103 protein-coding genes and 2 tRNA genes (2 of these 105 only partly in view) are annotated in these 115,343 nt (G+C 70.6%); 59 read left to right on the top strand and 46 right to left on the bottom strand.

The window, feature by feature from the left end; translation table 11 throughout:
* From ACXJKF_RS02090 to ACXJKF_RS02125, 8 genes are all read left to right on the top strand, one after another.
* Nucleotides 1-438, top strand: partial view of an alpha/beta fold hydrolase gene (locus ACXJKF_RS02090; RefSeq protein WP_456786089.1) — the 3' portion only. 309 nt of this gene lie to the left of the window's left edge; only the last 438 of its 747 coding nucleotides appear in the window; its start codon lies beyond the left edge, outside the window; the stop codon is at nucleotides 436-438.
* 78 nt (nucleotides 439-516) lie between these two features.
* Entirely contained in the window at nucleotides 517-1,059 is a 543-nt protein-coding gene (locus ACXJKF_RS02095) for a GNAT family N-acetyltransferase (RefSeq protein WP_456786090.1), read from the top strand.
* A gap of 326 nt (nucleotides 1,060-1,385) precedes the next feature.
* Nucleotides 1,386-2,549, top strand: coding sequence for an RICIN domain-containing protein (locus ACXJKF_RS02100; protein WP_456786091.1), 1,164 nt, complete (start codon nucleotides 1,386-1,388; stop codon nucleotides 2,547-2,549).
* 221 nt (nucleotides 2,550-2,770) lie between these two features.
* Nucleotides 2,771-4,492: a cellulose binding domain-containing protein gene (locus tag ACXJKF_RS02105; protein ID WP_456786092.1), complete on the top strand. Its 1,722-nt coding sequence runs from the start codon at nucleotides 2,771-2,773 to the stop codon at nucleotides 4,490-4,492.
* 343 nt (nucleotides 4,493-4,835) lie between these two features.
* A complete protein-coding gene (locus ACXJKF_RS02110) occupies nucleotides 4,836-5,426 on the top strand; it encodes a SigE family RNA polymerase sigma factor (protein WP_456786093.1) in 591 nt (196 codons plus the stop codon).
* Complete coding sequence (locus tag ACXJKF_RS02115) at nucleotides 5,423-6,049, top strand: hypothetical protein (protein ID WP_456786094.1); 627 nt, start codon at nucleotides 5,423-5,425, stop codon at nucleotides 6,047-6,049. The genes ACXJKF_RS02110 and ACXJKF_RS02115 overlap by 4 nt, the downstream gene beginning before the upstream one ends.
* A gap of 350 nt (nucleotides 6,050-6,399) precedes the next feature.
* Nucleotides 6,400-6,603, top strand: a complete 204-nt coding sequence (locus tag ACXJKF_RS02120; RefSeq protein WP_307490192.1) for a hypothetical protein — start codon at nucleotides 6,400-6,402, stop codon at nucleotides 6,601-6,603.
* Between the two features lie 184 nt (nucleotides 6,604-6,787).
* Complete coding sequence (locus ACXJKF_RS02125) at nucleotides 6,788-7,738, top strand: HAD hydrolase family protein (protein ID WP_456786095.1); 951 nt, start codon at nucleotides 6,788-6,790, stop codon at nucleotides 7,736-7,738.
* Nucleotides 7,739-7,851: 113 nt separating this feature from the next.
* Here the strand turns inward: ACXJKF_RS02125 and ACXJKF_RS02130 are convergent, their stop codons facing one another.
* Nucleotides 7,852-8,838 (bottom strand): aldo/keto reductase, encoded by a 987-nt coding sequence (locus tag ACXJKF_RS02130; protein WP_456786096.1) that lies wholly within the window; start codon nucleotides 8,836-8,838, stop codon nucleotides 7,852-7,854.
* 139 nt (nucleotides 8,839-8,977) lie between these two features.
* On the opposite strand from ACXJKF_RS02130, the gene ACXJKF_RS02135 reads away from it, so the two are divergent.
* The 3 genes from ACXJKF_RS02135 (at nucleotide 8,978) to ACXJKF_RS02145 (ending at nucleotide 11,190) form a co-directional block, all read left to right on the top strand.
* Nucleotides 8,978-9,865, top strand: coding sequence for a helix-turn-helix domain-containing protein (locus tag ACXJKF_RS02135; RefSeq protein WP_456786097.1), 888 nt, complete (start codon nucleotides 8,978-8,980; stop codon nucleotides 9,863-9,865).
* Nucleotides 9,866-9,973: 108 nt separating this feature from the next.
* Nucleotides 9,974-10,891, top strand: a complete 918-nt coding sequence (locus ACXJKF_RS02140) for a N5-glutamine methyltransferase family protein (protein ID WP_456786098.1) — start codon at nucleotides 9,974-9,976, stop codon at nucleotides 10,889-10,891.
* Nucleotides 10,831-11,190, top strand: coding sequence for an aldo/keto reductase (locus ACXJKF_RS02145; protein WP_456786099.1), 360 nt, complete (start codon nucleotides 10,831-10,833; stop codon nucleotides 11,188-11,190). Before ACXJKF_RS02140 ends, ACXJKF_RS02145 begins: the two co-directional genes overlap by 61 nt.
* A gap of 200 nt (nucleotides 11,191-11,390) precedes the next feature.
* On the opposite strand, the gene ACXJKF_RS02150 is transcribed toward ACXJKF_RS02145, so the two are convergent.
* Nucleotides 11,391-12,368, bottom strand: coding sequence for an HNH endonuclease (locus ACXJKF_RS02150; RefSeq protein ID WP_456786100.1), 978 nt, complete (start codon nucleotides 12,366-12,368; stop codon nucleotides 11,391-11,393).
* 283 nt (nucleotides 12,369-12,651) lie between these two features.
* Here ACXJKF_RS02150 and ACXJKF_RS02155 point away from each other — a divergent pair, with 283 nt between their 5' ends.
* Nucleotides 12,652-13,200, top strand: a complete 549-nt coding sequence (locus ACXJKF_RS02155) for an RNA polymerase sigma factor (protein WP_456786101.1) — start codon at nucleotides 12,652-12,654, stop codon at nucleotides 13,198-13,200.
* Nucleotides 13,193-14,668, top strand: coding sequence for a hypothetical protein (locus ACXJKF_RS02160; RefSeq protein ID WP_456786102.1), 1,476 nt, complete (start codon nucleotides 13,193-13,195; stop codon nucleotides 14,666-14,668). The genes ACXJKF_RS02155 and ACXJKF_RS02160 overlap by 8 nt, the downstream gene beginning before the upstream one ends.
* A gap of 294 nt (nucleotides 14,669-14,962) precedes the next feature.
* Here ACXJKF_RS02160 and ACXJKF_RS02165 read toward each other — a convergent pair whose 3' ends face one another.
* A complete protein-coding gene (locus ACXJKF_RS02165; protein WP_456786103.1) occupies nucleotides 14,963-15,502 on the bottom strand; it encodes a GNAT family N-acetyltransferase in 540 nt (179 codons plus the stop codon).
* Nucleotides 15,503-15,666: 164 nt separating this feature from the next.
* On the opposite strand from ACXJKF_RS02165, the gene ACXJKF_RS02170 reads away from it, so the two are divergent.
* Nucleotides 15,667-16,119, top strand: coding sequence for an NUDIX hydrolase (locus tag ACXJKF_RS02170; RefSeq protein ID WP_456786104.1), 453 nt, complete (start codon nucleotides 15,667-15,669; stop codon nucleotides 16,117-16,119).
* Between the two features lie 149 nt (nucleotides 16,120-16,268).
* Here ACXJKF_RS02170 and ACXJKF_RS02175 read toward each other — a convergent pair whose 3' ends face one another.
* Nucleotides 16,269-20,138, bottom strand: a complete 3,870-nt coding sequence (locus ACXJKF_RS02175) for a replicative DNA helicase (protein WP_456786105.1) — start codon at nucleotides 20,136-20,138, stop codon at nucleotides 16,269-16,271.
* A gap of 313 nt (nucleotides 20,139-20,451) precedes the next feature.
* Here ACXJKF_RS02175 and ACXJKF_RS02180 point away from each other — a divergent pair, with 313 nt between their 5' ends.
* A complete protein-coding gene (locus ACXJKF_RS02180; protein WP_456786106.1) occupies nucleotides 20,452-21,807 on the top strand; it encodes an MATE family efflux transporter in 1,356 nt (451 codons plus the stop codon).
* Nucleotides 21,808-21,991: 184 nt separating this feature from the next.
* Here the strand turns inward: ACXJKF_RS02180 and rplI are convergent, their stop codons facing one another.
* The 5 genes from rplI to ACXJKF_RS02205 form a co-directional block, all read right to left on the bottom strand.
* Nucleotides 21,992-22,441: a 50S ribosomal protein L9 gene (gene rplI / locus ACXJKF_RS02185; RefSeq protein WP_055915966.1), complete on the bottom strand. Its 450-nt coding sequence runs from the start codon at nucleotides 22,439-22,441 to the stop codon at nucleotides 21,992-21,994.
* 14 nt (nucleotides 22,442-22,455) lie between these two features.
* Nucleotides 22,456-22,692, bottom strand: coding sequence for a 30S ribosomal protein S18 (gene rpsR, locus ACXJKF_RS02190; protein ID WP_028051084.1), 237 nt, complete (start codon nucleotides 22,690-22,692; stop codon nucleotides 22,456-22,458).
* A gap of 77 nt (nucleotides 22,693-22,769) precedes the next feature.
* The gene (locus ACXJKF_RS02195; protein ID WP_055915969.1) at nucleotides 22,770-23,312 is read right to left on the bottom strand and encodes a single-stranded DNA-binding protein; all 543 of its coding nucleotides are present in this window, start codon (nucleotides 23,310-23,312) and stop codon (nucleotides 22,770-22,772) included.
* Nucleotides 23,313-23,384: 72 nt separating this feature from the next.
* Nucleotides 23,385-23,678: a 30S ribosomal protein S6 gene (gene rpsF, locus ACXJKF_RS02200; RefSeq protein WP_055915972.1), complete on the bottom strand. Its 294-nt coding sequence runs from the start codon at nucleotides 23,676-23,678 to the stop codon at nucleotides 23,385-23,387.
* A gap of 209 nt (nucleotides 23,679-23,887) precedes the next feature.
* Nucleotides 23,888-26,272 (bottom strand): transglycosylase domain-containing protein, encoded by a 2,385-nt coding sequence (locus ACXJKF_RS02205; RefSeq protein ID WP_456786107.1) that lies wholly within the window; start codon nucleotides 26,270-26,272, stop codon nucleotides 23,888-23,890.
* 314 nt (nucleotides 26,273-26,586) lie between these two features.
* On the opposite strand from ACXJKF_RS02205, the gene ACXJKF_RS02210 reads away from it, so the two are divergent.
* Both ACXJKF_RS02210 and ACXJKF_RS02215 read left to right on the top strand, forming a co-directional pair.
* Nucleotides 26,587-27,237: a PadR family transcriptional regulator gene (locus tag ACXJKF_RS02210; protein ID WP_456786108.1), complete on the top strand. Its 651-nt coding sequence runs from the start codon at nucleotides 26,587-26,589 to the stop codon at nucleotides 27,235-27,237.
* On the top strand, nucleotides 27,234-28,325 hold the full coding sequence (locus tag ACXJKF_RS02215; RefSeq protein WP_456786109.1) for an inositol-3-phosphate synthase: 1,092 nt from the start codon (nucleotides 27,234-27,236) through the stop codon (nucleotides 28,323-28,325). Before ACXJKF_RS02210 ends, ACXJKF_RS02215 begins: the two co-directional genes overlap by 4 nt.
* A 171-nt stretch (nucleotides 28,326-28,496) precedes the next feature.
* Here ACXJKF_RS02215 and ACXJKF_RS02220 read toward each other — a convergent pair whose 3' ends face one another.
* From ACXJKF_RS02220 to ACXJKF_RS02285, 14 genes are all read right to left on the bottom strand, one after another.
* Nucleotides 28,497-29,720, bottom strand: a complete 1,224-nt coding sequence (locus ACXJKF_RS02220) for a hypothetical protein (RefSeq protein WP_456786110.1) — start codon at nucleotides 29,718-29,720, stop codon at nucleotides 28,497-28,499.
* On the bottom strand, nucleotides 29,717-30,256 hold the full coding sequence (locus ACXJKF_RS02225; RefSeq protein ID WP_456786111.1) for an RNA polymerase sigma factor: 540 nt from the start codon (nucleotides 30,254-30,256) through the stop codon (nucleotides 29,717-29,719). Before ACXJKF_RS02225 ends, ACXJKF_RS02220 begins: the two co-directional genes overlap by 4 nt.
* A gap of 101 nt (nucleotides 30,257-30,357) precedes the next feature.
* Nucleotides 30,358-31,791, bottom strand: coding sequence for a hypothetical protein (locus ACXJKF_RS02230; protein WP_456786112.1), 1,434 nt, complete (start codon nucleotides 31,789-31,791; stop codon nucleotides 30,358-30,360).
* Complete coding sequence (locus tag ACXJKF_RS02235; RefSeq protein ID WP_456786113.1) at nucleotides 31,784-32,338, bottom strand: RNA polymerase sigma factor; 555 nt, start codon at nucleotides 32,336-32,338, stop codon at nucleotides 31,784-31,786. The genes ACXJKF_RS02230 and ACXJKF_RS02235 overlap by 8 nt, the downstream gene beginning before the upstream one ends.
* A 195-nt stretch (nucleotides 32,339-32,533) precedes the next feature.
* Nucleotides 32,534-33,988: a hypothetical protein gene (locus ACXJKF_RS02240; RefSeq protein WP_456786114.1), complete on the bottom strand. Its 1,455-nt coding sequence runs from the start codon at nucleotides 33,986-33,988 to the stop codon at nucleotides 32,534-32,536.
* Nucleotides 33,981-34,526: an RNA polymerase sigma factor gene (locus tag ACXJKF_RS02245; protein ID WP_456786115.1), complete on the bottom strand. Its 546-nt coding sequence runs from the start codon at nucleotides 34,524-34,526 to the stop codon at nucleotides 33,981-33,983. Before ACXJKF_RS02245 ends, ACXJKF_RS02240 begins: the two co-directional genes overlap by 8 nt.
* Before the next feature lie 148 nt (nucleotides 34,527-34,674).
* Complete coding sequence (locus ACXJKF_RS02250) at nucleotides 34,675-36,126, bottom strand: hypothetical protein (protein WP_456786116.1); 1,452 nt, start codon at nucleotides 36,124-36,126, stop codon at nucleotides 34,675-34,677.
* Entirely contained in the window at nucleotides 36,116-36,670 is a 555-nt protein-coding gene (locus ACXJKF_RS02255; protein ID WP_456786117.1) for an RNA polymerase sigma factor, read from the bottom strand. The genes ACXJKF_RS02250 and ACXJKF_RS02255 overlap by 11 nt, the downstream gene beginning before the upstream one ends.
* 87 nt (nucleotides 36,671-36,757) lie before the next feature.
* Nucleotides 36,758-38,101, bottom strand: a complete 1,344-nt coding sequence (locus tag ACXJKF_RS02260; protein ID WP_456786118.1) for a hypothetical protein — start codon at nucleotides 38,099-38,101, stop codon at nucleotides 36,758-36,760.
* Nucleotides 38,091-38,648, bottom strand: coding sequence for an RNA polymerase sigma factor (locus ACXJKF_RS02265; protein ID WP_456786119.1), 558 nt, complete (start codon nucleotides 38,646-38,648; stop codon nucleotides 38,091-38,093). Before ACXJKF_RS02265 ends, ACXJKF_RS02260 begins: the two co-directional genes overlap by 11 nt.
* Nucleotides 38,649-38,709: 61 nt before the next feature.
* A complete protein-coding gene (locus ACXJKF_RS02270; protein ID WP_456786120.1) occupies nucleotides 38,710-40,134 on the bottom strand; it encodes a hypothetical protein in 1,425 nt (474 codons plus the stop codon).
* Nucleotides 40,124-40,678: an RNA polymerase sigma factor gene (locus tag ACXJKF_RS02275; RefSeq protein ID WP_456786121.1), complete on the bottom strand. Its 555-nt coding sequence runs from the start codon at nucleotides 40,676-40,678 to the stop codon at nucleotides 40,124-40,126. Before ACXJKF_RS02275 ends, ACXJKF_RS02270 begins: the two co-directional genes overlap by 11 nt.
* Before the next feature lie 113 nt (nucleotides 40,679-40,791).
* Nucleotides 40,792-41,655 carry a hypothetical protein gene (locus ACXJKF_RS02280; protein WP_456786122.1) on the bottom strand — a complete coding sequence of 288 codons (864 nt, stop codon included), beginning with the start codon at nucleotides 41,653-41,655 and terminating at the stop codon, nucleotides 40,792-40,794.
* A 38-nt stretch (nucleotides 41,656-41,693) separates the two neighbouring features.
* Nucleotides 41,694-42,227, bottom strand: coding sequence for a hypothetical protein (locus tag ACXJKF_RS02285; protein WP_456786123.1), 534 nt, complete (start codon nucleotides 42,225-42,227; stop codon nucleotides 41,694-41,696).
* Between the two features lie 138 nt (nucleotides 42,228-42,365).
* Here ACXJKF_RS02285 and ACXJKF_RS02290 point away from each other — a divergent pair, with 138 nt between their 5' ends.
* Together ACXJKF_RS02290 and ACXJKF_RS02295 are read left to right on the top strand one after the other, a co-directional pair.
* Nucleotides 42,366-43,670: an MFS transporter gene (locus ACXJKF_RS02290; RefSeq protein WP_456786124.1), complete on the top strand. Its 1,305-nt coding sequence runs from the start codon at nucleotides 42,366-42,368 to the stop codon at nucleotides 43,668-43,670.
* Nucleotides 43,667-45,355: a SpoIIE family protein phosphatase gene (locus ACXJKF_RS02295; protein ID WP_456786125.1), complete on the top strand. Its 1,689-nt coding sequence runs from the start codon at nucleotides 43,667-43,669 to the stop codon at nucleotides 45,353-45,355. The genes ACXJKF_RS02290 and ACXJKF_RS02295 overlap by 4 nt, the downstream gene beginning before the upstream one ends.
* Here ACXJKF_RS02295 and ACXJKF_RS02300 read toward each other — a convergent pair.
* Nucleotides 45,330-46,817, bottom strand: coding sequence for a CCA tRNA nucleotidyltransferase (locus ACXJKF_RS02300; protein ID WP_456786126.1), 1,488 nt, complete (start codon nucleotides 46,815-46,817; stop codon nucleotides 45,330-45,332). The genes ACXJKF_RS02295 and ACXJKF_RS02300 overlap by 26 nt on opposite strands.
* A 258-nt stretch (nucleotides 46,818-47,075) precedes the next feature.
* Between ACXJKF_RS02300 and ACXJKF_RS02305 the strand changes: the two genes are divergently transcribed.
* From ACXJKF_RS02305 to ACXJKF_RS02340, 8 genes are all read left to right on the top strand, one after another.
* Nucleotides 47,076-47,630 carry an NUDIX hydrolase gene (locus ACXJKF_RS02305; protein ID WP_456786127.1) on the top strand — a complete coding sequence of 185 codons (555 nt, stop codon included), beginning with the start codon at nucleotides 47,076-47,078 and terminating at the stop codon, nucleotides 47,628-47,630.
* A complete protein-coding gene (locus tag ACXJKF_RS02310; RefSeq protein ID WP_456786128.1) occupies nucleotides 47,627-49,747 on the top strand; it encodes a DUF6049 family protein in 2,121 nt (706 codons plus the stop codon). Before ACXJKF_RS02305 ends, ACXJKF_RS02310 begins: the two co-directional genes overlap by 4 nt.
* Nucleotides 49,744-51,390, top strand: coding sequence for a murein biosynthesis integral membrane protein MurJ (gene murJ / locus ACXJKF_RS02315; RefSeq protein WP_456786129.1), 1,647 nt, complete (start codon nucleotides 49,744-49,746; stop codon nucleotides 51,388-51,390). The genes ACXJKF_RS02310 and murJ overlap by 4 nt, the downstream gene beginning before the upstream one ends.
* A 56-nt stretch (nucleotides 51,391-51,446) precedes the next feature.
* Nucleotides 51,447-53,321, top strand: a complete 1,875-nt coding sequence (locus ACXJKF_RS02320; RefSeq protein WP_456786130.1) for a protein kinase family protein — start codon at nucleotides 51,447-51,449, stop codon at nucleotides 53,319-53,321.
* 93 nt (nucleotides 53,322-53,414) lie between these two features.
* Nucleotides 53,415-54,410, top strand: a complete 996-nt coding sequence (gene trxB / locus ACXJKF_RS02325) for a thioredoxin-disulfide reductase (protein WP_456786131.1) — start codon at nucleotides 53,415-53,417, stop codon at nucleotides 54,408-54,410.
* The gene (gene trxA / locus ACXJKF_RS02330; RefSeq protein ID WP_456786132.1) at nucleotides 54,410-54,742 is read left to right on the top strand and encodes a thioredoxin; all 333 of its coding nucleotides are present in this window, start codon (nucleotides 54,410-54,412) and stop codon (nucleotides 54,740-54,742) included. Before trxB ends, trxA begins: the two co-directional genes overlap by 1 nt.
* A gap of 95 nt (nucleotides 54,743-54,837) precedes the next feature.
* Nucleotides 54,838-56,184 (top strand): aminotransferase-like domain-containing protein, encoded by a 1,347-nt coding sequence (locus ACXJKF_RS02335; RefSeq protein WP_456786133.1) that lies wholly within the window; start codon nucleotides 54,838-54,840, stop codon nucleotides 56,182-56,184.
* A 75-nt stretch (nucleotides 56,185-56,259) separates the two neighbouring features.
* The gene (locus tag ACXJKF_RS02340) at nucleotides 56,260-57,213 is read left to right on the top strand and encodes a D-alanine--D-alanine ligase family protein (protein ID WP_456786134.1); all 954 of its coding nucleotides are present in this window, start codon (nucleotides 56,260-56,262) and stop codon (nucleotides 57,211-57,213) included.
* A gap of 50 nt (nucleotides 57,214-57,263) precedes the next feature.
* Here ACXJKF_RS02340 and ACXJKF_RS02345 read toward each other — a convergent pair whose 3' ends face one another.
* The 8 genes from ACXJKF_RS02345 to rpmH all read right to left on the bottom strand — a co-directional run bounded on the left by ACXJKF_RS02345 (nucleotide 57,264) and on the right by rpmH (nucleotide 68,076).
* On the bottom strand, nucleotides 57,264-58,436 hold the full coding sequence (locus tag ACXJKF_RS02345) for a ParB/RepB/Spo0J family partition protein (protein WP_456786136.1): 1,173 nt from the start codon (nucleotides 58,434-58,436) through the stop codon (nucleotides 57,264-57,266).
* Nucleotides 58,433-60,532, bottom strand: a complete 2,100-nt coding sequence (locus ACXJKF_RS02350; RefSeq protein ID WP_456786137.1) for an AAA family ATPase — start codon at nucleotides 60,530-60,532, stop codon at nucleotides 58,433-58,435. The genes ACXJKF_RS02345 and ACXJKF_RS02350 overlap by 4 nt, the downstream gene beginning before the upstream one ends.
* Entirely contained in the window at nucleotides 60,522-61,196 is a 675-nt protein-coding gene (gene rsmG / locus ACXJKF_RS02355) for a 16S rRNA (guanine(527)-N(7))-methyltransferase RsmG (RefSeq protein ID WP_456786339.1), read from the bottom strand. The genes ACXJKF_RS02350 and rsmG overlap by 11 nt, the downstream gene beginning before the upstream one ends.
* A 4,433-nt stretch (nucleotides 61,197-65,629) precedes the next feature.
* Complete coding sequence (locus ACXJKF_RS02360) at nucleotides 65,630-66,145, bottom strand: Jag family protein (RefSeq protein WP_456786138.1); 516 nt, start codon at nucleotides 66,143-66,145, stop codon at nucleotides 65,630-65,632.
* 35 nt (nucleotides 66,146-66,180) lie between these two features.
* Nucleotides 66,181-67,236 carry a membrane protein insertase YidC gene (gene yidC / locus ACXJKF_RS02365; RefSeq protein ID WP_456786139.1) on the bottom strand — a complete coding sequence of 352 codons (1,056 nt, stop codon included), beginning with the start codon at nucleotides 67,234-67,236 and terminating at the stop codon, nucleotides 66,181-66,183.
* A gap of 21 nt (nucleotides 67,237-67,257) precedes the next feature.
* Nucleotides 67,258-67,554, bottom strand: coding sequence for a membrane protein insertion efficiency factor YidD (gene yidD, locus ACXJKF_RS02370; protein ID WP_456786140.1), 297 nt, complete (start codon nucleotides 67,552-67,554; stop codon nucleotides 67,258-67,260).
* Between the two features lie 7 nt (nucleotides 67,555-67,561).
* Complete coding sequence (rnpA, locus tag ACXJKF_RS02375) at nucleotides 67,562-67,927, bottom strand: ribonuclease P protein component (RefSeq protein ID WP_456786141.1); 366 nt, start codon at nucleotides 67,925-67,927, stop codon at nucleotides 67,562-67,564.
* An 11-nt stretch (nucleotides 67,928-67,938) separates the two neighbouring features.
* The gene (rpmH, locus tag ACXJKF_RS02380) at nucleotides 67,939-68,076 is read right to left on the bottom strand and encodes a 50S ribosomal protein L34 (protein WP_013885212.1); all 138 of its coding nucleotides are present in this window, start codon (nucleotides 68,074-68,076) and stop codon (nucleotides 67,939-67,941) included.
* A 479-nt stretch (nucleotides 68,077-68,555) separates the two neighbouring features.
* On the opposite strand from rpmH, the gene dnaA reads away from it, so the two are divergent.
* From dnaA to gyrA, 7 genes are all read left to right on the top strand, one after another.
* Nucleotides 68,556-70,100 carry a chromosomal replication initiator protein DnaA gene (gene dnaA, locus ACXJKF_RS02385; RefSeq protein WP_146847539.1) on the top strand — a complete coding sequence of 515 codons (1,545 nt, stop codon included), beginning with the start codon at nucleotides 68,556-68,558 and terminating at the stop codon, nucleotides 70,098-70,100.
* Nucleotides 70,101-70,808: 708 nt separating this feature from the next.
* On the top strand, nucleotides 70,809-71,939 hold the full coding sequence (gene dnaN, locus ACXJKF_RS02390; protein WP_456786142.1) for a DNA polymerase III subunit beta: 1,131 nt from the start codon (nucleotides 70,809-70,811) through the stop codon (nucleotides 71,937-71,939).
* A gap of 66 nt (nucleotides 71,940-72,005) precedes the next feature.
* Complete coding sequence (gnd, locus tag ACXJKF_RS02395; protein ID WP_456786143.1) at nucleotides 72,006-72,935, top strand: phosphogluconate dehydrogenase (NAD(+)-dependent, decarboxylating); 930 nt, start codon at nucleotides 72,006-72,008, stop codon at nucleotides 72,933-72,935.
* A 9-nt stretch (nucleotides 72,936-72,944) separates the two neighbouring features.
* The gene (gene recF / locus ACXJKF_RS02400; protein WP_456786144.1) at nucleotides 72,945-74,126 is read left to right on the top strand and encodes a DNA replication/repair protein RecF; all 1,182 of its coding nucleotides are present in this window, start codon (nucleotides 72,945-72,947) and stop codon (nucleotides 74,124-74,126) included.
* The gene (locus tag ACXJKF_RS02405) at nucleotides 74,116-74,676 is read left to right on the top strand and encodes a DUF721 domain-containing protein (protein WP_456786145.1); all 561 of its coding nucleotides are present in this window, start codon (nucleotides 74,116-74,118) and stop codon (nucleotides 74,674-74,676) included. The genes recF and ACXJKF_RS02405 overlap by 11 nt, the downstream gene beginning before the upstream one ends.
* A 225-nt stretch (nucleotides 74,677-74,901) precedes the next feature.
* Nucleotides 74,902-76,896, top strand: coding sequence for a DNA topoisomerase (ATP-hydrolyzing) subunit B (gene gyrB / locus ACXJKF_RS02410; RefSeq protein WP_456786340.1), 1,995 nt, complete (start codon nucleotides 74,902-74,904; stop codon nucleotides 76,894-76,896).
* A 48-nt stretch (nucleotides 76,897-76,944) separates the two neighbouring features.
* Entirely contained in the window at nucleotides 76,945-79,551 is a 2,607-nt protein-coding gene (gene gyrA, locus ACXJKF_RS02415) for a DNA gyrase subunit A (RefSeq protein ID WP_456786146.1), read from the top strand.
* On the opposite strand, the gene ACXJKF_RS02420 is transcribed toward gyrA, so the two are convergent.
* The gene (locus tag ACXJKF_RS02420; protein ID WP_456786147.1) at nucleotides 79,523-79,837 is read right to left on the bottom strand and encodes a hypothetical protein; all 315 of its coding nucleotides are present in this window, start codon (nucleotides 79,835-79,837) and stop codon (nucleotides 79,523-79,525) included. The two genes, gyrA and ACXJKF_RS02420, sit on opposite strands and share 29 nt — an antisense overlap.
* An 82-nt stretch (nucleotides 79,838-79,919) precedes the next feature.
* Between ACXJKF_RS02420 and ACXJKF_RS02425 the strand changes: the two genes are divergently transcribed.
* The 4 genes from ACXJKF_RS02425 (at nucleotide 79,920) to ACXJKF_RS02440 (ending at nucleotide 80,867) form a co-directional block, all read left to right on the top strand.
* Nucleotides 79,920-80,477, top strand: coding sequence for a DUF3566 domain-containing protein (locus ACXJKF_RS02425; protein ID WP_456786148.1), 558 nt, complete (start codon nucleotides 79,920-79,922; stop codon nucleotides 80,475-80,477).
* A 70-nt stretch (nucleotides 80,478-80,547) separates the two neighbouring features.
* Nucleotides 80,548-80,621, top strand: a tRNA-Ile gene (locus ACXJKF_RS02430).
* Between the two features lie 22 nt (nucleotides 80,622-80,643).
* Nucleotides 80,644-80,763, top strand: a complete 120-nt coding sequence (locus ACXJKF_RS02435) for a DLW-39 family protein (RefSeq protein ID WP_456786149.1) — start codon at nucleotides 80,644-80,646, stop codon at nucleotides 80,761-80,763.
* A 28-nt stretch (nucleotides 80,764-80,791) separates the two neighbouring features.
* Nucleotides 80,792-80,867, top strand: a tRNA-Ala gene (locus ACXJKF_RS02440).
* 154 nt (nucleotides 80,868-81,021) lie between these two features.
* On the opposite strand, the gene ACXJKF_RS02445 is transcribed toward ACXJKF_RS02440, so the two are convergent.
* A complete protein-coding gene (locus tag ACXJKF_RS02445) occupies nucleotides 81,022-82,293 on the bottom strand; it encodes an MFS transporter (RefSeq protein WP_456786150.1) in 1,272 nt (423 codons plus the stop codon).
* Complete coding sequence (locus ACXJKF_RS02450) at nucleotides 82,290-83,573, bottom strand: ATP-grasp domain-containing protein (RefSeq protein WP_456786151.1); 1,284 nt, start codon at nucleotides 83,571-83,573, stop codon at nucleotides 82,290-82,292. The genes ACXJKF_RS02445 and ACXJKF_RS02450 overlap by 4 nt, the downstream gene beginning before the upstream one ends.
* 286 nt (nucleotides 83,574-83,859) lie before the next feature.
* On the opposite strand from ACXJKF_RS02450, the gene dapA reads away from it, so the two are divergent.
* The 8 genes from dapA to ACXJKF_RS02490 all read left to right on the top strand — a co-directional run bounded on the left by dapA (nucleotide 83,860) and on the right by ACXJKF_RS02490 (nucleotide 91,338).
* Nucleotides 83,860-84,795 carry a 4-hydroxy-tetrahydrodipicolinate synthase gene (gene dapA, locus ACXJKF_RS02455; RefSeq protein WP_456786152.1) on the top strand — a complete coding sequence of 312 codons (936 nt, stop codon included), beginning with the start codon at nucleotides 83,860-83,862 and terminating at the stop codon, nucleotides 84,793-84,795.
* Nucleotides 84,796-84,988: 193 nt separating this feature from the next.
* On the top strand, nucleotides 84,989-86,065 hold the full coding sequence (locus ACXJKF_RS02460) for a DUF3419 family protein (protein ID WP_456786153.1): 1,077 nt from the start codon (nucleotides 84,989-84,991) through the stop codon (nucleotides 86,063-86,065).
* Between the two features lie 75 nt (nucleotides 86,066-86,140).
* The gene (locus ACXJKF_RS02465) at nucleotides 86,141-86,416 is read left to right on the top strand and encodes an acyl carrier protein (RefSeq protein ID WP_456786154.1); all 276 of its coding nucleotides are present in this window, start codon (nucleotides 86,141-86,143) and stop codon (nucleotides 86,414-86,416) included.
* Nucleotides 86,413-87,156 carry a hypothetical protein gene (locus ACXJKF_RS02470; RefSeq protein ID WP_456786155.1) on the top strand — a complete coding sequence of 248 codons (744 nt, stop codon included), beginning with the start codon at nucleotides 86,413-86,415 and terminating at the stop codon, nucleotides 87,154-87,156. Before ACXJKF_RS02465 ends, ACXJKF_RS02470 begins: the two co-directional genes overlap by 4 nt.
* Nucleotides 87,157-87,167: 11 nt before the next feature.
* Complete coding sequence (locus tag ACXJKF_RS02475; protein ID WP_456786156.1) at nucleotides 87,168-88,208, top strand: hypothetical protein; 1,041 nt, start codon at nucleotides 87,168-87,170, stop codon at nucleotides 88,206-88,208.
* Nucleotides 88,193-88,930 (top strand): MBL fold metallo-hydrolase, encoded by a 738-nt coding sequence (locus ACXJKF_RS02480; RefSeq protein ID WP_456786157.1) that lies wholly within the window; start codon nucleotides 88,193-88,195, stop codon nucleotides 88,928-88,930. The genes ACXJKF_RS02475 and ACXJKF_RS02480 overlap by 16 nt, the downstream gene beginning before the upstream one ends.
* A 186-nt stretch (nucleotides 88,931-89,116) precedes the next feature.
* Entirely contained in the window at nucleotides 89,117-90,100 is a 984-nt protein-coding gene (locus tag ACXJKF_RS02485; protein WP_456786158.1) for a hypothetical protein, read from the top strand.
* A gap of 230 nt (nucleotides 90,101-90,330) precedes the next feature.
* Nucleotides 90,331-91,338 (top strand): ATP-grasp domain-containing protein, encoded by a 1,008-nt coding sequence (locus ACXJKF_RS02490; protein ID WP_456786159.1) that lies wholly within the window; start codon nucleotides 90,331-90,333, stop codon nucleotides 91,336-91,338.
* Nucleotides 91,339-91,371: 33 nt separating this feature from the next.
* Here the strand turns inward: ACXJKF_RS02490 and ACXJKF_RS02495 are convergent, their stop codons facing one another.
* The gene (locus ACXJKF_RS02495; RefSeq protein WP_456786160.1) at nucleotides 91,372-92,097 is read right to left on the bottom strand and encodes a DUF4386 domain-containing protein; all 726 of its coding nucleotides are present in this window, start codon (nucleotides 92,095-92,097) and stop codon (nucleotides 91,372-91,374) included.
* A 161-nt stretch (nucleotides 92,098-92,258) separates the two neighbouring features.
* Here ACXJKF_RS02495 and ACXJKF_RS02500 point away from each other — a divergent pair, with 161 nt between their 5' ends.
* Complete coding sequence (locus ACXJKF_RS02500) at nucleotides 92,259-93,461, top strand: sensor histidine kinase (RefSeq protein ID WP_456786161.1); 1,203 nt, start codon at nucleotides 92,259-92,261, stop codon at nucleotides 93,459-93,461.
* Nucleotides 93,458-94,111: a response regulator gene (locus tag ACXJKF_RS02505; RefSeq protein ID WP_456786162.1), complete on the top strand. Its 654-nt coding sequence runs from the start codon at nucleotides 93,458-93,460 to the stop codon at nucleotides 94,109-94,111. The genes ACXJKF_RS02500 and ACXJKF_RS02505 overlap by 4 nt, the downstream gene beginning before the upstream one ends.
* Nucleotides 94,112-94,123: 12 nt before the next feature.
* Here the strand turns inward: ACXJKF_RS02505 and ACXJKF_RS02510 are convergent, their stop codons facing one another.
* The gene (locus tag ACXJKF_RS02510; protein WP_456786163.1) at nucleotides 94,124-94,828 is read right to left on the bottom strand and encodes a DUF7168 domain-containing protein; all 705 of its coding nucleotides are present in this window, start codon (nucleotides 94,826-94,828) and stop codon (nucleotides 94,124-94,126) included.
* A 69-nt stretch (nucleotides 94,829-94,897) separates the two neighbouring features.
* Nucleotides 94,898-95,545, bottom strand: coding sequence for a GNAT family N-acetyltransferase (locus ACXJKF_RS02515; protein ID WP_456786164.1), 648 nt, complete (start codon nucleotides 95,543-95,545; stop codon nucleotides 94,898-94,900).
* 83 nt (nucleotides 95,546-95,628) lie between these two features.
* On the opposite strand from ACXJKF_RS02515, the gene ACXJKF_RS02520 reads away from it, so the two are divergent.
* From ACXJKF_RS02520 to hisF, 5 genes are read left to right on the top strand one after another with little or no spacing between them, the layout of a single operon-like run.
* A complete protein-coding gene (locus ACXJKF_RS02520; protein WP_456786165.1) occupies nucleotides 95,629-96,555 on the top strand; it encodes an ABC transporter ATP-binding protein in 927 nt (308 codons plus the stop codon).
* Nucleotides 96,552-97,388 (top strand): ABC transporter permease, encoded by an 837-nt coding sequence (locus tag ACXJKF_RS02525; RefSeq protein WP_456786166.1) that lies wholly within the window; start codon nucleotides 96,552-96,554, stop codon nucleotides 97,386-97,388. Before ACXJKF_RS02520 ends, ACXJKF_RS02525 begins: the two co-directional genes overlap by 4 nt.
* A complete protein-coding gene (locus ACXJKF_RS02530; protein WP_456786167.1) occupies nucleotides 97,385-98,203 on the top strand; it encodes an ABC transporter permease in 819 nt (272 codons plus the stop codon). Before ACXJKF_RS02525 ends, ACXJKF_RS02530 begins: the two co-directional genes overlap by 4 nt.
* Nucleotides 98,204-98,246: 43 nt before the next feature.
* A complete protein-coding gene (hisH, locus tag ACXJKF_RS02535) occupies nucleotides 98,247-98,876 on the top strand; it encodes an imidazole glycerol phosphate synthase subunit HisH (RefSeq protein WP_456786168.1) in 630 nt (209 codons plus the stop codon).
* Nucleotides 98,866-99,663 carry an imidazole glycerol phosphate synthase subunit HisF gene (hisF, locus tag ACXJKF_RS02540; RefSeq protein ID WP_456786169.1) on the top strand — a complete coding sequence of 266 codons (798 nt, stop codon included), beginning with the start codon at nucleotides 98,866-98,868 and terminating at the stop codon, nucleotides 99,661-99,663. The genes hisH and hisF overlap by 11 nt, the downstream gene beginning before the upstream one ends.
* A 64-nt stretch (nucleotides 99,664-99,727) precedes the next feature.
* On the opposite strand, the gene ACXJKF_RS02545 is transcribed toward hisF, so the two are convergent.
* Together ACXJKF_RS02545 and ACXJKF_RS02550 are read right to left on the bottom strand one after the other, a co-directional pair.
* On the bottom strand, nucleotides 99,728-102,886 hold the full coding sequence (locus ACXJKF_RS02545; protein ID WP_456786170.1) for a glycoside hydrolase family 9 protein: 3,159 nt from the start codon (nucleotides 102,884-102,886) through the stop codon (nucleotides 99,728-99,730).
* A 192-nt stretch (nucleotides 102,887-103,078) separates the two neighbouring features.
* The gene (locus tag ACXJKF_RS02550; protein ID WP_456786171.1) at nucleotides 103,079-103,966 is read right to left on the bottom strand and encodes a hypothetical protein; all 888 of its coding nucleotides are present in this window, start codon (nucleotides 103,964-103,966) and stop codon (nucleotides 103,079-103,081) included.
* 131 nt (nucleotides 103,967-104,097) lie between these two features.
* On the opposite strand from ACXJKF_RS02550, the gene ACXJKF_RS02555 reads away from it, so the two are divergent.
* A complete protein-coding gene (locus ACXJKF_RS02555; protein ID WP_456786172.1) occupies nucleotides 104,098-104,637 on the top strand; it encodes a peptidylprolyl isomerase in 540 nt (179 codons plus the stop codon).
* A 73-nt stretch (nucleotides 104,638-104,710) separates the two neighbouring features.
* On the top strand, nucleotides 104,711-105,508 hold the full coding sequence (locus tag ACXJKF_RS02560) for a rhomboid family intramembrane serine protease (RefSeq protein ID WP_456786173.1): 798 nt from the start codon (nucleotides 104,711-104,713) through the stop codon (nucleotides 105,506-105,508).
* Between the two features lie 347 nt (nucleotides 105,509-105,855).
* Here the strand turns inward: ACXJKF_RS02560 and ACXJKF_RS02565 are convergent, their stop codons facing one another.
* The gene (locus tag ACXJKF_RS02565; protein ID WP_146930444.1) at nucleotides 105,856-106,104 is read right to left on the bottom strand and encodes a cell division protein CrgA; all 249 of its coding nucleotides are present in this window, start codon (nucleotides 106,102-106,104) and stop codon (nucleotides 105,856-105,858) included.
* Between the two features lie 196 nt (nucleotides 106,105-106,300).
* Here ACXJKF_RS02565 and ACXJKF_RS02570 point away from each other — a divergent pair, with 196 nt between their 5' ends.
* Genes ACXJKF_RS02570 through ACXJKF_RS02585 form a run of 4 tightly spaced genes read left to right on the top strand, consistent with a single transcriptional unit; the run spans nucleotide 106,301 to nucleotide 108,743 of the window.
* Nucleotides 106,301-107,128: a DUF881 domain-containing protein gene (locus ACXJKF_RS02570; protein ID WP_456786174.1), complete on the top strand. Its 828-nt coding sequence runs from the start codon at nucleotides 106,301-106,303 to the stop codon at nucleotides 107,126-107,128.
* The gene (locus ACXJKF_RS02575) at nucleotides 107,125-107,928 is read left to right on the top strand and encodes a class E sortase (RefSeq protein ID WP_456786175.1); all 804 of its coding nucleotides are present in this window, start codon (nucleotides 107,125-107,127) and stop codon (nucleotides 107,926-107,928) included. The genes ACXJKF_RS02570 and ACXJKF_RS02575 overlap by 4 nt, the downstream gene beginning before the upstream one ends.
* A gap of 31 nt (nucleotides 107,929-107,959) precedes the next feature.
* Complete coding sequence (locus ACXJKF_RS02580; RefSeq protein ID WP_186813462.1) at nucleotides 107,960-108,118, top strand: hypothetical protein; 159 nt, start codon at nucleotides 107,960-107,962, stop codon at nucleotides 108,116-108,118.
* A 1-nt stretch (nucleotide 108,119) separates the two neighbouring features.
* Nucleotides 108,120-108,743: an aminodeoxychorismate/anthranilate synthase component II gene (locus ACXJKF_RS02585; protein ID WP_456786176.1), complete on the top strand. Its 624-nt coding sequence runs from the start codon at nucleotides 108,120-108,122 to the stop codon at nucleotides 108,741-108,743.
* Between the two features lie 52 nt (nucleotides 108,744-108,795).
* On the opposite strand, the gene pknB is transcribed toward ACXJKF_RS02585, so the two are convergent.
* The 5 genes in view from pknB to ACXJKF_RS02610 are tightly spaced (at most 10 nt apart) and all read right to left on the bottom strand, a layout consistent with a single transcriptional unit that may run on beyond the window.
* Nucleotides 108,796-110,793: a Stk1 family PASTA domain-containing Ser/Thr kinase gene (gene pknB / locus ACXJKF_RS02590; protein ID WP_456786177.1), complete on the bottom strand. Its 1,998-nt coding sequence runs from the start codon at nucleotides 110,791-110,793 to the stop codon at nucleotides 108,796-108,798.
* Nucleotides 110,793-112,043, bottom strand: coding sequence for a serine/threonine-protein kinase (locus ACXJKF_RS02595; RefSeq protein WP_456786178.1), 1,251 nt, complete (start codon nucleotides 112,041-112,043; stop codon nucleotides 110,793-110,795). Before ACXJKF_RS02595 ends, pknB begins: the two co-directional genes overlap by 1 nt.
* A complete protein-coding gene (locus tag ACXJKF_RS02600) occupies nucleotides 112,040-113,491 on the bottom strand; it encodes a peptidoglycan D,D-transpeptidase FtsI family protein (RefSeq protein WP_456786179.1) in 1,452 nt (483 codons plus the stop codon). The genes ACXJKF_RS02595 and ACXJKF_RS02600 overlap by 4 nt, the downstream gene beginning before the upstream one ends.
* A complete protein-coding gene (locus tag ACXJKF_RS02605; protein ID WP_456786180.1) occupies nucleotides 113,488-114,924 on the bottom strand; it encodes an FtsW/RodA/SpoVE family cell cycle protein in 1,437 nt (478 codons plus the stop codon). Before ACXJKF_RS02605 ends, ACXJKF_RS02600 begins: the two co-directional genes overlap by 4 nt.
* A gap of 10 nt (nucleotides 114,925-114,934) precedes the next feature.
* A protein-coding gene (locus tag ACXJKF_RS02610; protein ID WP_456786181.1) for a Stp1/IreP family PP2C-type Ser/Thr phosphatase crosses the window boundary here: on the bottom strand, nucleotides 114,935-115,343 show its 3' portion. Its footprint extends 923 nt past the window's final position; 409 of the gene's 1,332 nt are visible here — the last part of the coding sequence; the start codon falls outside the window, past its right edge; it ends in the stop codon at nucleotides 114,935-114,937.

Consider the following 115,343-nt stretch of genomic DNA (forward strand, 5'->3'; position numbering starts at 1 on the left):
TTCGCCCAGGACAACCCGGCGCTGCTCTCCGGTGCGGTCCTGGTCGACGCCAACCTTCCGCCCCTCTTCACCGACGAGCAGATCGCCCGCCTGGTGGCCTTCAGCCAGCCTCAGCTCGACGCGGCGAAGAAGGACCCGGACGATCCGCAGAACCGTCAGCTCCTGTCGACCGCAGAGAGCTTCGTCGCGACGAGCACCGCCTTCCACCAGGCCGCCTGGCCGGACGCGGTGCCGGCGACGGTCATCGTCTCGGAGAAGACTCCGTTCGACGGATCCCCCGAAGACGTCCAGCGCTGGCGCGACGCCGCCGCCTCGTTCGTCGAGGCCKGGCCCCGCCGCACGCTGGTCACCGCAGAGGGAAGCTCTCACGACGTCCTGAAAGACCGACCCGAGCTCGTTCTGAAGGAGATCGAGAGCATGGTCACCGCCCAGCACTGACCCACCACCGGAAGGCGCTCCCGCCGATCGAGGCGCTGCGTCGAGGCACTGTCAGGGCCGCGTCCGTACTGTCGGGGCATGGCAGAGCTTGGGCGCGTCACGTGCCCACCGGCACCGATCGCCACCGATCGCCTTGTGCTCCGCCCCCCGGCGGCGCGCGATCGTGCGGCATTCGTCGACCTCTACACCTCGCCCGACGTCGGGGCGTATACGGGCGGAGCACGATCGCGTGAGGCGGTCGAACGCGCGCTACCTGCGACTCCGCGGGGGCGTCCGGGTCATTTCGTGGTCGACCTCGACGGAACGATGGTCGGGACGGTCCAGCTCGAACGCCGAGACGTCGACTACGAGGTGCGCCCGGCGGCCGGCCACGTGGACCTCGGGTACCTCCTTCTCCCGGAGGCATGGGGCCGCGGATACGCCACCGAGGCGTGCCGAGCCGTGCTCGGCTGGTTCGCCGGCGCACTCCCCGGTGAAGCCGTCGTACTCACCACCCAGACTGCGAACGCGCGGTCGATGCGCCTCGCAGCGAGGCTGGGGTTCGTCGAGGTCGAGCGGTTCGAGGCGTACGACACCGAGCAGTGGTTCGGCAGGTGGACCCCACCCGCAACGACCGGCTGAGACTCAAGCACCTGGTCTGCCCGGGCCCCGGCGCGCGGAGATCCGGACGTATCGAGAGTCGAGACGGGCCGCACTGTGCACGCCCCGAACCTAATCGTTTGTGACGATCACACCCCCCGCGAGCCCCGTGCCAGACTGGCCAGATCCCGCCGTGTTAGCGCTCACATCGGCGGGATCTCATCGCCAGGGACGTCACCAACCCCGAACACGTCAGAAGCCGTGAACGCACGGCGCGCCGACCAGAGGTCGCAGGACGCTCTCACCACCGCAGTGCTGCGGTGCGCGCCCGGACGGTCACGCGCAGCCATCTCCAGGAGGCACACGACATGCACCGAACTGCCCGACGGCTGCTGCTCGCCGTCACGATCTGCCTCGCACTGGCTGGAGGTGTCGTGGCCGGGTCCGGGCCCGCCTCCGCCGAGAGCAACGGGGGCACCCGAGTGATGCCCTTGGGCGACTCGATCACGGACGGCGTCGGCGTCTCCGGAGGAGGCGGCTACCGCGTCGGGCTGTGGCAGCGGCTGGCACAGAACGGCTACACCACGGACTTCGTGGGGTCGGGCTACAACGGGCCCGCCAGTCTCGGGGACCACGACCACGAGGGGCACTCCGGCTGGCGGATCGACCAGCTCGACGCCAACATCGTCAACTGGGTGCGCACGTACCAGCCGCGCACCGTGCTGCTGCACATCGGCACCAACGACATCACCCAGAACCGCGACCTGGCGAACGCACCCGCCCGGCTCGCGGCCGTCGTCGACAAGATCACGAGCACGTCCCCGCAGACCGACGTCTTCGTCGCGACCCTGATCCCGGTGTCGTTCGCCGACTCGCAGGTCCGGGCCTACAACGCCGCCATCCCCGGCATCGTGTCGAGCAGGGCCGCCGCCGGGCAACGGGTCCACCTCGTCGACATGTACAGGGCTCTGACCACCGCCGACCTCGCCGACGGCGTGCACCCCAACGCGACGGGCTACGACAAGATGGCGGCCACCTGGTTCGCCGCGCTGCGTGCTGTGCCGGGGAGCATCGGCAACCCGGCCGGGGGCTCCGGTTCGGTGGACACCTCGGCCTGGTACACGCTCGTCAACCGCAACAGCGGCAAGGCCATCGACGTGTACAACCTGTCCACCGCAGACGGCGCACGCATCACCCAGTGGTCCCGCAACAGCGGCACCCAGCAGCAGTGGCAGTTCGTCAGCTCCGGCAACGGCTACTACCGGCTGAAGTCGCGGCTGTCGGGCAAGGTCCTCGACGTGACCGCGAAGTCAACAGCCGACGGTGCGGCGATCACCCAGTGGAGCGACAACAACGGTGCGAATCAGCAGTTCAGCATCCAGACGATCGACGGATACATCCAGCTGATCAGCCGCAACAGCGGCAAGGCGGTCGAGGTGCAGGGTGCCTCCACCACCGACGGCGGGAACATCGTCCAGTACTCCGACTGGAACGGCTCCAACCAGCAGTGGCAGCTGGTCCGGATGGGCTGAGCCGGCATCACGGTCGGCGCGGACGAGCCCGTCACCTTCGCTCGCGTGCGTGCCGGCCTGCTCGTCGAGCGCGTCGAGGCCGCCACAGCGGATCCGACCTCTGGACACGAGCAACCCCGCGGGATCACAGCCGCGGCGACCTGGTGCGCCCGGGTCCCTCTCCGCCGGCAGCCAGCGGGGACACGAGGTGCACATCAACCCACCACGACGATCGGACAATCATGCAGAGATCTCAACGATGGCGCCGGATCTGGCCGGCGGTGCTGGCCGCGGCCACGCTGATCACGGCGGGAACAGTCGCCGACGCGCCCGTAGCGTCCGCTGCGGCCGCGTGCCGCGTGGACTACGTCATCTCATCGCAGTGGTCCAACGGTTTCGGTGCCAACGTCACGATCACCAACCTGGGTGACGCCGTCAGCAGCTGGCGGCTCACCTGGAGCTTCTCCGCTGGTCAGACCGTGACCCAGGCCTGGAACACGAGCCTCACCCAGAGCGGCACGACGGTGTCCGCGAGCAACGCGTCGTACAACGGCTCTCTCGGCACCGGGGCGACGACGCAGTTCGGCTTCAACGGCAGCCTGACCGGCTCCAACCCCGCGCCGACGTCCTTCGCCCTCAACGGGACGACCTGCAACGGCCCGGTCAGCACGCCGACCCCGACGCCGACCGCGACCCCGACCGCGACGCCGAGCCCGACACCCACCGCCACGGCCGCGGCCGCGGACATCACCGTGAACACTGGCCGCAAGTACCAGACGATCGATGGCTTCGGTGCCGCGGTCTCCATCTGGGGCGGCGCCTGGTCGACGACCGACACCCAGACCCTTGTCGGGATGGGMGACAACCAGCTCGGCCTCTCGATCGTGCGCACCGGGATATCCCCGGTGTCGAGCGAGTGGAACGCACAGGTCAGTGCGCTGAAGACGGCGAAGTCCTACGGCTCCGACGTGAAGATCCTTGCCTCACCGTGGACGGCGCCGGCGGCCTGGAAGTCGAACAACAGCCGGATCAACGGTGGCACGCTGCTGACCTCCCGCTACGGGGACTACGCCAACCACCTGAACAGCTACGTCCAGTACATGAGGAACCAGGGCGTCACCATCGACGTGACGTCGGTCCAGAACGAGCCCGACTGGCACCCGGCCTACGACTCGATGGCGTGGACGGGCGACACGATGCGCAACTTCGTGCGCGACTACGGCGCGACCATCAAGAACACGAAGCTCCTCGTCGCCGAGTCGCTGGGTACGAACCGGTCCTACTCCGACCCCACGCTCTCCGACGCGACCGCCCGCAACAACATCGGGTACGTCGGCGGCCACATCTACGGCCAGGAGAACGGGCCGAACCTCTCGGCGTACCCGCTCGCCGCGCAGTACGGCAAGAACCAGTGGATGACCGAGTGGAACTTCCACGAGGCCGACGGCAACGGTTCGAACATCTGGGGCGACCCGTCCAACCTCGCCGCGTGGAACGAGACCCTCGACACGATCATGCCCTCGGTGAACCGGACGATGGAGTCGAACTGGAGCGCCTACATCTGGTGGTACGGACGGCGCTACTACTCCTTCATCGGCGATGGGGAGTCGGCGTTCGGGACGACGGGCGGCGCCGTCCTCAAGCGCGGGTGGGCGTTCTCGCAGTACTCCAAGTACGTCCGTCCGGGCTACCAGCGCATCGGCGTGACGGAGAGCTCGAAGGCGTCGCCCCTGGACGTCACGGCCTACCAGGGCGACGGCAAGATCACGCTCGTCATCCTCAACCGCACGACCAACGCCGTGAACGGCGCCGTCATCCAGGCGCCCGAGGACGTCGCGTCCGCGTTGCAGACCATGACGTCGCGGTACTCCAGCCGCGCCGGCCAGACGACGGGCGTCAACGGGAGCCAGGTGACGGTCTCCGTGCCGGCCCGGAGCATCTCCACCGTCGTGATCACTCTCTGAGGTACCGCCCGGGCACCTGACGTGGCACGACACGTCAGGTGCCCGGCGGCGTCGTGCCCGTCAACCGGTGCTGCTCCGCCGGCGGGCTCTCCTCAGCTACCCGGCCCAGAACACTCGTGCCAGCGGCCGAAGACCCGCAGTTCTGCCTGTCGCGTCCGTAGCCACGCACGTGCACGGAGTCGCAGACGCTGATACTGGCGCCGAACCCGCCAGGCACGGAGAGGGTGGAGCGCGCGCGCAGCCCGTCGATGAACGCCGTCCCCGCGCCCCCCGTGCCGTGGGGCGTGCAACCGTTCACCGTGCCGGACGCGTCTGAGGGGTATGAAGGAACGGAGAGCACCCCATGAGATCTGACGAGGACTTCCGGGCGTGGGCCGCGCAGCGACGCCAGTCGCTGGTCCGCACCGCAACGCTGCTGACGGCCGGCGACCCGCACACGGCGGAGGACGTGGTCCAGACCGCGATGACCAAGCTGTACCTCGCCTGGCCGCGCCTGCGCGACGTGCAGGACCGCGACGCGTACGCCCGCCGCGTCCTGGTCAACGCGTTCACCGACGAGATGCGCACGAGCCGGCGCAAGCGAGAGGACCTCCGATCGGAGCTGCCCGACCGGGCCGTCGGGACCGGGGCCGTCGACGACGACTCCCGCCTGCTGTTCGCAGCGCTCGGCGAGCTGCCGGACCGGATGCGGGCGACGGTGGTGCTGCGCTATTTCCACGACCTGAGCGTCGCCGACACCGCGAAGGCGCTGCGGTGCACCCAGGGGACGGTCAAGAGCCAGACGGCGCGAGCGCTCGAGAAGCTCAAGCTCCGGCTCGGACCGGCCCTGCGCGACGACCGGGGTCCGCGCCCGGACCACCCCGGCCGCCCGCAGGTCGACACCGTCCCGATCCCCTCGACCCACACCACCCTCACCGCTGGGAGACTGTCATGAGCGACCTGACCACCCTGATGTCCCGGGCGACCGCCACCGTCGACGCGACGCCCGCCGCGGTGCTCGACGACGACGTGAGCCGCGGGCAGCGCGCCCGCCGTCGCCGCACGCGCCTGGTCGGCACCGGCGTGGCGGCCGTCCTCGCGGCCGCGGTCGCGGTCGGCGCGCCGCTCACCTCGACCACCCCGTCGGCCGCCGCGGCCGAGCTCGTCGCCTACACGGCCGAGCAGCCCGCGGGGTTCACCATCGCTGAGGTCCCCGAGGGCTGGCACGTGCTGTTCTCCGACCGGAGCAGCCTGGTGCTCGCCGACAGCGACGACGACGGCTCGGACCCGAACAGCTTCGAGGGTCGCATCGTCGCAAGCCTGGTCGGTTCGGAGTCGCTGCCGGGCGGCGACCTCGAGGCGCAGACCTTCGCGGTCGGCGGTCAGGAGGTGCTCGTGTACGAGATGCTCGACGCGGACGGCGAGCCCGGCGGGACCCTCGGGGTGTTCGTGCCCGAGGGCGACGGGGACTACCTCTCGGTCCAGCTCCCGCCCGAGCTCCACTGGACGGGCGAGGTCGCCGCACGGTTCGTCGAAGGGCTCGACGTCACCGACGAGGCGGGCCACACGGTCGGCTGACCACTGAGCGGTGGTGCGGCGCGGCGGCACGAGCCCGCGCCGCACTACCGACTCACTCCGGGTCGCAGCGCGCCCCCAGGACCGTGAGGGAGCCGGCACCCGACGATCGCCGGCGCTCCGACATGCGCCGGGAGACCCGTGGCCACATGGCCGCCCCTCGTGGGACTGGCCCGGCGGAACACGCTCCGGGCCGCTGCCGTCGAGCCACCCGCCTGAGTCCCTCGAGCCCTCGGAGCCCTCCTCCAACTCGCGGTCGTCGTGACCGTGGGCCATGATCCGGGTGCTTCCGAATCACCGGAAGCATCAGTCCCTCCGGCAGGCTCGCCGGACCCCCCTCCCTTGGAGTGCCCATGCTCGCGCTCGTCGCTGCCGCGATCTTCGCCCTCGCCCTGCTCCTCGACCTCCTCGAGGCGAACCTCGGGGACGCCTTTACCCCACAGACGCTGATGTTTGCCGGTCTGTTCTTCCTCGCGCTGCACCTGGGAGGAGTCGGCGGCTCGTCGCCGGTGAACGGCGGCTGGCGGGGACGTGGGGGGAGCTCCCGCCGGCGGTAGAGGCTCGTCCCACCCGCTCCCGTCATCACGCCGGAATGCACCAGGAGGTCACGACGCGCTCCGCGCGCGTTCGTGGCCTCTTTGGTGCCCCCGGGGAGGAGCCGCACAGGCAGCTCACTCCTGCCTCTTGACCTGCACGCGTGTGGAGATGCACGACGGATAGGGCGCGGCTGAGCGTCGTACCTTGACCGGTCGGGTGGTCCCAGCCCGGCCGGTCACAGTCCGGCGTCGGAAGAATTCTTGCGACCATGGGCCCGTGCCAGCCATGAGCCCCGTACGGAGCAAGCTCGTCTTCCTCGACATCGACGGCACCTACGCGGTGCACGGAGTGGTGCCACCGGGTCACGAAGACGCCGTGCGCCGCGTGAGGGCGGCCGGCCACCGCGTCTTCCTGTGCACCGGCCGCTCCAAGGCGCTGCTGCCGACCGGCATCCTCGACGTCGGCTTCGACGGCCTGGTCGCCTCGGCCGGGTGCTATGTCGAGGTCGAGGGGAACCTGCTCATGGATCGCCGCTTCCCTGGTGACCTGGCCAGACGGGTGGTGTCGCTCCTGGTCGAGCACGACGCGGCGTTCGTCCTCGAAGCGCCGGAGGCGCTGTACGGACCGCCCGGCGTAGACGACCGGTTGAGGGCGCTGCTCGGACCAGGGGGCGACCAGGAGCAGCATGGCGCCGACGACTTCCTCCGCGCGCTCCGCATGCTCGAGGACCTTTCGGAGGTCTCGTTCGCCAAGGTCACCTACTTGGCGGCAACGGCACCGTGGACCGAGCTGCTGAGCTCGCTGGGGCCGAGGGTGGGTTTCGTGCCCAGCTCGATCGTCGAGGCCCACGACTTTGCCGGCGAGCTGTACCTGGTCGACGTCCACAAGGCCCTCGGGATCGAGCTGGTCCAACGACACCTCGCGGCTGAGCGAAGCGATGTCATCGCGTTCGGAGACGGCATCAACGACCTGGAGATGCTGGAGTACGCCGGGGTTGGCGTCGCGATCGAAGGGTCGGACGAGAGGGTCATGGCGGTCGCGGACGCGTTCGCACGGGGCCCTCACGTCGAGGGACTCGTCGCGTCGTTCGACGACCTGGGTCTGTACCGAACAGTGCCCACCCGGCTCGATCCGGAACCGGGCCATTTCGGGTAGCTGAACCAGCGGGTCGGATAGTCCAAAAAGGGTGCGCATCGGCAATCGGAACTTCGACGCCACGTTCGAGTCGGCGACCGAGGCCGACCAAGCCGCAATCGATGTGTTCGAGGTCAGCGGTCGATCGAGGCCATGTTCGCCTCGTCGTGCCGCTCACCGGCGGCGGGCTCGAGGTTGTCGAGGCGGTGCAGCTGTGCCGGGGTCAGCTCGATGGCGTCGGCGGCGGTGTTCTCTTCAACGCGGGACACGCGGCGGGTGCCGGGGATCGGGGCGATGTCCTCACCGCGGCTCAGCAGCCAGGCCAGCGCGGTCTGTGCGGGCGTGGCGCCGTTCTCTGCGCCGATGGCCCGCACCTCGTCGACGATCGCGAGGTTGCGCGCGAAGTTCTCGCCGGTGAAGCGGGGGTTGGTCTTGCGCCAGTCGTCGTCGGCGAAGTCGGCCACGGTGCGGATCTGCCCGGTGAGCAGGCCGTGGCCAAGCGGGGAGTAGGGCACGAACCCGATGCCGAGCTCACGCAGCAGCGGCAGGATCTCGTCCTCGACGTCCCGTGTCCACAGCGAGTACTCGGTCTGCAGAGCGGTGAGCGGGTGCACGGCGTGCGCGCGGCGGATGGTGTCCGCACCCGCCTCGGACAGGCCGATGTATCGGATCTTGCCCTCGGTGACGAGCTCGGCCAGCGCCCCGACGGTGTCTTCGATGGGCGTGGCCGGGTCGACGCGGTGCTGGTAGTACAGGTCGATGTGGTCGGTGCCCAGCCGGCGCAGGGAGCCCTCGACGGCGGCCCGCACGGTGGCAGGGCTGCTGTCGGTCACGCCGGGGACCGGCTCGCCGCCCGTGTGCTGGACGAGCCCGAACTTGGTCGCGATGACGACCTCGTCGCGGCGGMCCCGGACAGCCGTCCCGACGACCTCTTCGCTGTGGAACGGTCCGTAGATCTCGGCGGTGTCGATGTGGGTGACGCCCAGGTCCAGTGCGCGGTGGATCGTGCGGATCGACTCGGTGTCGTCCAGGGCCCCCTCGCTGGTGTACGTGCCGGCCATCGTCATGGCGCCCAGCCCGACGCGGGATACCTCGAGGTCTGCCAGGTGTGCGGTCTTCATGAAGGTGGCTCCAAGTCGTGAGGTTCAGGCCGAGCGGTACGAGCCATGCAACCCGCCACGAGAGAGGCGAAGAAGTCACTGCTGGAGGGTGTACCGACAGCCCACCCCAGTGCCCACCGGCCGGTCGTACGGTGGCGACGTGGACAACCGCGACGAGATCAAGGACTTCCTGCGCACCCGCCGCGCCCGGCTCACCCCCGCGGACGCCGGGCTGACTGCGTTCGCCAGCAACCGGCGCGTGCCCGGCCTCAAGCGCAGCGAGGTCGCCGACCTGGCCGGGGTCAGCGTCGAGTACTACGCCCAGCTCGAGCGCGGCAACCTGGCCGGCGTCTCCGACAGTGTCCTGGAATCTCTTGCCCGCGCCCTGCAGCTCGACGAGGCCGAACGCACCCACTTGGCCGACCTTGCCCGCACCGCCGGCCCGGCGGCCCGGTCACGCCGCAAGCCGGCGCCCGGTCAGATCCGACCCGGCGTGCAGCGCCTGCTCGACCTCATCGGCGACACCGTCCCGGTCATCGTGAACAACGGACGCCTCGACCTGGTCGCCGCCAACACCCTCGGCCGCGCCCTGTTCTCACCGGTGTACGCCACACCCCATCCGGCCGGCAGCCCTGCCAACCACGCCCGCTTCACGTTCCTGGACGACCGCGCCCGAGACTTCTGGATCGACTGGGACCGCGCCGCCGACGACTCCGTCTCTCAGCTGCGCACCGAAGCCGGCCGCGACCCCTACGACCGGGCCCTGACCGACCTCGTCGGCGAGCTCAGCACACAGAGCCCACCGTTCCGCACCCGCTGGGCTGCCCACGACGTCCGCCTGCACCGCACCGGACGCAAGCATGTCCGCCACCCCGTCGTCGGCGAGCTCCACCTCGACTTCGAGGTCCTCGACCTGCCCGCCGACCCTGGCCTGACTCTCATCACCTTCACCAGCCCGGCAGGCTCGCCCGACGAAGACGCCATCCGAATGCTGGCCAGCTGGGCAGCGACCACTACCGAGACCGCACCGAGCACGCGTCGTCCGTAGCCACGTTCAGAGCTTCCGTCTCACGGCGGTAGCCAGCACGCGGACCCGCTCCGCGCCGCGGATACCCTGCGCGAGGCAGCCCGGCGGGGCACAGGAAAGGCGTGACGAGTGCTGTTCAACGAGGTCGAGACTCCCGAGACCGTGACCACGGACGACCTGCGGCGGTACCGCGACTCCGTGGCGGACCTGCTCGCGGAAGCGGGAGTGCCAACGCCCAAGCAGGACGCCGAGGCACTGCTCGCCTACGCGCTCGGTGAGCCGTTCGTCGACTGGGACGATCTGCCGCCGACCGGCCCGGCCGTCGACGAAGAGCGTGCCGTCGACCTGCACGAGGAGCTGCCCGACCTCGTCGAGCGACGCCAGAACCGTGAGCCACTCCAGCGGATCATCGGAACCACTGTGTTCCGCCAGGTGACGCTCACCATGTCGGAGGACGACGACGTGTTCGTGCCGCGCCGGGAGTCTGAGGCCGTCGCACAACTCGCGATCGATGAAGCCACACGGATCGTCGCCGCGCGTCGGGAGCCGCTCGTCGTGGACCTGTGCTGCGGGTCGGGCGCCATCGGCGTGAGCGTCGACGTCGAGGTCCCTGGCTCGCGGGTCGTCGCGGTCGACGTGTCGCCGGAAGCCGTGCGGCTGACCAGGCACAACGCCGGCACGGTCGGCACGCTGACCCAGCGGACGCTCCTCGGCGACGTCAACGACCCGACCATGCTCGCCGAGCTCGACGGCACCGTCGACGTCGTCGTCGCGAACCCGCCGTACTTCACACCCGACACACTCCCCGACGACCCCGAGCTCCGCGACCACGAGCCCGACCTCGCGCTCTACGGCGGCGGCTCCGACGGGCTCGACGTCACGCGCGCCGTCGTCGCTGCCGCTGCACGACTGCTCCGGCCCGGCGGAGTGCTCGTCGTGCAGCACGCCGGGGACCACGGTGCCCCCGCCGTCGTCGCGGCCACCGAGTGCTTCGACGTCGTCGACGTGCCGGACTGCCCGAACGCGCTCGTCGCCCGGCGAATCTAGAGCCCGGCCTGAGCCGACCGACGAGCACCCTGGACGACGCGACACTCCAGGCGATCGCCACTCAGCACGGCAAGTCCCCGGCGCAGGTGATGGTCCGCTGGCACGTCCAGGAAGGCCGCTCCGCAATCCCGAAGTCGACCAAGGCCGCCCGCATCGCGGAAAACTCTGACGTCTTCGACTTCGAGCTGACGCTCGACCGGCTCGCAGCGATCGACGCCCTCGACACCGGCGTGCGCTGCGGCCCTCCCGTTGAGGCAATCACCCGCGAGGCCTACGCGTTCGAGATCCCCGAGGTCTGACCAGCGACCCGGTCGGGCGCCCCTGGGCTGCTCGATCGGGCCACACACCTACGTCGTCGTACTTGAAGTATCCGCGCCCGATCTTCGGGCTATCTGGGGCGGGCATCTCGACCACTGTCGAGATGCGGGACAGATTGACGAGTCCTCGCGAACGACTTTGATCGGTGGGGCCCGAAGTTCCACCGGCGTTCAAAGTACAACTACGGCGTGAACACGTACTCCCGGTGCCAGTCGATGAATGGGCGCCCGGGGTCCACGGCGCGCTGCGGGGCAGCGATTGACGCTCGTAGCACGCCGGGCTCGAACGCTCGCCGGACCGCCTCGTTGCGGACCATCGCGTTCTCGAGCCGGCGCGATCGCCGCACCACGAGGTGCTCATCGACCGTGATGAGGCCGACGTCGAAGGCTGAGTCGTGCGTCGGACAGGCGGCTAGCCCATTTGCCACGTCGAGGCGCTCGCGATGGTCGGAGCTGCGCCACGGCTTGATGTGTGAGGCGCGCAGCAGGCTGGGCCCGGCGTCGTTCAGCGCGAAGCCGCAGAACACACACTCGCGATCGCAGTTGGCGAGGACGCCGGTCGCAAACCGATGTTGGCCGACGCGCACGGACGCCCACATCAGCCGCTCGGTCGTCAGGTCCGGCAGGTCGGACTTGCGCAGCCATGAGGCCAGCTCACGCTCAAGCGCCGATTCCACGGCGCTCCCTACGAGCTCGTCTTGACCCAGGAGGTCGATCGCTCCACCGTGTTCGAGACCGAGGAAGTCGGGCAGTACGTCAGGTCCGACGCCTGCGGCCCGCGCCGCAACGAGCACGGTCCGGTAGGTCTCAGCCATACGCCACGGGTCCGAGCGCAGCGTCGCCCCCGCGACAAGGTCGTTCTTCGCGCCGTGCGAACGGGTCCCGTCCAGGTTGGCCATCTTCGCGAGAACGCTCGTCGGTGGGCGCTTGAACAGGCGGGCCAGTTGTTGCACCGGCTCTTGCGCACGGCCCGCGCTACCGCTGCCGAACCGCGAATGGTCGATGACGTACATGGCGGCGAGGCACAGCAACGTCTCGACCGGGACGAACGGGACTTGCCTCACGCCCGGCGGGAGCACTCGTCGCGCAGCGACATCGAGCCACTGCCGACGAGCATCATCGACCGTGAGGTCGACGTACGCGCTCTCCGAGTAGGCCACGCCGGCAGCATGCACCACCGCGACCACTAGCCGAAGACCACCGGCCGGCGGCTCGACACTTGGCTACTTGACACAGAGGTGGCCCGGACGGCCATCCCGCGTGGTTGGCCAAGCCGGCTACAGGCACACTCTGAGCAGCCCGGATGGGCAGAGAGGCCTCGCACCTCGACGCGGGCGTGCTGCTGCTCTCAGGGTCAGCACCGTGACCCGCCCGGAATCCGCGCCGCCTCACCCCAACCATTCCCGACGCCGATGCGTTCTACGGGTGCTGAGGGGAGGTCGGATGGTCCGACGATGGGAGCCGATGCTCGAGCAGGTGGCGCGTGAGCGCTATCCGGCGCTCGTCGCGCGGGCGATGTTGATGGTCCGGTCGCGGGCCGACGCCGAGGACCTGGTCCAGGAGGCGCTGGTGTCCACGTTCTCCGCCCAGGCGCGGTTCGACTCGATCGGGCAGGCAGAGCAGTACGTCCGCCGCGCGATCGTGTCCCGGTTCGTCGACCGCACCCGTCGCCGCGGCACCGAGCGCTCCGCGTGGACGTCCGCCGGCCACGCGGCAGCAACCGTGCAACCCGGCCCCGGTGAGCAAGCACTGTCCACCGAACTGGAGGTCGCACTCGCGGCGCTCAGCCCTCGGCAGCGCGCGTGCGTGGTGCTGCGTCATCTCGACGACCTCTCGGTGCGGGAGTCCGCGTCGCTGCTGGGACTGAGCGAGGGCGCCGTCAAGCGGTACGTCTCCGACGGCGTCGCCGCACTCAACAAGGCGTTGGGCACGATGACCACCGACAGCGACCCCGTCGTTCTCGTCCGGACCGAGGAGGTGCGTCGTGCGTGATCTGACCGAGCTGATGCAGGCGAATGTCGTCGCCCGCGAGCAGTCGATCGCCGGGATCCAGCCGAGCCCGGGCACGCTCGATGGCGCCGTCCGTCGCGTGCGTCGTTCCCGGGCCGTGCGGCATACCCTGCGTGCCGGAGGTGCTGTGGCCGTGGCCGGGGTCCTCGCAGGGGCGTCCTGGTTCGGACTGCGCGGGCACGAGGCCCCGGTCCCCGCGCTCACTCCGGCACCGACTGTCACCCCGACCACGACTCCGACGCCGATGCCGAGCGAGACGGCCGTGCCCGTGGTGCTCGACGAGATCCCTGGCCTGCCGCCGACCCAGGCAATGCCTTTCGGCCTGCTCGAACGGACGACACAGGGGTGGGTCCTGACGATCTACCGGTCGACGCCGTCGAGCCCGTCGCCCGATGACGACATCTACGAGACCGACCCGGTGGTCCACACCGTGGTGCTCGTCTCGCCGACGGGTGACCGCTACCGCGTCACCGATCTTCCGCTCGACACGAGGGTGCACCTCCTGTCGTGGGACGCGGGCGGCACGACCGCGCTCGTCTCGACCGTCAGCTCCGACGGCGAGACGGGGCGTGCAGTTCTCGACCTGCTGACCGGCGAGATCACGCCCGGCGAGCCGTTCGACCAGGCTGGATACGGGTCGTACGTCGGGCGAGCCGCGGACGGTGCGGAGCTCTGGGAGTCCTTCGACAGCGCCGCGCAGTCCGCTAGCTTGTTCCGGATCGTCGACGGTGGAGCGCCCGAGCGCATCGCGACGATGGGCTCGGGCGAGGACTACGGCCCTTCCGTGTTCGACGCGACGGGCCGGTGGTTGGCAGTCGGGGCCGACGGCGGGTATGCCGGGGGGAAGTCCTTCGTCGTCCTCGACGTGATCACGGGAGAGCGTGCCGAGTATGCCTACGGTGTGGACGGCAAGAGGTGCTCCCTCATCGGATGGGCCGGAAGGGACTCGCTGCTCGCGATCTGTGACGTCATGAGCGACGAGGGCGCGCTCACGGACGCGACGTTGTACCGCCTCGACGTGTCCGGCGGGTCGTTGGACGCCACGGCCGTTCTGGAGCTGGCCGACGGCGAGCCGGTGCCCGGGAGTTGGGGCGGTATGGCGGTGTCGGGTGACCGAGTCTTGCTCCCGATGGTCGACTCCGGGCCCGGGGACCCGTGCGACTCTGGAGGAGTCTCGATGTGGGACGGCCACAGCCTCACCACACTCAAGGAGCTGCGGCCCGGCCCGGACGATGACACGTGGCGTGTCGCGGTCGGCGACGTCGCCTACTCCGGGAACACGGAAGCGTGCGGGATGTCGCTGGCGGCGGAGGTGACCGCGCACGACCTGGCCACGGGTTCCTCCTTGGTGCTCGCGCCGGAGCCCGCACCTGCCGGCGAGGACCACTGGGCCCAGACGATCACCTCATGGCTGGTCGCCGGTTCTCGGCTCCCGGGCGTCGGCTGGTGACGGCCCGGCCGGCGGTACAGAGCTGGTGGCCGAGCAGGTCGTCGGGAGCACGGGTCGCGTCTTCCCGGACGACACCCCTCGACGGGTGAGATCACCCCGACGCCCTCGGACCCCGACGACATCGACCGCGCCCGCCAGTCGGTGAACGCCCGCCCGCCCGGCCGGTGGGGAGGTGTCCGCGGGGCACGTCGGTGAGCAGGGTCGCGCACGGCCGCGCCAGCCGCATCGGCGCAGGGCGTGCGTGACCTGCCCGGCAGGGCKGTCACCACAGCGCCCCGATCGCCCGGCGCTGTGCTATCTCAGGGGACGGACGTGGTGCAGCAGCCCGTCTCGGCCGGTGCCACCGGGCACGCAGCCGGCCTCCCGCGCGACGCGCAACGACGGCGTGTTCGCAGCGTCGATCCGTAGCACGACGGTGTCCGCGTCGGTAGCGATGGTCAGCCACTCGCACACCAGGTCGATGGCGCGCGCCGCAAATCCCCGCCCGCGCCACGCTGGGAACACCGCGTACGACAGGTTGACCGTGCCCGGGGCAAGGCCCGGCAGCGCGAGGTGAGCCTCGACCGTTCCCGCCAGCTCCCCGGAGGCCTGGTCACGTATTCCGAAGTGCCGGCGCGGGCCACCCGTCTGCCACTCCCGCTGGTTCTTGGCGATCCAGACCGCTTGCCTCACCGGCTCTGAGCGGTGCCCCTCGTTGAGCCAGCGGACCTGACCGTCGTCCTCTCCGTCGAGCATCGCGGCCGAGTCGGACGGCTCCAGGCACCGCAGCGTGACGACACCGTCGCAGAGCTCGACGAGCGGGAACGGGCCGTCGGCAGCTTCAGCGGTCGTCACGTGCGCCATGCTCGCCGACGGCGCCTCTCCGACACATCCCTATATCTGGTGTCGGCAAACTGGCCATGAAGAGTCCCGTGGCGGCGCGCTCACGCTCAGCCCCCGGCGAGAACGAATCCACCGGCTGACCAAGATGGCGCGCTGCCGCACGCTACTTTCCGTACGTGCCAAGCGTCCGAGCTATCGCCCTCGCAGTGATCCGTCGCCCCGAAACCCGGCAGCTCTTCGTCGATGAGGTCGTCGAACCCAGAACGGGACGGACATTCCACCGGCCGGCCGGCGGGGGCATCGAGTTCGGCGAGCGCGCCTCGCGGACCCTCGAGCGCGAGTTTCTCGAGGAGTACGGGCTCGCGATCACGGTTGGTCGCCACCTCGGTGCACTCGAGAACCTCTTCACCTACGCCGGTCAACCGGGTCACGAGATCGTTCTCGTGTTCGACGCCCAGCTTGTCCACCCGGCGGACTACGAACGGGACCGCATAGCCTGCCTCGACCAGCCCAACGTCACCGGCGTCTGGCGATCACCCGCTGAACCTGCAATCCCGCTCTACCCCGACGCCCTCGCCGGCCTACTGGGAGCGGAGATCGCCACCGACTTCCTGGGAGACACGTGCTAGTCGTCTCCTCGTTGTCACCTCGGTTGGTGCCTGGTGGGCCCCAACTGCCTCGCCGGTGTTCAGCCGGCAGCGCGAAGGTGGTTGGTGCTACCTACGAAACGTATCTGCACGATTGCGAAAACTAGGCTGCACGTCGACAACATGAAGCGTCAGGCCTGCATGTCGACGAATCGCGAGTAGTGCCCCTGGAATGCCACGACGAGCGTGTCCGTCGGCCCGTTTCGGTGCTTGGCGACGATGACGTCGGCCTCGCCCGCTCGGGGCGACTCCTTCTCGTAGGCGTCCTCGCGGTGCAGCAGGATCACGATGTCGGCGTCCTGCTCGATGCTGTTGTGCACGGCGATGCCGTTCGCGACGAAGTTGTGGGTGCCGAGCACGGTGGCGTCGTAGACGGGCTGCTCACCGAGCGGCTCGATGGAAACGACCTCGTCCCATAGCAGGTCGTTGACCGCCATGATCTCCAGCTGTTCGTCGCCGAGGATCTCGGCGATGCGGCCGAGGCGCTGACGGGACGGCGAGTGCTTCCACATCGTCGAGCCGCAGAACTGCGTTCCCGACGCGGCGGCGAAGTCACGGTGCGTCATGCCCTGCTCGACGAGGAGGTCGCGGACGTCGTCCCACACGCGGCGCGGGACGGTGTCGACGTTGGTGTTGGCGGTCGTCGAACGCACGATCTCCAACAGCCGGTCGGCCTGCACACCGCGAGCGCCGTGGACGCCGATCTCCTGCAGGAAGCGTCGCTGGTCGTCCGCACCGGAGATGTCGAGGCTGTAGCCATCTCGGTAGCCCGCCTTGCGCGTCGTCCGGATCCGAGTCGAGATCCCGAACCGGAGCAGCAGTCGCGAGAGCCCGTCCACGAGCCGACGGGACATTGACGCGTAGTACACGCGACCGCCACGTCCGTCTGCGCGGACCGTCACCGAGCMGTCGGTGGCCCAGATGTGTCTCAGGAACAGGGCGATCTGTTCCTTCGGCAGGCTGAACACGGACTCGGGCACGAACTTCTCGTGGCTGCGCGCACCGAACAGACCGAAGTCGTCGAGCCACTCGGCGATCGGGTTCCGCTTGCCGCGGGCGAGGCGGTACGGAGCCGGGAGTCGTAGCGTCGTCACCCGGGCCGCGGCGTACTCGTCGCGCAATGGGGTGATCMCGAAAGCGGTGGCGGCGGTGGCGACGGCCGAGAGATTGGCCTCGTCGACGGACGCGTAGCGAATCGGCTGCCGGCGCACGAACGACCCGTCGCCGAGGAGGTGGGCGAGCATGACGACCTTGCGGTCCTCCCACYTGACCTGACGCTCCGGGCCTGGCACGTGCCGAGCCACCCCCAGGCGCGACCCGACCTCGAGCTCGTCGAGCGGCGTCCATCCCTCGTAGGTGAGGAACGGGTGGTTCGCCGTCGCGGTGACTTCCTTGCCGGACGCCAGGCGCAGGCGAAAGACCGGCTTGGTGCCAGTCGGGAACACGTGCGTCAGGTGCCGGCGGACGTACTGCAGCCGCTCGTCGAGCGCCCAGACCGGAACGTCCTTGGTGCCGAGGGCATACAGCTCACCGAGGGTGGTCTCCGCACCGGTGTCGGCGCGCAGGATGCGGGTGTCCTCCGTGAGACAACCCGACTCACGAAGGTCGCTCATCTGCGGTCGCTTGTCGGTGCGCTGCTCGGCGCCACGGTTCAGCTGCGAGATGGCGATGACCGGCACCTCGAGCTCCTTTGCCAGCAGCTTGAGCGCTCGGGAGAACTCGGAGACCTCCTGCTGACGGGACTCGACGCGCTTGCCGGAGGACATCAGCTGTAGGTAGTCGATGACCACGAGCTTGAGGTCGTGCTTCTGCTTGAGCCGTCGGCACTTGGCGCGGATCTCCATCAGCGACATGTTGGGCGAGTCGTCGATGAAGAGCGGCGCCTCGGAGATCTTTCCCATCGTGGCGGCGATCTTGGCCCAGTCGTCCTCGCCCATCTGGCCGTTGCGCAGCTTCTGCAGGTGCACGCGCGCCTCGGCCGAGAGCAGACGCATGGTGATCTCGTTGCGGCTCATCTCGAGCGAGAACACGACGGAGGTCATGTTGTGCTTGATCGAGGCGGACCGGGCGATGTCGATGCCCATGGTCGAGTTGTGCGTCGGGATCATCGAGCGCCCGGCGAGGTACAGGTGCGTCGCGTGCTCGATCTCCACGCAGCGGACGGGCACGCTCTCGATCGGCTCGACCGAGACGATGAACCGCTGCGTCAGACGAGCGGTCGGCGGTCGGCGACGCTCCTTGTGCACGAGCCGCTTGCGCTCGAGGGCGAACACCTCGTCGTCGGTCGTGAAGGTCAGCGTGTAGGCGACGGACGAGGCCTCGGTCCGGCCGGCCACTCGCTTGGTCGACCACCCGGTCCGGTACCCGAGGGAGTGCACCAGCTCGCGGACGTCCTCAGCCAGGCGGCGGCTCGTGAGGGCGATCTGCGGCGAGCCGGTCGGGTTGACGGTGCCGTCCGTGTCGAGGAGGCCCGCCAGCAGATCTCGCCGCTGCTGCTCGCTCGCGCGCAGGTAGGACGACGGGATGTGCTTGTTGCCCAGGACGCCGAGCGTACGGAGCCGACCGTGGACCGTCCCGTTGGCGTCGTGGCACGGCTGGCACCGCAGGAGCCCTGTCGTCTCGACGCCGCAGTCGGGGCACGTCGGCACGGGGACCGGGCCCGTGAGCGTCTTCACCTTGCCGCCGCACGAGCGCCCGCAGGTGCGGACGTGCGACCGCTTCGGCACGAACGCCGTGCCACAGACCTCGCAGCAGCGCTCGGCGACCACGTCGACCGGAAGCTGGAGGGAGTACAGCCGAGCGGGACCGGCACCCGACGCGGAGGCTCGTGCGACGAGGCCACGACCCTCGATCAGCATCGCGATCTCGGGGTCGGCGCTGGTGAATCGCGCCGACGCCGAGTGACCGTCGCCGAGCCATACCCCGAGCGCATACGGGTCGATCGGGAGATCCGCCTCGGGCAGACGCAGGGCCGCGGCAGTAGCGACCGAGTGGTTCGCGCGAGCGTCGGCGGTCGCGCAGCGGACGCTGGCGTGAATCTCCTCGGTCGTGCGGATCGCCGAGAGGCCTGCGTTCCGGCGGCGTTCGGCGCGGGTGCTCGTCGCCCACTGGTGGAGGGCGTCGGCGACGATCTCGCTGCCGTCGTCGAAGGTCACGCGGTACGTCGGACGCCCGACGAGGACGTCCGTGGCGGCGACGACACGGGTCGGCGTCCCGTCGGCAGCCAGCAACAGGTCGCCGACCTGGACCTCGCCCATGGTGGTCCAGCCGGACGGGGTGGGCAGCGGCGTGTCGAGGGCGAGGGCCTTGCCGATGGCGGGCCGGGCGGCGAGCACGATCATCTGGCCCGGGTGGAGGCCGTTCGTCAGCCGGTCCAGGTCCGAGAACCCCGTCGGCACGCCGATCATGCCCTCGCCGCGGTGGCCGGCGGCCTCGATCTCGTCGACCGCCCCGCCGATGATGTCGCCGAGGATCAGGTAGTCCTCCGACGACCGCCGCTCGGTGACGGCGTAGACCTCGGCCTGCGCGTTGTTCACGATCTCGTCGACGTCGCCACCGTCGGTGCCGTAGCCGAGCTGGACGATGCGGGTGCCGGCCTCGACGAGCTTGCGCAGCACGGACCGCTCGCGCACGATCCGTGCGTAGTAGCCGGCGTTCGCGGCGGTGGGGACGGACGAGATGAGGGTGTGGAGGTAGGGGGCGCCACCGATGCGCTGGATCTCGCCGCGCTTGGTCAGCTCGTCCGCGACCGTGATCGCGTCGGCCGGCTCGCCGCGGCCGTAGAGGTCGATGATCGCGTCGTACACGACCTCGTGCGCCGGGCGGTAGAAGTCGGTGCCGCGGATCTGCTCGACGACGTCGGCGATCGCGTCCTTGGAGATCATCATGCCGCCGAGCACGCTGCGCTCGGCGTCGAGGTCCTGCGGGGGGGTCCGGTCGTAGCCGCCGCCACCGCGGTTGGTCCCGGACGGCGCGCCGTACTCGAGGTCCTCGATCGTCACATGATCCCCATCGTCGTCATCCGAACACATGTTCCATGGGGGGTCTGACATCCGCGCCCAGACGAGTTCCCAGGCGCAGCATCGGGTCCTCGCACTCGCGACGTTAGGTGCTGCGAGCCCGTCGTCCAAACGCCCCTGCGCGCCCCTGTGGGCAACGTGCAGACTTCTGTGGAGCGACCCCTCACCTACTGTGAGCGAGGCTGTGGATCACGTCCGATTCTGTCCACAGTCCGTGGACAGGGGTGTGGACAGAGGGGTGAAGTTCGCCTCAGATCCGCGTGTCACCCGCAGGAACGCTGTGCACCTGCTGTGGATGCGAGAAAGGTTGGCCGCGATTTCATCTGTCGGACATCGACCGCCCGGCATCGACCGCCAGATACTCGCCCTCGCCGTCCCGGCACTGGGCGCTCTGGTGGCCGAGCCGCTCTTCGTGCTCGTCGACTCCGCCGTCGTCGGCCACCTCGGCACCGCCCCGCTGGCCGGTCTGGCGCTCGCCTCGACGGTGCTGATGACCGTCATCGGGCTGTGCGTCTTCCTCGCCTACGCCACGACCGCGGCCGTCGCCCGACGCCTCGGCTCGGGCGACCGCGCGGGCGCGCTCCAGGTCGGCGTCGACGGGATGTGGCTGGCCCTGGGCCTCGGCATCGTCCTGGCGGCCGTCACGTGGCTGAGCGCTCCGTGGCTGATCGAGGCACTCGGGGCTTCCGACGAGGTCGCCCAGCAGGCCGTGACCTATCTGCGCTGGTCGGCGCCGGGCCTGCCCGGAATGCTCCTGGTCCTCGCCTCCACGGGCGCCCTGCGCGGGCTGCTGGACACCCGCACACCCCTGGTCGTCGCTGCGACCGGTGCCGTCGTCAACGCCGTGCTCAACGTCGTGCTCGTCTACGGGGTCGGGATGGGCATCGCCGGCTCCGGGCTCGGCACCGCCCTCACGCAGCTGGCGATGGCCGCCGCGCTCACCGTCGTCGTCGTCCGTGGCGCGCGCGGCTCGGGTGCGCAGCTCCGACCGGCGGCCGGGGGCATCTGGGCCAACGCGCGCGCCGGGACGCCCCTGTTCGTCCGCACGCTGTCCCTGCGGCTCGCCATCCTGCTGACCGTGTGGGTGGCCACCGGTCTGGGGGCCGTGGAGCTCGCCGGGCACCAGGTCGTCGCCGCCGTGTGGGGGCTCGCCGCGTTCGCGCTCGACGCCCTGGCCATCGCCGCCCAGGCCCTGGTCGGCCACGSSCTSGGYGCCGCCGACGTSCCCCGCGTCCGCGCGGTCCTGCGACGGACCCTCCAGTGGGGGGTCGGCGCCGGTGCCGCGCTCGGCCTCGTCGTCGGCGGACTGTCGTGGGTGTACGTGCCGCTCTTCACGACGGCCGACGACGTCCGGGCAGCCGCGATCGCCGCCCTCGTCGTCGCCGCCGTGACGATGCCGATGGCCGGCTGGGTGTTCGTCCTCGACGGCGTCCTCATCGGCGCCGGCGACGGCCGCTTCCTCGCCTGGGCCGGCATGGCCACCCTGGTGGTCTACGTGCCGTTCGCGCTGGCCGTCCGCGAGGCCGCACCGCCGGGCGCTGCGGGCCTGGCGTGGCTGTGGGCGGCGTTCGCGGGCGTCTTCATGCTGGCCCGCGCGGTCACCACCGGCTGGCGCGCCCGCGGCACGGCGTGGATGGTCACGGGCGTCTGACGAGACGGGACGTCCGAGCAAGTGAGCGTCGGAGCAGCCACTTCCTCGGACGCAACAGGTCCGAGACACAGGACGTCCGCACATGTGGTCGTCGGGGCGGCCAGATGCTCGGACGTTGTGGTGCTGAACGCAGGAGCGCCCCGCTCCCACAGGGGGAACGGGGCGCTGCTGGGTGCTGCTCAGCTCAGGCTGCGACGACCTTGACGGTCACCGTCGCGGACACGCCTGCGTGCAGACGGACCGACACCTGGTACTCGCCGAGGGCCTTGATCGGCTGACCGATCTCGACCTTCCGCTTGTCGATCTGCGGTGCGCCGGACTTCTTGACCGCGTCGGCGATCTCGGCAGTCGTGACGGCACCGAACAGACGGCCCGACTCGCCGGCCTTGGCCGACACGACGACCGGCTTGCTCTGCAGCGAGTCGCGGATCGCCTTGGCGTCGTCGAGCGTCGCGATCTCGCGGGCCTTGCGGGCCTTGCGGATCGCGGTGACGTCCTTCTCGGCGCCCTTGGTCCAGGGCGTCGCCAGGTTGCGCGGGACGAGGAAGTTCCGGGCGTACCCGTCCTTCACCTCGACCACGTCGCCGGGCTCACCGAGACCGGTGACCTCGTGGGTCAGGATGATCTTCGCCATGATGGTCCCCTTTCTCAGCGTGCGGACGACGAGTACGGCAGGAGTGCCATCTCGCGCGCGTTCTTGACGGCACGCGCGATCGCGCGCTGCTCCTGGACGGACACACCGGTCACCCGGCGAGCGCGGATCTTCCCGCGGTCGGAGATGAACTTGCGCAGCAGCGCAGTGTCCTTGTAGTCGACGACGTCGATCTTCGCCGCCTTGAGCGGGTTCTGCTTCTTCTTCGGCTTGCGGACCACGGCCTTGGCCATCGTGGTGCTCCTTGTCTGCTGGAGCCCTGGGCGTTGCCGTGCCCAGGGATGGGAGATGTCTGAGTGTCAGGCGCCGATCAGAACGGGGGCTCGTCGGAGTAGCCGGCACCGCCAGCACCACCTGCGGGCGTCGCCCACGGGTCGTCCTGCTGGTTGCCGCCACCGCCGCCGGAGCCACCGAATCCGCCGCCACCGCCACCGTTGTTGAAGCCGCCGCCGCCCCCGCCGCCGAAGCCACCGCCGCCGCCACCCGAACGCTGGGTCCGGGTGACCTTGGCCGTGGCGTAGCGCAGGGACGGGCCGACCTCGTCGACCTGGAGCTCGTACACGGTGCGCTTCTCGCCCTCACGGGTCTCATACGAGCGCTGCACGAGCCGGCCGGTCACGATGACGCGGGTGCCCTTGGTGAGCGACTCGGCGACCGACTCGGCCGCCTCCCGCCAGATCGAGCAGCGGAGGAACAGCGTGTCGCCGTCCTTCCACTCGTTGCTCTGGCGGTCGAACGTACGGGGGGTGGACGCGACGGTGAAGTTCGCGACAGCGGCCCCCGAAGGGGTGAAGCGCAGCTCGGGATCCCCGGTCAGGTTCCCGATCACCGTGATGACGGTCTCACCGCTCATGCCCAGCTCCTCGTTCGTTCGATCAGTCGGAAGTTGTGGAGCCGCACGTTACGGGCGGCCACCCACATGAGATCAGGCGTCGGCGCGCAGGACCTTGGTCCGCAGGACGACCTCGTTGAGGCCGAGCTGGCGGTCGAGCTCCTTGGCGGTCGCGGGCGTCGCGTGGAAGTCGATGACGGCGTAGATGCCCTCGGACTTCTTCTGGATGTCGTAGGCAAGCCGACGACGGCCCCAGATGTCGACCTTGTCGACAGTGCCACCGTCGGTCTTGATGACCGTCAGGTACTTGTCGAGCGACGGAGCGACGGTGCGCTCTTCGATCTCGGGGTCAAGGATGATCATGAGTTCGTACTGACGCAGGCTCATACCCACCTCCTCTGGTCTTCGCGGCCACGGTCGATCCGTGGCAGGAGGGTGTGTGCGTCGCTGGCCTCGACGATCCGTCCATGACGACGAGCCGACGAGGGCACAGCAATCTCCTAGGCTACCCGGCCCGGAGCCACCGMCGAAATCGGCTGTGGACGGGCGCGGACCTGGAAGCTCTCGGCGGGGGACGGTTGGCCCCCCGCCGTGGATCAGGGGGTCGGTTCCGGTGTCGGTGGCGGTTCCGGTGCGGCCGTCGGCACGGGCTCCTGCGTCGCGACGGGCTTCGGTCCGCTCGAGATGACGAGCGTCACGGACCCACCGGATGCGAGGAGCGTCCCGCCCTTCGGGTCCACCCGGATGACGCGCCCGGACGTGACCGTGTCGGACGGTTCCACGACCACGTTCACGACGAGCCCCGCGTTGACCACCGCCGCGGTCGCGTCGCCCTCGAGCTTGCCCTCGAGACCCGACGGCACGGCGATCTCCGTCGGCGCCTCGACCGTCGGCTCCTCGGTCGGCGCGACGGTCTCCGTCGGCACGGTCGCGGAGGGTGACGGCTTCTTGCCGACGTCGGCGCGGGCGGGGAACTGCAGCACGTCGGCGTACTGCGGCTGCGCGAACACCGCGGACATGTACGACTGCCACAGGAACGCCGGCCACGTGCCACCGGTCACCTGCTTCGGCCTGCCGAAGGGCTGGATGGTCTCCAGGGACCTGTCGTCCTCGCCGATCTGGCTCAACGACACCTCGGTGACGATGTTGGGCGTGAAGCCCACGAACCAGGCGGACTTGTTGTCGTTCGACGTGCCGGTCTTGCCGGCGATCGGCCGGCCGAGCGGCTTGATCCAGTCCTTGCCGGACCCCTTCTCGACGACCTGGGTCATCGCGTAGGTGGCGTCGGCGATCACGTCCTGGGGGAACACCCGTTCCGTCGGGTCCTTGTGCTCGTAGGCCACGTCACCGTTGTCGTAGGCGACGGAGCGGACGATGTACGGGTCGACCCGGATCCCGCCGGAGGCGATCGTCGCGTAGGCGCCGGCGACGTCGAGCGGCCTGACCGCGTCGGTCCCGAGCACGTTGGCCCGGTTGGTGTCCACGGGCGTCGTGATCCCCGCGGCCATGGCGGCGTCCGCGGTGAGCTCCGGGCCGATCTGCAGGTTGAGCTGCGCGTACACGGTGTTCACCGACTGTGCGGTGGCGTCGACGAGGTCGATGGTGCCGAACTGCCCGCCGCCGAAGTTGGGCACCTTCCAGTCACCGAAGGTCTGCGGGGAGTGGCCGTCGAACCTCGTGGTGAGCGGGACGCCCTGCTCGAGGGCGGCGATCAGGGTGAACGGCTTGAACGTCGACCCTGCCTGGATCTTGTCGAACGTCGCCGTGTTCCTCTGATCGTCGAGGAAGTTCGCGCCGCCGTACATCGCGAGGATCGCACCGTCCTTCGGGTCGACCGACGTGAGGGACACGCGGGTGCGCTCGAACGGGATGGCGCCGTCCTGCTCCGGGAGCGAGCCGGCGCGGAACGCCGCGACGTGCTCCTGGGCAGCGACCTGCAGCGGCTGCTGGATCGTCGTGACCACCTTGAGGCCGCGGCGGTTGATGTCGTCGTCCGAGAATGCGAGCGGCTCGCCGTTGAGCTCGTTGCGCACCTTCTCGAGCAGGTAGCCGACGGGGCCGCCCATCGAGTCGGGCCGCTGGTACTCGACCGTGGGCGGGAAGACCATGGGCGCCCGCTCGGCGGCGGTGAGCCAGCCCTCCTCCTCCATGGAGTCGAGCACGATGTTCCAGCGCGCCTCGGCCTTGTCGGGGGACTTGGCGGGGTCCCAGTTGTTGGGCGACGGGATGATGCCGGCCAGCAGGGCGGCCTGCTCGCGGGTCAGCGCCGCGGCGTCGACCCCGAAGTACGCCTGCGCGGCGGCCTGGATGCCGTACGAGTCACGACCGAAGTAGATCGTGTTCAGGTACCGCTCCATGATCTTGGACTTCGACTCCACCCGGGCGATCTTGATCGCCAGCAGCGTCTCCTTGAACTTGCCGACGTAGTCCGTCGTCGTCTTGTCGACGTAGAACCGCTCGACGTACTGCTGCGTCAGGGTCGACCCGCCCTGCGTCGGGCCACCCCGCAGGTTGTTGATCAGAGCGCGGCCCATGCCGGTGATCGAGACGCCGCTGTTGTTGGTGAAGAACGTCTTGTCCTCGGCCGCGGCGACGGACTGGCCCACGTACTCGGGGAGGGTGGCGTAGTCGACGATCGTGCGCTTCTGCGCCGCGAACGTGCCCATCACCGGACCCGGGGACCCGTCGGGGTTGTTGGCGTAGTACACGGTCGTCGTCTGCGACTTGGTGTCGTCGGCCTGGTCGGGGACCGTCGTGCTCGCGTACGCCGCCACGACCGCGCCGGCACCGAGGAACCCGACCGCGAGGATCGTGCCGACGGAGAACCGCCACGACGGCAGCCAGCGGTGCAGGCCCTCGTAGCCGGACCGCGGGTAGTCGAAGAAGCGTCGCTTGGGGGCGCTGCTGCGCGACGAGGTTGCCGTGCCGCGGGGCGCTGCGCGCTTGCCCCGGGCGGGAGCCCTCCGATTCGTGCCTGCCAACGCTCTGCCTTCCGTCCGACGACCAGGTCCGGCCGTCCCGCCCCGCCGGTCCTCGGACCGATTTCGGGCAGGCGTCAGCCGCGGAAGCCAGTATGGGGGACCTCGCTGAGCGCGCGAGGCGAGCCCAGGCCTGGATCCGACGAGCCTTCACACGATCGGCACGGCGTCCGCGAACCGCCGACGCACCCGCGCCCCGACGTCCACACGTGGTGTGGCCCAGGTCACCGACTTGCTTGCTTCGTCGTATTCGACATACTCTCCGGATGTATCGAGTTGATACATCGAGAACCCCAACATCCTGAGGAGGTGCCCCCGTGCGCGGTCGTTCCGACGTGCTCGAGCCGGCCATCCTCGGACTGCTCCACGAGTCCCCGATGCACGGTTACGAGCTGCGCAAGCGCCTCAACCTCGTGCTCGGCTCGTTCCGTGCGCTCTCGTACGGCTCGCTCTACCCGTGCCTGAAGTCGCTGGTGGAGCGCAACTGGATCCAGGGCACGGAGTCCGTCGTGACGCCGCACACCGTGGCGTCCAAGCGGGCACGCATCGTCTACCAGCTGACCGCCGACGGCAAGGAGCACCTCCAGGAGGTGCTCGCGTCGTCCGGACCGGCCACCTGGGAGGACGAGAACTTCGACGTCCGGTTCGCCTTCTTCGGGCAGACCGACGCCGAGACCAGGCTTCGGATCCTCGAGGGTCGGCGCACGCGCCTGACCGAACGCCTCGAGACGGTCCGCCTGTCCTTCGCCCGCACCCGCGAGCGCATGGACGAGTACACCCTCGAGCTCCAGCGGCACGGCCTCGAACAGGTCGAGCGTGAGGTCCGCTGGCTCGACGGACTGATCGACAACGAGCGCGGCCTTCGTCGCACCCGTCCTGCAGGCACCGGTCGTCCGACCGCTGCTGACACACCCGCGGAGGACGACACCGTCGCCCCCGCGCGAACCACCGAGAAGGAGCGAGGATGACCTCCATCCGCGTCGCCATCGTCGGCGTCGGCAACTGCGCCGCGTCGCTCGTCCAGGGCGTGCACTACTACGCCGACGCCGACCCGAGCAGCACCGTGCCCGGCCTGATGCACGTGCAGTTCGGCGACTACCACGTCCGCGACATCGAGTTCGTCGCCGCGTTCGACGTCGACGCGAAGAAGGTCGGCTTCGACCTGTCCGAGGCCATCGGTGCCTCGGAGAACAACACCATCAAGATCGCCGACGTCCCCCCGCTCGGTGTGACCGTGCAGCGCGGCGTGACCAACGACGGTCTCGGCAAGTACTACCGCGAGACGATCACCGAGTCCGACGCCGAGCCGGTCGACATCGTCGCCACCCTGCGCGAGACCCAGGCCGACGTCCTCATCTGCTACCTGCCCGTCGGCTCCGAGATCGCCGCGAAGTACTACGCGCAGTGCGCCATCGACGCCGGTGTCGCGTTCGTCAACGCCCTCCCCGTCTTCATCGCGTCCGACCCGGTCTGGGCCGCGAAGTTCGAGGCCGCCGGCGTCCCGATCGTCGGCGACGACATCAAGTCGCAGGTCGGCGCCACCATCACGCACCGCGTCCTCGCGAAGCTCTTCGAGGACCGCGGCGTCGTGCTGGACCGCACGTACCAGCTGAACGTCGGCGGCAACATGGACTTCAAGAACATGCTCGAGCGTGAGCGCCTGGAGTCCAAGAAGCTCTCCAAGACGCAGGCCGTGACCTCCAACCTGACCGGCCCCCTGGGCGGCAAGAAGGAGGACCGCAACGTCCACATCGGCCCGTCGGACTACGTCGCCTGGCTCGACGACCGCAAGTGGGCCTACGTCCGCCTCGAGGGTCGCGCGTTCGGTGAGGTTCCCTTGAACCTCGAGTACAAGCTCGAGGTCTGGGACTCGCCCAACTCGGCCGGCATCATCATCGACGCCCTGCGCGCCGCGAAGATCGCCAAGGACCGCGGCATCGGCGGCCCGATCCTGTCGGCGTCGACGTACTTCATGAAGTCCCCGCCCGTCCAGATGGAGGACACCCTCGGCCGCGCCGAGCTGGAGTCGTTCATCCGCGGCGAGAACGAGCGCTGATCCTGCAGTGCAGCGGAGGGTGGGGGCGCGCCAGCGCACCCGCCCGCAGCGGAACGGAAGGTCAGCGCGACCACAAGAACGAGCGCTGATTCCTCCCTCGCTGAGCTGACGCCGAAGGCGCGCATCCCCACGGGGTGCGCGCCTTCGTCGTTCGTGCCCGACGCTCAGCGATCAGTACGCCGTGCCCATCACCCACCACCGGGGTCCACCGGCCCACGAGATCGTCCCCAGCCCGTACGGCTCGCCCGGCTCCGTCGGCATGGCCATGAGCTCATGGGCCTCGCCCGACGCCAGGTCGTGAGCAGTGACGACCATCGCCTGGTTGATGAAGACGGTGTCGCCGACGACGGTCGCCTCCACGACGGGCATGTCGGCCTCGACGCCCATGTCCTGGACGAGCGTCGTCGTTCCGTCGGACGCCACGGCGAAGACCCCGAAGACCCCGTCCACCGTCGTGACGCGAACCTCTCGCCCGTCCGGCAGCACGGTCGCTGCGCGGTGTGACCCGAACCCGGCGGTGAACGACGGCTCGGCGAGCATCGTCGGGAGGGTGCGGTAGAGGGAGCCGCTGTCGTCGAGGCCCCCGCACGCCAGGGCAGGGAAGGAGTTGGTCTGCCACTCGGCGACGGAGCAGTCGGCAGCGGCATACGTCGTTGCGKAACCGTCCGGTGCCACCGCGTGGAAGACGCCGGACCCCTGCCAGAGCATCGATCCGGTCGACGTGACTCCGATCAGCCAGAGGGCACCGTCCGGTCGCCCCGACGCCGTGAGCTCCCCGGTCCGCAGGTCGAGCCAGGCGTAGTCGTTGTGCCCCTCGCGGGTGAACGTGTTGACGAGCGCCCTCGGCTCGCCCGCCTTCCAGTACGTCAGCTGGTTGACCATCACGGGCGGATCGTCGGGGAGCTCCAGCAGCCTGTACCGCCTGCCGTCAGGAGACAGGAGGTACAGCGTGATTGTTCCCACCCACTGCTCCTGGGTCTGCTCCGAGTAGTAGCTGGGGATGTAGAGCCCGAGGGACCAGCCCTCCGTCGCGGAGCCCAGGACCGCGTCCGTGACGGGCTCTGACGGGGGCTGCCCGAAGGTAGGCGGTACGGCCAGCAGGGTCGGCGAGGGCGTCAGGCTGACGGTCGGCGCGGGCGCAGCGGTCGGTGTCGGCGTCGCGGTGACCGGAGGTGCCGCGGGCTGCGGCACCGGCACGAGCCGGAGTCCGGCCCAGACCGCCGTCCCGACGACGCTCGCGACCATGACCCCGGCCGCGGACTCGACCGCGTGCCGGCGCACCCGCCGCCGTCGCACCGTCCGCACGACGCGCGAGAGCCGGGCTTCGTCCGGGCCGTCGCTCGGTGACAGCTCCTCGGCAGCCCGGACCAGCAGAGATCCCAGGTCAGCACTCACACCGCACCTCCAGTCAGTCGCACGTCGGTCGTCTCTCGGTGGTCCGAGGTGGTTCCGAGCGCCGCGTCGAGGCGCTTGGTCGCGTCGGCCGTGTAGCGCTTCACGGCTCCCTCCGTCAGCCCGAGGGCGGCCGCCGTGTCGCGGATCGACATGTCCTCGACCTGCCGGAGCACGACGCACGCGCGCTCGCGGGGAGCGAGGGTCTGCAGAGCGCGCTGGACGTCCGCGCCAAGCCCGCGAGCCTCGATCTCGACGGTCGGGGTCGGCCGTGCACGAAGTCGCGCGGCCGCGCCTCGTTCGCTGGTCCGGCGACGGGCCTCGTCGATGGACCGGGTGACCACCGCTCGCCGCACGTACTGCTCCGCCTGGGCGATCGAGGTGAAGCGTGCCCGGCCGGAGAAGGTCGCGATCAGCGCCTCCTGCACCAGGTCCTCGGCGTCGTCCCGAGACCCGCAGACGAGCATCGCGTGGCCGACGAGCCGGGAGTGCCGCTCGCGCACCAGCTGCTCCAGCATCGTCTCCCACCGTGCGCTCACAGGACGTGAACTCCTCTCCCGGCCCACACGGCCGATGTCGCCAACAAGAACGGAGCACAACCCTGAAAAGTTGGGTCGTCTCCACGCACACCTCGTCGTTCCTATCCAGCCGTCCCGACGACCCAGGAGTAGACGCCCTCCACCCAGGCGGGCACCTCCGCCGTGGTCGATGGCAGAGGTGCGACGAGGGCTGACGACCCGTCGCGGTGGGCCGTGACTGTCGTGGGCACGTGGTCGCCCGAGCATCCACCGCGTGCCTGGACGTAGACCTCCCCGCCGCCCGGCGACCATGTGTGGAACTGGTCCTCACCCAGGGCTCCGGGGCCTTGGACCAGGCTGAACGTCCCGCCGCCCCACGTGTATGCGCCGGTCCAGCACTCGAACGCGTCCACGGTCCCGGCGCCGAACGCGAGCACACCGTCGCGCACCCACGCGCCTGTCCATGCCTGGGGGTAGGGATCGCCCGCAGCGAGATCCTGCAAGTGCACCGCGGGCTGGTCGGTGGTGATGCCCCACCGCCAGAGGCTCGGGCCTGCGGCCGTCTGCCACGCGTCACCGACGGACCCGTCCCAGCACCACATCAGCAGGGCCTCATCGTCGAGCCACCCGACGACCTGGCACTGTCGGCCGTCGGCTCCGACGGCGCGCACCGACCGGGCGCCAGTCGACAGGTCGAGGAGCGCGAACGACGGGCCGTCGGTGAGGTTCGCGTCGGGCAGCGTCACCGCCCAACGGCCCGCCGGGCTGACAGCGAGCTCACCGACGGCCTCACCCACCGGCTCGGCAGCACCGTCGTCCACGATCGTGAGCAACGGACCGGACATCGACATCGCGTCGTGGGCGTCCCACCACAGCTCAGCACCGGTGGGCGTCGAGGTCACGAACCACGGGAAGCCCGACATCCCCCGCGTGTCGTCGCTGATCGCTCCCGTCGTGAGATCGAGGATCGCTCGCGGCGAGTCAGCAGATGTCGTGGTGCTCTCGAGACGCACGACGGCGCTCGTCGTCCCGGCTTCCCATGCGAGCAGCTCCACCTCGGCGTCCGCCGGCAGGTCGACCACGCGATAGAGCTCGCCGGCCGGGGACGACAGGACGACCGTGTGCGCAACCACGACGTCCGGGTCCGCCGCCGCCGTGGACCGGTAGACCGACAGGACCCAGCCGGGCGTCGTCTGCTCGAGCAGGCCGGCCGGCAGCGCGTAGGTCGGCGGGAGGCCGAGGATGTCGTCGGCCACCGCAGGTGGCGTCGGGGTGGGCGACGGGCTCGGGACCGGCGTCGGGGTGGGCGACGGGGACTGTGTCGTCGTCACCGCTGGCCTCGGCTCGTCGTCGTGCTGCAGACCGAACCACGACGCGCCCGCGACGACCGCGCCGATCACGAGCACCCCGGCCGACTGCACGGTGTGCCGCACCGCGTGCCGGCGCCGGACCCGTCGCACGGTCGCTGCTCGCACCGACGCACTCGGCGCCCGACCGCCCAGGGAGAGCTCCGCGACGTCCGCGGCCTCGTTCATCAGGTCATCGAGCTCACGCATCGCGACGCACCTCCGCCGTCGGCACCAGTCGGACCGGTTCGTCGGCCGTCGCCGAGGTCGTCGTCCCCAGGATCCTGTTCAGGGTCGCCACACCGTCCGCGACGTACCGCTTGACCGCGCCCTCGCTCACGCCGAGCAACGCGGCGGTCTCCCGCACCGACAGGTCGTCCATGTGCCGCAGCACGACGCACGCCCGCTGACGTGGAGGCAGCTGCGCGAGCGCCTCCCGCAGGTCGCCCGCCACACCCGGCAACGCGTCGTTGACCTCGGCGACCGGCAGCGCAGCCATCCGGGTCAACGCGGCCCGCTCACGGGTGCTGCGGCGCGCCCGGTCCACGAAGCGCGACGTGATCGCCTTGCGCACGTACTGCTCCGCCTCGGCGACCGAGTCGAACCGGGCCCGCCCGCCGAACGCGGACACCAGCGCGTCCTGCACCAGGTCCTCGGCGTCCTGGCTCGTCGCCACCAGCAGCATCGCCCGCGCCAGCAACCGCGGGTACCGCTCGTCGACGAGCCGCTCGAGCATCGGCTCCCACCGGCGTGCCATCTGTCCCCCTGTCGATCGACCCAGCTGACAAGAGAACGACACATCGGCCCCCGAGGTTGTGCGATCCGCGGATCTTCTCCTGATCGGCTCAGCAGCCGGTGGGTCCACGACGTCGGCCCGGCATCAGGCTCGAGCGCAGAGCTGACACGACGACGACGCGCACCCCGCGGATGCGCGCCGCCCTCGTCGTCCTTGCTAGCGAGCCGCGACCCACGAGGTCATGCCGTACGTCCAGTCCAGCCCGTCCGGCCGTGGCGCCGGCTCCGGCGCCAGCACGACGGGCCCGCTCGCCGGATACGCCGTGAGGGACTCCGGGGTCGCGTCGTGGCACGACGACATCGCCGTCAGGTACAGGCGCCCGTCGACGGAGGTCGCGTGCGCGTAGAGCTCGTCGGGGAACGTCGTCACGAGCGTCGGAACTCCCGCTGTCCACGTGTACAGCCCGTCAGGGCAGGCCTCGGCGAGGTACGAGGCGTATCCCGGCGCGGCGAGCAGACCATCCGCGAGCCACGAGTCGCTCCATACCTGGGGGGCCTCGTCCGTGGGGCCGAGGTCCCTCAGGTGGGTCGCGGTGAAGGAGCTCGACGTGATGTCGACGTTCCACAGTCCGACGTACTCGTCGCCCAGGTCGTCGTCCTCGGAGCACGTGGTCAGGAGCGTGCTCGCATCTACCCACCCGACCACGTCGCACCGTTGGTCGCCGGCGCCGTAGTCGTGGACGCGTGCCTCGCCAGTGGCCAGGTCGACGATGCCGAGCGACGGCGGCACCTCCCCGTTCAGCGGCAAGGAGGCGAACGCGACACGCGTACCCGTCGGGTCGAGCAGGAGGTGGCTCTGCCCTGCGCGGTCGAGCGTGGCGACGAACCGCGCGTCGCTGTCGCCGTCGACCGTCAGCAGGTCGACGTCGTCCGTGTAGTCGACCGAGGGGGGCGTCGGCTGCGCCCAGACCTCCGCGCCGGCCGCATCCTGACCCACATAGACGACGTTCCGCGCCATGCCGCGCAGGTCCTCGGTGATGGCGCCCGTGGTGAGGTCCAGCACTGCGCGGCCTGTGGTGACGGCAGTCGAGGAGTACAGCGGACGCACACTGACGACCGCCGTCGACGAGCCTGCGTCCCAGCGATCCAGGGTCACCGTCGTCGAGGGGTCGATCGGGAGGTCGACCACCCTGTACAGCGTGCCCTCCGGTGAGCTGAGGACGACGGAGTGCACGTCCGGCACGGTCTCCACGTCTTCGACGTACGCCTCGGACCGGTAGATCGACAGCACCCAGCCGGGTGTCGTCTGCTCCAGCAGGCCGGCGGGCATCGCGTAGGTCGGCGGGAGGCCGAGGATGTCGTCGGCGACCGCGGTCTGCGTGGGCGACGGTTCGGGCGACGGGGTCGGCGACGAGGTGGGCGACGGGGTCGCGGACACCGTCGGGCTGACCGCGGGCGCCGGGTCGTCGCTCCTGTTCATGCCGAACCACGTCGTCGCGCCCAGCACGGCGACCGCCGCCGTGGCACCGCCCGCCTCGAGGGTGTGCCGACGGGCGCGACGGAACCGGACCTTGCGGTGCAGCCGGTCGCCGACCTGCGCGGTCGGGAGGTCCGCCAGCGAGCCGGAGCGCTCCGCGAGCGCGTCGTTCATGAGATCTGCCAGCTCACGCATCGTGGACACTCCTCTGCGACGTCAGGACCTGCACCGTGTGGTCGTTCACCGTGGCCTGCGTGCCGAGCAGGCTGTTCAACGCGCGGATGCCGTCGGCGGTGTACCGCTTGACGGCACCGTCGCTGACCCCGAGCAGCGCCGCGGTCTCCCGGACCGGGACGTCGTCGAGGTAGCGCAGGACGACGCACGCACGCTGCCGCGGACTGAGCTGGGCGAGCGCTGCCTCCAGCCGGTCCGCGACGCCACCCGACGCCGGGATCGCGACCAGCGGACCCTGGCCGACCTGGTCCGCGAGCGCCCGCTCACGTCCGCGGCGTCGGGTCCCGTCGATGAACCTCGACACGATGGCCCGTCGGACGTACTGCTCGGCCTCGGCGACGGTGGAGAACCGCGCCCGGCCGGAGAAGGTCGAGAGCAGGGCCTCCTGCACCACGTCCTCCGCGTCGGTGCGCGACGAGCAGAGCAGCATCGCTCGCGCGACGAGCTGCGTGTAGCGCTCCTCCACCATCTGCTCGAGCAGAGGCTCCCATCGACTCACGCCAACCCCCTGGAAGGTGTCTGGGGCACCTTCGCGGTGCCTGCACGAGAAGAACGATCCTCAGGAGGGCTCAGGTTGTCGGAGGTGCGGACGAGTTTCTCTCCGGCCGGCACCCCACGTCTCTGGTCTGCGACGGGCGGCGGACTGCCTAGTGCCGGGGACTGGCTACCGCCACCGTGTACGGACCGACCGATCCCGTGCCCGTCGCCCCCCAGTCGACCGGAACCAGGATCGTCGTGGCTCCCGTCGACCCGTCGACCCGGCTGGTCTCGGGCAGGGCGATGTCGGCGCACACGGGCATCCGAGTGAGGTAGACATCGCCGTCCACTCCGGCGAGCGGCCAGAGGGACGTCAGGTCGTCGCCGTTCGTGGCCAGGAGCTGGACCGTGTCGAGAGAGCTCCGCCAGACGAAGACGCTCCCGCCGCAGTCTCCTTCCGAGGAACCCGGTCCCGCGCCGGTGAACGCCACACCACCGTCCCCGGTCGGAACGCCTCCGTCGGCGGGGTAGACGTCGCCGGACGGGTCGTCCGGTGCCACGAGGACGGAGACGGGGTCCGCGCCGCCGGGCGAGGTGTCGACGCGCCAGTGGCTGGGTCGCGCACCGTCGTCCAGGCACTGGACCAGCACGTCGCGGTCGTCGATCCAGGAGACGACGAAGCACTGCGACCCCGGCCACCGACCGACAGCCCTCGACTCATCGGTGGCGAGGTCGACGACGACGGCGGTCTCGGGCGAGAACCGGTCCTGCAGGAGGATCCCGACACCGGACGGGTCGACGGCGACCTTCCACGCGTCGCGCACGCCTGCCTCGACCCCGACCGTGCGGGTGGTCCCTGACCTGTCGACCACACTCACGGTCCGCTGCGACGGGTCCTCCAGAACTCCCGTCAGCACGACTCGCTCGCCCGTCCGGGTCCAGCCCACCGTCGACGACGACGGAACGGTCGGGATCGGGGTCATGTCCCCCGTGAGCAGGTCGACCGTCCCCCAGGACGTGACGCCGTCGGCGTCCCAGACGGTGATGTCGGCCGTGCTCGACCCCGCCATCCAGTGGTCCACCGAGAAGGTGACCTCGGGTGCCAGATCGACCACGTGGTACCGCTCACCTTCGGGCGAGGCGAGCACGAGCGCGTTGAACCTGGGGAKCGCGTCGATCGCTGCGTTCTCCGGGCCGTCGTCCGACGAGATCGGGGCAGGGCCGGAGAACCGGAACAGCACCCACCCGGGCGTCGTGCGAGCGATCAGCTCCGGGGTCGCCTCAGGCATCGGCGGCAGGCCGGGAAGCACGACCATGACGGGGGTGACGGTGGGCGTCGGCGTCGGCGTGGGCGTCGGCGTGGGGGTCGCCGTCGTCACGCTCGGGCTGGGGGTGTGCGCGGGGACCGGCTCCTGCTGCGGCGCGACCAGCCACCCGACCGCACCGACCGCGACGGCGACGCACGCGACGGAGGTCGACCGGACGGCGGCGCGAGTGGTGCGGCGGCGGCGGACGGCGCCGCGCAGACGCAACACCCGGTCGGTGTCGTCGGCGGTGTCCGCGAGCGCCCTCGTGCTCTGGTTCAGGGCGTCGCTCATGAGCTCGTGCAGGTCACGCGTCACGGTGCACCTCGTTCACGGTGAGCAGGACGGGGGCGGTGTCGTCGGAGTCGGCGACCACGTCGAGGAGGGCGGACAGGGCGCGCACGCCGTCGGACACGTAGCGCTTCACGGCGCCTTCGCTGAGCCCGAGCAGGGCGGCGGTCTCCCGGACGGACAGGTCGTCGAGGTGTCGCAGCACGACGCACGCGCGTTCGCGGGGAGCGAGCGTGGCGAGCGCGCGGGCGAGCTCGTCGGGGAGCCCGCGGTCGGCGGGGTCGGCACCGAGCGGCACAGGTTCAGCGGCGACCCGTTGCAGCGCGACGGTCTCGCGTCCGCGCCGCCGTGTGCCGTCGACGAACCGGGACACGATGGCGCGACGCAGGTACGCCTCGGCGTGGTCGACGGAGGTGAACCGCGCGCGGCCGGAGAACGTCGACACCACCGCGTCCTGGACCAGGTCCTCCGCCGCGTGCCGCTCGCGCACCAGCAGCATCGCCCGCGCCAGCAGCGCGGGGTACCGCTCCCGCACCACCTGCTCGAGCAGGGGTTCCCACTGCCGTCCCATCGGTCTCCCTCGTTGCCGTGTACTCCTTACACGACGGAGGGGCCTCGGCAGGTTGGGGTCACCCGTCCGCAGCAGCCGGACGACGGGCTAGCGGGCGACCACCCAGGACGACAGGCTCGTCGACCAGTCGCCTGCCGGGACCGGGCCGAGCACCACCTGCGTCCCGGCGTCGTGCACCGTGAGCTCGGTCATCGTGCCTCCGGCGGCGCACCCGGGTGTCACCCCGACGTACACGGCCCCGCCGACGGCGTCGACGCGCGTCGTCCCGCTGGCGACGAGCACCGGGGTGCCGTCGGTCAGGTACACGCCCTGCGGGCACGACTCCGCCATGCCGAGCTCGGGTGTGAGGGGCACCCCGGCGAACGCCACGACACCGTCGCTGACGTACGTCCCGGCCGCGGCCGTCGTGAACGAGTCGCCGGCGACCTGCTGCCGGACCAGCGTCACGGCACCGGTGAGGTCGGCCCGCACCAGCCGAGGGTTCCACTCGAGCGGGCCGAAGCCGTCCGTGTAGTCGAAGCACTGCGCGAGCACGCCCGTGGCGTCGGTCCACCCGACCGTGCTGCACTGCCCGTCGGTGACGGGGTACTCGATCTCGGTCCGTTCGCCGGTGGTCACGTCGACCACGACGACCGCCTGCGCCGACGCGGTGTCGGACGCGACGAGCCGTCCGTCCGGGCTGACGCTCACGCGCGTCGTCGAGGACCCGAGGGAGCCGGTCTGCCGAGGATCGCCCTCGCGGGGCAGCAGCCAGGTGGCCGGGGGGTCGGCCCCCTCGACCGGTGTCATCCAGACCTCGGCGCCATCCATCACCGTCGCGACGTGCACGGCGCCGGCGGGGAGCGCCCGCGGGTCGGGTGTCACTGCACCGGTGAGCAGGTCGAGCGTGCCGGGCACGTCGTGGGTGAGCACGCGCGCCGTCGTCGACCCCGCGTCCCAGCCGATGACCCGCAGCTCGTCGGCCGCGGAGACGTCCGCGACGAGGTAGCGCTCGCCCTGGGCGGAGGTGAGCACGACGTACTGGCCCGCCACGGTGCCGTCCGAGGACACCGGGCGGTAGGTCGCGATCACCCAGCCGGGCGTCGTGCCGGTCAGCACCCCGTCCGGGAGCGTCAGCATCGGCGGCAGCCCGGGCAGCGTCACCGGCGTCGGTACCGGGGTGGTCGACGGCGACGGCGTCACCACCGTGGGCGACGGCGTCTGCGCGGGCGGCGGCGCCTGGGTGCCGCGCGTACCGAGCCAGCCCGCCGTGGCGAGCCCCGCGACGGCGACCACGGTGAGCGACGTCTCCGCGGAGTGCCGGACCAGCCGACGGTGCCGCACGCGGCGGACCGTGCGCGCGAAGGTCGCGGGCTGGGGGGTGATCCCGGCGATGTCACGCTCCTGCGCGTCGAGCGCGTGGGTGAACACGTCGGTCAGGTCACGCGTCATGACGCACCTCCGGGGTGGGGACCAGACGGACCGGCTCGCCGACGTCGGCGGAGCTGGTGGTGCCGAGCAGGGTGTTGAGGGTGGCGACGCCGTCGGCGACGTAACGCTTCACGGCGCCCTCGCTCAGGCCGAGCAGGGTGGCGGTCTCCCGCACGGACAGGTCGTCGACGTGCCGCAGCACGACGCACGCCCGCTGACGAGGGCTCAACCGGGCGAGCGCCGTGCGGAGCTCGTCGGGAAGCCCGCGCTCCGCCGGCTCCGGGACGGTCGGCACGGCCTGGCCCGACACCCGCTCCAGCGCCGCGTGCTCGACGTGGTCGTGCCGGGTCCGGTCGATGAACCGCGAGACGATCGCGCGGCGCACGTACTGCTCGGCCTGCTCGACGGACCGGAACCGCGCCCGCCCGCCGAACGTCGAGACGAGCGCGTCCTGGACCAGGTCCTCGGCGTCCGCGCGGGACCGGACCAGGAGCATCGCGCGGGCGACGAGCCGGGCGTAGCGCTCCGCGACCACCCGCTCGAGCATCGGCTCCCAGTGCCTGCTCATGGCGCCTCCTCCTCGATGTCCTACCAGGACAACGAGCGCCGACGCGAGGAGGTTGTGGGTGTCAGCCGCCGATGACCTCCGCGCCCTCGACCCACGACGACAGCCCGGCGGCCCAGCTGGTGCCGTCGTCCGCGGGCACCGGCGCCAGGAGCGTCGAGCCACCATCGCTCGGGTGCACGGTGAGCTGGCGCGGTGCGGCGTCGCCGGAGCAGCCCGGCGACGACTCGACGTACACGTCCTGCGCCTCACCGACGCGCACGGAGAACACGTTCTCCCCGCGGTCACCCCGGCCCTCCACCTGGGTGAAGACCCCGGCCTCCCAGGTGGACACCCCGTCCACGCAGCCGTGGAGGTCGATGGTGCCGGCGGCGAACGCCACCACACCCGGCCGGACGAACCTGCCGCTCCATGGCTGCGGCCACGGGTCCCCCGCCACCAGGTCGCCCACCTTGAGACCGATCCGGTTCGTCTCCGAGAACTCGATCCCCCAGAGGCTCGGGTGCGAGTCGGCGGACTGCGGGTCACCCCCGGCGTCCCAGCAGGTAGCGAGCACGATCCTCTCGTCCACCCAGCCCACCGGTTCGCACGACGCGCCCGGGACGCCGTAGTCGTACTGGTGCAGGCGCCCGCCGCGCAGGTCGACGACGCCGATGAACCCGGGTTCGTTCTCGGTCACGGCGAAGCCCCCCGGACCGATCAGGAACGTGCCGGGGTCGCCGGACACCGCCCCGAGCGGCTCCGCACCGACGGGACCGACCTCCCAGAGGGTCCCCAACGGGTCGCCTGGTGAGGTCCAGACCTCCACGGCATCGGGTGAGAGCCCTTGGTACGTCGCGTCGACGGGAAGGCCCTGCTCGTCCGGTGTCAGGGTCCCGGTCGTCAGGTCCAGGAAGGTGCGCGCCGAGAGCCTCTCGCCGCCGGGCGACGATGCGACCGACACGAGGGCCGTCGGGTCCCCCGCCGTCCACGCGGCCAGGGTGACGCTGCGGTCCAGTGGAAGGTCGACGACGCGGTAGCGCTCGCCCGCGGGCGAGACCAGGACGACGGAGTTCGCCACGGCCACGTCCGCACCGGACGGCCGCGACTCGTAGACGGCGAGGACCCATCCCGGGGTCGTCTGAGCGAGCAGGCCAACGGGAAGCTCCTGGAGCTCCGGCAGGCCGGCGGACCCCCTCGGCGTCGGCTCGACCGGCGGTGCAGGGGTAGTGGACGGCGTGCTCGTCGGGGTCGGCGTCGGCGACGCGCTCACCGACGGCGACGGTGTGTCCGCCGGGGTCGGCGGGTTCACGCGGGACAGCCCGGCCCAGCCGGCGACGCCGACCGCACCCGCGGCCGCGATGCCGACGACGGACTCGACGGCGTGCCGCTGCGTCCGGCGGCGCCGCACGCTGCGCACGACACGGGCCAGCCCGAGGTCGTCAGCGACGTGCGGAGCGCCCAGGTCGTCGCGGGCGCGTCCCAGGAGGGTGTGCAGATCAGTGGTCACGCTGAGCCTCCGTCGCGTCGACGAGCCGCACCGCGGTCGTCTCCCGGTCGTTCGTCGTGGTGCCCAGTGCGGCGTCGAGCCGCGCCGTGCCGTCCGCGGTGTACCGCTTGACCGCGCCCTCGCTCAGCCCGAGCGCCGACGCGGTCTCCCGCACGGAGAGGTCCTCGAGCTGGCGCAGGACGACGCAGGCGCGCTCGCGCGGGGACAGGGTCTGCAGTGCGCGCTGGACGTCGGCACCGAGTCCGCGCTCCTCGACGACGACGGCCGCGACGGGTCGGGCCTCGAGCCGCTGCGTCGCGGCACGCTCACGGGTGCGGCGACGGGACTCGTCGATCGAGCGGCTCACGATGGCGCGCCGCACGTACAGCTCGGCCTGCGCGACCGAGTCGAACCGCGCCCGGCTGGAGAACGTCGACACCAGCGCGTCCTGGACGAGGTCCTGCGCGTCGTCGCGCGACGACGTCATGAGCAGCGCATGCCCCACCAGCCGGGGGTAGCGCTCCCGCACGAGCTGCTCGAGCAGCCCCTCCCATGCGACGTTCACTGCGCCCCTCTCGTCGGCGCGGACCGCCTACCGGACCGCGCACCAAAGAGAACGACACAGCGACGGATCCGGTTGGGGGGTCTTCGGCATGCGCGAGGTCCGACGTGAAGGCGTCAGCGCACGACGATCGCCTGCACCTCGGCGACCGGCATCGCGACCTCCTGCCAGGCCGACTCGAGCGCCGTCGGCAGGCCCGCGATCCCCAGCGGCCCACCGTCGAGCTCGAACCGCACGTCGTAGACCAGGCGCATCCGCGCGGTGTACGAGGGCAAGCCGTCAGGCCCGGCGGGCTGGCCGGCCGACGACCTGTCGTACAGGTGCGAGCACGCAGCCGACTCCGCCGTCGTCCACGGGCACGACACCACGCCCGAGCCGTCGCCCGGATCGAGCTCGAGCCGGTTCGGTGTGCCGATCGCGACCACGCCCAGCGCCTCGGTCCCGGTGATCTGCCCGGTCGTGCCGGTGCTCGCCCAGAACCACGTGTCGAGGCCCACGACGGCGCGCACCGGCGGGTTGAACTCGATCGAGAACGCCGGTGTGTGCAGCGCGCCGAACGCCTGCTCGGCCCGTTCCGCGAGGGAGGGGCCCGCCGGCTCGTACCAGGACCAGCCCGACAGCGTGCCGCCGGGGTCGGGCGTGCAGGAGCGGTACGTGTAGATCGCCTCCGGGGACGGGCGTGTCTCCTGCGGCCAGCTCGACTCGGGGAGTGCGGACGGGATGTTCGCCCAGCAGTAGACGCCCTCGCTCAGGCAGAACTCGTACCCAGCGGGCGGGTTGCACGCCGACCCCCCACTGCCGCCGTCCGACCCGCCCGGATCGCCGGGCTCGGAGGTGTGGCAGTGCTCCCTGTCGTACGTCACCTTGCCTTGGCCCGTCGTCACCGCGATCGGTGTGCAGTGGTGCGCGAACGCTGGGGTGGCTGCGACGAACGGCACAGCCACGGCGACTGCCGCCACGGCCAGCAGCAGTCGTGCCACCAGGAGCCACGCCCTGGCCGGTCGGGAAGCTGGGTGGCTCAGCACACCAGGCCCGCGGGCAGGTCGGCGAAGTCGGTGACCAGCCACACGCCGTCGATGCGCTCGACCTGCACGGCACCCGGGACGATCAGGTCGCTGTCGGCGCTCGGCACGAAGCTGGCCGGGTGCCAGTTCGTGTTGTCGACGCACGCTGAGACGACGGCGGTGTCGCCGTCGACCACGACGCTCACGTCGGAGAACGTCGGCTCTCCCTGGTACTGCATGCCGTCCTGGACGGCGGACTCCGCGTCGTTGACCTCCTGCTCGACGATCACGCCGGTCGCCACGCCCTCGAAGCGAGATCGGTCGACGTTCCCGCTCATGAGGATGACGACCGCGTCCCAGTAACCCTCGTAGGCCCGGAGGATCAGCGCCTCGTCGTCCAGCGTCGGTGTCGGGGTGGGCGACGGCGCCGCGACAGCCTCGGTCGTCGGCGCAGCGGTGGGCTCGACGGCGTCCGGAGCGCACGCCGTCAGCACGAGCATGCCCACGACGGCGATGACGGTACGACCGGCGGTCCTGCTGGCGCGCATTCTCGGCTCCACTCCTCGGTGATCGGCGTTCTCTTCGGCACAGGGTAATGAACACGGCCCGCGAGCCCGGTCGTGACCGACGACGTCGGGTGGTGCCCGACGTCCTGACGCGTGAGGACCGGGTGCAAGGATGAGCCGGTGCAGGTGATCGCCGACCTCAAGGCCCTGTGGCCTCTGCGGGACTTCCGCAAGCTGTTCGCCGTCCGGCTCGTCAGCCAGACGGCCGACGGGATGTTCCAGGTCGGGCTGGCCACGCTGTTCTTCTTCTCGCCGGAGAACGCCAGCACCGCCGCGGGCGTCGCGACCGCCTTCGCCGTGCTCCTGCTCCCGTTCACGATCGTCGGCCCGTGGGCCGGGGTGCTCCTCGACCGGTGGCGGCGCCGGCAGGTGCTGTTCGTCGGCAACCTGGTGCGCGTCGGGATCACGGTCGTCATCGCGCTCCTCATGGCCACGGACGGGATCGGCCCGGCGGTGTACGTGCTCGCTCTGGTGAACCTGTCGATCAACCGGTTCCTGCTCTCGGCGCTCAGTGCGTCGTTGCCGCGCACGGTCGACGGTCCGCTGCTGCTCACCGCGAACTCCCTGACGCCGACCCTCGGGGCTGCGGCGGCGGGCGTCGGCGGGGCGATCGGCCTGGTGCTCAGCCTGGTGCTGCCCGCCGGGCGGGGCCGGGACGCGACGGCGCTGTTCCTCGCGGCGGCGGTCATGGCCACCGCGGCCGCCCTGGCCACCCGGCTGGGCAAGGACCGGCTGGGTCCCGACGAGCGCGCCGACGCCGCCCAGCTGCGCGCCGCCCTCGGCATCCTCGCGCGCGGCCTGGTGGCCGGGGCGCGGCACCTGATCGAGCGTCGGACCCCCGCCCGGGCGCTCGGCATCATGGCCGCGCACCGGTTCCTGTACGGCGTCACGTTCATCGCGAGCATCCTCATCGCCCGCAACCTGCTGTCGGACCCGACGGACGCCGACGAGGGCCTGCGGACGTTCGGGCTGGTGCTGGGGGCGTCCGCGCTCGGGTTCGTGCTCGCCGTCGTGCTCACCCCGGTGCTGTCTCCGCGCACCGGCCCGCACGTGTGGATCGTGCTGTGCCTCGGCCTCGCCGCCCTGAGCCAGCTCCTGCTCGTCGCCTCCGCCGCCCGCACGGCCGTCCTCGTCGCCGCCTGCTTCCTCGGCCTGGCGGCCCAGGGCGCCAAGATCGCCGTCGACACGATCGTGCAGCGCGACACCGACGACGCCTTCCGCGGCCGCGCGTTCGCGCTCTACGACGTCCTCTACAACGCCGCGTTCGTCGGCGCCGCCGCGCTCGGCGCGGTCACCCTGCCCGACACCGGCTACTCCCGCGGGCTGTTCCTCGCGCTCGCCGTCGCGTACGCCGGGTTCGCCGCGCTCTACGGCTCCGCGTCCCGACGGGTGCCCACCGCCCGGCCGACCGAGGTCGCCGCGTGAGCAGCGACGACAAGGTCGTCGGGCGGCAGGACGACCTGCCGCTGAACGCGGTCCTCGGCAGCGACCTGGCGCTCTCGATCTCCGACGCCCTCCGCGACGACGACCCCCTCGTCTGGGTCAACGGCGCGTTCGCCCGGCTCACGGGCTACCCGCCCGACGAGGTCCTCGGCCGCAACTGCCGGTTCCTGCAGGGTGCCGACACGGACCCGGTCGCGGTGGCGCGCATCCACACCGCGCTCGACCAGCAGCGGGCGGTGGCCACCGTCATCCGCAACTACCGGCGTGACGGCACCCCGTTCTGGAACCAGGTGGTGATCAGCCCGGTCGTCGACGAGGCCGGCCGGGTGACCCACCACATCGGGATCCAGGTCGACGTCACCGACCGGGTGGACTCCGACCGCGCACGCGACCTCGAGATCGACGTGCCGCACGAGGCGACCGCCCGGCTGGACCTGCTGGCCCGGATCAGCGACGAGCTCGCCCAGCACCTGGAGTACGACGACGCCGTGGACGCCCTCGGCGACGTCGCCGTCCCCGCGCTGGCCACCTGGGGGTTCGTCGCCGTCACCGACGACCGTGGTCGGTTCGACCGTATCCACCTGGTCGCGGGCGACCCGGGCGACCGGGAGACGGCACGCGAGCTCGCGAACCAGGACGTCAGCTGGCTGTCCCGGGCGCCCAAGATCACCGAGGCACTCACGAGCGGACCCGACTTCGTCCCGACGCCCTACGCGGTCGACGTCGCCGGGCTGCCGGGCCGGACCACCCCCGTGCAGCTGGACCTGCTGCACCGCCTCGGACTGGGCAGCGCGATGGTGGTCCCGCTGCGAGCGCGCGACCGCGTCCTCGGCGTGCTGACCCTCGTGGCCGTCGACGGGTTCACGGCCGACGCGGTGGTCACGGCCGCGCACCTGGGTCGCCGGGCCGGGCTGGCGCTCGACAACGTCCGCCTCTTCCTCGCGGAACGGACCGCCGCCCTGACCCTGCAGCGCAGCCTGCTCCCGGAGATCCCGCAGCTTCCCGGCCTCGACATCGCCGCCGCGTACATCCCGTCCGGCCGCAGCGCCGAGGTCGGCGGCGACTGGTTCGACGTGCTCCCACTTCCCGACGGCGCCATCGGCCTCGCGGTCGGGGACGTCGTCGGGCACGACCTGCGCGCCGCCGCCGCGATGGGTCAGCTCCGGTCGCTGCTGCGGTCGTACGCGTGGGAGGGCTCGTCGCCGGGCCAGGTGCTGGGCCGCGCCGACGAGCTGGTCCGCGGCCTCGACATCGCCGACATCGCCACCTGCGCGTACCTGCGCTGGCGGTCGACGGACGACGGCGCCCACGTCACCTACGCACGCGCCGGCCACCCGCCTCCGCTGCTCCGTCTGGCCGGCGGCGAGGTCCGTCCGCTGGACGGCGGGCTGTCGACACCCATCGGGCTCGACGGCCCTGCCCGCGACGAGGCCACGATCGAGGTCCCCGTCGGCGCGACGCTCGTCCTCTACACCGACGGCCTCGTCGAGCGCCGCGACCGCGGCCTGCGCGACGGCATCGCCGCGCTCACCGCCGAGCTCAGCGCCGTTCCCGACGACTCCGACGCGGCGACCGTCCGGGACCGGCTGGTCGCCACGTTCATCGGCACGCACCAGGAGGACGACGTGTGCCTGCTCGTGGTCAGGCGCGCGCTGCCCACCACGTGAGCAGCTCGTCGCGTGCGACGTCCGGGCCCAGCGGCCCCCGCTCCATCCGCAGCTCGAGCAGGTGCTTGTAGGCCTCGCCCACCTCACGCCCCGGCGCCAGCCCGAGGATATCCATGATCTGGGTGCCGTCCAGGTCGGGGCGGATCGAGCTGAGCTCCTCCTGCTCCCGCAGGCGGGCGATCCGCTCCTCGAGGTCGTCGTACGCCGCCGACAGCCGTGCGGCCTTGCGCAGGTTCCGCGTGGTGCAGTCGGACCGCGTCAGCCGGTGCAGCCGCTCCAGCAGCGGACCGGCGTCCGTGACGTAACGACGCACCGCGGAGTCCGTCCAGCCACCCTCGCCGTACCCGTGGAACCGCAGGTGCAGCTCCGTCAGCCGCGCCACCGCCTGCACCGTGGCCTTGTCGAACCGCAGCTCCTTGAGTCGCTTGGCGACGAGCTTCGCGCCGACCATCTCGTGGTGGTGGAAGCTGACGCCGCCGCCCGCCTCGTTGCGCTTGGTCTTCGGCTTGCCGATGTCGTGGAGCAGTGCCGCGAGCCGGAGCACGAGGTCGGGACCGGGCACCGCACCGTCCGGCCCGGTCTCCAGCGCGATCGCCTTGTCGAGGACCGTCAGCGAGTGCTCGTAGACGTCCTTGTGCCGGTGGTGCTCGTCGATCTCCAGCCGCAGCGCCGGCAGCTCGGGCAGCACGTGCGCCGCCAGCCCCGTGTCGACCAGCACCTCCAGACCCGCCCGCGGCTGTGCCGAGACCAGCAGCTTGCTCAGCTCGTCGCGCACCCGCTCGGCCGAGACGATCGCGATCCGGTCCGCCATGTCCACGATCGCGGCGTGCGCGGCGGGCTCGACCGCGAAGCCCAGCTGGGCCGCGAACCTGGCGGCCCGCATCATCCGCAGCGGGTCGTCGTCGAACGACTGCCGCGGGTCCACCGGGGTCCGCAGCACCCCCGCCGCCAGGTCGGTCAGGCCGTCGAACGGGTCGACGAACGTCAGGTCCGGCACCCGGACCGCCATCGAGTTGACCGTGAAGTCGCGCCGGGACAGGTCGCCCTCCAGCGAGTCACCGAACGCGACCTGCGGCTTGCGCGACGTCGGGTCGTACTCGTCCGACCGGTACGTGGTCACCTCGACGACGACGTCGTCGGCCAGCGACGAGCGCCGGCCCGCGAACCGGCGGGCGCCGATGGTGCCGAACTCCTTGCCGATGTCCCAGTGGGCGTCCCCCCAGCGCGCCAGGATCGCCTGCGTCTCGTCCGGGGTCGCCGACGTCGCGAAGTCGAGGTCCGCCGACGCCCGGCCCAGGAACGCGTCCCGCACCGGACCACCCACCAGCGCCAGCTCGTGCCCGGCGTCCCGGAACAGCCCGCCCAGCTCCAGGGCATCGGCGGGCAGCCCCGCCAGCACGCCCAGCGCACGCTTCTGCAACGCCACCAGGGCGGCGCTCAGGTCAGGGGAGTCGGGGCTCACGGACGGATCGAGGGACGGCACTCGTCCAACCCTGCCAGATCCGGAGCGGGTGATCGGAGTGCAGCGGAGGGTGGGGGCGCGCCAGCGCACCCGCCCGCAGCGAAACGCAGACCACCCGCGACCAGAGAACCCCGAGCGGGTGGTCGGAGTGCCCCAGGGCGGGACGACCGCGAGAGACACGCCCGCGCAGACGGGGGACCCGCCGCGTGGCGACGCGTGCGGGCCGGCCGAGCGTCGCCAAGTCGTTACAGTGTCGATATGTCGAGCCCGGCGCGTCCACCCGTCCCCGGGGGCGTCCCAGCGCCACCGGGCGGTCATCCGCTGCGCATCGACCCCCGGCACAGCCTCACCCGGGTCCCCTCGGCACCGCTCCCGGTGGTCGACGAGACCTCTGCGGGCGGCATAGTCGTCAGTCGGCGCGAGGGCGTCGACCACGCCGCCGTCATCGCGCGCCGCAACCGCGCGGGCCGCCTCGAGTGGTGCCTGCCGAAGGGTCACCTCGAGGGCGACGAGACGCCCGAGGAGGCGGCCGTCCGCGAGATCGCGGAGGAGACCGGGATCACCGGCGAGGTCCTGCGCCGCCTCGGCGTCATCGACTACTGGTTCAGCGGCGACGACCGCCGCGTGCACAAGGTCGTCCACCACTTCCTGCTGGGCGCGACCGGCGGGTACCTCACCGTCGAGGGCGACCCGGACGGCGAGGCGGAGGACGCCGCGTGGATCCCCGTGGCCCAGCTGAACGGGGTGCTCGCGTACCCGAACGAACGGCGTCTCGCCGAGGCAGCACTCGTCGTGCTCGTCGGCGAGGAATGAGCGCCCGCTCGCGACGACGCCGGGTCCTCAGCGCGGCCCTGGCACTCGTCGGCGCCGTCGCGCTCGTCGTCCCCGTCAGCGGAGCCGCGATCACGCCGTCCCCGAGCCCGGACCCGGACCTGCCGGTCTCCGTCGAGGTCATCGAGGTCACTCCGACCGTCCTGCGGCCCGGCGAGGACCTGCACGTCCGCGCCGTCCTGCACAACGACAGCGACGAGGCGATCGAGAGGCCCAGCGCGGCCGTGCGGATCAGCCGGTTCCGCATCAGCGAGCGTGCCGACCTGGACGCGTGGACCACCGCGGGGACCACGGGGCTCGGCCGCACGAGGCAGGACGCGACGGCGCCGATCGCCGGACCGCTGCTGCCCGGGGGGAGCGTCGAGGTCCAGCTCGTCGTCCTCGCGGCCGACGTCGACCTGCTCGACGGCGCAGACACGTGGGGCCCTCGCGGGCTCGTGGTGGAGGCGCTCGACGGTTCGCGGCGCGTCGGCATCGAGCGCACGTTCGTCCTGTGGCTCCCGTCCGACGACGTCCCGCGCACCTCGGTCTCCGTGCTGGTGCCGGTGGTCGGCCCACCGTCGGCGCCCGCACCGGGCGGCACGGAGCCTGGCGCGGCGACCGTCGCCGGGATCGAGGAGCTGGTCCGGCCGGGCGGGCGCCTGCGGGACCTCTCCGCGGCGGTCGCCGTCGCGCCGCAGATCGGGGTCGCGGTCGACCCGGCACTGATCGCGTCCGCGTCGGCGGGCACGCCGGCGACGCAGGACTGGGCGTCCAAGCTCACGGACCAGCTCCGCGGGCACGACGTCGTCGCGCTGCCGTGGTCGGACCCGGACATCGCGGCCGCTGCGCACGCCGACCACGCGGACCTCGTCCAGGTGGCCATGGAGCGGACTGCGCAGGTCGGCATCCCGGACGTGTCGGCACCGGTGGGCGTGCTGTGGGCGCCGGGTGCAGGCCTGCCGGACCAGCGGACCGCCGCCGTGACCTCCCAGGTCGCCGCGGGCGCGCTCGTGCTGCCGCCGACCACGGACGAGGACACCGACGACACCCCGGGCGCCGTCCGGCAGGTGCAGACCGCTGACGGCCCGGTGACCGCGTTCGCGCCGGACGCCGTGCTCACGGGCCTGTTCACGGACCCGCAGGACGTCGAGTCGGGTGCGACGACCGCCACCGCCGTCCAGCGGTCCCTCGCCGAGCTCGCCGTCGTCACGCGGGAGACCGAGTCCGACCAGCCGCACCTGCTCATCGCTCCGGGGCGCGGCTGGGATCCCGACGTCACGACCGTCGCGGCGCTCACCACCGCGTTCGCCGAGGCCCCCTGGGTCCGCCTGGCACCGGTGTCCACGCTCCTGGACGCCGACGAGCCCACCACCCGCGAGACCTTGCCCGCGAGCGCCACGGACCCCGCGGAGCTGGCGCCGTCCAGCGTGCGCGCACTGGCCGACGCCCGGGCCCGGGCGGTCGCGTTCGCCGGGGTGACCAGCGAGCCGGCCGTCCTGCTCGACGGGGTCGACGAGGAGGTCCTCGCGCCGCTGTCCGTGGCGTGGCGCATCGCTCCCGAGGGGCGCGACGCCCTGGTGTCGTCGGTGGTCGCGGACGTCGACGCGCGCACGACCGGTCTGAGCATCGCCCCGGTCAGCGACCTGCTGGTGACCGCGGCGAACAGCCCGCTGTCGGTCGTCGTGCGCAACGGGCTCACGGTCCCCGCGACCGTCCTGCTCGACGTGACCCCGCGCAAGGCGTGCCTGGAGGTCGAGGAGATCGAGCCGGTGGTCGTCGAGGCGCAGAGCGAGACCAGCGTCCGCGTCCCGCTGCACGCCMGCGCCAACTGCTCGGTCGTCGTCACCGCGCAGCTCACCGCGACGGACGGCCTGCCCGTGTCCMCCGCCGTGCGGTTCACGGCCCAGGTCGCCCCGACGATCGAGAGCATCGGCACGATCGTCGTGGGCGTCCTCCTGGCGCTCGGCCTGATCCTGGGTATCGTCCGCACCGTGCGTCGCGGGCAGAGCGCCCGCCGTGGCGCCCGCACCGAGGCCGAGGCAGGGACGTCGACCTCGCTGCCCGTCCTCGGCGGCACCGCCCCCGAGGACGACACCGCCGAGCAGGAGACCAGATGACCGACGACGGAGCGCGTCGCGGCGCTGCCCTGATGGCCTCGGGTACCGCCGTGTCACGCGTGCTGGGGCTGCTGCGCGCCATGGTCATGGTCAGCKCGATCGGCGCGACCGGCCAGGCGGCGGACGCCTTCGCGGTGGCCAACAACCTGCCGAACGTGCTCTACATGCTCCTCGCCGGCGGGGTGCTGAACGCGATCCTCGTCCCCCAGGTGGTGCGCGCCTACAAGCGCAAGGCCGGCCAGGAGTACGTCGACCGGCTCCTCACGTTCGGATTCGCGACGCTGGCCGGCGCGACCGTGGTCCTCACGCTCCTCGCCCCGGTCCTCGTCACCCTGTACACGAAGTTCGGTGACCCGACCCAGCAAGCGCTCGCCACGACGTTCGCCTACTGGTGCATCCCGCAGCTGTTCTTCTACGGCGCGTACGCGTTGCTGGGCCAGGTCCTCAACGCGCGCGGGTCGTTCGGCCCGTACATGTGGGCGCCCGTGGTCAACAACGTCGTCGCGATCGTCGGCTTCGGTGTCTTCATCGTCGTGTTCGGCACGTGGGAGACCTCGGGGGTCGTCGACGCCGGTACGTGGACCACCGGCCAGGTCGTCCTGCTGGCCGGCTCCGCGACGCTCGGGGTGGTCGCGCAGGCCCTCGTCCTCCTGCCGGCCCTGCGCCGGGCGGGCGTCCACTACCGCCCGCGCTGGGGGCTGCGCGGATCGGGCCTGGGGACGGCCGGGGGCGTCGCGACGTGGACGCTCGCTGCGCTGGCGATCGGCCAGCTCGGCTTCCTCGTCGTGACCCGGGTGGCGTCGGCCGCGCCGGATGCCGCGGTCGCCGAGGGGGTGGCGCGAGCCTCCGTGGCGGGCCCCGGCGCGTACTCCGTCGCGTTCCTCATCTTCATGCTGCCGCACTCGCTGGTGACGGTGTCCCTGGCGACCGCCCTGTTCACGCGGCTCTCCGGCCAGGCGCACGACGGCGACGTCGCGGGTGTGCGGGCCACCCTCTCGTCGGGGCTGCGCGTCGTCGGGGTCTTCACGGTCTTCGCGACGGCCGCCATCGTCGTGCTCGTCCTCCCGCTGACCCGGGTCATCCTCGCCACCTCGTCCGAGGGCTCGGCCGACGCGGTGGCCACCGTGGTGCTCACGATGATCCTCGGGCTGCCCGCGTTCGGGGCGTGGTCGATGTTCCAGCGCGTGTACTACGCGTACGAGGACGCGCGCTCGATGGTGCCGATCCAGGTCGCGATGGCCGCCGTCGTCGTCCTCGGGGCCTGGGCGTCCGAGATGCTCCTGCGACCGACCCTGTGGGTCGCCGGTGCCGGTGCCGCCATGACCGTCTCCTACGTCGTCGGCGCAGGGATCGCGCAGTGGCGGCTGCGTCGTCGGCTCGGGGGGATCGACGGCGCCCGCATCCTCCGGGTCATCGCGCGTGCGACCCTCGCTGCGGTGCTGTCCGGCGCTGTCGGCTTCGGCGTGCTGCAGCTGCTGCGGCTCTGGCTGTCCACAGGTCTMGTCGCGTCGATCATCCAGTGCGCCGTCGTCGGTACCCTGATGGGCCTCACGTACGCCGCCATCCTGCGACTGCTGCGCGTGCGGGAGCTGGACAATCTGCTCCTTCCGCTGCTCCGGCGCCTTCCCGGCGGACGGCGTTGATCGTGCACGTCTAGCATGCAGGTGTTCTGGTCCGGGTTCTCGACATGGAGGTGCTGGTGAGCGAGGTCGTCGGACGGGGCACGGTGCTCGCGGGCCGCTACCGCGTGCTGTCCCCGGTGGTGTCCGACCTCGCGGGCGCCAGCGCCTGGCAGGCGACCGACCAGATCCTCGACCGCCCTGTCCGGGTACGCATCCTCGAGCACGGTGCCGTCGCACCCGCGCTCGACGCCGCCCGCCGCGCCGCCCTCGTCACCGACGCCCGCCTGGTGCGCGTGCTCGACGTCGGGACGCACGAGGGCTACGGCTACGTCGTCTCCGAGCAGCTGGTCGGGCAGTCCCTCGCGCGTCTCGTCGCGCAGGCTCCGCTGACCGCGGACCAGGCCCGGGCCGTCGTGGGCGAGGCCGCGTCCGCGCTGGAGATCGCCCGGCGCCGCGGCGTGCACCACCTGGCTCTGCGCCCGTCCGTCCTGCACGTGAGCCCGGACGGCCGCGTGCTCGTCGGGGGGCTGGCGCTCGACGCCGCCCTGCTCGGTGACGCCGGCGGTGACGCCCGCTCGACCACGCGCGCCGACGCCGTCGGCCTGGTCCGGCTCCTGTACGCCGCCCTGACCGGGCTGTGGCCGGCGGACCCGCGCGCGCCGCAGACCCCGGGCGGGGAGACGCTGCCACCCGCGCCGATCGTCAACGGCGCCCCCGTCGCACCTGCCGACCTGGTCCCCGGCGTGCCCAACGACCTGGACACGCTCTGCGTCGTGACGCTCGGACCCAACGACGACGGTCCGCACAGCCCCGGTGAGCTCGTCCGCGAGCTGGAGCCGTGGGGGGAGATCCGGGCGTCCGTGGCCGAGACGGCCACCCTCGGAGGACCCATGACCGCGCAGTTCCCCCCGACGGGTGCCGCGGCGCCCGGTGGCGGGATCCCCGTCCCTGCCGAGCACGACGACCAGGACACCGCGCCGGTGACCGTGCAGCGCCAGTCCGTCCGGACCGCGTTCGCGCAGCAGGACCCCCCGGGGGCCAACCGGCCCGGCACACCCCCTCCGGCGACGCCGAGACGCGCCACGGGACTGGGGGCGGTCCCGTCCGACACCGAGACTCCCCCCACCGGTCAGCCGGTCATCACGCCTCCGGTCTTCGCGCAGGCGGCAGCACCTCCGCCGCCCGTGGTCCCGGCGGTCGTCCGGCGGCCCGTCTCGCAGGCGGCCACACCCGCTCCGCCTCCCGAGGCGCCCATGGAGGCGTTCGGTTTCAGCGACGTCCTCGGGGCGGAGACCGAGCCGACCAGCACCCGTCGGTTCGACCCGACCGCGCTCATCCTGATCCTCGTCGTGATCGCCGTGATCGTCGGAGTCGTCCTCGCCTTCAAGGCCCTGTTCGCGTCGCTCGACCCGGGTGGGTCGTCGGCGGACCCGGAACCGTCCTCGAGCGCGTCGGCCCCCGCCGTCGCCGCCGAGCCGTCGCAGGAGCCGTCCGCACCCGAGGAGTCGGCCGCTCCCGCCGGATCCCCGCCGGTGATCGCCTCCGCCACGTCGATCGACCCGTCCGACGCCGACGGTGAGCACGAGGAGGACGTCGCCAAGGCCTTCGACGGCGACCCGTCGACGTTCTGGTACACCCAGACGTACAAGCGGGACGACTTCGCCGGGTTCAAGGACGCCGTCGGCTACGTCATCAACCTGACGCAGAAGACCACAGTCACCACGGTCACCCTGCGGTCCAACATGTCGGGCGGGAACGTCGAGATCAGGGCCACCGACGGATCGAACCCGACCGGCGGCCCCGTGCTCGCGTCGGGACCGTTCGGGCCGGAGGCGGTCTTCACGCTCGACCCGGCCACGGAGACCCAGACGCTCGTCCTGTGGATCACCCAGCTTCCGGCTGCCCCGGACGGTGGCTTCCGGGTGGAGGTCACGGAGATCGCCCTGTCCTGACGCGAGGACAGGAACAGATCCCGCCTAGGATCGGTTGATCCCGTCAGCCCCCGCCGGACCGTCTCCGGCACCTCCACCACGCAAGGACCTCACGTGACCGACCAGTCCAGCACCGTCCGCGATCTCGTCATCGTCGGATCGGGCCCTGCCGGCTACACCGCCGCGATCTACGCGGCCCGTGCCGGCCTGGCTCCCCTGGTGATCGCAGGGTCCGTGACGGCCGGCGGCGCCCTGATGAACACCACCGAGGTGGAGAACTTCCCCGGTTTCCCCGACGGGATCCAGGGTCCGGAGCTGATGGAGGGCCTGCAGAAGCAGGCCGAGAAGTTCGGTGCCGAGGTGCTGTGGGACGACGCGTCCTCGTTGGACCTCGACGGTGACATCAAGACCATCCAGACGCTCGGCGGCGAGACGTTCCAGGCGCGCGCCGTCATCCTGGCCACCGGGTCCGCGTACCGCGAGCTCGGCCTCGACGACGAGAAGCGCATGTCCGGCCGCGGCGTCTCGTGGTGCGCCACCTGCGACGGGTTCTTCTTCCGCGACCAGGAGATCATTGTCGTCGGCGGCGGTGACTCGGCCGTCGAGGAGGCCACGTTCCTGACCCGGTTCGGCAAGCGCGTCACCCTCGTGCACCGCCGTGACCACCTGCGCGCCTCCAAGATCATGGCCGACCGCGCCGCGAACGACCCGAAGATCGAGTTCGCCTGGAACAGCGAGGTCGTCGCCATCCACGGCGAGAACAAGGTCACCGGCGTGACGCTGCGGGACACGGTCACCGGCGAGACGCGCGAGCACCCCGCCACCGGCGTGTTCGTCGCCATCGGCCACGTGCCGCGCTCGGAGCTGGTCAAGGGCCAGATCGACCTCGACGAGAACGGCTACGTCCAGGTCGTCGGCCGCACCACCGCCACCAACCTGACCGGCGTCTTCGCGTGCGGCGACCTGGTCGACCACACCTACCGCCAGGCCATCACCGCTGCCGGCTCCGGCTGTGCAGCCGCCCTCGACGCCCAGAGCTTCCTGGCGTCGCTGGCCGACCTTGACCACGCTGTCCCGCCCACCGAGGGCCTGTTCTTCGAGGAGAGCTGATGAGCACCACCACCCCCGTCACCGACGAGACGTTCCAGGCCGAGGTCCTCGACTCCGAGATCCCCGTGATCGTCGACTTCTGGGCGCCGTGGTGCGGACCGTGCCGGATGGTGGCGCCCGTGCTCGAGGAGCTCGCCGCCCAGTACGAGGGCCGCGTGAAGATCGTCAAGCTCAACTCCGACGAGAACCCGAAGGTCACCGGCGACTACGGCGTCGTGTCGATCCCGACACTGAACTTCTACGCGGGCGGTGAGCTGGTGAAGTCCGTGATCGGCGCACGCCCGAAGTCGATGATCGCCGCGGACATCGAGACGGTGCTCGTCTCGGTCTGATCCCCGCTCCGAGAGCCCCCTGCCAGCGGCAGGGGGCTCTCGTGTCGGTGGGACGGTGCACCGGGCAGGCGATCTCCCGTGCGAAACTCGGGTGCATGACTCAGCATCCGGTTCCCGACGGCGAGACGTCGGGCCCCCCCACGTCCTCCGCCGCCGGCACCGGAACGCGCCTCGACCGGTGGCTCGGCTCCTACGCCGAACGCACCCACGGCATGCGCTCCTCGGAGATCCGCGCGCTGTTCGCCGTCGCCAACCGCCCCGAGGTCGTCTCGCTCGCCGGCGGCATGCCGTTCCTCGAAGGTCTGCCCCTCGACGTCCTCGGTGACCTGGCCCAGCGTGTCGTCGCCACCCGCGGCCTGCAGGCTCTGCAGTACGGCTCCGGCCAGGGGGACGAGACCCTGCGCGAGCAGATCCTCGACGTCATGGCGCTCGAAGGGATCGACGCGCACCCCGACGACGTCGTCGTCACCACCGGCTCCCAGCAGGCTCTGGACCTGGTGACCCGCATCTTCATCGACCCGGGCGACGTCGTCGTCGCGGAGGCCCCCTCGTACGTCGGCGCCCTCGGAGTGTTCCGCGCCTACCAGGCCGACGTCGTGCACGTCCCGATCGATGCCGACGGTCTGATCCCGGCCGCGCTCGAGTCGACCCTCGCCGCACTCGCCCGCGACGGACGACGGGTCAAGTTCCTCTACACCGTGCCCAACTTCCACAACCCCGCCGGTGTCTCGCTCTCCGTCGAACGCCGTCCGCAGGTCCTCGAGATCGCCCGCCGCTACGGCGTCCTGGTGCTGGAGGACAACCCCTACGGCCTGCTCGGCTTCTCCACCGAACCGGTCCCCGCCCTGCGGTCCCTCGACGACGAGGGCGTCCTCTACCTCGGGTCGTTCTCCAAGACCTTCGCGCCCGGCTACCGCGTCGGCTGGGTCGTCGCTCCGCACGCCGTCCGCGAGAAGCTCGTCCTGGCCAGCGAGTCCGCGATCCTCTGCCCGTCGAACGCCTCGCAGATCGCGATCTCCACCTACCTGTCCACCTGCGACTGGCGGGGTCAGATCAAGTCGTACCGCGAGCAGTACCGCGAGCGACGCGACGCCATGATCTCCGCACTGACCGAGCACCTTCCCGAGGCGTCGTGGAACGTTCCCGACGGCGGGTTCTACACCTGGGTCCGGCTTCCCGACGGACTCGACGCCAAGGACATGCTGCCCCGGGCCGTCACCGCTCGGGTCGCCTACGTGCCCGGTACCGCCTTCTACTTCGACGGGTCCGGCGCCGACCACATGCGGCTCTCGTTCTGCTACCCGACTCCCGAGCGCATCCGCGAGGGTGTCCGGCGGCTCGCCGGGGTCGTCGCCGGGGAGCGTGAGCTCGTCGAGCTGTTCGGCACCACCGGGTCCCGCGGTCACGAGGATGTCCAGCAGCCCGGTCCGGATGTCGCCTGACCTGCGCGTTCGCGGCAACCTCGAGGTCTGCCGGACCGACTCAGCGCCTCGTCCCCTCATCGGAGTCCACTCACCGTGAGCACCACTGCACCGTCGCCCCGCGTCGTCGTCCTCGCCGGGGGTCTCTCCCACGAGCGGGACGTCTCCCTCCGCTCAGGGCGTCGTGTCGCCGACGCCCTGAGGTCCGTCGGCGTCGACGTGTCGATCCACGACGTCGACGCCGACCTGGTGCCGGCGCTCGTCCAGCTGCAGCCGGACCWCGTGTGGCCGCTCCTGCACGGGACCTCTGGCGAGGACGGCTCCGTGCGGGACGTCGTCCAGCTGCTCGGACTGCGGCTCCTGGGCACCGGTCCGCGAGAGAGCCGGATCGCCTGGAGCAAGCCGATCGCGAAGACGGTCGCCGCCCGCGCCGGCTTCGCAACGCCCGACTTCGTGACCCTCCCGCAGTCGCTGTTCCGGGAGCTCGGCGCACGTCAGGTCCTCGACGCGATCGTCGGCACGCTCGGCCTCCCCGTCGTCGTGAAGCCTTCCCGCGGCGGGTCCGCGCTCGGTGTCACCCTCGTGACCAGCGCCGACGCCCTCCCGCAGGCGATGGTGGACTGCTTCGCGTACAGCGACACAGCGCTCGTGGAGCGCGCGGTCATCGGGACCGAGGTCGCCGTGAGCGTCGTCGACACCGGCGCCGGGCCGTTCGCGTTGCCCGCGGTCGAGATCGTCACCGAGGGTCCCTACGACTTCGACGCCCGCTACAACCCCGGGCGCACGGAGTACTTCACGCCCGCTCGGCTGTCCCCGCAGGTCGCGACGTCCGTCGCGGACCTCGCCGTCGCCGCCCACGACGCCTTCGGGCTCGAGTGCCTGTCCCGCACCGACCTGATCGTCGACGCCGACGGAACCCCCTGGTTCCTCGAGGTCAACGTCGCGCCAGGAATGACCGAGACGTCGCTCCTGCCACAGGCCGCCGAGGCCGCCGGGCTGTCGCTCGGGGACCTCTACCGATCGCTCGTCGAGGCATCACTGCGGCGCTGACCTACGCATTCGTCAATATTGTACGAATTGCCAGCTCCTCGTCGTACAGATCAGCCCTTCAGCAGGCCCGGGTCCTCCGGAGCGAGGCTCGCGAGGATACGGTTCAGGTCCTGCACCGAGGCGAACTCGACCGTGAGGCGTCCCCGCGACTTCCCGAGACTCACCTTGACGCGGGTCTCGAACCGGTCGGACAGCCGCGCTGCCAGGTGGTCCAGGGCCTCGTTCTTGACCCCTGCGCGCGGCGCAGCCCGCCGAGCGGTCGGCTCCGCGTCGCCACCGAGCGAGACGATCTCCTCGACCGCGCGGACCGACAGGCCCTCCGCGACGATCCGCTGGGCGAGCCGCTCGATGGCCGCACCGTCGCTGAGCCCCAGCAGCGCGCGAGCGTGCCCGGCGGACAGGACCCCTGCCGCCACCCGGCGCTGCACCAGCGGCGGGAGCTTCAGCAGGCGGAGCGTGTTCGAGATCTGAGGCCGCGACCTCTGGATGCGCGTCGCCAGCTGCTCGTGGGTGCAACCGAAGTCGTCGAGCAGCTGCTGGTAGGCGGCAGCCTCCTCAAGCGGGTTCAGCTCGGACCGGTGCAGGTTCTCCAGGAGCGCGTCGCGCAGCAGGTCGGAGTCGTCCGTGTCGCGGATGATCGCCGGGATGGTCGCCAGGCCGGCTGCCTGGGTAGCACGCCAGCGCCGCTCACCCATGATCAGCTCGTAGCCGTCACCCGCATCGCGCACGACGATCGGCTGGAGCACGCCGACCTCGCGGATCGAGCCGACCAGCTCCTCGAGCGCGTCCTCGTCGAACACGGTGCGCGGCTGCTTCGGGTTGGGACGGATCTCCCCCACGGGAAGCTCCGCGAACCGAGCACCAGGTACCGGAACCAGGCCGTCGACACCGGCGACCGTCTCCGAAGGCGTCGGTGCGGCAGGGGTCGGCTCGGGCGCCGTCGCGTCGGACGGCGTCCCGTTCGTGCCCGTGGCCGCCGTGGTCGTCTCGGTCGATGCCGCGGTCGACTCCGTCGCGACCGTCTCCGCCGTGGCCGGCGGTGCCTCCGTCACGGTCGCCGTGGCCACCGCTCCGGCGGAGGCGCCCGTCTCGTTGTTCTCCCGCTTCGGGTCACCGAAGAAGACGTCCGCGGGACGCTCGGCTCCGGTGGGTCGCTGCCCGTCCAGGCCTGTCGGGATGAGGGCCCCGAGGCCCCGGCCCAGACCGCGTCGCTTCTCGCTCACTGTTCCTCCTGAAGGGCGGGCGAAGCCGCCTGGTACTCGTGCTCTGCTTGGTGGGCGTCGCCATTCGTGGCCGGCCGGCCATCGACGAGATCGTCCGTGAACTCCATCGCTCCCCGCTCAGCCACCTCACGGGCGGCTTCGAGGTACGCGAGCGCGCCGGACGACCCGGCGTCGTAGGTCATCACGGTCTGGCCGTAGCTCGGCGCCTCCGAGATGCGGACCGAGCGAGGGACGGTCGTCCGGAGGGTCCGCTCCGGGAAGTGCGTGCGCACCTCGGTCGCCACCTGCTGCGCGAGGTTCGTCCGTGCGTCGTACATCGTGAGGAGAATCGTCGAGACGTGCAGGCGTGGGTTCAGGTGCGCCTGGATCAGCTGGATCGTCTTCAGCAGCTGGCTCAGGCCCTCCAGCGCGTAGTACTCGCACTGGATCGGGATGAGCACCTCACGCGCCACGACGAACGCGTTGACCGTCAGCAGCCCGAGGCTCGGCGGGCAGTCGACGAACACGTAGTCGATGCGCTCGTGCCCGTTCGACACCCGCCACTCCAGGTAGGCGTCGAGCGCGTTCCGTAGCCGGGTCTCTCGCGCGACCATCGACACCAGCTCGATCTCGGCGCCCGAGAGATCGATGGTCGCCGGGAGGCACCAGAGGTTCGGGACATCGGGACTCTCCTGCACCGCCTCAGCGAGCGGAGCCCCGTCGACCAGGACCTCGTAGATCGACGGCGTTCCGGCCCGGTGTTCGACGCCCAGCGCGGTCGATGCGTTGCCCTGCGGGTCGTTGTCGAGCACGAGGACGTTCAGTCCAGCCTGTGCCAGGGCTGCCGCGATGTTGACGGTCGTCGTCGTCTTGCCGACCCCGCCCTTCTGGTTCGCGACCGTGATGACGCGGGTCTGCGCAGGGCGCGGGAACCGACGCCCCTGGAGCTCGATCCGGCGACGGGCGTCCTGCTTCAGCTCCGCCATCAGCGGGGTGTCATCGGTCGCGACCGGCAGGCTGTCGACCAGCGCAGCACGTCGAGTCTCCTCGGGATCGAGGTCGTGTCGCGGTGTCATGGGCGCGATCGTGCCACGCTCACCGTCGACATCCGCGGCACCGCGGCCGTCGACCTGGGGCGCGCCCGATGTGACGTTGTCGTCAGTCGCCCCCGATGTCTCGTCACCACGCGACTGCTCCTCGATGTCACGTCCCTGACCCGCGTCGACACCCTGGTCATCCCATGAACCGGCGGCCACTGGTGCKGGGTCGAAGGCGTCGTCGGACGTGGGCGATGTTTCACGTGAAACTGCGGCGTCGGCGGGGGCGGCGGGCGCGCTCACCATCGGGATGTACGGCTCTCCCGCACTCACCGGCTTGCGCCCGGCCGTGCGCGGCTTGGCGCCCGAACCAGCAGGCTCCGCGGCGGAACGGGCGTCCGCGGCAGCGCCACCGTCTGACGTCAGAGCCAGGTCCGCGGCGTCGGGGCTCTGATCGACTCGCGCAGCCGTCTGGGCCCCGGTGGGCGCATCGGTCTGCGGTGCAGCCTCGGCGGCGACCGACGAGGAATCCAGTGCCGCGTCCAGCCCACGCCCATCGGTCGTGGGACCGGGCTGCGCCATCGCGGGCCGCAGAGGCGGCAGTTCGTGCGCTTGCGGTCCCCCGTCGGTCGCGGCCCCCGAAGGAGCCGCCGCTGACGGCGTCGCCGATGTCGGTACCGCTACAGGCTGAGCCATTTCCTCGGTTGCCGGCTGGGGTGACTGCCCTGCTCTGGACTGTGTCGGCTCGCCCGCACCGTGCGGTGCCGTCGCGCCAGGATGAGACTGCACCGATGCTGCCGTGTGAGGCGGTGTCGAGGACGAGGCACCTGAACGAGTCCACTCGGGCTGGTCGGCCGCCGGGCGTGGGCCGAACTGGTCGGCGGTCGGACGCGTGCCGGCCTGCTGAGCGGCCGCCAGCGATGCCGCGGCAGGTGGCGGTGGTGGCGCCGATGCGGGCGTCGGCTGCGGGGTCCACTCGTCGGGCGAGCTGGGCGCTGCTGCCCTGGCTTGGTCCGCTGCCAGGTCGGAGGCCTCGATGGCCGCCGCCTCTTCCTGTCGACGCTTCTTCCTACCGAACACCAGGCACTGCCTCCCGTACGACGCGGACCACCCTCGTCACCTCGACTCCCTCGATCGTGGGCGCATCCGTGACGGAAGCCACCCCAGCGCCRAGCTTGCGACCGATGTGCCTGGCCGCTTCGATCTCTTCTTCCGCCCTGCTCCCCTTGAGGGCGACGAGCGTGCCACCGCGCCCCAGGAGCGGGATCGCCCAGCGATACAGCTTGTCGAGGGATGCGACCGCTCGGACGGTGACGGCGTCTCCGACCAAGCTCCCGTGCTCGTCCTGCGCCCGCCCTCGTCGCACAACCACGTTCGTGAGCCCCAGGCTCTCTGCGACCTCGCTCAACCAGTCCGTGCGACGCTCCATCGGTTCAAGAAGGACGACCTGGGCCGAGGGCAGCATCGCGGCGATCACGATCCCAGGAAGTCCCGCCCCACTCCCCAGGTCGATGATGCGACCCTCCGTGGGAAGGAACGGCACCACCGCTGCTGAGTTCAGCAGGTGTCGCTCCCACAGGCGCGAGAACTCTCGCGGACCGACAAGGCCTCGAAGCTCGCCCTGATCGACGAGCAGGTCGTGGAACCCCAGGACCGCGGGCCACGCGGGACCGAAGAAGGGCGCGAGGCGAGCGTCACCATCGAGAGGGTCCGCTCGGTCGGTCGTGGCCGACTGAGCTTCCATCACCGTCCGGTCCCCCAAGTTTCACGTGAAACGAGCCGCGCATCTGTCCACACAGCGTCTCGGCGAGCCATGCCAGCGTCCGGCACTCGGCCCGCCGCGGGCCCTACCGTACCGTGCCGAGGTCCGCTGCTCCTTCCCTCCACAAGGCCTGTCGGGCGACACGTGACGTGATCTGTCGTGCACTCCACCGGGTGCCTCTGTTCCGGCGTGGTCATCGGCAGTGGACATGCTCGGCCTCGCTGGTCGTCGCACTCGCGAGAGCGCGACAGCGGGGGCACCTGATTCTCGCCCTCATGAGTGAACCCGCAGGTCACGCGCGCGGGCGTCAGGTGCGGCGGCGAACGACGAACGTTCTTGAAGGCTCCACGCACTGATCCGCGGGAGTGGATCGATCGGTGAGACGAAGGGCCGCAGTTGTCGGCCCGCGGCGTGCTTCGACTCCCATCTCGAGCTTGCGCAGACCACCGTCTCAGGGCTGGAACAGGCGCGAGCGGGAGGCTGAGCCAGCCGACCTCGCTGAGAGCGCCGTAGTCGTGGCTGAGAACCAACTCGCCCATCACCCCGTTACCAGCTCGATCGGCGCGGCAGCGTCGCTGGCCCGCAACTGAGTCGGAGTCGGAGACCGAGATGAAGACGGAGACGAGGACGGAGACAGGGCCGCCCCGGCCGCGGCGCCAGCTTCGCGCACGGAGACGACGCCAGCTTCGGCCACGGCGCCAGTTCGCCCACGGAGCCAGCTCGCCCACGGAGACGGCTGCCGCCACGGAGACGGAACGAGCCGCGCGCCCCCTATCGCCAGCTCGACCGACGCGGCAGCGTCGCTAGCCCGCCACGGCCACGGCCACGGCCACATAACCGGCTTCGCCATGGCGCCAACTTCGGCAAACGTTGACGGCTACCGCGACGGACACGGCTACCGCCACGGACACGGAACCGGCGCCCACCGTTGCGGCATCGAGTGCGCGTGTGTCGAGCACATCCACGCGGAGCTCTGCCCAACGACACACCTGCGCCCGCACCCGCACCCGGCGTTCAGCGACGGACCGTCCACGCCGCTCGAGCCAACGCAACGACGACGATGCTCAGCAACGCTGCCGTTCCGCGCCAGTACCAACCGCGCCTCCAACGCTGACTCTCGCAACAGCACCGACGGGGCAAGCAACGGCAACGGGCGTGACAGCAGCAAGTAGTCGTGCGCGACAGCAGCAACCAGCCGTTCGATAGGGCCAGCCGTGTGCGATGGCGCCAGTCGCGTGCGATGGCGCCGGTCGCGCGCGACGGCAGTGGACCGGGTGCGACAGCACGGGACGTGTGCGACACCCCGGACGTGTGCAAATGGCACGGACCGTGTGCGCAGCACAGGACGCGCGCTGCAGCACGGACCGTGTGCAACAGCACGGGACTGGCGCTGTCACACGGACCGTGTGCGACAGCACAGGACGCGCGCTGCAGCACGGACGTGCGCTGCAGCACCGGACGTGCGCTGCAGCACCGGACGTGCGGGGCTACACCGGACGTGGACGGCAACGCCGCCTGGACACGCCGCCACCCGCCCTGTGAGACGCGCTGTCCATGCGCATCCGGAGCCATCGCACCACCGCGCTGGCCGCACACCGGGCGCCCGTCTTCCTTCAGCATCCTGCGGGTCTCTCCGCCGAGCGCGTCAGCAGGGACGTACTGCGTCGCTGTCCATCCATGACCCAGAGAAGCGCCTCCTCAACGACGCAAGACTCCCGACTGGAGAAGGGTGCATCGACCGACTGGATCGTCGCATCAGGGCCCACTCCCCACGTCACCGCCGTGGGGAGTGCAGCCTTGGACCAAGGCGGCAATGTCAACCACACCGGATCACGGCGATTCCGCACGCCTCCCGCAGCATGTCGCCCCAGGTTCGCCTCCGTGCGTCTTGTGGTCTGACAGGCGCCCACACGCACCCCACCACCTCGTGCCCAGCGCTGTTTCACGTGAAACGAGACAAGCCCGCCCGACGTCGCACGGATGCCCACTTCCGTTCCGGCCACACCGATCGCCACGCACCCCCGCCAGCTCTAAGCTCGACGCCCACCGTCTCCGGCGCCGCACTGCTGTCGTCGGGGCGTCGTCCGCACCGCCGCCGGGCCTTGCCCCATGCGCACGGTGTGGACGTGTCTGTTCCACGTGAAACGTCCTCTGCTGAGGGCGCGATCGTGAGAAATCGCGCCCTGCCGATGGCGAGGCCGACATCGAACGCGCCGAGGTCCGGAGGTGTGTCGCTTCTGCGGTACGTCCCGAGCACGGGTGACTGCCAACCGCGCCGCCGATCACCTCCCAATTGGCTATCCCAGAGGCGTGCTCGTCGGTCGGAGCTCCGCTCCTGGACACGCCGGGTGGATCACTGCGTGGACCGAGCTTCTGTCGGACTCGACATCCTGCTCGCTGTCGGCACACCCCGTGTGACGACCGGGTGAGCTCCGCCGACTGCTCAAGCCTGGAGGATCGTCCGCACAGGCATCGAGGAAGCAGGGTTGGGCGCTTCTGTGTCGATCCACTCCTGGCGACCGCGGCCGAGTGTTCCACGTGAAACAGATGCTCGATCTGCCACAACCGACCATGCCTTGTGCACTACGTGCACGCTCGCGGACGCTAGGCGCCTCCCGGGCACGAGGAGTGACCGACGCGTCTGGCAGAACAATCTAGTGACTCCTACGTTAAGCAACGCTGCGTGCTTACGCGGGCGAGCCGGGGGTCCGCGCCGACGGAGCGTCGTCCGCGCACTCCCATCCTCGGAAGCGGACCGGCCGGCCCTCCGGCGTGCTTCCACTGGGAATCTGTCGACTCTCGACACGTGACCAGGGACCAGGTTCAGATAGAGAGACGACGAGACCTGTCCGGACGCAAGTGCCTGCTCGCCAGAGCCAGACGGGGGGACCGGTACACCCATTCGTGCCGCGAGGTTCGAGAGACTCCCGCAGAGCCTCCGATCCGAGATGTGTGCAGCGCCCCGCTCAGGCGATCAGGTAACCGCGAGCTTCGGTGGACCCACAGTCTTCGTTCGCCACGTAGTCCGGGCCTCGGACTGACGCCGTAAATGGACCCCACCCCTGCGACGCACGAAAGAGTCAGCATCGGAGTCGGCTACCTCAGCTGCGTCCTCGCGTGAGCCGCACTGGCAGCACCGACAGCCGACACCGATGAGCCGTGGGACCTGGGACTGGGACCAGAGACGCATGACAGCAACGAGGCAGCATGAGTCGGCTACCGTCGGCCCCTCAGGAGCGGACACGACTTGCCAGGTAACGGGCCTGCGCCAGAGAACACCTGTTTCACGTGAAACAAGGCTCGCGCCGTGAGTGTCGTCTCGTTGCCGGCGCAGGGGGCGCACTCGCTCAGGACAAGACACCCACCTCACGTCGCAGACCGCTCGGCTTGACACCCTCCGATGCTTCTCGATCGCTGTACGTGGTGCGTCACCATGACAGAGCACGTCCAGGGGCGGACCGGCAGTGCTCGCGGAAGCGCGTGGGGCACGTCCGTCGACCGTCCGTCGAGCGCAGCACCGCCGCTCCTCCCAGACAGGTCCGGTGTGGGCATGCCGCAAGCGGCACCTAGCTCGCCCATGTTCCACGTGAAACGCGCAGCCGACCGACGCTCACGTCGCCTCATGGCGACCGTGTGCAGGCCGTCAGCGCCGACGTGGCGTGATTCCGGCAGGCTGCGCCCCCCGGCAACTCACCGGTGAGCTCACGTAGCCCGTTCAACGCGGACCGTCCTTGTCCGCGACATCGATCCGCCCGGACAGAGGCACCAGCCATTCCCGGGGAGAAGCACTGCCTGGGCCCAGGACTGTCGCTCTTGAACGTGCAGACTCTCACTGTGCGCACGGACGCGTGCCCGACCTCGACTTCGACTCCACCTCATGTTTCACGTGGAACCGTGGCGCTCGATCCCTCCTGCACACCCCATCGCACGAGCCGAGAAGACATCGAGCGGGCCCGGACGGAAGACGTATCGGCCGGCTCTCGCGCGGGGCAAGCCGCCGGGGTGATGCGGTCATCGACATGCTCTCCTCGCGCAGGGCGAGTGGTCGGGCCATGTGGTCATCGGCCCGCTCCACTCGCGCGCGGGGGTGGGAGTTCGTGGCCATGCGGTCATCGACCTGCTCCACTCGCGCGCGGGGGTGGGAGTTCGTGGCCATGCGGTCATCGACGACCTTTTCCCACGGACAAGTGGCGGAACCCTCGCTCCTACCGCTCACTCGCACAAGAACATCGCTGCGCACTCGACCGAAGGAGCAGCACCCACCGGCACCCCGCGCGACGCGCGACCACCACAGTCGTCACACGTGCGATCGGGTGTCGACGTCGCCGAACATGTTTCACGTGGAACCCCACAAGAAACGAGGAAGGGGCGAGCCCTCAGGCCCGCCCCTCCAGCTCCCTACGGGAGAAACAGCATCACGCCGGTCGGATCACCACGTGCCGGTTCGGCTCCACGCCGTCGGAGTCACTCGACATCCCCGCCGCGGCGACGGTGTCATGGACCACCTTGCGCTCGAACGGGTTCATGGCGTCGAGCGCCACGGCCGAGCCGGACTCCTTGACGCGCGCGATGGCCTCCTCGGCGACAGTCACGAGCTCCGCGCGGCGTGCCGAACGGTAGCCGGCGACGTCGAGCATCAGCCGGCTGCGCTCGCCGGTCTTGGCCTGCACGGCAAGGCGTGTCAGCTCCTGGAGAGCATCGAGCACCTCGCCGTCGTGTCCGGCCAACCGCGAGAGCGACTTGTCGGCGGGGTCCTCGGACACGATCTCGACGGCTGCTCTGCCGTGGTCGATGTCGATGTCGATGTCGCCGTCGAGGTCGGCGATGTCCAGCAGCTCCTCGAGGTAGTCGGCGGCGATCTCGCCTTCCTCCTCGAGACGCTTGGTGCTGGTGGTCTCGACGGGGACAGCGTCGGGCTGGGTCGAAGTCATGGAGTTCTCTCTCCGATCATCGTCGCGCGGGTGCGCTACTTCTTTGGCTTGGTGGGTGCGCCTGGCGCCGGGGTGCTGGGTCCGTCGGGCTCGCCGTCTACGGACGCTTGGGGCTTGTCCTGGACGCCGTCGATCACGGGCCGCGGCTTGTTGCGGTCCTTACGCTTCGGCTGCTCGCGCTGGCCGCGCGGCTTCTCCTCGATGATCACCGTGGGCGCAGCGTCTTCCTCGATCGTGCCGTGCGCCTTGGCCTTCCTGGCCTTGCGCTCCTTCATGGCGATCTCGGCCTGCGAGCCCGGGGCCGGCATCCGGCGGATCGTGTAGAACTGCTGGCCCATCGACCACAGGTTGGTGGTGGTCCAGTAGATGAGGACACCGATGGGGAAGTTGACGCCGGAGAAGGCGAAGATCAGCGGCAGCACGTAGAGCAGCACCTTCTGCTGCTGCGCCATCGGGCCCTGGAGGGCGGCGGGGGGCATGTTCTTCATCGTGAGCTGGCGCTGCGTGAGGAACGTCGTCGCGGACATCGCGATGATCAGGACCACCGTGACGACCCGGATGTGCCAGTTGTCACCGGCCTGCATGAACGTCCCCGACAGAGGGGCGCCGAAGATCGTGGCAGCCTCGGCCTGCGCAGCGAGCGCCGGCGTCATCGGMCCGATGGGGGGATAGGAACCGTCGGCGATGCYGGGCAGCTCGATGAGGACCCGGAACAGCGCGAAGAAGATGGGGGACTGCAGCAGGATCGGCAGGCACGACGCGAACGGGTTCGTGCCGTGCTCGCGGTAGAGCGCCATCGTCTCGCGGCTCATCGCCTCGCGGGACGCGGGGTCCGTCTTGCCCTTGTACTTCTTCTGGATTGCCTGCATCTCGGGTGCGAGCAGCTGCATGCCGCGCGACGCCTTGATCTGCCGGAAGAAGAGTGGGATCAGCAGGATCCGGATGACGATCACGAGTCCGACGATGGACAGCGACCAGGCGGCGCCACCCTCGGGGTCGAGCCCGATCGCGCTGAAGAGCGCGTGGAACTTCACCATGATCCAGGCGACTACGACCATGATCGGTTTGAGCAGACCGTCGAACCAGTCCATCGGGCAGAACTCCTCGGGGGGTCAGTGTGTGGACGGGGCCACGTCGTGATGGTGGTGAACGGATCGTGCTGGTGGAACGTCGTCCACGCCACCCAGGTTCCACGGGTTGCAGCGGAGCACCCGCCAGATGGCGAGCCCGGTCCCGCGGATCGCGCCGTGGCGCTGCACCGCGATCACGGCGTACTGCGAGCAGGACGGGTAGAACTTGCAGGTCGGAGGTGTCATCGGCGAGATGAACCGCTGGTAACCCGTGAGCAGGAGCAGCAGGAGCCGACCGGGAGCACGCACGATCCCGCGGGCAATACGCCGAAGAGTCATGGGATGACTAAGCCTCGGTCCGACGTCGAGCACGACGTGCTGCGGTCTCGAGCGCTGCATCGAGGTCGTCACCGAGCAGGTCGAACGAGCGGGTCGCCGCCGGCGGCAGGGCTCTGACGACGATCCCTGCGTCGGCCGGCATCGCCGCGAGCCGTGCACGGACGAGCTCGCGCAGCCGACGCTTGACCAGGTTGCGCGTCACCGCGGTCCCGACCGCCTTGGACACGACAAGACCGACCACCGGCCCGGAGGGCGAGTGATCGGTCCTGGTCGTCAGATGCACCACGAGGGTGTCCCGTCCACCGCGCGCGCCTCGGCGCACCGCCTGCTCGAAGTCGGCAGCGCGGCGCATGCGATGCGCGGCGGACAGCACCGACGGTGGCGTCAGGCCGAGAGCTCCGAGCGACCCTTGCGGCGACGAGCCGCCAGGATCGCGCGGCCGGCACGCGTGCGCATGCGCAGGCGGAAGCCGTGGGTCTTGGCCCGGCGCCGGTTGTTCGGCTGGAAGGTGCGCTTGCTCACGAGAGTCTCCAAGTACATCGAGTGGGTCTCGCAGGTGCCGCGCGACCATGTTCAGGCTGCCGAGTTCGAACTGCTCCCAGGACACGCATCGCGTGCGTGCGGCGTCAGGGCGCGCCAGCAGGGGCCATCGAGAAGGCTGCAATACCGTACTTCCCACCGTAGTGGCCGGTCAAATGCGCGCGACTCGCCGCAGCGATCCTCCCACAGGCGCGCCGACGTCACCCCGACGGGCACTCCCCGCACCCGCGTCGGGCCACTAGCATCGGTCATCGTCGTCAGGGGGGCGCGGCCTGTGGATCACGACGTCGTGGATGGCCGCCAGCCGCATGACCATGAAACTGTCCGGCAGCCCGTCCTCATCGTGTCTGAGCATCTATGACACCAACGAGACCAACTGCTCACAGGTGTGGACAACTGTGTGGACAACGCAGGTCGTGCGAGACTCGACCACCCACGCGATCGAACAGCTGAGGTAGCACGTGTCACAGGACGAAGAGCTTTCCCGGGTCTGGGGCCACGTGGTGTCGACCCTCGAGTCGAGTCCGGACATCACGCCGCGCCAGATCGCCTTCGTCCGGCTCGCCCGGCCGCTGGGACTCCTCGACGGAACCCTCCTGCTGGCGGTCGGCAACGACCTCACCAAGGACTACCTCGAGTCGCGAGTGCGCGGTGAGGTGACGGCCGCCCTGAGCACAGCCCTCGACCGGGAGGCCCGGTTCGCCATCACCGTCGACCCTGAGCTGGCTGAGGACGCGCCGCCGGCCCTCCGCGTCGTCGGCTCGGGTGCGGACCAGCGGCATGAGCCGTACAGCCAGTCGCGCGACGAGCGCGAGGCCGACGAGGCCGACGCGCGCCGGGAGGCCCGTCCCGACCTGTCGCTGGTGCCCGACGACGGCCAGGACGACCGCGACGACCAGGTGCGGGAGCGCCGCTACGGCGGCCGCAACGACGACCGCCCGCCGCCGGCGAACCGGCGGATGCCGGCCGAGCCCGCGCGACTGAACCCGAAGTACCTCTTCGAGACGTTCGTCATCGGCAGCTCGAACCGCTTCGCGCACGCCGCGGCGGTCGCGGTCGCGGAGGCCCCGGCCAAGGCGTACAACCCGCTGTTCATCTACGGCGACTCCGGGCTGGGCAAGACGCACCTGCTGCACGCGATCGGCCACTACGCGCAGAACCTGTACCCGAGCGTGCGGGTGCGGTACGTGAACTCCGAGGAGTTCACCAACGACTTCATCAACTCGATCAGCGAGGGCAAGGCCGGCGCGTTCCAGCGGCGCTACCGCGAGGTCGACGTGCTCCTCATCGACGACATCCAGTTCCTGCAGGGCAAGGAACAGACGATGGAGGAGTTCTTCCACACGTTCAACACGCTGCACAACGCGAACAAGCAGGTCGTGATCACGTCCGACCTGCCGCCTAAGCAGCTGAACGGCTTCGAGGACCGGATGCGGTCGCGCTTCGAGTGGGGCCTGATCACCGACGTCCAGCCGCCGGACCTCGAGACCCGCATCGCGATCCTGCGCAAGAAGGCCGGCAGCGAGCGGCTGCAGGCACCGCCGGACGTCCTGGAGTACATCGCGAGCAAGATCTCGACCAACATCCGCGAGCTCGAGGGTGCGCTGATCCGGGTCACGGCGTTCGCCAACCTGAACCGGCAGCAGGTCGACCTGTCGCTCGCGGAGATCGTCCTCAAGGACCTCATCACCGACGACCAGACGACGGAGATCACCGCGACGCAGGTGATCGGGCAGACGGCCGCGTACTTCGGGCTCAGCATCGACGACCTGTGCGGCTCCAGCCGCTCGCGCGTGCTCGTCACGGCCCGGCAGATCGCGATGTACCTGTGCCGTGAGCTGACCGATCTGTCGCTGCCCAAGATCGGGCAGGCCTTCGGCGGCCGGGACCACACCACGGTCATGCACGCGAACCGCAAGATCCGCGAGCTGATGGCGGAGCGCCGGTCGATCTACAACCAGGTCACCGAGCTCACGAACCGGATCAAGCAGCAGAACAGAGGCTGATTCAGCCCCTCCAGGGCCTGAGTTATCCACAGCTGTCCACAGGAACCTGGGGACACTTGTGACGCGGTTCACCCATTCGGCGCATCGGGCCGCTCGTCACGCGAAGACAACGCCCTGACCTGCGGGAACACCACCAAACGGACATCGCGGGAGCGAAGTGCGCGTTCACAAACGGGCATTGCACGCGAACAGGCATGAGACAACTCTCACCATCGAAACGATACGAGGGTCTTGACCCGAACCTTCACCCTCCGGATGAGACATGCATGGGACGAATCTCCACACCTGTGCACTCACCTGTGGACGACGGTGGATGACACGCCGTGCGGGTGTGGACGGCAGACCCTCGACCAGTGGACACAGCCGAGGGCCTCGAGGACCGTCCACGGCCGTCCACCGCACGTCCGGTTCGGCCCACACCTCACGTGCACAGCCAGATTGCCCCCTGACCTGCACGGACGCCGATAATCCACACAGTGCACAGGACCGATGACGACGATGACACTTCTCTAGGTGGGGGATCCACACACCGCCAGAGGACGTGAGGCGGCTCGCGACGCACGGCGAACGACACGGCTGTCGTTGTCATCCCCATGCCCGTACCGAGCGTCGGACCTCTCGCGTAGTGTTCGCCTGACGCCTGCCCGTCGGACCCGCACAAACCTGTGACGACGCGCCCGGTCAGGCCAGCTCGACGAGAGGTGAGGTATGAGGTTCCGGGTCGACCGTGACGTTCTCGCGGACGCCGTCACGTGGACGGCGCGCAGCCTGCCCACTCGGCCGCCGGTCCCTGTCCTGGCGGGTGTGCGCCTCGAGGCCGACACCACGGGCACGGTCCAGCTCTCGAGCTTCGACTACGAGGTCTCCGCGCGGTCGCAGATCCCGGCAGACGTGAGCGAGGCCGGCACGGTGCTCGTCTCGGGCCGCCTGCTCGCCGAGATCTCCCGTGCCCTGCCGGACAAGCCCGTCGACGTGGTCCTCGAGGGCACCAAGGTCGTCGTGACCTGCGGCGCCAGCCGTTTCACGCTCCTGACGATGCCGGTCGAGGACTACCCGAACCTCCCGGTCATGCCCCCGACCACGGGAACCGTCGACGGCGACGAGCTCACCCACGCGGTTGCCCAGGTGTCCGTCGCTGCCAGCCGGGACKACACGTTGCCCCTGCTCACGGGCGTGCGGGTCGAGATCGAGGGCGAGAAGGTCACTCTCCTGGCCACCGACCGCTACCGGCTCGCGCTGCGCGAGCTCACGTGGAAGCCGTCGTCCCCGGACATCTCGACGGTCGCCCTCGTGCGCGCCCGGACGCTGTCCGACGCAGCGAAGTCGCTCGGCAGCGCCGGTTCCGTCACGGTGGCCCTGTCCACCGGCTCGGGGGTCGACATGATCGGCTTCGAGGCTGCGGGCCGGCAGACCACCAGTCTGCTCGTCGACGGTGACTACCCGGCCGTCCGCCGGCTCTTCCCGGACGAGACCCCCATCCACGCCGTCGTCAGCACGCACGCGCTGGCGGACGCTGCAAAGCGCGTGAGCCTCGTCGCGGAGCGCAACACTCCGATCCGCCTGTCGTTCAGCGAGGGCCAGGTCGTCCTCGACGCCGGCCAGGGTGACGACGCCCAGGCGTCCGAGGCGCTCGAGGCGACCCTCGTCGGTGACGACATCTCGGTGGCGTTCAACCCGCAGTTCCTGCTGGACGGCCTCGGCGCCCTGAGCACCACGTTCGTCCGGCTGTCGTTCACGCACCCGAACAAGCCCGTGGAGTTCACCGGCCAGGAGTCGCTCGACGGCGAGGACAACCCCGAGTACCGCTACCTGCTGGTCCCCATCCGCTTCGCCAGCTGACCGGCGCACCGCCGCCACGTGCGGCACAGTGGGACGCGCGATCGCGGCTCCGAGAGAGGCACAGTCATGCACATCGGTCTGGTGGGTCTGGGCAAGATGGGTGCGAACATGCGCACCCGCATCCGCGCCGCGGGCATCGAGGTCACGGGGTACGACCGGAACCCGGACGTCACCGACGTCCCCTCGCTCGAGGCGCTGGTCGACGCGCTCCCCGCCGGTGAGCGCGTCGTGTGGGTGATGGTGCCGTCGGGACAGATCACGGACGCGGTCGTGACGGAGCTCGCCGGGCTCCTGACGCGCGGTGACATCCTGATCGACGGCGGAAACTCGTACTACCAGGACGACCAGAAGCACGCGGACGTCCTGGCCCAGACGGGCGTCGACTTCCTGGACGCCGGGGTGTCCGGCGGTGTCTGGGGCCTCGACAACGGGTACGGGCTGATGGTCGGCGGCGACGAGGCCGTCGTCGCGAAGGTCATGCCGGTGTTCGACGCGCTGCGTCCCGAGGGGCCGCGCGAGGAGGGTTTCGTGCACGCCGGCACGGTCGGCGCCGGCCACTTCGCCAAGATGGTCCACAACGGCATCGAGTACGGCCTCATGCAGTCCTACGCCGAGGGCTACGAGCTCCTGGCCGCAAAAGACCTGGTCACCGACGTGCACGGCACGATGCGCGCGTGGCAGCGGGGAACCGTCGTGCGGTCGTGGCTGCTGGAGCTGCTGGTCAAGGCGCTCGGGCAGGACCCGGGTCTGGGCGAGATCGACGACTGGGTCGAGGACTCCGGCGAGGGTCGGTGGACCGTCGACGAGGCGATCGACCTGGCGGTGCCCGCCCCGGTGATCTCGGCGGCGTTGTTCGCGCGGTTCCAGTCGCGCCAGGAGGAGTCCCCCGCGATGAAGGCCGTCGCCGCGCTGCGCCAGCAGTTCGGTGGGCACGCGGTCAAGCCGGCCGGCACCACGGGTCCGGTCACCGGTACCCCGCCGTCGCAGTCGCTGTAGCCGGGACAGATGTACGTCGCCCACCTCTCCCTGACGGACTTCCGCTCGTACGCGCAGGTCGAGCTCCCCCTGGAGCCCGGGATCACCGCGCTTGTCGGACCCAACGGCCAGGGCAAGACCAACCTGGTCGAGGCGATGGGCTACGTCGCGACGCTCGGCAGCCACCGGGTACCGACGGACGCGGCGCTCGTGCGCGCGGGGACCACCCGTGCGGTGGTCCGGGCCAAGGTCGTCCGGGAGCTGGAGCCGGGCCGGCCGCGCTCGACGCTGGTCGAGATCGAGGTGACCCCGGGCAAGGCGAACCGTGCCCGGGTGAACGGCGGCTCGCCGACGCGGGCGCGGGACGTCCTGGGCATCCTGCGCACGGTGCTCTTCGCGCCTGAGGACCTGTCGCTGGTCAAGGGGGACCCGGACGGCCGGCGACGCTTCCTCGACGACCTGCTGGTGCAGCTCACCCCGCGGGTCGCGGGGACGGTGGCGGACTACGACCGGGTGCTGCGGCAGCGGTCGGCGCTGCTGAAGTCGGCCGCCGTGGCGCGTCGGGGTGCCGGTGCGGACCTGCGGACGCTGGACGTCTGGGACGCCAAGCTCGCACAGACGGGGGCGCAGATCATCGTGGCCAGGCGAGCCCTGGTCAGAGGGTTGGCGCCACACGTCGAGAAGGCATATGCGCAGGTCAGCGCCGGGCAGGGCGACGCCATCGTCACCTACAAGGCGTCGTTGGACGCAGTCCTCGAGATCGAGGACGACACGGCGGGCGTCGAGCTGGTGGAGGCGCAGCTGCTCGAGGCGATGGGCCGGCTGCGCAGCAAGGAGATCGAGCGCGGGGTCAGCCTGGTCGGCCCGCACCGCGACGACCTGGTCCTCACGCTCGGCGGCCTGCCGGCCAAGGGGTATGCGAGCCACGGCGAGTCGTGGTCGTTCGCGCTGGCGCTCCGGCTCGCCTCGTACGAGCTGCTGACGCGTGGCGACGAGGGCGTCGGCGGCGACTGGGGGCCGGACGGTGAGCCGGTGCTGATCCTGGACGACGTGTTCGCGGAGCTCGACGCGCGTCGCCGTGACCGGCTGGCGGAGCTCGTCGCGCCCGCACGGCAGGTGCTCATCACGGCGGCCGTGGCCGACGACGTCCCGGCGCCGCTGGCCGGGGCACGGGTGGACGTCATGGGCGGTGAGGTGGCGCGTGTCCTCTGACGAGCTCTTCCCGCAGCCCAGGGCGGCGGACACCCCGTTGCGTGACCTGGTGGACCTGACTCCCCCGCGACAGGTGGCGCTCGGGGCGCTGGGCCGTGCGAAGGCGGCGGCCGCACAGCGCGGGTACCGGCCGGGCGACCCGGCGAGGCGCCGGCCGCTGGTCCCGGTCGCCGTGGGGACCGCCGGGCCGGGCGCACGCGACCCGCAGCTCGTCGGGTCGACGGTCAGCGGGCTGCTCGACCAGCTCGGTGGGCCGTCGGACCAGGTCGCGGGCGTGCTCAAGCACCGGTGGTCGGAGCTCGTCGGCCCGCAGGTCGCGGAGCACTGCGAGTACGTGTCGTTCGAGGGCGGGGCGCTCACCCTGCGGGCGCACTCGACGTCGTGGGCGACGCAGCTGAAGTTCCTGACGCCCGCGATGCTCGGGCGGTTCGCGGCGGACCTCGGCGACGGCATCGTCCTGGAGATCACCGTGCTGAACCCGGGCGGGCCCCGGTTCAAGACGGGTCCGAAGAGGGTCGCCGGGCGCGGTGAGCGCGACACGTTCCGCTGACCGAGGAATGCCTGGGGCGACGCCGCCGGGAAAAGAGGGTCCAGGCCCGTCCACCAGGTAGACTGTGAAGGTCATTCCTGGCGCGCCTGTGCCTGGAACTCCAGCGTCATGGAGTGATCCGATCCGGTGAAGTTCGGTCGGCGCCCTCCGTCGCGTGTGAGAGCTTGAGGAGCACCACCGCCCGTGGCCGAGCAGAGCACCCCCTCCACCAGCACGGCAAAGACCATGAAGGATGGCAACGGCGGGTACGACGCCAGCGCGATCACGGTGCTCGAAGGCCTCGAGGCGGTGCGCAAGCGCCCCGGCATGTACATCGGCTCCACCGGCGAGCGCGGCCTGCACCACCTGGTCTCCGAGGTCGTCGACAACTCCGTCGACGAGGCCCTGGCCGGCTACTGCGACCACGTCGAGGTCACGCTCCTCCCCGACGGCGGCGTGCGCGTGGTCGACAACGGCCGTGGCATCCCGGTCGCCATCCACCCGACCGAGGGCCGACCGACCGTCGAGGTCGTCATGACGATCCTGCACGCCGGCGGAAAGTTCGGCGGCGCGGGCTACGCGGTCTCCGGCGGTCTGCACGGCGTCGGCATCTCGGTGGTGAACGCGCTGTCCACGCGCGTGGAGACAGTGGTCAAGCGCGACGGCTTCGTCTGGCAGCAGGACTTCTCCGACGGCGGCAAGCCGCTGGGCGAGCTGCAGAAGGGCGAGCCCACCGACGAGACCGGCACGTCGCAGACGTTCTGGGCCGACCCGTCGATCTTCGAGACCACCGAGTACGACTTCGAGACGCTGCGCGCGCGGTTCCAGCAGTACGCGTTCMTCAACAAGGGCCTGCAGATCTCGCTCACCGACGAGCGCCCGGAGCACGTGGGTACCGGCGACGAGGTCGCGGGTGACGAGGACACGGCCCCGACGTCGCGGAACGTCACCTACAAGTACGACGACGGCCTGGTCGACTACGTGAAGCACCTGAACAGCGCCAAGAAGGTGGAGGTCGTCCACCCGGAGATCATCGACTTCGAGTCCGAGGACACCGAGCGCCGGATCGCCGTCGAGATCGCCATGCAGTGGACCAACGCGTACTCCGAGTCGGTGCACACGTACGCGAACACCATCTCCACCACCGAGGGTGGCACGCACGAAGAGGGCTTCCGCGCCGCGATGACGTCCCTGATCAACCGCTACGCGCGCGACAAGGGCATCCTCAAGGAGAAGGACGAGAACCTCACCGGCGACGACATCCGCGAGGGCCTGACCGCGGTCATCTCCATCAAGCTGGGCGAGCCGCAGTTCGAGGGTCAGACGAAGACGAAGCTGGGCAACACCGAGGCCAAGACGTTCGTGCAGCGCGTGGTCAACGAGCAGCTGGGCGACTGGCTGGACTCGCACCCGAACGAGGCGCGCGACGTCATCCGCAAGTCGATCCAGGCCGCGGCCGCCCGCATGGCGGCCCGCAAGGCGCGCGAGGCCACGCGCCGCAAGGGTCTGCTCGAGTCCGGCGGCATGCCGGGCAAGCTCCGCGACTGCCAGTCGAGCCGCGCGGAGGAGTGCGAGGTCTTCATCGTCGAGGGCGACTCGGCCGGCGGCTCCGCGGTCCGGGGGCGGAACCCGCGCACCCAGGCGATCCTCCCGATCCGCGGGAAGATCCTCAACGTCGAGCGGGCGCGGCTGGACCGCGCGCTGGGCAACCAGGAGGTCCAGGCGCTGATCACCGCGTTCGGCACGGGCATCGGCGAGGACTTCGACCTGTCCAAGCTGAGGTACCACAAGATCGTGATCATGGCCGACGCCGACGTCGACGGTCAGCACATCCGGACGTTGCTCCTGACCCTTCTCTTCAGGTACATGCCGAACCTGATCACCCACGGTCACGTGTACATCGCGCAGCCGCCGCTGTACCGGGTCAAGTGGGCGAACGCCGACCACGACTACGTCTACACGGACCGGGAGCGCGACGCCGTCGTCGCCGACGGACAGGCCAACGGCAAGCGGCTGCCGAAGGACAACTCGATCCAGCGCTACAAGGGCCTGGGCGAGATGGACTACCAGGAGCTGTGGGAGACGACGATGTCGCCCGAGCACCGCACGCTCCTGCAGGTCACCCTCGACGAGGCCGCGGCCGCCGACGAGATCTTCTCGATCCTCATGGGCGAGGACGTCGAGTCCCGCCGCTCGTTCATCCAGCGCAACGCGAAGGACGTGCGTTTCCTCGACATCTGATCGGGAGACGCACGGGCCGCAAGCAAGCAACTGACGTAAGGAAACACGTTGAGCGAGACCACCGGCAACGAGATCGAGCACGGCCGTATCGACCAGGTCGACCTGCAGCTGGAGATGCAGCGGTCGTACCTCGACTACGCCATGTCCGTGATCGTCGGACGAGCCCTGCCGGACGTCCGTGACGGTCTCAAGCCGGTGCACCGCCGCGTGCTGTACGCGATGTACGACGGTGGCTACCGCCCGGACCGCCAGTTCTCCAAGTGCTCGCGCGTCGTCGGCGACGTCATGGGCAAGTACCACCCGCACGGTGACACGGCGATCTACGACGCGCTGGTGCGCCTGGTGCAGGACTGGTCGCTGCGGTACCCGCTGGTGTCCGGCCAGGGCAACTTCGGCTCCCCGGGCGACGACCCGGCGGCCGCCCCGCGGTACACCGAGTGCAAGATGGCGCCGCTGTCCATGGAGATGGTCCGGGACATCGACAAGGACACCGTCGACTTCCAGGACAACTACGACGGCCGTACGCAGGAGCCGACGGTCCTGCCGTCGCGGTTCCCGAACCTGCTGGTCAACGGCTCGGCCGGCATCGCCGTCGGCATGGCGACCAACATCCCGCCGCACAACCTGCGTGAGGTGGCCGAGGGGGTCCAGTGGCACCTGGACCACCCGGAGGCGTCGCGCGAGGAGCTGCTCGCCGCGCTCCTGCTGCGCATCAAGGGCCCGGACTTCCCGACGGGCGCCACGATCCTGGGCCACAAGGGCATCGAGGAGGCGTACCGCACCGGCCGTGGCTCGATCACGATGCGCGCGATCGTCGAGGTCGAGGAGATCCAGGGCCGCATCTGCCTGGTCGTCACCGAGCTGCCGTACCAGGTGAACCCGGACACCCTGGCGAAGAAGATCGCGGACCTGGTCCGCGAGAACAAGGTCACGGGCATCGCGGACATCCGCGACGAGACGTCCGGCCGCGCCGGCCAGCGCCTGGTCATCGTGCTCAAGCGCGACGCCGTCGCGAAGGTCGTGCTGAACAACCTCTACAAGCACACGCAGCTGCAGGACACGTTCGGCGCGAACATGCTCGCGCTGGTCGACGACGTCCCCCGCACGCTGAGCATCGACGCGTTCGTGCGCCACTGGGTCACCCACCAGCTCGAGGTCGTCGTCCGCCGCACCGCGTTCAAGCTGCGCGAGGCCGAGGCGGACATCCACATCTACCGCGGCTACCTCAAGGCGCTCGACGCGCTCGACGAGGTCATCGCGCTCATCCGTCGCTCCCCCGACGCGGACGAGGCGCGCGCCGGCCTGATGGCCATGCTCGACATCGACGAGCTCCAGGCGAACGCGATCCTCAACCTGCAGCTGCGCCGGCTGGCAGCGCTGCAGCGCCAGGAGATCCTCGAGCGCTACGCCAAGCTCGAGGCGGAGATCCTCGAGTACCGGGCGATCCTGGCGTCGGAGCAGCGCCAGCGCGACATCGTGTCCGAGGAGCTGGGCGAGATCGTCGCGAAGTACGGCGACGAGCGGCGCACGACGATCCTGCCGTTCGACGGCGAGGTCAGCGTGGAGGACCTCATCGCCGAGGAGGAGATGGTCGTCACGATCACCCGTGGCGGCTACGCCAAGCGGACCCGGTCGGACAACTACCGGGCCCAGCGACGCGGCGGCAAGGGCGTGCGCGGCGCGCAGCTGCGCGAGGACGACCTGGTCGACCACTTCTTCGTCACGACGACGCACCACTGGCTGCTGTTCTTCACCAACCTCGGTCGCGTCTACCGCGCCAAGGCGTACGAGCTGCCCGAGGGCGGGCGCGACGCCAAGGGCCAGCACGTGGCCAACCTGCTGGCGTTCCAGCCGGGCGAGAAGATCGCCCAGGTGCTCGACATCCGCGACTACACCAAGGCCGAGTACCTGGTGCTGGCCACGCAGCGCGGTCTGGTGAAGAAGACGCGCCTGTCCGACTACGACTCCAACCGGTCCGGYGGCGTCATCGCGATCAACCTGCGCGAGGACGAGGACGGGCTGCCGGACGAGCTGGTCTCGGCGCGGCTGGTCGACTCCGACCAGGACCTCATCCTGGTGTCGCGCAAGGGCCAGTCGGTGCGGTTCACCGCGTCCGACGAGTCGCTGCGGCCCATGGGCCGGGCCACGTCCGGTGTCACGGGGATGAAGTTCCGCGCCGACGACGAGCTGCTGGCCATGGACGTCGTGCGGGAGGACGCCTACCTGTTCACGGTGACCGAGGGCGGCATCGCGAAGCGCACGGCGCTGACCGTGGAGAACTACCGCCAGCAGGGCCGCGGCGGTCTGGGCATCAAGGTCGCGAACCTGCCGGAGGCGAACGGTGACCTCGTCGGGGCGCTCGTCGTGGACCCGGACGACGAGGTTCTCGTCATCATGGAGCGCGGCAAGATCGTGCGTTCCGCCACCGCGGAGGTCAACGCGACGGGCCGCACGACGCAGGGTGTCATCTTCGCCAAGCCCGACAACGGTGACCGGATCATCGCCGTCGCCCGCAACACTGAGCGACACCTGGCCGACGAGCCGGGTACCGTGGGCGCTGAGAATGGCCAGGTTTCGGACGTCCCGGACTCCCCCGTCGACGCTGAGGTACCCGAGCCCGAGGCCGTCACAGACCCGTCAGCGGAGGACGCATGACCGATTCCACGCCCCCCTCGATCCCGCCACGCAAGCGTCCGACGACCCCGACGACAGCCGGCCGCCAGACGACGTCCGCGCCGCGCACGGGATCCGGACCGACGTGGAGCGACAGCGAGGACGCCGCGACGCACGTGCCCAACCTGAACGGCTCCAACGGGTCGACGGCGTTCACGGTGCCCGCGAGCGTGATGCCCCCGACGGTGACGCCGACACGCACCTCCACGTCGACGGCCCGGACGGCGGCGCCGATCCGTCCGGATTCTCCCGAGACGAGGACCGCCACCGCGACATCTCCACAGGATCGTGACACGACCGTCTCCGCGACGGGCGATGAGCACGACCCTCCGTCCCCGATGATGGTGGCGGTGGACACCGCCACCGTCTGGCTCAAGAAGGCCGGCGTCGCCACGTCCGCCGCGTTCGCTGCGGCCACCCGACCCCGTCCCAAGGAGCCGTCCATGACCACCACCCCGGCGGCTCCGCGGACGACGACGTCGACCGACAACCTCACGAGTGCACGGCCGAGCACGGGACGCATCCCGACGGTCGGTTCGCACGGCGCCCCGCGCCGGGTCCGGCTCGCCATCTCGCGCGTCGACCCCTGGTCCGTGATGAAGCTGTCGTTCCTGCTGTCGGTGGCTATCGGCGTGATGATCGTCGTCGCGGCGGCCGTCGTCTGGTTCACGCTCAACGGGCTCCAGGTGTTCACCAAGGCGGACAACCTGGTCACCCAGATCACCGGCACCGAGAGCGGGATCGACATCCTGCAGTACGTCGAGTTCCAGCGGATCATCTCCGGCGCGACGCTGATCGCGGTCATCGACGTCTTCCTGCTCACCGCGCTGGCGACCATCKGGGCGTTCCTCTACAACATCGTGGCGGCGCTGGTCGGCGGCGTGCACGTGACCATGACGGACGAGTGATCGCCGGTTTGGGTGGGGCCCCTGCCCTGGGGTAGTCTCATCCGGCGCCACTGCGGCGCGCGTAGTGCACGGGCCTATAGCTCAGACGGTTAGAGCGCTTCCCTGATAAGGAAGAGGTCACAGGTTCAAGTCCTGTTAGGCCCACTCCCGACCCGTGGGGGAACCGATGAAGAAGCTCCTGCTCCTGGCGGCTGTTGCCGCCATCGGATTCGTCGTGTGGCAGAAGTACACGCAGGATCGTGACGAGCGAGACCTGTGGGCAGAGGTCACCGACACGTTCGAGTGACGGTCGGGGCCCGTTGCCTGTCGGGCACGGGGCCATGGCGCAATTGGTAGCGCACCTGCTTTGCAAGCAGGGGGTTAGGGGTTCGAGTCCCCTTGGCTCCACCACGAGCGGTTCAGGTCCGTCGGCTGCGGCCCGGGCCTGACCGCCGTCAACCCGCTCACTCACGGCTGAGTCGAGGACGTGCTGGCCGAGCGCCCGCCCCGCGCGGACGGAGCGACGCACAGGGCGGTCGAACCAGCGCGCTCGTCACGACGAGGTCTACGCGGGGACGCCTTCGTCCTCGGCGGGGATCGGACGTGAGCGCGCCGTCGCGGCGGCGACCGGGCCGACGACGAGCGCCGCGAGGAGGAGGACGGCGGCGAGGACTGCCCAGCCGAGGGAGCCGTGCTGCAGAACGAGCGCGACGACGAGCAGCGGTCCGACGACGTCCTGCAGACCTATGCCCGTGCTGAACACCGCGAGGTACTGAACGCGCCGGTCAGGCGGTGCAAGCTCGTACGAGAGCGACCATCCCGCGGCCGACTGCCAGAGCTCCCCGGCCGTGAGGAAGAGCGTTCCGAGCAGGAGCAGTCCGGCCGCTCCCCACGGGCCGACACCGCCCGCCAGCGCGAACGGCACACACGCCACGACGAGCGCGAGCCCTGCCCATCGGGAAGCCCGGATGCCTCCGGGTAGATCMTCGGTCCCGCGTGAGAAGGGGACCTGGAACGCGACGGCGAGCACGGCGTTCACGGTCACCACGATCGAGACCATCACGGCGRGCGCGTCGGTCCGCTCCAGGATCCAGAGCGGGACGACGACGCCGAGCAGCGTCATGTGCATCGCAAGGATGGCGTGAACGCCGGTCAGGGAGGCGTACCGCCAGTCTCGGAACGAGGTGAGGGCCGTGAGGACGCCGACCTTCGCCCTGGTCACAACGGTCTTCTGGCGCGGAAGTCGCAGGCACGCGAGGGTGACTGCGGTGGCGGCGAAGCTCGCGGCGTTCACGAGGACGATCGCCCGGTAGCCGACGGACGTCGACGACGTGACGAGAGTTGCGGCGAGGACGGCCCCGACGGAGAAGCCGGCGTTGCGGATCGACCTCATCAGCGCCATCGTCCGCACACGCCCCGACTCCCCCACGAGTGACGCGACGAAAGCCTGCGTCATGGCAGGGACGGCCCCCTCGGCGGCCGCCTGGAGACACACGAGGACGATGAACTCCGCCGGGGAGTCCACCAGGACGAGCGCGGCGAAGAACACCGCTCGGCACGCCTGGAGGACGACCAGCATCCGTCGGGCGCCGAATCGGTCGCCGAGAGTCCCGATGGGGACAGCGGTGACGAGCGCGACGAGGCCCGCCGCCGCGAGACCGGTCGCAACCGCTTCGGGCGTCAGGCCGATGTACCGGACGTAGTAGACGACGGCGCCCGCGAGGAATACGCCTGTGCCGATCGCGTCCACCAGCGCTACGAGAAGGAACGCCCGTACTGCTCGGGGCATGTCCCGGGCGCCGGTCCACAGCCGGATGATCCCGTCGCGTGCGCTCACACGTCTGCGTTCACGATCACGTCGATCCTCTGGAGCGCAGCATCGACGGCGGCCGACGCCCCGGCAGAGTCGACGCTGCGCACGATGACGTGTCCGACGCGGTCCCATGAGCTGGCGAGCGATCGGACACGGTCCCCGGGCTGCACGTCGACCTCCACCTCGACGACGTCGTCGACTGTCGACGCGTGGTCGACGCCGTTGACGGCGTCCACCACGCCGGCGGGCAGGTCGAGGAACCTGATCGCCGCTGTCGCGGTCGCCTGCCGTCCGGTGGTCGCAGAGCCTCGGGACAGGAGCGCGAGGTAGTCCGAGAGGAGGCTTCCGGGGTAGGCCAGGTCGATGAGGACGTCGATGTGGTCACCGGGCAGCCTTCCGGCGCACTCGACGAGGTGAGGTCGTCCCCCGACGAGGATCCACTCGGAGTGCAGGACGCCGGTCCGGTACCCGGTGGCGGCGACGAACCTCCGGACCGCCGCCTCGATGGCGTCGGCCGTGGGAGCGGGGAGCGGAGCAGGGACGAGGTGCCCTGTCTCGACGGGGCGCGCCCCGGGTCGTACCTGCTTCGCCGTCGTGTTGGCGAAGACGACGACGCCATCGAGGACGAGGGCCTCGTGGCTAATCTCGGGTCCGTCGAGCACTGACTCGACGAGGAACGCACCGGTGCGCAGCGTCGAGGCGCGCAGCTTGGGTTCGTCCGCGCCAGCGGCGGCGGCGAGAACAGCCGCGGCGTCGGCGTCCGGACCCATGATGTGCACCCCGAGGCTTGCCTGCCGGTTCGTGGGCTTGAGCACGCAACGGCCTTCGCGCGTCGCCCGGAACTGGTCCACCTCCTCGGGCGTGCTGACGACGAGCCAGTCAGGCTGCAGCACGGCGCCATCGACGGCGGCGCGGAGCCGTGCCTTGTCCCTGAGGACCTGGGCCGCGGCGACGCCGGCGCCCGGCAGACCCCAGGCCTCAGCGAGGGCGGCGGCGACGACGACGCCGTACTCGACGGCCGGCACGACGGCCCGCACCCCTTCCGGGCGGTCGAGCGTCGACGCGAACCGTCGGGCACCGTCCTCGTCCTGGGTCGGCGCAGGGAGAAGAGCCCCGGCGCAGGCAAAGGAGTCGATGACGGCGGCCGCTCGGCGCGCCGCGATGACGTCGGGCTCCTCGAGCACCAGTACGGATCGGGGGGGAACCAGCCCGTCGAGGTCGGTCAGCAGGGCCCGGCTGAAGCCGACCGCGACGATCTCGATGCCGGGCGGCAGGGTGGCGAGGTCTTCGATGACGAGGCTCACCGGCCTGCCACCGTGTTCGCGACGAGGTCCAGTGCAGACACGAGGGCTCCCTGGTCTTGTGCTCGGCCTTGAGCGTGCGGCAGCGGGCGGATCGCTGGTGGTGCCGGTGTCGGGCCTCAGCCCTGGGAATCGGCGGACATCCGCTTCGCCACGGAACGGGCGACGTGTCCGGTATTGCGGCCGATCGTAGGGACGGTCACGTGCCGGGACAAGTCGAGGTCCACCCGAGCCGGTGGCCAGCCAGGTGCTCGCGTGAGTCTCCTAGCCCACCACTAGCATGGCCGCCATGGTGTTCCCCGACGGGCAGMTTGGTGGGTCCACCAGCGGGGCGCGCCCGTTCGGTGCGGTTCTGACCGCGATGATCACGCCGATGACCTCCGCCGGTGCCGTCGATCCGGAGACTGCCGCCCGGGTGGCAGCCCGGCTCGTCGACGAGGGGAACGACGGCGTCGTCCTGAACGGCACGACGGGCGAGTCCCCGACTACCCACGCGGCCGAGAAGGCGGCGGTGGTCGAGGCGGTCGTCGAGGCCGTCGGTGCGCGTGCCTACGTCCTGGCGGGTGCCTGCTCGAACGACACGGCGCACGCTGTCCGGATGGCGAAGGACGCCGCTGCTGCGGGTGCTCACGGTCTGCTGGTCGTCTCGCCCTACTACTCCCGGCCGAGCCAGGAGGGTCTGTACCGGCACGTCGTCGCCGTCGCCGACGCGACCGACCTTCCCGTCATGGTGTACGACATCCCCGGGCGCGCCCGTGTCGGGATCGCTCCTGATACCTGGGAGCGACTGGCAGCGCACCCCCAGGTCGTCGCGAGCAAGGACGCAAGCGGTGACGTCGCTTCGGCGACACGGCTCGTGGAGGCCACAGGGCTCGCGTGGTACGCCGGAGACGACACCCTTCTGCTCCCCTACCTGTCGGTGGGAGCCGTCGGTATCGTCTCGGTCGCTGCCCATGTCATAGGGGGTCCTCTCCGTGACGTGGTCCGGATGTGGGACGCCGGTGACCACGTCGGCGCCCTGCACCTGTACCGGCGTGTCATGCCCGTCATCGAGGCCATCAACGGCGCGGGATTTCAGGCGGTGCAGGCAAAGGCAGCCGTGGAGATCGTGGGAATCACCGGCAACCGGACCCTGCGCCTGCCGTACGTCGCAGCAGCCGAGGACGACGTGGCCACGTTGCGTCGCCACCTCGTCGAAGCCGGCGTGGTCTCCGTCCCTGGCTGATGGGCAGCAGCCCGCGCCCCGTGTCGCCCCATCTCGCACTGCGGGACGTCGCTGCCCATTAGATGGACCGCTGGCCTTGACGTGCCAGTCACCACCATGGGAGCGTTCCGCCGATCGCGGGACAGACCCGGACATCTAGTGTGGTGAGTTCCAGGCCGAGCACCGCTGCAGGCCGGGCGCTCAGGGGGCACCTATGAGTGAGATCTACTTTGCGCAGATTCGTGAGGACTCACGGATCGAACGACATCTCCAGGGCCGCTACCAGGCTCGACGAGTCCTCACGATCGGCTCGGGAGGTTGCACGGCGTTCTCTCTGCTCGACGACGAGATCGACAGCCTCGTCGTCGTCGACGCGAACGCTGCTCAGTGCGCGCTGATCCAGCTGAAGATGGCCGCGCTGGTCACCCTCGAGCTCGAGGAGTATCTCGAGTTCGTCGGCGAGCGACCTGCGACGACCCGCCTGGGAACGTACCGCCGACTCGAGGAGTCCCTGCCTGACGATGCACGCGCGTACTGGCGTGGCCATCGAGCGCGAATCGAGTCCGGGATCAACCGCTGCGGGGTGACCGATCGCTTCTACAGCCTGGTCGGAGAGAACCTGTCCCAGATCGTCCTCGACACGGAGGCGGTCGACCTCCTCTTCTCGTGCTCGACCCTCGACGAGCAGCGCGCATTCTTTGCCGAGCACCTCGACAACGATCGCTGGGACACCGCGGTGCGTGTGCTGTTCAGCAGCTGGACCCAGTCCTACTTCTACCCTCCGCTGTGGTCGGCACGAAGCGCGGAGTCCAAGTTCGGCGAGTACTACGCTGCACAGATCAGGGAAGCGATCGTGAACCGACCGATCGCGGACAACTACTTCCTCCACCAGCTGCTCGTGGGTCGTTACCTCTTCGACCGCACAGACGGCACACCTGCATATCTCTCCGAGGACGGATACAGCAGGGCGCGCCGAAACACCCACAAGATGCAACTGGTGAACGGCACCGTCGACCAGTCCCTCACTGTGGCCAGGGACATCGATGCCTTCTACCTCTCCAACATCTTCGACTGGGGAAGTCCCGCCCGGCATGGCGGCTTCGCAGAGAAGGCTCGGAAGGCGGCGTCGGCGGACGGAGCGATCGTCCTGCACYGGAGCATGTACGGAGGAGATCGGCTGACACCGGTGTTCGGGGACCTTCTGAAGATCCGTTCCGAACTGTCACACGAGCTCGCGCAGCAGGAGCGTTCCATGCTCTATCGCGAGGTCACCGTCGGCGAGCTCGTCTGATCAGACCGCGCCGCGCGGGGACCGTGAGGCAGGTCCGCACGGTTGTCAGAAACAACTGAGGGAGCACGGAAGAGCATGAGTGCAAGCGACCACCAGTTCCTGGAAAGCGTCCTGAGGCTCGTGCGTGGGCTCAATCCCTCGGCGGAGGCCCAGTCCGGCGTCGAGATCACGCCGGACACCGACCTGATCCAGGCCGGAATCATCGACAGTCTTTCGATCATGGCCCTGCTCGTCTTCCTGGAGCAGGAGACCGGCACGCAGGTGCCGCTGGAAGACCTGCTGCTCGACAGCATCCGCACCGCCCGGACGATCGACGACGTCTACGGGCCGCGGGCCCCGCAGACCGCATGAGTGCGGTCGACGCGCTGCTCGCCTCCAGCGACACGGAGGCCCGGATCGACAGCGTGCTCGCTCGGGTGGAGGCCTTCGCGGATGCCGAGGAGCTCAGGCTCTCGCCTCTGCTGCCTAGAGGTTCCGCGATGGCGGCGCACTATGTGCGCAGCTTTCCGCAGCATGCACTGGTCGTGTCGGGCGCGATGGGAACAGCGTCCGAGTACCTGCTGGCACCGACCGCCTGCTACGCGGTGTTCGACTACCTGAAGGAGCGCGCTCTCCCCGGTGCGTCCCTCTTCACGCACAAGAACCTCTGCTTCCGCGCCGAGGAGACGTACCGGAACGGCGAGCGCCAGGCGTCGTTCCTCATGCGCGAGTACATCTTCGTGTCAACGAGTCGGGACCTGGTCCACCAGTGGGTCGAGACCCTCGTGCGCGACATCCCTCAGGTACTCGCGCAGGAGTTCGGGGTCACTGCAGTCGTGGAGAAGGCCTGCGACCCGTTCTTCGATCCTCGGGATCTCCACCTGAAGTTCCAGGAGTCCGAGAACCTCAAGTCCGAGTTCGTCGTCGACGGGCTCGCTGTCGCCTCGGTCAACCTGCACCTGCAGGCTTTCGCGCGGAGCTGCAACCTGCGCTCTGAGGACGGATCTCCTCTGTACAGCGCATGCTTCGGCCTCGGATACGACCGCCTCGGCGCCAAGGCGGCTGTGAACTCCGGTTCACGGCCCCTCGGCGTGCGACGACCGCAAACCTGAAGGGACACACCATGGAGCGCCTGAGGATTGGCGACCCCCTGGATGTCGATCGGCTCCTTCGCGGGAAGGAGTTCCGGGCCGACCACCCGTTCCGGGTGTCGCGGCGGATCCTCGGCGTGTCCACGCTCGATCTCGAAGGAGTCGAGCATCGCAACCGGAAGCGTGAGTGGTGGGCCGAGTTCGGGAAGCAGTGGACCGACACCGACGCGGCTCAGGAGATGATCAGGTCCGCAGTCGCCGGCGGCTTCGCCCGAGCGCGGGAGAGCGAAGACCTGCTGAGCGCCTGCGTCTACGTCCCGAACCGCGTGGTCCTGGATCTTCTGGGCTTCCACGGCATGGATCCTGTCGAGCACTATGCGCGTCTCGAGCCGGTGATCCGGACCCTCGGAGGGTTCTCCGAGCCGGAAGACCGTCTGGCGCAGTCGAAGAAGTACGTGCAGGAGCTCGTTCGTGACGTCACCGTGCCGTTGTTCTCCGATCTGCCGGACGACGCCCGGTCGGCCGAGCTGGCACTGTTCCTCATCGCAGGCGCTGAGACGACCGTCGTCGCTCTGAAAGTCGTCACCGTGGCGTGGTGGAGCGATGCCGCCGCCGTGACGGGCGACGTGCGGGTCTCCGGTTCGCGGAACGTCGTCATGCGTCTCCTCGCCAAGGACGCCCCGCTGGGGTTGACGACGCGGCACGCCACCAAAGATCTCGAGTTCGAGAACGTCGGCCATATACCTCGGGGCTCGCTCATCGACGTCGACCTGGCGACGGCCTGCGTCCGGTCGGACGTCGACGGGCCGGACTCCCGCCGCAGTTCCCAGGGTTACGTCTTCGGCGCGGGCGCGCATCGCTGCCCGGGCGACCGCCTGGCCATGCTCGAGGTCGAGAACTATCTCGACGGACTCGTCCAGCTGGACGCGGCGGACTTTGTGCCTGTCGGTACGAGCGAGCCACGGCCTTCGACGTTCCGGCATCCGGCGTGGCAGGCCCTCAAGCGAACGGCGAGCCCGCGATCGGACCACGCCGAGGAGACGCTGGAGGTCGGTCGATGTACAAGGTCGTGATCGGCACGGCCGGTCCAGCGCATTTCCCGAACTACCAGTACGTCATCGGGGACCTCGAATCCGGCCATGCGGTCGTCGTGGATCCCGCGTGGGACGTCGAGAAGCTCGCCCACCGGATCCAACGACAAGGCTGGAACCTGCAGGCGATCCTGCTGACCCACGGGCACTCGGATCACGTGCGTGGTGTCGCCGAGCTCACGGGCATCATGCCGGTCCCTGTGTGGATGTCCGGTGACGAGGCGTCGTACTACGACTTCGACGTACCGGGCCTGGCGCACTGCCACGACGGCGAGGTGCTCGCCGCCGGCTCCATCGAGGTGGGTGTGAAGCTGACGCCCGGCCATACGGTCGGTTCGTGCTGCTTCCTCGTCGGCGACCACCTGTTCGTCGGAGACACACTGTTTCCCGAAGGTGTCGGCTTCACCCACTTCGAGGGAGGCTCCGCATCGGACCTCTACGACAGCGTGCGGCGACTGAGTCACGAGGTCGCCGACGAGACGAAGGTCTACTCGGGGCACCGGTACGAGCGAGGGCCTGGCATCACCTTCGGCGAGCTCCGACGCCTGAACATCTACCTGCGCCTCTCCAGCCGTGAGGACTTCGTGGCGTTCGCGAACAGGCGAACGGTCGCGTCGTCGCACGACCGGCTCCTGCCGCAGACCTCGGGGACTGCGGGAGTAGTCGGTTTGACGTGGGACGACGTCGCCTCTCTGGATGCGTGAATCGGTGCGATCCGGCTCCCGACGTGATGTGACGACGTGAATGGACAAGTCTCCGACCAGGAGTTGACGGCAAGCATGATGAGTTCTTCGGTGCCTCCCGACTGGCCACGCGTCGGGAGCTTCTACTCCTCGCCGAACTGGCTGCGGTTCGTCGACTCTGACGGACTGGGCCGTTCCGCCTACCTGGTGGAGGACGGGGTCGGCGTCGTCGCCCACCTCGCTCCGGAAGACGGGCATCCGGACTATCGCTTCGAGACCGTCCTCGACAGCACGGACGACCGTCCGCGGCTGCTCATCGGAGGCCGGCGCGGATTCTGCTCCCCTGTCGTCGGCAGTCCTCGATCGCCCGCGGCGTTGGCCCGGCTCATGGGCACCGCACTCGACGCGTTCCCCGAGGTGGACGGCGCGTGGTGGTGGCCGTACGTGCCCTCGGACGACGTGCCGGACGTCGTGGCCGCCGCGCGGTCGCTCACCGGTGAGAATCCAGGCGTCCACCTCGTCGACGCCGACTGCATCGTGCAGCAGGTCCCGCTGGACGCCCCCTTCGCGTCGACCCTGGTCAAGAAGCAGCGGCGGACGAACTGGCACCGCGAGTGGCGGCGCTTCGCCGAGAGCGGCCTCGAGCTGCGGCAGGTGCCGATCGACGAGGTCGTCGCGTGCGGAGCGCCGCTGCTGCAGCAAGTCGAGCTGAAGTACGGCAACGAGCATCCGGTGGAGCGCTTGAAGGCGACCCTGGGACGGCAGGCGCGCCTGCTGGGCGAGGAGGCCGTGGTGCACGCCGTCTTCGACGGCCCGCGCATGACCGGATACTCACTTGCCTACCGATGGCTCGACGAGTTGGCCGTTCGCCTGGTCGGGCTGGACTACGCGGCGCAGCGCGACGCCGCAGAGTATGCCGTGCTGCTCATGCACGGACCTGTCCGGTTCGCGCAGGAGAACGGCATTCGATCGCTGCACCTTGGCACCCGGAGCTACGCAGCCAAGTGCCGACGCGGCGCCCGGGTCCGCGCCCTCTGGGTGGTGGCACCCGGAACCACGACCTCCGAGGCGGCGATCGGAGAGAGGGCCGGCTCGATCCTGGCCGACCTCCCCACGACAGAGGCGGAGGCGTTTCGTTCGGAGATCGCCGCGGTCCAGGCCGCGGTGTCGATTGGAGGTGGCCACGGATGACCAGTCACGCCGTCGTCCTCACGTCCCGGCGACGTGCCTTCCCGCTCGGGTTGCTGAACACGCCGTCGGTCGATCATGTGACCGTCATCGCGGAGTCCGGCCACCCGCACCGATTCCCGCGTGGTGGTGGCGCGCCCGGCCTTCCCACCGTGGATGTCGTGGATGTCGAGAGCATCCGTGACACGAGCCAGGTACTCGGCGCCGTCCGTGAGGCGTCAGCGTCACGTCCCGTGGATCGCATCCTGTCGCCGGTGGAGTTCGGTGTCGCGACTGCCGGCTTCCTGCGCTCCTCGCTCGGGGTCGTCGGGGAGCCGTTCGACGTCGGTCTTGCCTTCTCCGACAAGTTCCTCATGAAGCGACGTCTCGCAGAAGCCGGGCTGAGGACCGCCCGCTTCCTGCGGGTCTTCGACCCGGCCGGCGTTCGGCAGGCGGGGGACACCTTGGGCTGGCCGGTCATCGTCAAACCGACGGTCGGCGCGCTGTGCATGGACGTGGCTCGGATCGACGGTCCTCGAGAAGCAGATGCCTGGGCGGCCGGTCCGGTTGGAGATCGCCTGCGCGCCGACGGGATGCCCGTTGCCGTGGAGCAGTACGTCGCGATGGACCGCGAGTTCCACGTCGACGCCGTCGTGCGCGACGGCGAGGTGCTGTTCGCCACCGTGTCGATCTACTTCGACCCACTGCTGGGCCGGATCGACGACTTCGACGGATCGTGGATAGTCCCGCGCGACCACCCGGACCACGAGGAGGCGCTGGCGCTCACCACGAGGTGCGTGAAGGCGCTCGGGCTCCGCGATGGTGTCGCTCACGTCGAGCTGTTCCGCTCCCACGACGGATTCCGGATCGGTGAGGCGGCGTGTCGCCCTCCCGGCGGGGGGATCGTCGAGGCCATCCGGCACCAGCACGGGGTCGACCTGTGGGAGGCCTACTGGTCCGTGTCGCTCGGGAACGAGCCGGTGCTCGAGGTCGTCTCGACCACGGGTCTCGTCGTCAACGTCAACCTTCCGATCCGCCCGGGCCGGATCGTCGAGCTGTCCACCGAGGAGGAGATTCGCGCGGCGTGCCCAGGGCTCATCGACATCCGGATGACCATGAGCGTCGGCGACGTGATCTCGTCCGACCTCAACTCGTCGTCGACACCAGGTGTCGTCTTCTTCCGCGCCCGCGACGAAGCGGAGATCACGGCGACGCTGGCATCGCTTCGACGTGCCTACCGGCTGGAGGTCACGCCGATCTGACGTCGGCGCCCACCACGATCCCGACAGGGACGCTCACCACGACGATCGACCCGGACCGACGACCTGGTCCTGCGCGCGCAGCGCGGGCCCTCGCGGAACGGCGACGGCGGGCCGGCGCACGCCCCGGACCAGCAGGTACACGATCAGGGTGAGCTCGGCGACGGTGGTGACCGTCGCGACGACGCCGGCGGGGACGGTGGCGTCGGGAAGCCCGAACAGGATCACCGGGTCGAGCACCCATGCGACCGAGCCGGCGATCAGGAGCACGCCCAGCCACGTCGGGAACAGGGTGGTCCGGACCGCGGCCCAGCCCATCGGGAGCAGCCAGAGGCCGAAGAACACGCCGCCGAGCGAGTAGCCGTAGGCGTGCAGGTCGAGCAGCAGCAGGGTCGTGGACGCGTCGTACGCGGGGTCGGTCGCGGTGAGCAGGGCTCCCACCTGGAACGTCAGGTTGACCAGGATCGAGCTGGCGCCGACCGCGACGAAGACCAGCAGGGCCGTGCCCGCCCGGCGGTGCACGCCGTCGAGCAGCCGGAAGAGCGTCAGGCCGAGGAGCACGAAGACGACGGCCATGAGGATGTCGGCCACGAGGCTGAGCCGGAACAGGGTCTCGTGCTCGACGATCCCGGCGGCGGTGGCGGCCGCGTCACCCCGGACGTAGACGGAGCCGCGCGCGACGAGCTGCGCCCAGGAGCCGAGCACGGCGAGCAGGAGGTAGAGGACGCCGGCGGTGCGCGCGAGCGTGAGCGGTCTGGTCATGGGAGCTGCTCCAGGGTCGGTGGGAGGTGGCAGCCTCACCGTCCTGGCAACGGGTCCGCCGCGGCATCGGCGCTGCGGTCAGCGCGGGCTCCACCGGATGGTGGAGACGGAGCGGCCGGAAGGTGGGCGGAGGGCGCCCATGCACTGCCTAGGCTGCGGTCATGCTGTTCTCGACCCCCACACCGCCACAGGCCGCGCTGTCGCGCTGGTCACGGGTGTGGCGGTACCTGGTGGCGTTCGCGGTGGGGGTGAGTGCCTGGGGCATCATGGTGGCCGAGCGCGCGACCTCGTCGCCAGAGCCGGACGCCCTCGTGTTCGTGCTGACGATGCTCGACCTGCTGCTGGGACTGGTGACGCTCTGCCTGCTCCCACTGCGGCGTCGGTACCCGCTGGCGATCGCGTGCCTGACGATCCTCGCCACGTCGATCTCGGTGGCGAGCATCGGACCGGCGACGGTCGCGCTCGTCTCGATGGCCACGTGGCGTCGGCGGGCGTGGGTGGTCGTCGCCGGGGCGGCGTCTGTTGTCGCCGCGGTCCTCTCGGAGCTGTACTACCGCACGGCGTTCCCGCCGCCCGAGGCGGACGGCTACCTGATGCTGTTCGGGGTGCTGGTCGGGGTCATCTACTTCGTCGCGGTCATGGCCACGGGCTACTACATCGGCACCCGCCGGGAGCTGGTCGCGTCGCTGCACGAGCAGGTGGCCACGGCGGACCGTGAGCGGGAGCTGGCGTCCGGGCGGGCCCGCGACGCGGAGCGGACCCGGATCGCGCGGGAGATGCACGACGTCCTGGCGCACCGGATCTCCCTGGTCGCCCTGCACGCGGGAGCGCTGGCCTACCGGGACGACCTCACGCGCGAGGAGACTCGGGAGACGGCGCAGACCATCCAGTCGAACGCCCAGCTGGCCCTCAGTGAGCTGCGTCAGGTGCTCGGCGTGCTGCGGGCCGGCGCGGACGCGGCGGGCGTCGAACCTCCGCAGCCCACCCTGGCCGAGCTCCCCGCGCTGCTCGCGGACGCCGAGGAGGCCGGGTCGGCCGTCACGCTCGACACCGCTGACCTGGCGGAGGACCCGCGCCCGCAGACCCTGTCCCGCACGTCGTTCCGGATCGTCCAGGAGGCGCTGACCAATGCCCGCAAGCACGCCCCCGGAGAGCCGGTGAGCGTCCGCCTGGCAGGCGGACCCGGCGCCCAGCTCGAGATCGAGGTGCGCAACAGCCTGAGCACCCTTCCCGACGGGCGACCGGGAGGTGTCGGCCTGGCCGGCCTGGCCGAGCGTGCCGAGCTGGCCGGCGGGGAGCTCGAGCACGGTGTGGGGCCGGACGGGTCGTTCGTCGTGGGGGCGAGGCTGCCGTGGCCGGCGTGAGGGTCGTGGTCGTCGACGACGATCCCCTGGTGCGGGCGGGGCTGCGGATGATCCTCGGGGGTGCACCCGACCTCGACGTCGTGGGCGAGGCGTTCGACGGCCAGGACGCGATGGACGTGGTCGCGCGCGAGCAGCCCGACGTGGTGCTCATGGACATCCGCATGCCGCGGATGGACRGCCTGGCGGCGACGCGGCGGCTCAAGGAGCGCGGCAGCACGGCACGGATCATCGTCCTGACCACGTTCGACACCGACGAGATGGTCCTCACGGCGCTGCAGCTCGGTGCCGCGGGGTTCCTGCTCAAGGACACCGCACCTGCCGACCTGGTCGTCGCCGTGCGTCGGGTGGCGCTCGGCGAGCCGATGCTGTCGCCGAGCGTGACCCACCAGCTGATCGCGGCGGTCACCCGGCCGGACGACGACGGGCGCCGGCGCAAGGCCCGCACCCTCCTCGCGCGTCTCACCGAGCGTGAGCGCGAGGTCGCTGTCGCGGTGTCCGACGGGTTGACGAACACCGAGATCGCGCGGTCGCTGCACCTCGGGGTCGCGACGGTGAAGACGCACGTCGGCAGCGTGTTCGCCAAGCTCGAGGTGACCAACCGCGTACAGGTGGCGCGGTACGTGCACGACGCGGCCGACGACCGCTCCTAGGGTCACCGGAAGTCACCGCTCCAGGGCGGCCGCGCCGCTCCCGGACATCGTGCGCTCCGAGACGGCGATGTCGGCGCGAGCGCCCGCCRCTGCGCCGGCCGCCCATCCCCGACCGGACAGCCGACGGGTGGTGCGCCGCAGGTCCGGGAACGCGTCGGCCACGGCGGCGTCGACGTCACGATCCCGCGCGGCGAGGACGAGCGCACTCGACGTGCCCTCCGTCTCCGCCACGACGAGGACCTCGGCGTAGAACTGCCGCAGGCGATCGGCGACGATCGCCGCGAAGCCCGCCGCGAACGTGCGCTTGTCGCTCGCCGCGCCGCCGTGCCGGTACATCTCCGCGAGCATCTGCGGCTCGAGCGACGCCGTCAGCACGGCAGCCATCGACATGTCCGAGGCGAAGCCGAAGGCGACGAACTCGGTGACCCCGTCCCGACGCACGCGGACCGGCCGGCAGCCGAACGCGCGGTAGACGGCGTTGCGCAGCTCGATCCGGTCCGCGACCCACGACCCCGTGACGTGCACCCCGGCACGGACCGGCTGACGTGCGGTCGCGCTCGTCATGCGCACGCCGGCCTCGTCGATGCTGTGCCGGAGCATGAGCTTCTCGGCGCGGACCCGGGCGAGCTCGCGCTCCGGCTGGTGGGGTGAACCGCCGTCCGCGATCGCCAGCAGGGTTCGGATCAGCGCGAGGGTCTCGTCAGGGGACTTCGGCACCAGCGCTCCCAGGGTTGTGATGGAGCGGTCACCGTAGGCCAGGGCACAGACACGCGGGTCGTCCGCGCGTCAGATGCCGAGCTGCTCCCGCGCGCCCTCGATGCCGCCCAGGCTGACGTCCGGTCGCAGCGCGGCGGGCCGGGCGTCCCAGGCGGCACGGTCCAGCAGGTACCGACGGCTGACGGCGGGCTTCCCCTCGCGGGCCAGGACCTCGGTGCCGTTCTGGGCGTAGCCGAGGCGCCGGGTCACGCCGTTGGACGGGGCGTTGTCGTCGAACGCGCTGGTCGTCGCGCGGAGCCCGTCGAAGCCGTCGAAGAACAGGTGCAGGATCATCAGCCGCATCCGGGTGCCGATGCCCTGACCGTGGTGGCGCAGGCCGAGCCACGAGCCGGTCTCGGCGGTGCGGGTGATCGGGAAGTCGTGCGCCATGAGCGACTGCGTGCCGAGCACCTCACCGTCCCGCACGACGGCGAGCTCCAGCTTCCACCTCTCCGGCGTCACCGATGCTCGCGCTCCCCACTGGTAGGTCAGGATGCTCCGGGCCACCTCGACCGGGGTGCCACGCGTCCACGGGACGGTGAACGGCATCGCCTCGGGCGCGTGGATGCCGTCGGCCGCGAGCCGCGCGAGGGCGTGGACGTCCGCGTCGTCCATGTACCGCAGCTCGAGGTCTCCGCTGCGCACGCGCAGGCCGGCGAGGGGCCAGAGGTCGTCCATCGGTGCAGGCTGCCTGCGACCGCTGCCCGGGTCAACCTCAATGCGCTGGGTGCTGTCGCTCCTCTCGTCTAGGTTCGTTCTCTGTGACCGCACCTGTCATCGCCGCCCACGGCCTCACCAAGCGCTTCGGCGACTTCACCGCCGTCGACGGCATCGACTTCGAGGTCCCGCCCGGGGAGTCGTTCGGGCTGCTCGGACCCAACGGCGCGGGGAAGTCGACGACCATGCGGATGGTCGGTGCGGTCTCGCAGCGCACCGCCGGGGACCTGACGGTCCTCGGCCTCGACCCCGACTCGCACGGCCCGGAGATCCGGTCGCTGCTCGGGGTGGTGCCGCAGGAGGACAACCTCGACACCGAGCTGCGGGTGCGGGACAACCTCATCGTGTACGGGCGCTACTTCGGCATCCCCCGGTCGGTGTGCGCGACGCGGGCCGACGAGCTCCTGGGCTTCGCGCAGCTGGAGGAGAAGCGCAACGCCAAGGTCGACGACCTGTCGGGCGGCATGAAGCGGCGGCTGACGATCGCCCGCGCGCTGATCAACGAGCCGCGCATCCTCATGCTCGACGAGCCGACGACCGGCCTCGACCCGCAGGCGCGGCACGTGCTGTGGGATCGCCTGTTCCGGCTCAAGGAGCGCGGCACCACCCTCGTGCTCACCACGCACTACATGGACGAGGCCGAGCAGCTGTGCGACCGGCTGGTGGTCGTCGACAAGGGCAAGATCATGGCCGAGGGCAGCCCGTCGGCGCTGATCCGGCAGTACTCGACGCGCGAGGTGGTCGAGCTGCGGTTCGGGTCGGAGCGCAACGCGGACGCCGCGGTGCAGATGGCGGGGCTGGTGGAGCGCATCGAGGTCCTGCCGGACCGGGTGCTGCTGTACGCCGAGGACGGCGAGGCGGTGCTGGAGCGGGTGACCGACCTCGGGCTGCACCCGACGACGTCCCTGGTGCGACGCTCCAGCCTGGAGGACGTGTTCCTGCGGCTCACGGGACGGAGCCTCATCGAATGACGGCGACCCTCCCGGAGGTGGCCGTCGCGGCCGCCGCCAGGCCTCGGCGGTTCGGCGCCTGGTACATCGCCGAGCACCAGCTGCGCGGCATGAAGGCGTACGGCTGGACCATCGTGGTCGGCAGCGTCGGCAACCMGCTGCTCTACCTGCTCGGCATCGGGCTGGGCCTGGCGGCGTTCCTCGACCAGCCGATCGCGTCGGGTGCCGACGGGCTCGTGGACTACGTGTGGTTCGTGGCGCCGGCGCTGCTGGCCACCGCCGCGGTCACGGTCGCGATGGACGAGTTCACGTTCGTCATCATGGCCGGGTTCAAGTGGCGCAGGATCTTCTGGGGCATGAACGCCTCCCCGGTCGCGCCGCCGCAGATCGCCGCCGGGCTGGTGATCTCGGTCGTCCTGCGGATGCTGTTCACCTGCACCATCTACTACCTGCTGATCCTCGCGTTCGGTGCGGTGGGTGACCCGGTGACCGGGGCGCTCATGCCGCTGGTCGGCGTGCTCGGCGGGCTGGCGTTCGGGCTGCCGCTGATGGCGTTCTCGGCGGGTCTGACCGAGGACAAGGGTCAGTTCGCGCTGGTCAACCGGTTCATCTTCACGCCGCTGTTCCTGTTCTCCGGCACGTTCTTCCCGCTGGCCACGCTGCCCGTCTGGCTGCAGTGGATCGGGTGGATCTCGCCCATCTGGCACGCGAGCGAGATCGGCCGGACCCTCTCGTACGGCTCGCCGCCCGGTGCCTGGCCGGTCGGCTGGCACCTCGCCGTCCTCGTCGTGCTCGCCGCGGTCGGCTGGGTGCTGGCGCGACGCGTCTTCGTGAGGAGGCTCCGCGCCGGATGACCACCACGACGACCGAACCGACCCACAAGGCGACGATCAGCTCGCTGTACGCGCGCAACGCGCGCTCCGTCGTCGCGCGCGGGCTCAAGGCGACCAAGAGCACCAACTGGGTGATCGTGCTGTCCGGGTTCTTCGAGCCGGTGTTCTTCCTGCTCGCGATGGGCCTCGGGCTGGGCACGTTCATCGGCGACGTCGAGCTGCCGAACGGGACGTCGGTCTCGTACGCGGCGTTCATCGCACCGGCGCTCCTGGCGGTCTCCGCGATGAACGGCGCCGTGTACGACTCGACGTGGAACGTCTTCTTCAAGATGCACTTCGGCAAGCTCTACGACGGGATGCTCGCCACGTCGCTCGGCCCTCTCGACGTCGCGTTCGGCGAGATCACGTACGCGCTGCTGCGCGGCGGGGTCTACGCCGTCGGCTTCCTCACCGTCATGCAGGTCATGGGCCTGAACCTGGCGTGGTCCGCCGCGCTGGCCATCCCCGCGGTGCTGCTCGTGGCGTTCGGGTTCGCCAGCATCGGGATGGCCGTCACCAGCTACATGAAGACCTTCCAGCAGATGGACTGGATCAACTTCGTGATGCTGCCGATGTTCCTGTTCTCGGCCACGTTCTACCCGATCACGGTCTACCCCGGCTGGATCCAGGGCCTCATCAAGGCGCTCCCGCTGTGGCACGCCGTGGAGTTGGTCCGTGGCCTCACGCTCGGGGTGCTCGACGGCTCGATGCTCACGCACGTGGCGTACTTCGTGGTCATGGTCGGTCTCGGCCTGGCGTTCACCACCGTGCGGCTGCGGGCCCTGTTCCTCGACTGAGCTGACCAAATGGTGAGACTCGTGCCCGTGTAGGATTGGGCAAGTGATCGGGATCATCGACTACCGCACCGGTAATTCACAGAGCATTTCTTATGCGCTCGAACATCTCGGTGTCCCGCACGCGCTCGTGACCAAGCCGGGTGAGTGCGACGAGGTCGACAAGTACATCCTGCCCGGGGTCGGTGCTGCCGGCGTGACCATGGAGTCGCTGGCCCAGGAGGGCTGGATCGACCACCTCACCGAGAAGGTTCTGGGCGATGGCCAGGGGTTTCTCGGCGTGTGCGTCGGGCTGCAGGTGCTGTTCGAGCACTCGGCCGAGGGCGACGTGGAGTGCCTCGGCTGGATCAAGGGCAGCGTGCACGAGTTCGACAACTCCCAGGTCCGCGTCCCGCACATGGGCTGGAACAATGTCGAGGTGCGCGGTGACCACCCGTTCTCGCRGTCATTCACGCCGGGCGGTTTCTATTACTTCGTGAATTCCTTCTACGCCAAGCCGACCGACGATTCCGCGCTGGTCGGCGTGACGACGTACGGCCAGGAGTTCGCCGCCGCCGTGGCGTACAAGAACATCATGGCGACGCAGTTCCACACCGAGAAGAGCGCACGCGCCGGCCTGCAGGTGCTGAAGTCGTTCTGCGACCTCGACATCAAGGACGTGAACGATGCTCGCTAACCGCCTGATCGCCTGCTTCGACGTGAAGGACGGGCGCGTCACCAAGGCCCAGCAGTTCCAGGACAACATCGACGTGGGGGACCCGGCCGAGCTGGCCGACCGGCTGTACCACGAGGACGTCGACGAGATCGTCATCTACGACATCATGGCGAGCGCCCAGAAGCGCCAGATCGACCTCGCCATGGTCCGCAAGGCGGCGCACCGCACGTTCGTGCCGCTGACGGTCGGCGGCGGGATCCGGCACCTCGAGGACATGCACGAGGTGCTGCGGGCCGGTGCGGAGAAGATCAGCATCGACTCCATGGCCGTGCGCAACCCGCAGATCATCACGCAGGGGTCGGTCGAGTTCGGCCGGCAGTGCATCGTGCTGAGCATGCAGGTCAAGCGCGTCGAGAAGACCGCGACGATCCCCAGCGGCTACGAGATCGCGATCGACGGCGCGCGCACGTACACCGGCATGGACGCGGTCGAGTGGGCCAAGCGCGGGCAGGACCTGGGCGCCGGCGAGATCGTGGTGAACAGCATCGACCGCGACGGGACGGGCGCCGGCTACGACCTGGACATCACGCAGCAGATCACCGAGGCGGTGTCGCTGCCGGTCATCGCGTCGGGCGGTGCCGGCACGGTCGGCCACGTGGCGGATGCGTTCCGGATCGGCGCCACGGGGGCGATCACCAGCTCGATGCTCTACTCGCCGCGCGTCGAGCACACCCTGTCGGTCGGGGAGATGAAGGCGCAGCTGGCCGAGATGGGCGAGCGGGTGCGCCCGGTGCACAGCGCCGACTGAATGGCCAGAAGGGCGCCCACCCCGGTCAGCGGGATGGGCGCCCTTCGTCGTCCAGCAGGTCAGGTCAGCCGACCGTGCAGGCCACCCCGTTCACCGTGAAGGCGGTCGGGGCCGTGTTGGTGCCGGAGTGGGACCCGTTGAACCCGATGTCCGTGCTGGCGCCCGGGGCCAGGGTGGCGTTCCACCCGAGCCCGGTCGCCGTGACGGCGGATCCCGTCTGGGCCCACGTGGCGCTCCAGCCCTGGGTCAGCTGCTGACCCGTGGGGAACGCGAACGCGAGGTTCCACGTCAGCGGAGAGGTCGACGTGTTGGTGACCTTGATGCTGCCCGTGAAGCCCACGTTCCAGCTGTTGGCCGAGTACTTCACGGCGCAGCCGCTGGTGGACGTCGTCGGCAGGGTCGTGAAGGTCACCGACGAGCTCGCCGCCGAGGTGTTGCCGGCGCCGTCCTTGGCCCGCACCGCGTAGGTGTACGCGGTGTTCGCCGTGAGGCCGGTGAGCGTCGTGGACGCCGAGGTCGGCGAGGCCACCAGGGTCGACGTCGAGCCCTGGACCCGGTACACGTCGTACCCCGCCAGCCCGCTGCCGCCCGAGTCGGTCGACGCGGTCCAGGTGAGGACCGCCCCGGTCTGGGTGACCGACGAGGCCGCCGGGGTGCCGGGCACGGTGGGTGCCGTGGTGTCGGCGGCGGTCGTGGTGGTGAACGTGACCGCGGTCGAGGAGGGCGACGTGTAGCCGAGCGTGTCCTTGGCCCGCACCGCGTAGGTGTACGCGGTCCCGGCGGTCAGGCCGGTGAGCGCGAACGTCGTACCGGTGGCCGTGCCGACGACGGTGCTCGTCGACCCGCTGACCCGGAGCACCTCGTACCCGCTCAGCGGGTTGGTCCCGGCGGTCGAGGCCGTCCAGGTCAGGGTGGCCCCCGACGAGGTGACGGACGACGCGACCGGGGTCCCCGGCGTGGTCGGCGCGATGACCCCGTCGGGCGGGGCCGCCGTCGTGAACGTGCCGGCCGACGACGCCGCCGAGACGTTGCCCGCGACGTCCTTCGCCTTGACCGTGTACGAGTACGCGGTGCTCGGCGTGAGGCCGGACAGGACGGTCGACGCGGCCGTCGTCGAGGCCACCAGGGTCGAGGTGGAGCCCTGGACCCGGTAGACGTCGTAACCGGCCACCCCGCTGCCCGCGTCGGTCGACGCGGTCCAGCTCAGCGACGCGCCCGTCGAGGTGACGCCGGACGCCACGGGGGTGCCGGGGACGCTCGGTGCGGTCGTGTCGGTGACCGTGCCGGTCGGCTCGGTGCCCCAGATCAGCTTGCCGCCGTCGTAGAGCGTGATCGCCTTCGTCTTGGCCAGCGCGGTGGTGTTCAGGCCGGCGAACGAGGCGTCGTTGGCCGCGTTCCACGTGGAACCACCGCTCACCCGGAACTGCAGCTCGCGCCGGTGCTGCGACTGGCCACCGGGGTAGATGTTCTGACCGACGCAGCTGAGCTCGGCGTAGTAGAGCGTGCCGCCGGCGCTGACGGGCTTGGCGGTCTGCGGGCCGCACTCGCTGTAGTTGGCCGAGAGCGTCAGGTTCGCCGCCGAGTCACCGGAGTCGAGCGTGAACCAGTACCGGAGCGTGCCGTTCTTCAGCGCCCGCGCCGGGTACGCCGACTGGTTGCGGATCATGGCCTTGACCTCGGTGAACGTGCCGCCGGCAGGCTGGTTGAGCATGGCCTCGACGAAGATCTCGTCGCCGTCGGGCTGCTCGGCGACGGGGAAGCCGGACAGCGGGGTGCCGCCGTACTCCTGCGTCAGCCGTGCGAGCGCGCTCGAGAACCCCGCGTTGTAGTCCGTGGCCACCTCGTTCGCGGTGTAGTCGGACCGCAGGTCGGTGTAGGTGTCGTTGGGACCGCTGGGTCCACCGACGAGCGCGCCGTACAGCACGTGCCTCGTCGCAGCCGGCGCGGTCAGGGAGTCCAGCCACGAGCCGTGCGCGGTGCGGTGGTGCGGGTTCTGCGGCGGGTTCGCGCCGAAGCCGACGACGTAGCTGGACTTGCGGGGGTTGTCGCCGAGCGCGTAGTTGATCTGGCGCACACCGAAGTCGTGGTACCGCGCCTTGCGCGTGGAGTCGGTCAGCCAGTCGGAGTAGACGAGCGCGACGAACGACGTGTTCGCGGCGTACCGCAGCGAGCCCCACGAGTCGAGGACGGCCTGGCCGCCGGGCGAGTACGGGATCCGCTGGCCGTTCACGCCCACGGTCCAGTAGTCGAGCCACCGGTTGGCGTCGTCGACGTACTGCTGCTTGCCGGTCTCCATGGCCAGCAGCGGGTACATCGCGTAGGTCTTGTCGTCCCACGCGACGGTCCACTTGTAGGACCGGGTCGTGGTCTGGTTCTCGACGCTCAGCTTCTGGTACTCCGCCTCCGCCTTGGCCAGGTAGGTGGCGTCACCGGTCGCCTTGTAGAGCCAGTAGGCACCCCAGACGAGCTCGTCCTGGTACCCGGACCACGACTTGTAGTACGCGGCAGCGGCGGTCACGCAGTCGGAGTACTTGCCCCGGTACGTGTCCGCGAACGAGTAGAGCTGCTTGGCGTGCGACAGGAGCGTCGCGGAGTAGGTCGGGTCGTCGGTCTTGAAGACGATGGCCGCCGACGCGAGCGACGCCGCGGTCTCACCGGCGACGTCGGAACCGGGGCAGGACGCGCTGACCTTGTACGACGGCCGCGCCATCGTCATGACCTCGGCGGGACCCCACCACTTGTGGTCGGCCTCGCCGTCGCCGATCTGCACGTAGAGCTCGTTGGGCGCGGTGTGCGCCTTGATGAAGTAGTCGTTGACCCAGCGCAGGTTGCCCTTGAGCTCGTCGAGCTGGCCGGCCTTGGTGTAGCCCTGCGGTGCGGCGATCGCGCCCCACGCGAGCATGGTGGAGCTGAACGCCATCGGCAGGCCGAACTTCACGTGGTCGCCCGCGTCGTACCAGCCGCCCGTCAGGTCCTTGCCGACGTCCGAGCCGTCGGTGAGCGCGGAGTCGCCGCGCCACGAGACGGGGTTGTCGGCGGGCAGGTCACCGGCGCGCTGCGCCTGGTAGAAGAACATCGACTTCTGGAGGGCCTCGGCGTAGTTGTACGTCGGGTCCGCGGCCGTCGCGGCGCCGGCCAGCGGGGCGACGAGCAGCCCGGCGGCGACGGTCAACGCGGTCGTGCACGCGATCGCGACGCGACCGCGGGATCTGGGGCGGGGCATGGGGTCCTCTTTCACGGCACGGGAGAAACAGGGGCCGGCGGGTGGCCCCGGCGTCGCCTCGCTGCGGCCCCGGCACGACGCGCCTGGCGCATCGTGCAGAGCCGCTGGTCGGAGGGTCAACGGCCAAAACGTTTCGGTAGACGACGACGGCCCCCGGTCCGTGCGGACCGGGGGCCGTGCGACGTGCGTGCGTCAGGCGGGGTTGTCACCCTCGACGACCGGGTCGGGCGAACCGCCGTCGGCCGGCTTGGTGGTGCGGCGCGTCGTCGCCTTCTTCGCGGCCTCGGTCGCCTCCGCGACCTTCTCCTTGGCGGCGTCCGTCGCCTCGGCGACCTTCTCGGTGGCGTCAGCGACCTTCTCCTTGGCGACGTCCGTGGCTGCGCTCACCTTCTCGGCAGCCTTGCGGGTGGCGTCCCGGCCCTTGGCGACGGCACTGCCCGCCGCCTCGCCGACGGCGTCAGCCGCATCGCCCACGCGGGTGTGCGCGGTGCCGGCGTCCGTCGGCTCCCACGGCTCGGCCCACGGGTCCACGCTCGAGCGCGAACGCGTCCACGCGGCGACCCCGGCACCGATCCCGATGAGGGCGGCGAGCAGCCAGAACACCTTGGCGCCGGTGTGCTTCTTCTTGCCGGACGCCTCCGCCGCCGCAGCGGCGAGCGCGGCTGCCTTGCCCTTGCCGCCCTTGGCTGCGCTGTCGGCGGCGTGCTCGACGGCTGCGCCGGCCCGGACCGCGGCCTCGTTCATCGCGGCCACCAACTTCGGCAGGAGGTCGTCGACCAGCTTGTCGTGGGCGGTGTCGATGGCGGGCGACACCTTCTCGGCGGCGCTCTCCACCTTCGGGGCGGCCGCCTTCACGCTCTCCTTGTACAGGTGCTCCACCCGCGGCAGCAGCCAGTCGATGGCCTGCTCGACCTTCGGGGTGGTCCAGTCCTTGGCCTGGCTGGCAGCGTCCCCGGCCTTCGACGCGGCGGTCCCGGCGGTCTCCTTGGCGCTCTTCGCGGCGTCGGCGAGTGTGGCGCCCAGGTCGGCCAGCTTGTCGCTGTCGACTTCGATCTTTGCGCGGCTCTTCGTGAACGGCATTCTCAGCTCCCGGCTCGTCGTGCTGCACTGGACACCCACTCTGCCACCGTGTGCGCGGCAGCGCAGTGGCTGTGGCCTGCGCACCTGTGTGATTTCGGGTCTTCACGAGGGCGTCGTGCGAGACTTCTCGCATGTTTGCGACCCTCCACACGACCGCCGGAGACATCCGGATCGAGCTCTACCCGAACCACGCGCCCCGCACGGTGCAGAACTTCACGGGGCTGGCCACGGGATCGACGCCGTGGACGGACCCGACCACCGGTGAGGAGCGGACCGACCCGCTGTACAACGGCGTCGTGTTCCACCGCGTGATCTCCGGGTTCATGATCCAGGGCGGGGACCCGCTGGGCACCGGCCGCGGGGGCCCGGGCTACACGTTCGACGACGAGATCCACCCCGAGCTGTCGTTCAACGAGCCCTACCTGCTCGCCATGGCCAACGCCGGCAAGCGCCTCGACCCGACCACGGGCAAGGTCGGCGGCACCAACGGCTCGCAGTTCTTCATCTCGGTGGCCGCCACCGAGTGGCTCAACGGCAAGCACACGATCTTCGGCAAGGTCGCCGACGACGAGAGCCGTGCCGTGGTCGACGCGATCGAGAGCACCCGGGTCCGCCCGGGCGACCGTCCCGTCGAGGACATCGTCATCAACTCGATCACCATCGAGGACTGAGACCGCCATCAGCACGAGTCCTGACCCGGGCGCGCCGGTCGCGCCGCCGGTCTGCCCTCGTCACCCGGACCGGGTGTCGTACGTGCGGTGCCAGCGGTGCGGCCGGCCCACCTGTCCCGAGTGCCAGCGCCCGGCCGCCGTCGGCATCCACTGCGTCGACTGCGTCGCCGAGGCCGCCCGGGCGCTGCCGACCACGCGTACCGCGCTCGGTGGCGTCCGGCACGACGGCCGGCCGGTCGTCACGCTCACGCTGATCGGGCTGTGCGTGGTGAGCTTCGTCCTGCAGCTCGTCCTGCCGGGCTGGACCAACCGGTGGCTCTTCCAGCCGGTCGCCGCCTTCTACGAGCCGTGGCGGTTCCTCACCGCCGCGTTCCTGCACTCCCCCGGGCAGTACCTGCACATCGTCTTCAACATGGTGGCCCTGTGGTTCGTCGGGCCCACGCTCGAGAAGACGCTGGGGCGCGCGCGGTACATCACGCTCTACCTGATGTCCGCCATCGGCGGCTCCGTGGGCTCGGTGCTGCTGGCCACGGCCACGGACGGCTGGGCGTCCACCAGCGTCGGTGCGTCCGGCGCCGTGTTCGGCCTGTTCGGCGCGATCCTGGTGGTCAGCAAGCGGCTCGGCGGTGACGTCCGCGGCATCCTCGTGCTCATCGGCATCAACCTCGCGCTCGGGTTCGTCATGTCGAACATCGCTTGGCAGGCCCACGTCGGTGGCCTGGTCACCGGTGGTCTCCTCGCGGCCGCGTACGCCTACGCGCCACCCGCCCGACGGCAGCTGGTCGCGATCGTGGCCCCCGTCGCGCTCGGCGCCCTGCTGCTCGGCGCCACGCTGCTGACGTACGCGTCGATCGGCGCGTTCTCCGCCTGACGACCGGTGCGCGCCGTGGACGGCGTCGTGCGGCGCGCGCCCGCGCCTGCGCCGCTCACGATCGCCTGGAGAGCCGGTTTCGACGGCCCCGTCACCGTCCCCACCGTTACCCACACCTGTGGAACTACACCCGTGTAGTTATCCACAGACTTGTGCACCGCTGGGGACAGTGACGGCGTTGCCGCAGGTCAGAGCGGGTTGCTGTGGACGACGGCCCCGATGCCACGGTGGGGGCGAAGGTGGGGACGACGCCCCGACGGGGAGACATCACCCGAGCGGACCCAGGGGTCGACGAAGGCGCCGCCCGCAGGGTGTGCGAGCGGCGCCCAGGAGTCGTGCGTCCGGCGTCAGCGCCAGCGCGTCGTCATGCCGAAACCGGCGACGATGAAGGCGAACCCGATGAGCAGGTTCCACTGGTTGATGCCGGGGATCGGGTACTGCGACTGCGTGAGGTACGTGACGACGATCCAGATCAGACCGAGGATCATCAGCCCGAGCATCACGGGGAGGAACCAGGGCGCGTTGACCTTGGGTCCCGTCGACTTGGCGGGCGGCGGTGTGTACGTCGCCTTCTTGCGCGACTTCGACTCAGGCACGTCCGGTGCTCCTGTCCTGCAGCGATGCGGCCCTCGGGCCACGGGGGACCACGCGGGTGACGGCGTGGTCATAGGGCGGTCGATCATGCTGCGAGGGGCCCGCATCGTCACGGACCCGTCGCTTCGTGACCTAGCGTAGTGCCCGCGTGTACCCACACCCGCTCTCGTCCCAGGCAATCCCGCTCCAGGAGCCGTCGTGACCGACCACCCGCACCGTGCGCGTCGCGTCATCGCGCGCGGAACGCTGTCGGTCACGCTCGTCCTGGCCCTGTCCGGCGCCCTCTTCGCGGCCAACGCCAAGTTCGCCCGCGCCTCCGGCGAGCGGCACCCGCAGGACCTGCGGGAGCTGGCCCAGGTCGAGACGGAACGCGTGACACGGCTGTCGACCGAGGTCGACGACCTGCGCGCCGTCGTCGACGACCTGACGGCGAGCGAGAACGCCGGCACGCCCGTGGGCGAGCCCAGCGCGGCCTACGTCGTGGAGGGCGGGAGCCTGCCGGTCACGGGGCCGGGAGTGACGGTCCGGCTCGACGACGCTCCGGCTGACTCCCCGCGACGCGAGGACGTCACCCCCGACACGCTCGTGGTGCACCAGCAGGACCTGCAGGCCGTGATGAACGCCCTGTGGGCCGGGGGCGCCGAGGCGATGACGCTGATGGACCAGCGGGTGATCTCGACGAGCGCGTTCCAGTGCGTCGGCAACGTCCTGAAGCTGCACGGCCGGGTGTACTCACCGCCGTACGTGGTGCGGGCCATCGGCGACCCGGACGACCTGCGCAAGAGCCTCAACGCCTCACCGGCCGTCCAGCTGTACCTGCGCGACGCCGCCGAGGTCGGCCTCGGCTGGTCGGTGACGGACGCGGACCAGCCGCTCGAGCTCGCCGCATACTCGGGGGCCACCGAGCTGTCGTCCGCCACGGTCCCCGACGGCGTCGAGATCCTGCCCGGGCTGGAGGCGGCCGAGGAGGCGCAGCGAGCCAGCTCCGAGCCCACCGCCACGGTCGGACCCGAGGACAAGCAGTGAGCAGCGAGACGACGACCGAGCCGGCCACACCCACCCGCCGCGAACGGCGCAAGGCGGGTCGGACGCACGCGCGTGACGTCGCGTACGGCGTCGTCGGGGTGATCGGCGAGATCCTGATCACGCTCGGCGTCCTGCTGTTCGCGTTCCTGCTCTGGCAGCTGTGGTGGACGGACGTCGTCGGCAACCGTGCGCAGGCGGAGATCGTGGCGGAGCTCCCGTTCGAGCCGGTGCCGACGGCCACCCCCAGTGCGGGAGCACCGGCCGGACCCGTCATCGCCCCGCCGCGCCGCGACGAGCCGCCCGTCATGGCGGAGCCGCCGCACGCGACGACGTTCGCGACGATCCAGGTGCCGCGCTGGGTCGGCGAGCCGGAACGTCCCATCAGCCAGGGGACCGACCGGGCGACCGTGCTCGACGTGCTCGGCGTCGGGCACTACGAGGGCACGGCGATGCCCGGCGGGATCGGCAACTTCGCGGTCGCCGGACACCGGACCACGTACGCCAAGCCCTTCAACCGGGTCGAGGAGCTGCAGGTCGGGGACCCGCTGGTCATCCGGACGACCGACAACATCTGGTACGTCTACCGCGTGACCTCGACGGAGGTCGTCGACCCCTCCAACGTCGGCGTGATCGCGCCGGTACCGGGCGACCCGGGCGCGGTGCCCACGGAGCGCCTGATCACGCTGACCACGTGCCACCCGATGTTCTCCGCGCGGGAGCGGTTCATCGTGCACGGCGTCCTGGACTACTGGGCGCCCACGGCGGACGGGATCCCGGCAGAGCTGGTCGGTGGCGCATGATGGTCACCTTCGAGCGGGACGGAGGAGGCTGATGTACGGATGGCTGTGGCACCGGCTGCCCGGACCCGCGGGTGTGCGTGCGCTGATCCTCACGGTCGCCGCGCTCGCCGTCCTGGCCGCGTGCTTCCTGTGGGTGTTCCCGGCGGTCGCGCCGTTCATGCCGTTCAACGAGACCACGGTGGGTGAGTGAGATGACGCGAATCCTGGTGATCGACAACTACGACTCGTTCGTCTACACGATCGTCGGCTACCTCAACCAGCTCGGCGCGGAGACGGTGGTCGTGCGCAACGACGCCGTGCCGCCCGTGGCGGAGCGTGCCGACTTCGACGGCGTCCTGGTGAGCCCCGGTCCGGGGACCCCGGCCGACGCGGGCCAGAGCATGCAGGTCATCCGCGACTGCGCGGACGCGGCCCTGCCGATGCTCGGGGTGTGCCTCGGACACCAGGCGCTCGGTGAGGTGTTCGGCGGGACGGTCACGCACGCCCCCGAGCTCATGCACGGCAAGACCAGCCAGGTGGAGCACAAGGGCGAGGGCGTCCTGGCCGGGCTGCCCGACCCCTTCACCGCGACGCGGTACCACTCGCTCGCCGTCGTGAACGACACCGTGTCGGACGAGCTGGAGGTCACGGCGACCGCCCACGGCATCATCATGGGGCTCCAGCACGTGAGCCTGCCCCTGCACGGCGTGCAGTTCCACCCCGAGTCGGTGCTGACCGAGGGCGGCCACCGGCTGCTGGCCAACTGGCTCGAGGTCTGCGGCGACGACCAGGCCGTGGCGCGCTCCGAGGGGCTGCACCCGCTCGTCCGCCTCTGACCGATACGACGAAGGGGCCGTCCCAGCCGGGACGGCCCCTTCGTCGTACGCGCTACTTCGTGGGTGTCGGGCTCGGCTGGTTCCCCGGACCCTTCGACACGTGGATGTCGATCTGCTGGTCCAGCGGAACCTCGTCGCCTGCGGTCGGATCGGTCCGGAGCACCGTGCCGACGGGCTTGTCGGACGGGTCGTCGATGCGGTTGACGTTGGTCAGCCCGAGCGCGGCCAGCTGCTGCACGGCCTGGTCGTACTGCTTGTCGACCAGGTCGTTCGGGATGGTCGCCGTCGTCGGTGCGACCGCGATCTGCAGGTTGATGACGCGGCCCTGCTTGACCGGCGTGTTGGCCGGGACGTCCTGGGAGACGACCGTGTCGGGCGTGTTCGCGGACTCGACCGGCGACGTGTTGACCTGCAGCTTGGCGTCGTTGAGGATCTGCGTCGCCTCGGCCTTGGTCTTGCCGGTGACGTCCGGCACCAGCACGTTGCCGGTGGAGACGAAGAGGGTGACCGAGGATCCGGCGCTCACCGACGTCCCGGAGACCGGGTCGGTCTTGGTGACCTGGCCCTGCGGGAACGCGGGGTTGTCGTCGTCCTGACGGTTGGCCGAGACGGTCAGGCCCGCGTCCGTGAGGATGTCGGTCGCCTCCTGCTCGGTCCGGCCGGAGACGTCCGGCACCGCCAGGCTGGCGGGCCCCGTCGAGATGATGGCCTTCACGGCGGACTCCGGCTCGACCGGTGTGCCCTCCGGCGGGTCGGTCTTGATGACGAGCCCGGCGTCGACCGTGTCGCTCGCCTCCTCGGCTCTGTCGTACACGAGGTCCGCCGCCTGGATCTTCTCCTTGGCATCAGCCTCGGTCAGGCCGACCACGGTCGGCACCGGGACTGTGGTCTCCGGCGCGGTCTTGTTCGCGTTCGCGATCAGGAGCGCGACGATCCCCGCGACCGCCAGCACGGCGATGGCGATGAGCAGGGGCAGCAGCCACGGCCGCTTCTTGCCCTCGTCGTCGTCATCCAGGCCACCGCCGGTCGTCGACGCCACGGCCGCCCCGGTGGACGCCCACGGCGAGGTGGCCGGCGGCATCGCCTGGGTCGTCGCGACGGGCGGAGCCATGAGCTGCGTGGCCTCGGTGGCGGGGGTCGCGACGAGCGCCGCGGCAGCGAGTGCCCCGACGGCCGGCGCACCCACGGCGCCGCCGCGCACGGCGGCCTCGAGGTCGGAGCGGAACTCGGCGGCGCTGGAGTAGCGGGAGTCGCGCTCCTTGGCCAGGGCCTTGAGCGTGATGCGGTCGAGCGAGTCCGGCACGTCGGACGCGAACGTGGACGGCACCGGTGCGGCCTCGCGGACGTGCTGGTAGGCCACGGCCACGGGCGAGTCGCCGGTGAACGGCGGGCGGCCGGTGAGCAGCTCGAACAGCAGGCAGCCGGTGGAGTACAGGTCGGAGCGGGCGTCCACGGTCTCGCCGCGCGCCTGCTCCGGCGACAGGTACTGCGCGGTGCCGATGACTGCCTGCGTCTGGGTCATGGTCGCCGCGGAGTCGGCCATCGCGCGGGCGATGCCGAAGTCCATGACCTTGACCGCACCCGTCGGGGTGAGCATGACGTTGGCGGGCTTGATGTCGCGGTGCACGATGCCCGCGTGGTGGGAGTACTCGAGCGCGGACAGGACGCCGGAGGTGATCTCCACGGCCTCCTCGATGGGCACCGCGTGGCCGTCCCGCAGGATGTCGCGGACGGTGTGGCCCTCGACGTACTCCATGACGATGAACGGGACGTGGGCGACGACGCCCGTCGGCTCCGTGAAGACGTCCTCGCCGGTGTCGTAGACCGAGACGATCGCGGGGTGGTTCAGCGCGGCGGCCGACTGGGCCTCGCGGCGGAACCGGTTCTGGAACGAGGGGTCCCGGGCCAGGTCGGAGCGCAGGATCTTGATGGCCACCGTGCGACCGAGCCGGGTGTCGTGGCCGATGTGCACCTCGGCCATGCCACCACGGCCGATGAGCTCGCCGACCTCGTACCGTCCGGCGAGGGTGCGGGATCCGTCGTCCACCACTAGGCGTCCTTTGCTTCCGTCGATGCGGGGTTCGCGGCGAACGCTGCGGACCCGTTGTCCGTGATCATCCCATCCGGGGCATCGGCACGAGGGTAGTGGGCCACGGAGGCCACGAGCCGGGTTCCACCGTCGGCGGGCCCGTCGGCGTTGGTGATCCTCGTCGCAAGTGCCGCGCCGAGCAGGCCGATCAGCAGCAGGACCAGCGCGACGAGCGGCCACGACAGCTTGCCGGAGCGGCCCAGCCGCACGCCGGTGCTCGTCGACGCCCGGCGCGCCGCCGCACGACCCGTCGGCTCCTCGGACCGGCGTGTCCGCCGCGGCGGGTACGACGGCGGGGGACCGGCCGGCGCCTCGACCGTGGTCGACGCGGTGGCGAACGTGTCCGGGGTGCGCTGGAGCTTGCTGATCAGCACGGGGATGCCCGAGGGCGGCGTGCGCGGGACCAGCTTGTCCAGCAGCTGCGCCAGCTCCTCGCCCGAGGCCGGGCGCGCGGTCGGCTCCTTGGACAGCAGCCGCAGGACGAGCGCGGCCAGCGGCTTGTCGACGCTCGGCGGCAGGGGCGGGACGGGGTTGTTCACGTGGGCCACGGCGATGTCGACGGCCGTCGGGCCGGTGAAGGGCCGGTGCCCGACGAGGGCCTCGTACGCGATGATCCCCAGCGAGTACAGGTCCGACAGCGGCGTCGCGGGCTTGCCGACTGCCTGCTCCGGCGACAGGTACTGGGCGGTCCCCATCACCATGCCGGTGGCCGTCATGGTCACCTGGTTGCGGGCCAGCGAGACGCCGAAGTCGGTGATCTTCACGCGTCCGCCGCGGCCCAGCAGGATGTTGCCCGGCTTGACGTCCCGGTGCACCACGCCCGCCAGGTGCGCCGCGTGCAGGGCGCGCGACGTCTGCGCCAGGATCGGCAGCAGGCGGCGGGTGGGCAGCACGGGCTCACGCTCGAGCAGGTCGGACAGCGGCTCGCCGACGACGAGCTCCATGATCAGGAAGCCGGACCCCTCCTGCTCGCCGTAGTCGAAGAGCTGCGCGATGTTCGGGTGCGACAGGGACGCGGAGTTGCGCGCCTCGGTGCGGAACCGCTCGAGGAAGCCGCGGTCGCCGGCGAACTCGGAGCGCAGCACCTTGACGGCGACCGGGCGGGCGAGGGCGTCGTCGTACCCCTCCCACACCTCACCCATGCCACCGACGGCGATCTGCTTGACCAGCCGGTAGCGCTCGCCGAGCAGGAGGCCCGAGGTCGTCTTCATGAGCCGAGCACCGCCTCGATGACGGCCTTCGCGATGGGTGCCGCGACCCGTCCGCCGGTCGCCTCGTTGCCGGCGTTCCCGCCGTGCTCGACGATCACCGCGACCGCCACGCGCGGGGCGTCGGCCGGCGCGAACGCGGTGAACCATGCGTGCGGCGCCTGCCCGTCGGCCGTCTGCGCGGTCCCGGTCTTGCCGGCCACCTGGACCCCGGGGATCTGCGCGGCCTCGCCCGACCCGCTCTCCACGACGCCGACCATCATGTCCCGCATCGACGCGGCCGTCCCGGGCGAGGTGGCCGTCGAGTAGAGCGTCGGCTTCGTCTCGTCGACCAGGTGCAGGTCCGCCGAGCGCACGGTCTGCACGAGGTACGGCGTCATCAGCTGACCGCCGTTCGCGATCGCCGCCGACACCATCGCCATCTGCATCGGGGTGGCCTGCACGTCGCGCTGGCCGATGGCCGACTGCGCGGTGACGGGCGCGTCCATGTCCTCGGGGAACACGCTCTCGGCCACCAGCATCGGGATGGTCAGGTCGGGGTCGTTGAACCCGAACCGCTCCGCCTGCGTGAGCAGGGCGTCGGCACCCACGTCCATGCCCAGCTGCGCGAACGCCGTGTTGCAGGAGACGCGCAGCGCGTCGGCCAGGGTGATCGGGTCGGCGCCGCAGCCACCCCCGCCGAAGTTGCCGATGGTCGCGGACGTCTGCGGCAGCGTGAGCCGGACCGGGGCGGGCAGGGTGCTCTCGGGCGTGTACTGGCCGCTCTCGAGCGCGGCGGACGCCGTGACCAGCTTGAACGTCGAGCCGGGCGGGTAGCGCTCCTGCGTCGCGTTGCTGCGCAGCGGGTTGCCCTCGGCCGTGTCCAGACCCTGGTAGGCGGCGCTCGCGGCCGTGATGTCGTGCGACGCGAGGGTGTTCGGGTCGAAGCCGGGCGTCGAGACGAGGGCGAGGATCCGGCCCGTCGACGGCTCGATCGCTACGACGGCACCCTGCTGGCCGGCCAGGCCGTCGAACGCGGCCTGCTGCGCGGCGGGGTTGATCGTCGTCTCGACCGCCGCCCCCTCCGGCTGGCTCCCGGTGATCAGGTCGCGGATGCGGGAGAAGAACAGGCGGTCGCCGCGGCCGGTCAGCTCCTCGTTCGCGGCCCGCTCCAGCTGGGAGCGGCCGTTCACGACGGAGTAGAAGCCGGTCACGGCGGAGTACAGGTCACCGTTGGTGTACGACCGCTGGTAGCCGTAGGAGTCCTCGACCTTGGTGGACAGCGCGATGGCCTCGCCGGCCACCACGATCGGTCCGCGGGCGTTGCCGAACTCGCGGTACAGGGTGCGGACGTTGCGGCTGTCGTTGTTGAGGCGGTCGGCCTGGAAGTACTGCACCCAGGTGGCGCTGGCCATGAGGCCGACGAACATCACGAGGACGACCGTCGCGAGGCGGCGGAGCGGGGTGTTCATCGCACCCCCCGCATGAGCTCGGTGGGCTGATCGTCCTCGGTGCTGCCGCCGACGACCGGAGTCCCCGCGATCGGGGTCAGGGACGGCTTCATCGACGGTGCCGGGCGACGGGCCTCGTCGGAGATCCGCAGCAGCAGCGCGACGATGACCCAGTTGGCGACGAGGGACGATCCGCCGTACGCGATGAACGGCGTGGTCAGGCCCGTCAGCGGGATGATCCGCGTGACGCCGCCGACCACGACGAACGTCTGCAGCGCCACGATGAAGGCCAGGCCGCCCGCGAGGAGCTTGCCGAAGCCGTCGCGCACCCCGATCGCCGTGCGCATGCCGCGCTCGGTGAGGATCGCGTAGCAGAGCAGGATCGCGAGCAGCCCGGTCAGCCCCAGCTCCTCGCCGAGGGACGCGACGATGAAGTCCGACTCGGCGAACGGCACCAGGTCCGGCCGCCCCTGCCCCCAGCCGGTGCCGAACAGGCCCCCGCTGGCCATCCCGAACAGCCCGCGCACCAGCTGCCCCGAACCGCCCGGGCTCTGGTCGAAGACGGCCGGGTCGAAGGCGTGCAGCCAGGCGTCGAAACGTGCTCCGACGTGCGAGAACGCACTCGCGGCGAGGACCGCTCCGGCGACGAACAGGAGCAGGCCGATGACCACCCAGCTGAGCCGTTCGGTGGCGAGGTACAGCATGGCGACGAACAGGCCGAAGAACAGCAGCGAGGTGCCGAGGTCGCGCTCCAGGACGAGGACCGCGACCGACGCGCCCCAGACGATGAGGATCGGGCCGAGGTCCCGCGGCCGCGGCAGCTGCAGGCCCAGCACCTTCGGCCCGGCGAGCGCCAGCGTGTCGCGGTGCGTGACCAGGTAGCCMGCGAAGAAGATGGCGAACGCGATCTTGGCGAACTCCGCCGGCTGGAAGCCGACCCCGCCGACGCGGACCCAGATGCTCGCGCCGTTGATGTTCGCGCCCAGGCCCGGGACCAGCGGCAGGAGCACGAGCACCAGACCGGCGATCATCGCGGTGTAGGTGTACCGGCGCAGGGTGCGGTGGTCCCGCAGCAGCACGATGACGGCAGCCGCGAGGATCACCGAGACCGCCGTCCACACCAGCTGGCGCTGCGCGAACGTGTCCTCACGGCCCCGCGCCGCGTACGCGAAGTCGATCCGGTAGATCATCGCGAGCCCGATGCCGTTCAGCGCCACCGTGATCGGCAGGATCACCGGGTCCGCGAACGGGGCACGCCAGCGCAGCACCAGGTGGATGCCGATCGCGAGGGCCGCCATGCCGAGCCCGTAGCCGATCACGTCGGGCGGGACCTTGTCGGTGGTGCCGATGCCGGCGAGCGCGTACGACGCCACGCCGATGGCGAGCGCGAGCAGCAGCAGGCCGAGCTCGACACCCCGGCCGGCCCGCACCCGGTGCGGCTGGACGGTAGCCATCACGCGCGGCTCACGGTGTGGCCGTCCCGGACGGGGCGGGAGCGGGGGTCGCGGTGGGGGTGGTGCGCGGGCGGAGGGTCGCCGAYGGACGCGGCGCGGGGGCTGTGTCCTCCTCGAGCATCGCGACCAGGTCGCGGGCCTCGTCGAGCGAGTCCGCGTGGATGGTCTGCTCCACGCGCTCCCGCAGGTAGCGCGAGTCGAGCTCGTCGAGCGACGTGCCGGTGCGTTCCACGACGGACGACAGCGCGATCGGGCCCAGGGTCTGCGGCAGCCCGCGGAAGATCACGACCTCCTCGTCGTCCACCCCCACGTAGTACTGCGTCTGCGTCCAGCTGTACGCGATCGCGGCCGCACCGACGACCAGCGCGGCGACGCCCAGCCACAGCACGACCGAGCGCCAGCGCCGCGGAGGGGGCAGC

It is taken from the genome of Cellulomonas sp. P5_C5 (assembly GCF_054049655.1).

Bases quoted from the DNA above. Each gene is read 5' to 3' on its own strand.
- rpsF (WP_055915972.1), bottom strand. From the start codon at position 23,678: ATGAGCCTGCGTCAGTACGAACTCATGATCATCCTTGACCCCGAGATC.
- ACXJKF_RS02255 (WP_456786117.1), bottom strand. From the start codon at position 36,670: ATGGGACGGCAGTGGGAACCCCTGCTCGAGCAGGTGGTGCGGGAGCGG.
- ACXJKF_RS02475 (WP_456786156.1), top strand. From the start codon at position 87,168: ATGGAGCGCCTGAGGATTGGCGACCCCCTGGATGTCGATCGGCTCCTT.
- ACXJKF_RS02305 (WP_456786127.1), top strand. From the start codon at position 47,076: ATGTCGAGCCCGGCGCGTCCACCCGTCCCCGGGGGCGTCCCAGCGCCA.
- ACXJKF_RS02500 (WP_456786161.1), top strand. From the start codon at position 92,259: ATGCTGTTCTCGACCCCCACACCGCCACAGGCCGCGCTGTCGCGCTGG.
- ACXJKF_RS02115 (WP_456786094.1), top strand. From the start codon at position 5,423: ATGAGCGACCTGACCACCCTGATGTCCCGGGCGACCGCCACCGTCGAC.
- ACXJKF_RS02265 (WP_456786119.1), bottom strand. From the start codon at position 38,648: ATGAGCAGGCACTGGGAGCCGATGCTCGAGCGGGTGGTCGCGGAGCGC.
- ACXJKF_RS02495 (WP_456786160.1), bottom strand. From the start codon at position 92,097: ATGACCAGACCGCTCACGCTCGCGCGCACCGCCGGCGTCCTCTACCTC.
- ACXJKF_RS02585 (WP_456786176.1), top strand. From the start codon at position 108,120: ATGACGCGAATCCTGGTGATCGACAACTACGACTCGTTCGTCTACACG.
- ACXJKF_RS02120 (WP_307490192.1), top strand. From the start codon at position 6,400: ATGCTCGCGCTCGTCGCTGCCGCGATCTTCGCCCTCGCCCTGCTCCTC.
- ACXJKF_RS02480 (WP_456786157.1), top strand. From the start codon at position 88,193: ATGTACAAGGTCGTGATCGGCACGGCCGGTCCAGCGCATTTCCCGAAC.
- ACXJKF_RS02530 (WP_456786167.1), top strand. From the start codon at position 97,385: ATGACCACCACGACGACCGAACCGACCCACAAGGCGACGATCAGCTCG.
- ACXJKF_RS02550 (WP_456786171.1), bottom strand. From the start codon at position 103,966: ATGCCGTTCACGAAGAGCCGCGCAAAGATCGAAGTCGACAGCGACAAG.
- hisF (WP_456786169.1), top strand. From the start codon at position 98,866: ATGCTCGCTAACCGCCTGATCGCCTGCTTCGACGTGAAGGACGGGCGC.
- ACXJKF_RS02515 (WP_456786164.1), bottom strand. From the start codon at position 95,545: ATGGACGACCTCTGGCCCCTCGCCGGCCTGCGCGTGCGCAGCGGAGAC.
- ACXJKF_RS02580 (WP_186813462.1), top strand. From the start codon at position 107,960: ATGTACGGATGGCTGTGGCACCGGCTGCCCGGACCCGCGGGTGTGCGT.
- ACXJKF_RS02600 (WP_456786179.1), bottom strand. From the start codon at position 113,491: ATGAACACCCCGCTCCGCCGCCTCGCGACGGTCGTCCTCGTGATGTTC.
- rpsR (WP_028051084.1), bottom strand. From the start codon at position 22,692: ATGGCCAAGGCCGTGGTCCGCAAGCCGAAGAAGAAGCAGAACCCGCTC.
- recF (WP_456786144.1), top strand. From the start codon at position 72,945: ATGTACGTCGCCCACCTCTCCCTGACGGACTTCCGCTCGTACGCGCAG.
- ACXJKF_RS02595 (WP_456786178.1), bottom strand. From the start codon at position 112,043: ATGAAGACGACCTCGGGCCTCCTGCTCGGCGAGCGCTACCGGCTGGTC.
- ACXJKF_RS02555 (WP_456786172.1), top strand. From the start codon at position 104,098: ATGTTTGCGACCCTCCACACGACCGCCGGAGACATCCGGATCGAGCTC.
- ACXJKF_RS02435 (WP_456786149.1), top strand. From the start codon at position 80,644: ATGAAGAAGCTCCTGCTCCTGGCGGCTGTTGCCGCCATCGGATTCGTC.
- ACXJKF_RS02260 (WP_456786118.1), bottom strand. From the start codon at position 38,101: ATGACGCGTGACCTGACCGACGTGTTCACCCACGCGCTCGACGCGCAG.
- ACXJKF_RS02545 (WP_456786170.1), bottom strand. From the start codon at position 102,886: ATGCCCCGCCCCAGATCCCGCGGTCGCGTCGCGATCGCGTGCACGACC.
- trxA (WP_456786132.1), top strand. From the start codon at position 54,410: ATGAGCACCACCACCCCCGTCACCGACGAGACGTTCCAGGCCGAGGTC.
- gnd (WP_456786143.1), top strand. From the start codon at position 72,006: ATGCACATCGGTCTGGTGGGTCTGGGCAAGATGGGTGCGAACATGCGC.
- ACXJKF_RS02465 (WP_456786154.1), top strand. From the start codon at position 86,141: ATGAGTGCAAGCGACCACCAGTTCCTGGAAAGCGTCCTGAGGCTCGTG.
- ACXJKF_RS02095 (WP_456786090.1), top strand. From the start codon at position 517: ATGGCAGAGCTTGGGCGCGTCACGTGCCCACCGGCACCGATCGCCACC.
- ACXJKF_RS02235 (WP_456786113.1), bottom strand. From the start codon at position 32,338: ATGGCACGCCGGTGGGAGCCGATGCTCGAGCGGCTCGTCGACGAGCGG.
- rplI (WP_055915966.1), bottom strand. From the start codon at position 22,441: ATGGCGAAGATCATCCTGACCCACGAGGTCACCGGTCTCGGTGAGCCC.
- ACXJKF_RS02100 (WP_456786091.1), top strand. From the start codon at position 1,386: ATGCACCGAACTGCCCGACGGCTGCTGCTCGCCGTCACGATCTGCCTC.
- ACXJKF_RS02470 (WP_456786155.1), top strand. From the start codon at position 86,413: ATGAGTGCGGTCGACGCGCTGCTCGCCTCCAGCGACACGGAGGCCCGG.
- ACXJKF_RS02360 (WP_456786138.1), bottom strand. From the start codon at position 66,145: ATGACTTCGACCCAGCCCGACGCTGTCCCCGTCGAGACCACCAGCACC.
- ACXJKF_RS02335 (WP_456786133.1), top strand. From the start codon at position 54,838: ATGACTCAGCATCCGGTTCCCGACGGCGAGACGTCGGGCCCCCCCACG.
- ACXJKF_RS02215 (WP_456786109.1), top strand. From the start codon at position 27,234: ATGACCTCCATCCGCGTCGCCATCGTCGGCGTCGGCAACTGCGCCGCG.
- ACXJKF_RS02230 (WP_456786112.1), bottom strand. From the start codon at position 31,791: ATGCGTGAGCTCGATGACCTGATGAACGAGGCCGCGGACGTCGCGGAG.
- ACXJKF_RS02155 (WP_456786101.1), top strand. From the start codon at position 12,652: ATGGTCCGACGATGGGAGCCGATGCTCGAGCAGGTGGCGCGTGAGCGC.
- ACXJKF_RS02195 (WP_055915969.1), bottom strand. From the start codon at position 23,312: ATGAGCGGTGAGACCGTCATCACGGTGATCGGGAACCTGACCGGGGAT.
- ACXJKF_RS02240 (WP_456786114.1), bottom strand. From the start codon at position 33,988: ATGCGTGAGCTGGCAGATCTCATGAACGACGCGCTCGCGGAGCGCTCC.
- yidD (WP_456786140.1), bottom strand. From the start codon at position 67,554: ATGACTCTTCGGCGTATTGCCCGCGGGATCGTGCGTGCTCCCGGTCGG.
- ACXJKF_RS02110 (WP_456786093.1), top strand. From the start codon at position 4,836: ATGAGATCTGACGAGGACTTCCGGGCGTGGGCCGCGCAGCGACGCCAG.
- ACXJKF_RS02285 (WP_456786123.1), bottom strand. From the start codon at position 42,227: ATGCGCGCCAGCAGGACCGCCGGTCGTACCGTCATCGCCGTCGTGGGC.